The sequence below is a fragment of the Agrococcus sp. AC640b genome, from assembly GCF_979255995.1.
The window spans coordinates 216,813-297,899 of record NZ_CEEDMM010000029.1; the positions used below are offsets into that span (position 1 = coordinate 216,813).

Sequence of the window (81,087 nt, forward strand, 5' to 3'; positions counted from 1 at the left end):
AGCGACCCCGCGAATCACAACCCTGTGACGCACGGCCCCAGTGGATCGCGACCCTTCCTCGGGTGCGTTTCGCAGGCGATCGCAGGGGTTCGAGGGAAGATACCCCTCGAACCCCTGCGAGCGCCTGCAAGACGCAACATCATGGATGGCGTGACGTGGGCGCAGCGCGCGGGCGGGCGCGCTCGCCCGGGGGTGGCGTCAGACCGAGTCGCGCAGCAGCGGACGTCGCTCGCCGGCACGCACCGGGAACGGGAGTCGGTTCTGCGCGGGCGGCAGCGGGCAGTCGAACTGGTCGCTCATCGCGCACGGCGGCACGACGGCGCGGTTGAGGTCGAGCTCGACCGTGCCGTCACGGCGCGGGCGCACGAACAGGAAGCGGCCGACACCGTACGTCTCGTCGCCCGTCGTCGCATCCGCGAACACGATCTGCAGCGCATCGCCGTCCGGCAGGGCCAGCAGGTCGACGTCGTGCCCGTCGTGGTGCAGGCGCACCGTGCCCGCCATGCGCTCGACGCGCTCGCCGCCCTGGCTGCGACCCACCGTCGCCTCGATGCCGGTCTCCGCGGGCTCGAACGTGCCCTCGAGCACCCACGACGCGTCGAACGGGTACGCCTCGAACCCCTCGAAGCGGGCGATGGCGTCGGACTCCGCATCCCAGATGCGCACGCCCATGCCCTCCGCGCGGGTGAGCACGAACGCCGAGCGCGTGTCGTCGAACCGCACGCGGCTCGGCGTGATGCCGTCGTGCGGGTGCACCACGACCGTGCCGTCGACGATGCGGCCGTCGACCGTCACGTCGTCGTCGACGGACGCGGTGAGGGCGATGCCATCGCCCGCGGGCGTCGGCGCCCACGTGCCCGGCACGCCGTCGATCGTCGTCGGCTGGTCGATCCACGCGGTGCGCACGAGCGCGAGCGCCCCCTGCGCCGCCTGCACGCTCTGCTCACGCCGACGGCGGAAGGCTGCGTGGTCCTGCTCGGAGCTCATGCGACCAGCCTAGGCGTCGGCCGAACGCCGACGTGGCACATGCACTGGCGTGCTCAACCGGCGTGCGCGAGCCACAGCGCGACGACGCCGAGGCCCACCGTGACCGGTGCGACGACGAGGCTGAGCAGCATGTAGCGCCCCCACGGCAGCCGCACGCCCATGGCCGTGAGCCGGTCGTGCCACAGCAGGATCGCGAGCGACGCCCACGGCGTCACGAGCGCGCCCGCGTTGACGCCGACCAGCAGCGCGGCCATGCGCAGCGGATCCGTCGCGAGCGGCTCGAGCGCGAGGTACGCGGGCAGGTTGTCGACGCCGTTGGCCAGCAGCGCACCCGAGCCCGCGAGCCGCAGCAGGTCGCCGAGCCCGTCGCCCGAGCCCACCAGCGGCTCGAGCAGCGTCGCGAGACCGCGCGCGTGCAGCGTCTCGACGACGAGGAACAGGCCGACCGCGAGCAGCACGATCTGCCACGGCACGAGCGCGAGGCTCAGGGCGCCGCGGCGACGCACGGCGACGAGCGCGAGCAGCAGCGCGGCCGCGATGCATGCGGGGATCCACACCTCGATGCCGCTGACGAGCGCGGGCACGAGCGCGGCGAGCACGATGCCCGCGCCGACCGTGAGCACGCGGTCGGGCTCCGGCTGCACCGGCTGCCGATCGAAGCGTGCCGCGAGGCTGCGGCGGTACGCGACGGCGACCACCACGGCGGGCACGACGATGCCGACGACGGCCGCGGGGGCCATGAGCGCGGCGAACGACGCCGGCCCGAGTCCCAGCCGATGCTCCGCGAGGAGGTTCGTGAGGTTCGACACCGGCAGCAGCAGCGACCCGGTGTTCGCGATCCACACGGTCGTGAGCGCGAACGGCAGCGGATCGAGCCTGAGGTGCCGTGCGAGCAGGAGCACGACGGGCGTCAGCAGCACCGCGGTCGTGTCGAGCGACAACATGATCGTCGCGACGGCGGCGAGCGCGAGCACGAGCAGCCACACGACCCAGGCGCGTCCGAGGCCGACGACGCCGAGTCGCTCCGCGATCGCGTGGAACACGCCGGCGACGGCGGCGAGCTCGGCGACGATGGTCGCGGCGACGACGAACAGCAGCACGGGCCAGGTGCGCTCGCCGATCTCGGCTGCGGCGTCGAGCGGCAGCACGCCCGTCGCGAGCAGCGCGACGCCCGCGACCACGAGCACCGCGCCGGCGATGCCGATCCACGGCAGGTCGTGCAGGCGCTGTCGCAGGGGCTGTCGTGCCGAGCCGACGTGCTGGACGTCGTCGCGCACGAGACGCATCGTACGCCCGCGCGCATGCCGGATGCGCGGTCGTGGCTGCGCGGTCGCGACGGCGCGGTCGCGACTGCGCGGGCGTCAGCGCCGCGGGTCGACCTGCTCGGCTGCCGGCTCGAGGCCGTCTGCCTCCGCGACGGGCACCGACTCGCGCTGGCCCGCGTACTGCGCGGAGAGCACCCGGTACGAGCGGGTGAGGAATCCGCCGACGCCGAGCAGCACCGTCGCGAACCCGGCGAAGAGGAACACGAGCGCGATGCCTCTGGCCGAGCCGTCGCCCAGCAGCCAGCCGAACGTCGCCTGCCCGCTCGCGCCGTCCATGTAGGGGATGATCGCGAACTCCGCGATCGGGGCGATGAGGAACGCCGTGATGGGTGCGGCGGCCGACTCGAACGCCTGCGCGAACCCGAAGACGCGGCCCTGCCGCGTGAACGGCACGACCTTCTGGATGACGGTCTGCTCCGCCGCCTCGACGGCCGGCACGAGCGCCATCCACCCCCAGATGCCGACGGCGTACAGCAGCCACCACTCGCGGATCGTGAAGAGGGCGCCGAGGATGCCCATGCCGACGACGATGAGCAGCATGGTGCGGATGGGGTTGCGGCCGAGCCCCGTCTTCGCGATCACCAGGCCGCCGACGATGAATCCCGTCGAGGCGACGCCCAGCACGATGCCCCAGATCTGCACGTCGAACAGCTCGAGCCCGTACGGATCCATGAGCGCCATGTAGACGCCGCCGACGAGGTTGTTGAACGTCGAGAACACGATGAGCGCGAAGAGCCCGGGCGCGGCACGCACCGCCGTGATCGCGCCGCGCAGGTCGATCGCAGGCCGGCGCTCGCCATCGGACTCGGGCATCGCCTCTGGGATGCGCACGACCACGAGGTGGGCGAGGGCGACGCCGGTCGCGACCACGGCGATGCCGAGCGTGATGCCCATGCCGAGGAAGCCGATCGCGAGGCCCGAGAACACGCTCGTGACCATGAACGCCACGCCCTGCACGGTGCCGACGAGGCCGTTGGCGTTGACGCGGCGCTCCTCGGGCACGAGCAGCGTCACCGTGGTCGACAGCGCGATGTTGCGCATGTTCTCGACGACGGCGCCGAACAGGATGATGCCGGAGAAGAGCCAGAACCACGGGCCGCCGATGTCGAGCAGGACCGACTCGGGGAACAGCAGGTAGAGCACGCCGGCGACCGAGAACGACGCGAGCGTGACGACGCTCGAGAGCACCATGACCCGGTGCTTGCGATGCCGGTCGACGATCGTGCCGAACAGCATCGCGAAGACCGCCACGAGCAGCATGTACGCGCCGCCGATCACACCCGTGGCGAGCACCGAGCGGGTCTCGAGGTACACCCAGAACGTCAGCGCGAACCAGAGGAAGCTCGTCGTGACGTTGGCGACGAGCGTGTTGACGAGCACGTGGCCGAAGCGGCGCATGCCGTCTGCAGGCACGTCGGGATTCGAGGCTGCTGCAGGCTGGGCGGAGGCGGCCTGCGCGTCCGCGCCCGAAGTGGGCTCGCTCATGGTCGCAGCATAGGCGCGACGCCCGACACGCGGGAGTGTCGGCGAGCGTCAGGCGCCGAGATCGCCGAGCACGACGCGCGCGACGCGGTCGCCCGACACGAGCGCACCCTGGATCGAGGCCGTGTCGCGATGGTCGCCCGCCACGTAGGTGCGCTCGCCGACGCGTGCGGACGACGTCGTGCGCAAGGGCGGCGACTGCGCCGGCAGCGCGTGCACCACGTCGTCGCGACGCAGCAGGCGCCAGGCGCCCACGTCGACGCCCCAGATGCGCGCGAGCTGCGCACGCACGTCGGCCTCGGAGGGTGCGTCGCGCTCGAGCAGCGCCGTCGCCTCCACGAGGAACCGGCCGCGCGGCGCCGCGGCGGGCACCGTGCCCGACACGACCGTCGTGTGCAGCACGGGCCCGGATCTCGTGCCGTCCACGTGCAGCATGCGCGACCGCGTCGGCGACGCGGGCGCATCGAACCACCACGTGCGCAGCCCACGCGTGGCGGGTGCCGGCTCGCCGGTGAGCCCGCCGACCGACTCCGCGTCGACGGCGACGACGACGGCCGAGGCGTGCACGGCGTCGCCGCCTGCGACGTCGACGCGCACGCCCCCTCCCTCGTCGGCGATGCGCTCGGCCTCGTGGTCGAGCCGGATCGCAGCGCCGGCGTCGCGCGCGGTCGCGGCGAGCTGCTCGGGCAGCGCCTGGATGCCGCGCGCAGGCAACCCCGGCCGGCCGAGGACGAACATGCGCACGAGAAGCCGCACGAACGCGTCCGAGGTCTCGAAGGCGCCGTCTGCGACGACGCTCGCCAGGAACGGCTCGAGCACCTCGCGGCGCAGCGGCCCTCGCACGCCGAGGCGATCCCATGCAGCGCGCAACGAGGCGTCGGAGCCGTGGATCGCGGCGCGCGGGCGCACGAGCGTCGGGCCCGCCCACGCTGCGAGGGCGGCGAGCTCTGCCGGGCGCAGCAGCCCGCTGCCGAGCGTCGCACCGATGCGCGAGGGATGCCGCAGCGGATGCGCGAGCTCGACGAGCCCTGCGTCGCGGCGCACGCGCACCCCCACGGGGAACGGACGCAGGTCGAGCGCGTCGACGTCGACCCAGCGCTGCACCGCCGGATACGCGGGGTTCAGCACGTGGAAGCCGCGATCGAGCCGGAACCCGTCGACCGCGTCGGTGCGCTGCCTGCCGCCGACGGCGTCGCCCGCCTCGAGCACGACGACGTCGAGGCCCGCGCTCGCGAGGCGGCAGGCGGCGCGGAGGCCGGCGAGCCCGGCACCGATGACGACGACGTCGTGACGATTCATGCTCCGACGCTACGGGGCTGCGCGATCGGGCGGAGGGGGTGGACACGTCGGGTGGTGCGGCGCGCTCCCTTCGAGGCTCGCTCCGCTCGCACCTCACGGAGCGGGTGGTGCCGCTCCGCTCGCACCTCACGGAGCGGGTGGTGCCGCTCCGCTCGCACCTCACGGAGCGGGTGGTGGGCCGGCCGGCCGAGGAGGCGGCGAGCCGCGGCCGGCTCAGCCGGCGAGCGCGAGCGCGAGCCGCACGTAGGCGCGCGCCGCGGTGCCCAGATCGGCGATGCGCACGTGCTCGTCGGGCTGATGCGCCTGCCCCGTGATGTCGCCTGGCCCGAGGATGATCGTCGGGCACCCGTGGTGCTCGGCGACGAAACCGCCCTCGCACGCGGCCGTCCACGCCTCGACGGCGCTCGCATGGCCTTCGCCGGCGAGCGCCGCGACGGCGGCGCCCGCGAGCGGGTGCGCCGCATCCGTCTGGAATCCCGGCATCGCCATGAGCGTGCGCCCCTCGACCGTGCATCCGAGCGCCTCCACGCGTGGTCGCACGTCGTCGAGCAGTGCGGCGAGCACCGTCGCGGCGTCCTCGCCGGGCATGAGGCGGCGGTCGGCCAGCAGCGTGCACCGGTCGGGCACGATCGACGTGGCGTGGCCTCCGTCGATGCGGCCGACGCTCCACGACGCCGACCCGAGCTGCCCTGCCGCACCGGCGCGCAGCCTCGCATGGTCCGCGAGGATCGCATCCACGACCGCCGCGGCGCCCGCGATGGCGCTCGCACCGTCCTCTGGCCTGCCCGCGTGCGCAGCGCGACCGTGCACGACGATCTCGTGGTTCGACGCGCCGCGGCACGCGACGACGGTCGCGAGGTCGGTCGGCTCGGCCACGATGCACGCCCGGTACGGGCGCGGTGGATGGCGCAGGTGAGCCGCCATGCCGATCGCGAGATCCTCCTCGTCGGCGGTGACGAGCAGCTCGAGCGGCACGTCGGGGCGGATGCGGTGCACCGCCGCCATCGCCTGCAGCACCGCCGCGAGACCGCCCTTCATGTCCGTCGACCCGCGGCCCACGAGCGTGCCGTCGACGACGGTCGGGGCGAACGGGTCGTGCGTCCACCCGGGCCCTGCGGGCACGACGTCGCTGTGGCCGAGGAACAGCAGGCCGGGCTCGTCGGGGCCGAAGCGCACCGACACGTTGGGTCGATCGGGTGCTGCCTGCTCGACGACGACGCGGCCTCCGAGCCGAGACGCGATCGCCGCGAGCGCGCTGGCGGCCCGCGCCTCCGTGCCGCCGGGGTTCTCGCTCGCGGCGAGGATGAGGCTCGACGCGTCGGCGACGATCGTCGCCTCGTCGACGAGCGCGACCGCGGCGTCGGCGACGGCTCCTCCCTGCACGGTCATCGCACGACCAGCTCGCGCGGCACGGTCGCGAGCACCTCGACGCCCGTCTCGGTCAGCACGACCGACTCCGACAGCTCGCAGCCGTACCCCGTCATCCACATGCCCGCGATGACGTGCAGCGCCATGCCGGGCGCGAGCACCGTGTGGTCGTCGCCGCGCACCGACACCGTGCGCTCGCCCCAGTCGGGCGGGTAGCCGATGCCGATCGAGTAGCCCAGCCGCGACGCCTTCTCGTAGCCGGCGCGAGCGAGGTGCGCCTGCCACAGCGCGTGCACCTCGGCGAGCGTCGCACCGGGTCGCATGCCGCCCAGCACGAGCTCGAGGCCCGTCGCCGTCACGTCGGCGAGGGTGGCGAGCTCGCGGCTCGGCGCGCCGAGCGACACGGTGCGGGCGAGGGGCGCGTGGTACCGGGACGCGACGCCCGCGATCTCGAACGACACCGCCTCTCCCGCCTCGAGCACGCGACCCGAGTACGTCATGTGGGGCGTGTCGGCCGACTCCCCCGTCGGCAGCATCGGCACGATCGCCGGGTAGTCGCCCGCGACGCCGTCGACGCCCATGGCCTGCGCATGCGCGACGACGGCTGCGAGCTCGTGCTGCCCCATGCCCGGCCGGATCGCCTCGAAGCCCGCGAGCATCGCCGCGGTGCACACGCGACCAGCCGCCCGCAGGAGGTCGAGCTCGGCTGCGCTCTTCACGAGCCGCACCCAGTTCACGAGCTCCTCCGCGTCGACGAGGGTCCACTCGGGCGCCGCCTCCTGCAGCGTCGCGAACGAGCGCACCGTGAGGAAGTGCGCCTCCGCCTCGTACCCGACGCGGCCTGCGCGCACGAGGCCGCGCTCCCGCAGCGCCTCCACGATCCACGCGAACGGGTGGCGGTCGCGCTGATGCACCCACGACTCCGGGTAGCCGAGGATGCGGGAGGCGGGCAGCTGCGCCGTGCGGTGCGCGCCATGCGCGTCCATCGACCGCAGCGCGAGCACGGGATCCTCGTCGTGGGTGACGAGCAGCAGCTGCGGCATGTAGAACGACCACGCGTCATAGCCGGTGAGGTAGTGGATGTTCGCGGGGTCGACCACGACGAGGGCGTCGAGGTCTGCGGCCGCCATGCGCGCCCGCACGGCGTCGAGTCGGGCTGCGAGCTCCTCGGCGGCGAACGGCATGCGGCTCCCATCGGTCGATCCCGTCACGCTACCCGCCGTCGAACGCGCGCAGCAGCGGCCCGCCGAGCGACTCCGCGTCGGGTCTCGTGCAGCCGCGACGCTCCGAATGGGGCACGGCACGGGGAGCGCCGGATCATCCGATGGGATGAGGAGGGCCGACCTCGCGCACGACGACCGCAGGAGCCGCGCAGCGCAGAGTGGGTGCATGCCCATCAGCACCTCGCTCGCCGCCCCCGAGCTGCGCGTCGACCTCGACGCGCTCGGCGCGAACGCTCGCGCCTTCCGCCAGCGCTCGCGGGGCCTCGTCGCGGTCGTGAAGGCCGACGCCTTCGGCCACGGCGACGTCGCCGCGCACCTGCTCGCGAACGGCGCCGACTGGCTCGGCACGACGTCGCTCGACGAAGCCGTCGCGCTGCGGCAGCGCACCGGGGCTCGCACGCTCGCGTGGCTCTCGTCCCCCGCCGCCGACTTCGACCCCGCCGTCGCCGCAGGCGTCGACGTCGCCGTGGCGTCGCTGGCGCATCTGCGCGCCGTCGTCGCGGCGGCGAGAGCCACGGGTGTCGCAGCGCGCGTGCACCTGCACGTCGACCTCGGCCTCGCCCGCGACGGTGCGCCCCGTGCGTCGTGGCGCGAGCTCGTGACGTTCGCAGGCGCGCTCGCCACGGTGGGCGTCGTCGAGCCCGTCGGCGTCATGGGGCACCTGAGCCATGCCGCGCATCCCGACTCGCTGCGCAACCGCACGGAGCGGATGCTCTTCGACAACGCCGTGCGCACCGCCGCGCGCCGCGGGTTCGTGCCGCAGGTGCGGCACGTCGCGGCCACGGCTGCCGCGCTGCGCGGCATCGGCACCGAGTACGAGCTCGTGCGGGTGGGCGCGGGCCTCTACGGCATCGACCCCGTCGGCGGTGACGCCCTCTCGCCCGTCATCGGCCTCGCGGCCCCCGCCGTCGTCGTGCGCGACATCGCCGCCGGCACGGGCGTGGGCTACGACCACGCATGGGTCGCCGATCGTCGCACGCGGCTCGCGACGATCCCCGTCGGCTACGCGGACGGCATCCCTCGCGTCGCCTCGGGTCGCGCGGAGGTGCTCGTGCGGGGTCGCCGCGCTCGCGTGGTGGGTGCGGTGTCGATGGATCAGGTGGTCGTCGACGTCGGCGATGCGGGCGTGGAGTCGGGCGAGCAGGTGACGATCGTGGGCACGCAGCCGCAGGCGCCCACGCTGGGAGACTGGGCGAGCTGGTCTGGCACGATCGCGCACGACATCGTCACGCACCTGGGCGCGCGGTGGCAGCGGTCGTTCGTGGGAGGTGCAGCATGCGCGTGATGGTCGTCGGTGGCGGGGTGTCGAACGAGCACGACGTGTCGCTCGCGAGCGCGGCGGCGGTCGCGGACGCGCTCCAGGCGCGCCACGACGTCGTGCGGGCGACGATCGCGCGCGACGGGTCGTGGGCGGTCGACGACGTGCGGCGCTCGCCTGCCGCGCTCGTCGAGGCGCTCGCAGGCGTCGACGTGGTCTTCCCCGCGCTGCACGGCGTGGGTGGCGAGGACGGCACGGTGCAGGGATTCCTCGCGACGCTCGGCGTGCCGTTCGTCGGCTGCGGCGTGGAGGCGAGCGCCGTGTGCATGCGCAAGGACGTCACGAAGGCCGTGCTGGCCTCGCACGGCGTCGAGACCGTCGCCGGGCGCGTCGTGGCCTCCCCTGCGGCTGCGGAGGAGGCGATCGCCGCGCTCGGCGCGCCCGTGGTCGTGAAGCCGCTGGCCGACGGCTCGAGCGTCGGCGTGCTCGTCGCGTCGACCGCGGCGGAGGTCGCCGCGGCGTGCGCGGCGACGCCGATGCTCGTCGAGCGCTACGCGGGCGGGCTGGAGGTCGACGTCGCCGTCGTCGAGCTCGACGGCGTCGTCCGCGTGGGCGCTCCGTTGGAGATCGTGCGTGCGCCAGGAGGCGTGTTCGACGCGTCGGCGAAGTACGGGGGCGAGCCGCCGTTCGTCGTGCCTGCCCGGCTCGCACCGGACGTACGCGCTCGGATCGACGCGGAGTCGCTGCGGGTGTTCGCCGCCCTCGGCTGCCGCGGCCTCGCGCGGATCGACTGGTTCGTCGACGGCGACGCGCTCGTGTGCAACGAGGTCAACACGATGCCGGGCATGACGCGGCTGAGCCAGGTGCCGCGCATGCTCGCGCAGGCGGGCGTGCCGTTCGACGACCTCGTCGACGGGCTCGTGCGCGGCGCGGTCGCCGACACCGTCGGCAGCCGCGGCGCCTAGGGCAGCTCGACGATCTGACGCAGCGCGGCACCCCTCGCGAGCGCATCCATGCCGGCTGCCACGTCGTCGAGGCCGATGCGGCTCGACACGAGCACGCCCACGTCGAGGCGACCCTCGCGCCACATGTCGGCGTAGCGCGGGATGTCGCGCGACGGCACGGCCGAGCCCAGGTAGCTGCCCACGAGCGAGCGGCCCTCGCCGACGAGCGCGGTCGGCGAGAGCGCGAGCCGCGCATCCGGATGCGGGAGACCGACCGTGACCGTGCGCCCGCCTGGCGCCGTGAGCGCCACGGCAGCCTCGAGGGCGGGGACGGCGCCCGCGGCCTCGACGACGTTCGCGAATCGCTCCCCCGCGTCGCGCAGGTCGTCGGCCGTCGCCGAGCGGGCGCCGAGCCGCGTGGCGAGCGCGCGCTTCTCGGGCACGGGGTCGACGGCGACGACCTCGACGTCGGGCACGCCGAGCGCCACGAGCACCGCGGCCATCCCCACCCCGCCGAGACCCACCACGGCGAGCGTCGACCCCGCCTCGGGCCTCGCAGCGTTCAGCACGGCGCCGCCGCCGGTGAGCACGGCGCAGCCCAGCAGCGACGCGACGTCGGCGGGCACGTCCGCGTCCACCCCGACGACCGAGCGGTGGTCGACGACCGCGTGCGTCGCGAAGCCAGACACGCCCAGATGGTGATGGATGGCCTCGCCGCCCATCGTGAGACGTCGCTCGCCGGAGAGCAGCGTGCCCGCCGCGTTCGATGCGCTGCCGCGCTCGCACGGGCTCGCGCCGTTCGACGCGCACCCGCTGCAGTCGCCGCAGCGGGGCAGGAACGTCATGACGACCCGGTCGCCGACCGCGATCGCAGGCACCGACGCGCCGACCTCCTCGACGATGCCGGCAGCCTCGTGGCCCAGCAGCATCGGCACGGGCCGCGCGCGGTTGCCGTCGACGACCGACAGGTCGGAGTGGCACAGCCCAGCGCATTCGATGCGCACGAGGATCTCCGTCGCCCCTGGGCGCTCGAGCTCGAGCGACTCGACGCGCAAGGGCCGCGAGCTGGCGTAGGGGCGCTCGGCGCCGATCTCGTGCAGCACCGCTCCGCGGATGGACGTCGTCGTCATGCGTTCGAGTCTGCCAGGGGCGCCCGCAGCGTGGTCGTCGCGGCGTGCGGGTCGTCAGCCGTGCGCGAGCACCTGCAGGCCGATCGTCACGAGTCCCAGCACCGCCTCCGCCCCGAGCACGACGATGCGCTGCCACCACGTGATGCGTGCGCGGCGCACGGCGAGCCAGCCGATGACGACGAGCGCGACGATGAGCGCGACCGACGACGCGTGCAGCGCCCGGACGGGCTCCCACGCGCCCGCAGCCGCGAGCGCGAGGAAGACGAACGGCAGCACGACGCCGCCGATCGCCCCGAGCAGCGTGCGCAGCAGATGCACCATGTCGGCGCGGGTGGGCAGCGACTCGTGGACGACGATGTGCGAGACGACGTCGGCGGTGAAGACCGCGAGCACCGTGCCCGCCATCGTCACGCCGAGCGTCGTGAGCGCCTCGCCTGCGGTCGGCTGCCCGTGCGCCGACAGCGCGAGCACGACCGCGAGCGCCGCGAACGTCAGGTAGATGCGCTCCTTCAGCACCGCCGCTCGCCCCTCGCGGCCCGCCTCGGTCTCGTCTCGTGCGCGCACGCACTCACGGTACGCGAACGTCTCCGCCACCCCTGGTGCGGGCGGCGGCGGGGTCGAGAGGATGGAGGCTCAGACGGATCGGTCGGAGGAACCCATGGTGGATGCGGATCGCTACGACGTCGTCGTCATCGGCGCAGGACCGGGCGGCACGGCGGCCGCGCTGCGCGCCGCCGATCTCGGCGCCCGCGTCGTCGTGCTCGAGGCTGCGAGGCTCGGCGGCACGTGCGTGAACTCGGGCTGCGTGCCCACGCGCGTGCTCGCGCGGGCCGCACGGCTCATCCGCGACGCTCGCTCTGCGCACGAGCACGGCGTCGTCGTGGGCGACGTGTCGCTCGACTGGCGCGTCATGGTCGACAGGGTGCACGCGCGCGTCGACGAGGTGCGCGCGATGAAGCGCGAGGCGGAGCGGTTCGCCGCGGCGGGCGTCGATCTCGTGCAGGAGGGTCGCGCGCGGTTCGTCGACCAGCACACCGTCGAGCTCGACAGCGGGCGCCGCATCGCAGGCGACAGCATCCTCGTGTGCGTCGGCGGGCATGCGCGGCGGCTGCCCATCCCCGGCGCGGAGCTCGCGATCCTGCCGGACGAGGTGCTCGACCTGCCAGCGCTCCCTGGCCGCGTCGCCGTCATCGGCGGCGGCAACACGGGCGCGCAGCTCGCGACGGTGCTCGCGGCCTTCGGCGCCCACGTGACGCTGCTCGACCTCGCCCCGCGCATCCTCATGCCGTCGGATGCCGACATCTCCGCCGAGATCACGCGCTCGTTCGTCGCGCGCGGCGTCGACGTGCGGTGCGGCATCGGCGGCGTGTCGAGCCTCGCACGCTCGGCGTCGGGTGCGATCGACCTCGTGATCGTCGACGACGGCGCCGAGCAGACCCTCGAGGTCGACGGCGTGATCATGGCCACCGGATGGCCTGCCGACGTCGCCGACCTCGGCCTCGAGCACGCCGGCCTCGCGGTCGAGCGCGGCGCGATCCCCGCGGACGACTACCTGCGCACCGCCGTGCCGCACGTGTTCGCCGTCGGTGACGCGAACGGCCGCGACATGCTGGTGCAGGCGGCGCAGTTCGAGGGCGAGGCCGCTGCCGAGAACGCCGTGCTCGGCGCGTCGGTGCGCGCACCCCATCGGCTGCTGCCCGCCGGCGGGTTCACGGACCCCGACTACGCGGGCGTCGGCTTCACCGAGGCGGAGGCACGCGAGCGCGACGCGCAGTGCGTCGTGGCGACCGTGCGCTACGACGCGCTCGACCGTGCTGTGATCGACGACCGCGACACCGGGTTCCTGAAGCTCGTCGTCGACCGCTCGCGCTCGACGGTGCTGGGGGCCCACGCCGTCGGCGAGAGCGCCGTCGAGGTCGTGCAGGCGCTCACGACCGCCATGGCAGCTGGCGTGCGCGTGCAGACCCTCGCCGAGGTGCGCTTCGCGTACCCGACGTACTCGGCGATCATCGGCATGGCGGCGCGGGCGGTGCTCGCCGCGCGCTGACGCGGGCGTGCCGCAGACCGACGCACGGGCATCCAGGCGGCTCGCACGCGTTCCTGGTTGGCTGGCGGTCATGACGAGCGCACCTCCCCCGCCCAGCGCGCCACGAGCGGTCGCGACGAGGTCGTGGACGATCGTCGCCGGCATCGTCGTCGCCAGCATCGGCGCAGTGGTCGCGATGCTCCCGGTCGGAGCAGGCATCGCCATCGTCGCGGTGTTCGCGCTCGCGGGCGACGAGCCCGTCGTCGCGATCGGGTACGCCGCGGCGTGGCTCGTCGTCGCGGCGGCGTTCCTCGCAGCGCTCATCGCCGCGGTGCGCGCGCGGGGATGGTCGCGGACCGTGCTCGCCCTCCTCGCCGCGCTCGTCGTCCCCGTGGCGATCGCGATGGAGCAGGCGCCGGTCGGCTCGATCCTCGTCGCCGTCGCCGTCGTGCTGCTGTCGGTGCCCCCGTCGCAGCGCTGGTTCGCCGATCGATCTCGTGCACGCACGAGCGTCTCCGCCCGCGTCGGCGCACCGGGCGCCGCACCGTGACCACGGGCCACGAACCCGATCGGTGGCCGTACCTCGGGCGCGATCGGCGCACGCAGGCGTCGGAGGCGCCCAGGCGTCACACGGCCGCGTACCAGGCGGAGCTCGACGGCCTCATCGACCGGTTGAACACCGGATCGCTCACGATCCGCTCGAGCTGGCGATGGCAGCTGTGGACAGCGCTCGCATGGCTCGCAGCGCTGCCGATCCCCATCGCGATCCTCGCGGCGCGCGTGGCGAGCAGCCACGACCTGCTGACGCCCCTCGACGTCGCGATGGGCGCCATCGTCGTGCTGGTCCTGGTCGTCGAGGCTCGCCTGGTCGTGCGCATGGCGACCGGCACGCCGAGGTTGACGATGACGCGCGAGGGGTTCTCGCTCGGCGGCGGCACGGCGTCGTGGCTGCACGTGCTGGCCGTCACCGCCCCCGCCGCGCGACGGCGCCTCGCCGGTCAGCCGCTCACGGCGTTCCTCGTCGATGGTCGCCTCGACGAGGCCGCCGCGGCGCTGCCGCTGGGTGCCCGCCTGCGTCATCGCCTCGGCCGCGTCTTCGATCGCGCCACCGTCCGCTCGACGGCCCGTGACCCGCGGACGAGGTTCCTGCCCCTCATCCGGCACCCCGACGCCTCCGCCGACGTCGTCGCCGACCTCGCGTCGTTCCTCTGCCTGCGCGCGCGGGACTGAGCACCCCGCTCCCGCGCACGCGGCATGCAGCCGACGCGCAGGGGCGCCCGATGCGCACGGCCTAGCGTGCAGGTCGGGACCATCGCGGGAGGCATCCCGCCCGAGGGACGAAGGTGCGTGATGCGAAGGCGAGCGAGACGCGCGCACCGGTCGAGCGCGGGGCCGCTCCTCATCGGCGGTCTCGTCGTCACGGTGCTCGTCGCCCTCGGCATCGGCTTCGGCGTGCCGTTCCTCCCCTGGAGCTCCGACAGCGCCGTCGCCGATGCCGAGGAGCGCGTCGCGGCGCTGCCCGGCGTCGTCTCCGTCGAGACGGAGCTCGACCACGAGCACCCCGGCTACCGGCGTCACCGACACCTCACGGGCGACCGACCCGACGGCGAGGTGCTCCTCTCCGTGACGGTCGGCGCGGCGGTCGAGGCCACTGCGCTCGCCCGCATCCTCGACGCCGCGCGGTCGTCGCTGCACGACGATCGGCTCGACGAGCACATCGTCTCGATCGTCGTCGTGCAGCAGCACACCGGCAGGCAGGTCTTCGACGGCTGGTGGCATCGCAGCGACCCCAGGTCGCTCTCGTCGGACGAGCTGCAGGACATCGCGACCCTGGTGCTCTCGCTCCCGGACGACACCTGGCTCGACCTCGACCCGTCGACGTCCGAGCAGGGCGCATTCGGCGTGATCGGCGGACGCAGCATCGGCGAGCTGGTCGACGAGGTCGACGGTGGCTTCACCCTCACGGTCCCGGTCGCGACCGACAGCGCCACCGTCCTGCTCTCGGAGTCGGTGCGGATCGCCGACGCGGCAGCCGCGCTGCTCGACGGCTCCACGGCGATCGAGCTGCAGACGCCGGACGGCATGGTCGTGCGCACGGCGACCTCGCCCGCTGCGATCTCCGACGCCCTCGCCGAGCTGTCGACGCTCGTCGCCGCGCTCCCCGACTCGGAGGGCCTGCGCGTCGACTACGAGGCCGAGCTCGACTGGAGCATCGCCGACGGCGAGGTGCACGTCACGCCGTCCGTGCGCGTCACCATCGATCTCGGCGGCGTCTCCGAGTGCGACGCAGCCGTCGCGAGCCACGACCAGCTGGTCACCGACGTCGGCCGCGCGCTCGACGCCCACGAGCTGCAGCACACGCTCGTCGTCGACCGCTGCGACGCGGCCTGACCCACCCCTCGGACCGCGCCTCGGCGACCGTCTCGTAGGGCGGACGGGACTTGAACCCGTGACCGACGGATTATGAGTCCGCTGCTCTGACCAGCTGAGCTACCGCCCCGCGCAGGAGCCTACCGACGCGCCGCTACCGCGACTCGTCCGCAGGCGCCGCGTCGGCATCCGCGTTCGCACGGTCCGTCGCCGACGTGTCCTGCAGCGCACCATCCGCGTCGAGCTCGATCGTGCCGGAGTCGGTCTGCAGGCGCGGCAGCTCCGTGACGGGATCGGCGACGTCCTCGCCGCGGTACAGCGCCTCGAACGTGTCGAGCGTCGTCTCCATGTCGTGCGGTGCCACCATCTGCAGCGAGCGGTGCCGCATGCGCAGCCACTCCTCGTCGCTCGCGCGCAGCACGCGCTCGAGCTGCGCCGCGAGGTCGGCGTCGTCGTCGGGCGCGAAGAGGTAGCCGTTGCCGTCGACGAGGTGCGGCAACGCCATCGCGTCCGCCGCGACGACGGGCAGGCCCGAGGCCATCGCCTCGAGCGTCGCGATCGACTGCAGCTCGGCCGTCGACGGCATCACGAAGACCTCGGCGCCCGTGAGGCGGCTGCGCAGCTCGTCGACCGGCACGAGGCCCGTGAGCTCCACCCGGTCGCCGACGCCCAGCTCGCGCGCGAGCGCACCCAGGTGGTCGAGCAGGTCGCCACCGCCGACGATCACGAGCCGGGCATCCAGGTCCTTCGGCATTCGTGCGAGGGCGCGCACGGCGGTCTCGATGCGCTTCTCGCTCGTGACGCGGCCGACGAACACGATCGTGCCGCGATTGCGGGTGGTCGACACCGTGTAGTCGCTCGCGCGGATGCCGCAGGAGATCGCGTGCACGTGGTCGAGGCCAGCCATGCGCTCGAGGTAGTCGGCACTGCGACGCGTCGGCGTCGTGACGGCGTCGCAGCGGCCGAACACGCGGCCGGCATCGCTCCAGAGCGCACCGATGACAGGACCCTGCAGCACGCCTGGCACGTTCGAGTGATCCATGAGGTTCTCGAACATGATGTGGTTCGTGCCGATGAGGCGGATGCCGCGCGCACGCGCCGCAGCCGCGAACCCCCTCCCGACGACGAGGTGCGACTGGAAGTGCACGACGTCGGGCTTCAGCGCATCCAGCAGCGAGCCCGCGTTCTGCACGATGCGCCACGGCTCGGCGAACCGCAGCCAGTCGTGGCCCGGGTAGCCGAGCGACCGCAGGCGATGCACCGTGAAGCGCACCCCCTCGTGCTCCTCGATGCGCGTTCCCTGCCTGCCGCGTCCCGTCGCCGATGCCACGACGTGGATCTCGTGCCCGCGCCTGACGAGGCCCGCTGCGAGCTGGGTCGCGAACGTCGCCGCGCCGTTGACGTCGGGCGCGAAGGTGTCTCCGGTGATGAGGATGCGGAGAGGGTCCGTCACTCGTCGTCCTCCAAGTGGGTCGAGGCCTGCAGCTGCGGGTGGTGCCTCGCGAGCTGGAACACGCCGAACACGGCGAGCCCGCCCGCGAGCACGAAGACGATGAGCGCCCACGGCGGCGTCTGGGCAGCCTCGCCCAGCACCGTCACGCCGATGAGCACCGCGATGAGCGGATCGACGACCGTGAGGCCCGCGATCACGAGATCCGGTGGGCCCGAGGCGTGCGCGAGCTGCACGAAGTAGCCGCCGAAGACGAGCGCCGCGAGCACCCCGACGAGGCAGAGGATCGTGAGCCACTCGAAGTTGCCGGTCGTGAGCCGGTTCAGCACGACCTTCATGAGCGTGACGACGAAGCCGTACAGCACGCCGGCTGCGATGACGTAGAAGATCGCGCCCGCCTTGCCGCGCCAGCGCCACCATGCGAGGCCGAGCCCGATGCCGACGACGAGCAGCAGGCTCAGCACCGTCAGCAGCTGCCGGTCGCTGATGGGATGCTCGACGGCGAAGACGGCGGCGACGGCCACGAAGATGCCGATGCCGATGAGGCAGAAGAGGATCGAGTTGATCGTCGGCGAGTCGAGCCTGTGCCGTGCGACGCGTGCGTTCACGATCGCCGTGACCACGAGCGCCACGGCGCCGAGCGGCTGCACGACGATGAGCGGCGCGAGCGACAGCGCCCACAGCTGCATGAGCGCCGCGACACCGAGCATCGCGGTGCCGAGCACCCACGACGGGCGGCGCACGAGCATCCCCAGCTGGCGCATGTCGATCTTCGCGCCCGACGTGGTGTGCGCACCCGCCTTGCCCTCGACGAGCGCGACCCCACGGTGCTGGAACTGCGTGCCGAGCGACAGCACCACGGCACCCACGATCGCGATCGGGATGCCGAGCGCCTGCAGCGGCGTCAGCGAGATCTGCTCGGTCAGATCGGAGAGGTCGGCCAGGCGCACCCCTCGACAGTAGCGGCGTCGCACCCTCGATACCCTGGGCGACATGGCCGTGCTCCCGATCCGCATCACCGGCGAGCCGGTGCTCCACACCCCAGCCCTCGAGGTCGCGACGATCGACGACGAGGTCCGCACGCTCGTCGCCGACATGGTCGAGACGATGCACGCCGCGCCCGGCGTCGGGCTCGCAGCCCCGCAGGTCGGCGTGGGCCTGCGCCTGTTCGTGTGGTCGTGGACCGACGCAGAGGGTGCGGAGTCCTCCGGCGTCGCCGTGAACCCCACGCTGTGGATCGCTCCCCTGCCGCTCGACGAGCTCACCGAGGACGACGAGGAGGGCTGCCTCTCCATCCCCGGCGAGCGCGAGCCGCTCGTGCGATCGCTCGCGGCGATCCTCGAGGCGACGGACCTCGACGGCGAGCCGTTCCGCATCGAGACGACCGGCTGGCTCGCCCGCATCTTCCAGCACGAGTACGACCACCTCGACGGCGTGCTCTACGCCGACCGTCTCGCGCATCCCGAGCGGAAGGCGATCGACAAGGCCATCAAGAAGGCCAGATGGGGCAGGCCCGGCCACTCCTGGACGCCCGGAGTCGACGACATCGAGGCGTGAGGCGGCACCCGCCGCGTGCACGACGCGTCTCGGATCGGTGCTAGGCTAGCCGGGCTGTTCCCAGCATTCCTCGATAGCTCAATTGGCAGAGCAGCCGGCTGTTAACCGGCAGGTTGATGGTTCGAGTCCATCTCGGGGAGCAGCGAGAAGGCCCCCACCCACCCGGGTGGGGGCCTTCTGCATGCCCGCGGAGTCGAGGGGGGCTCGCGGTCAGGCGGCCGGCAGCTCCGTGCGCGCGAGCGCCGCGACGAACGGGTGCCGGGGGTCGGCGAGCAGCTCGTCGATCGGGCCCGCGCCCACGACGCGGCCGCGGTGCAGCACGACGGCCGTGCCGCCGATCGCCCGCGCCTGATGCGGCGTGCGCACCGCCGCGACGACCGCGCGCGAGCCGGCGAGGTCGCGCAGGGCCCTGAGCACCTCGGGCGCGACCACCGGATCGAGGCCCGAGATGGGGTCGTCGACCACGAGCGCTCGTGGGTCGAGCACGAGCGCTCGCGCGAGCGACACCCGCTGGCGTTGGCCGCGGGAGAGCTCGAAGACGTGCCGATCGAGCATGCCGAGCGGCAGGCGCACGCGGTCGAGCGCGCCCGCGACGGCGATGCCCGCCTCCTGGCGATCGAAGCGCGGATCACGGTCGAAGATCGGGCTCGCGATCACGTCGCTCACCGTGAGCGTGCCGTCGAGCCGCTCGGAGCCTCGCTGCTGCGCGTGCCCGACGAACGCGAGCAGCCGCGTCCGAGCGCGAGCGCCGAGCGTGCGCGCATCGTGGCCCAGCACCGAGATCGTGCCCCCGTGCACCTCGGGCCCAGCCTCCTTGGGCGTGCGCAGCGCGATCGCATCCAGCAGCGTCGACTTGCCTGCACCCGTGGGTCCGAGCAGCGTCACCGGCGAGCCGGGCTCCGCCACGAACGTCGCGCCGCGAACGACGAGGGTGGAGGTGCCGGGGTGCGCGAGCGACGCGTCATGCACGCGGATGGCAGCGTGGGTGGGCTCGGTCATCGCTGCTCCTCCAACCTCTCGCGCTCGACGTCGAGCTCGCCGATGCGGCGATGGATCTCGCGAGCCCCCTCGGGGTCGCGCGGCGCGAGCCGCATCGCCTGCCCGAGCAGCTCGCTCTTCTCCCTCAGGATGTCACGGTGCACGAGGTTCACGACGTAGCCGCGCACCGACGCGGCGATGCCGCGCAGCCCCTCCTCCATCGGCGTGATCGCGAGCTCGCGCACCAACCCGCGGAACGGCTCGGGCACCGTCGCCGCCACGCGCTCCGAGAGGCCACCGCTGCCGGTCTGCAGCTCGACGAGCAACGCGTCGCGGATGGTGCGCAGCGTCGCGTTGTCGAAGTGCGCCGTGAGCGCGCGGTCCCGCAGCTCGGCGGGCACCTCGGATGCCTGCTGCAGCATCGCGACGATCGCACGCATCTCGACCATCGTCGCCGGGTCCCTCGGCAGCTGCCGCATCGTCACCGTCGGCTCCGCGGGGGCCACGCCGGAACCCTGCCCAACGGCGCCCGACGGCGCGCCCTGTCCCGGTCGGCTCTGGTGCCCGCCCTGGCCGGGCCCGCCCTGCTGGGCGCGCGCGTCGCGCTGCTGCTGCCCCTGGTGCGCCCGCCACGCCTGGAGCGCTCGCTGCACGTCGCGCGGATCGACGCCGAGCCAGCCGGCGAGCTGCCGCTGGTAGCCATCGGCGAGCGCGCGGTCGCGGATCGTCGCGAGCACGGGTGCCGCGGCCCGCGTCGCCTGCACGCGGCCCTCGACGGTCTCGAGGTCGAACGCATCCACGACGCGACGCAGCATGAACTCGAACATGGGCCTGCGCGTCTCGATGAGCCGCCGCACCGCATCGTCGCCGCGCTGCAGCCTGAGGTCGCACGGGTCGAGCCCGTCGGGGGCGACGGCCACGAACGTCTGCGCAGCGAAGCGCTGCTCCTCGGCGAACGCGCGGCTCGCGGCCTTCTGCCCTGCCTCGTCGGGGTCGAACGTGAACACGACGCGACCGAGCGCCGTCGTGTCCGACGTCGACACGTCGCCCAGCACGCGACGCAGCACCTTGATGTGGTCGACGCCGAACGCGGTGCCGCACGTCGCGATCGCCGTCGTCACGCCCGCGAGGTGGCAGGCCATGACGTCGGTGTAGCCCTCGACGATGACGGCCTCGCGCTGCTTCGACACGTCGCGCTTGGCGAGGTCGAGCCCGTAGAGCACCTGCGACTTGTGGTAGATCGCCGTCTCAGGGGTGTTGAGGTACTTGGGGCCCGGATCGTCGTCGAGCAGCTTGCGCGCGCCGAAGCCGACCGTCGCGCCCGTGACGTCGCGGATGGGCCACACGAGTCGCCCGCGGAATCGGTCGTACGGTCCGCGCTGACCCTCCGAGAGGAGACCTGCGCGCAGCTGCTCGTCGTCGGTGAAGCCCAGCGCGCGAAGGTGCGTGCGCAGCGCCTCGAACGACTGCGGCGCGAACCCGACGCCGAAGCGCTGGGCGGCGGCGAGGTCGAAGCCGCGCTCCCCCAGGAACCGCTGCCCGGGCTCGGCGGCCGGCGTGAGCAGCTGCGCCTGGAAGAACTCGGCAGCCGCCTTCGACGCCTCGAGCAGCCGCATGCGCGAGCCTGCCTCGATCTGCGGCGCGCCGCCGTCCTCGTAGCGCAGCGTCACGCCCAGCTGGGCGGCGAAGCGCTCGACGGTCTCGGCGAACGACGTGTGGTCCATCGCCATGACGAAGCCGATGACGTCGCCGTCCTCGCCGCATCCGAAGCAGTGGTACCTGCCGATCGCGGGCCGCACGTGGAACGACGGCGTGCGCTCGTCGTGGAACGGGCACAGCCCCTTGAGGCTGCCGACGCCCGCCGACTTCAGCGTCACGTGGTCGGAGACGACGTCGACGATCGACATGCGGCTGCGCACCTCGTCGATGTCCTCCCTGCGGATGCGCCCGGCCATCAGACCACCTGCTGCGCGTGCCAGGCGACGGCCGTGTGGTCCGAGAGGCTCGCGACCTGGTCGACGACGACCCGGCGGCGCTCCTCGTCGGTCGACGCCGCGCGCCAGTCGCCTGCGAACGTCGCGTCGAGCGCGCCCTCGCCGACGTCGAGGAGACGGTCGGCCAGCTCGCCGAGGATCGTGCGCTGCTGCTCGTAGAGGGGCTGCCGGTGCTCGACGTCCATGACGAACGCCGCGACGGTGCCCTTGAGCACGGCGATCTCGGCTCGCACCTCGTCTGGCACGACGACGCTGCCGCCGAAGCGGGCGAGGGGGCCGGAGTAGGCGTCGCGCGTCGCGGCAGCCGCCCGCGTCGCGAAGCGCCCGATGAGCCGCGACGTGAGGTTCTTCAGCCGCGCCTGGTCGCCGCGGCCGCCGTCGAACGAGTCGAGCCACGTGTCGAGGTCGTCGAGCCGGTCGAATGCGGCCAGCAGGTCGTCGCGCGGCACGTCGCCCACCCACCGCGCCATGCGGTCGACGAGCGCGTCGTGGTCGGCGCGTCCGGCGAGCGCGCGCGGGTCGATGAACCCGTTCACGACGGCGTCCTCGAAGTCGTGCACCGAGTAGGCGATGTCGTCTGCGAGGTCCATGACCTGCGCCTCGATGCAGCGCCGCGCGTCCGGCGCACCTTGGCGCACCCACTCGAACACGTCGCGGTCGACGGCGTAGAAGCCGAACTTCACGCGTCCCGACCCTGCGTCGAGCATCTCCTGCTCCGCAGGCCACGGGTACTTCGTCGCGGCGTCGACGCTCGCACGCGTGAGATTGAGGCCGTAGTCGCGGTCGCCGACGATCTTCGGCTCGAGCCGGGTGATGACGCGCAGCGTCTGCGCATTGCCCTCGAAGCCTCCGATGCTCTTCGCCCACTCGTCGAGCGCGCGCTCGCCGTTGTGCCCGAACGGCGGATGCCCGATGTCGTGCGCGAGGCACGCGGTGTCGACGACGTCGGGGTCGAGCCCGAGCGCGCCGGCGAGCTCACGGCCCACCTGCGCGACCTCGAGCGAATGGGTGAGGCGGTTGCGGGCGAAGTCGAGCCCCGACGTCGGCGACACGACCTGCGTCTTCTGCGCGAGCCTGCGCAGCGCGCTGGAGTGCAGCAGGCGCGCGCGATCGCGCGCGAAGTCGCTGCGGCGCGTCGAGTGCGTCTCCGGCCACCAGCGCTCGCGGTCGTGGCCCACGTAGTCAGCCGCCACGCGTGTCGCTCTCGTCCTCGATGAGCGACGCACGCTGCGCGGGCGTCAGCTCGGGGCTGTCGAGCCAGCCGTCGGGCAGCGCGGGGCGCTTGGGGCTGCCAGCGCGGCCCCGCTGCCCCTCGACGCCCGCCGCGTCGTACGGCGCGTCGGGGATGGATGCGATGAGCTCGTCGATCTCGTCGAGGCTCGACACGGCTGCGAGTGCGCGGCGGGTGTCGCCGCCGATCGGGTAGCCCTTGCCGTACCAGGCGACGTGCTTGCGGATGTCGCGGCAGGCGCGGTCCTCGTCGCCGAAGTGCTCGACGAGCAGCACCGCGTGCCTGCGGAACACGGCGAGCGCCTGCTGCAGCGAGGGGCGGAAGCGCTCCTCGCTGCCTTCGAACGCCGCGACGAGATCGCCGAACAGCCAGGGCCTGCCGAGGCAGCCGCGGCCGACGACGACGCCGTCGCAGCCGGTGACCTCCATCATGCGCACGGCGTCCTCCGCCTGCCAGATGTCGCCGTTGCCGAGCACGGGCACGCTCGTCACTGCCTCCTTGAGGCGTGCGATGGCCTCCCAGTCGGCGGTGCCGGAGTAGTGCTGCGCAGCGGTGCGGCCGTGGAGCGCGACGGCGGCGACGCCTGCGGCCTCGGCGGCACGACCCGCCTCGAGATACGTGAGGTGGTCGTCGTCGATGCCCTTCCGCATCTTCACGGTGAGCGGGATGTCGCCTGCGGCGCGCACGGCGCGCTCGACGATCGCCCGGAACAGCTCATGCTTCCACGGCAGCGCCGAGCCTCCGCCGCGGCGCGTGACCTTCGGAACGGGGCATCCGAAGTTGAGGTCGATGTGGTCGGCGAGGTCCTCGTCGACGATGATGCGCACGGCCCGCTCGACCGTCGCCGGGTCGACGCCGTAGAGCTGCACCGAGCGCGGCGTCTCGGACTCGTGGTGCGAGAGGAGCCGGAACGTCTCCTCGCCCCGCTCGACGAGCGCACGCGACGTCACCATCTCGGCGACGTACAGCCCTGCGCCGTGCTCGCGGCACAGCCTGCGGAACGCCGTGTTCGTGATGCCCGCCATGGGGGCGAGCACCACGGGCGCCTCGAGCTCGATCGGGCCGATCCGCAGCGCCGGCGCCGTGGTCGCGCTCGTCGTCTGCGTGCCGATCACGTCAGGCTCCGAGAAGCGCCTGCGCCAGGAAGCCCTCGAGCTCCGCGATGGCCACGCGCTGCTGCTGCATCGTGTCGCGCTCGCGCACCGTGACCGCCTGGTCCTCGAGCGAGTCGAAGTCGACGGTGATGCAGAACGGCGTGCCGACCTCGTCCTGACGGCGGTAGCGGCGACCGATGGCGCCCGCGTCGTCGAACTCGATCGCCCAGTGCTTGCGCAGGCTCGCTGCGACGTCGCGAGCGAGCGGCGAGAGCTGCTCGTTGCGCGACAGCGGCAGCACGGCCGCCTTGACGGGCGACAGGCGCGGGTCGAGGCGCAGCACGGTGCGGGTGTCGGTGCCGCCCTTCGCGTTCGGCACCTCCTCCTCGTCGTACGCCTCAATGAGGAAGGCCATGAGGCTGCGGGTGAGGCCGAACGACGGCTCGATCACGAACGGCGTGTAGCGCTCGTTGGCCGCCTGGTCGAAGTACTCGAGCTTCTTGCCGGAGGCCTCGGAGTGCGTCGACAGGTCGTAGTCGGTGCGGTTGGCGACGCCCATGAGCTCGCCCCACTCGCTGCCCTGGAAGCCGAACCGGTACTCGAGGTCGATCGTGCGCGCCGAGTAGTGCGCGCGCTCGCCGTCGGGCACGTCGAGGTGGCGGATGTTCTCCGCCTTCAGACCGAGGTCGTGGAACCACGCCTCGCAGTCCGCGACCCAGCGGTCGAACCACTCGGGCGCCTCGGCGGGCGGCACGAAGAACTCGATCTCCATCTGCTCGAACTCGCGCGTGCGGAAGATGAAGTTGCCAGGCGTGATCTCGTTGCGGAACGACTTGCCGACCTGGCCGATGCCGAACGGCGGCTTGCGGCGCGCGGTCGTGACGACGTTGTTGAAGTTCACGAAGATGCCCTGCGCCGTCTCGGGGCGCAGGTAGTGCAGGCCCTCCTCGTCGTCGACGGGGCCGAGGTAGGTCTTCATGAGGCCGGAGAACGAGCGCGGCTCGGTCCAGGAGCCCGGCTGGCCGGTCTCGGGGTCCTTGATGTCGGCGAGGCCGTTCTCGGGCGGGTGGCCGTGCTTGGCCTCGTACGCCTCGATGAGGTGGTCGGCGCGATAGCGCTTGTGCGTGTGCAGCGACTCGACGAGCGGGTCGGTGAACGTCGCGACGTGGCCGGAGGCGTGCCACACCTTCTGCGGCAGGATGATCGACGAGTCGAGGCCGACCATGTCGTCGCGACCCTGCACGAACGTCTTCCACCACTGGCGCTTGATGTTCTCCTTCAGCGCCACGCCGAGGGGACCGTAGTCCCAGGACGACCGCGAGCCGCCGTAGATCTCACCGGCCTGGAAGACGAATCCGCGACGCTTCGCGAGATTGATGACCTGGTCGAGACGGCTCGTCGGCATGGTGCTCCTCGATCATGCGCACCGGGTCGTGCGCTGAAGTTGGTGGGAAGATCCAATCCTACCGGTGCGCTCAGGGGGTGCGGCACGTGCTGTGCACGTGACCGTCGTCGCCCGCGACCGACAGCGGCAGGTCGCGCAGCACGCTGAGGTGCGGCACGTCGCCCGCATCGCACAGCGCCTGGAAGGCGTCCTCGTCGACCGACTCGGCGTACTCGACGTCGAGGTGCCGGTCGCCGTAGAGCGCCGCGTACGCCGCGCACTCGTCGTACCGACCGCACTCCTCGGTCACGACCATGTCGAAGCCGGCGTCGACGCCCGCCTGGCCGACCTCGAGGGCGTTCTTCTGCGCCGCCCAGAGGCCGCGCTCGTGCGCGGCGTCGACGAGCAGGGAGGCGAGCGCGAGGTTGCCCTCCATCGTGAGCCCGTCGAACCGCGTCCACGAGTCGAGGTTGTCGAGCTCGATCGCGTCGTAGCCCGCAGCCGCGCAGTCCGCGATCCAGGGCTCGACGATCGCCGCGATGCCGGCGCGCGACTCGGGGCTCGACGTGTCGAGCGCCATCTCGTCCGGCCAGCCGGGGTCGATCATCGACTCCCCCGCGGCATCCCGCAGCAGCAGGTCGGGGTGCTCGTCGAGCCAGAGGGATGCCTCGTCGGGCTGCGTCTGGAACCCGTTGAGGTAGCAGATCGAGAAGGTGCCCGGCGCGGGCGGGTCCGCGGCGTCGCGCACCACGACGGTCGTGCCGGGCACCGGCTCGTACGCGCCGCCGAGCTGATAGTCGACGGCGCCCTCGGATGCCGCACCCCAGCGTGCGGCGGCGTCGTCGCCCGTCACGGTCGGCGTCGCCGGTGCCGAGCATGCGACGAGCGTCAGCGCCGCGACGGCGATCCAGAGCGACGAGCCGATGCGCATGCCTCATCGTCGCAGCACGACGCATGCGCAGAGCGCATGCGACCGGCTGCCATCCGCCGTGAGGCGATGACGATGGGTCAGGCGACGCGGCGCGACGCGACGGCGACGCCGGTGCCGATGAGTGCCAGCGCGGCGAGCGCGAGCAGCCATCCGGGCTCGCCGCCGGTCTCAGGCAGCGTGCCCGATGCGCCGCCGGGCGCGGTCGTCGGCGGGACCGTCGCGTCGACGACCTCGACGACCGCGACGTCCGTGAGTCCGGACGCCGAGTCGGTGGCCGTGATGGTGTGCGGGGAGGCGCTCGTGAAGGTCACTGCGAGACCGTCGACGACGTCGCCGGCGACGCTGGAGACGAGCGTCGTCGTCGCGGCGACGTCGGTGGGGTTGCCCTCGGCATCGGTGCCCGCGACCGAGAAGGTCACGGTGCCGCCGACCCGGATCCTGTCGACGTCCGACGTCATCACGTACGACGACGTGGGGCCGGCGACCACCGAGATGACGACGGTGTGCTCGGGGTCGGGGCCGACGCCGTAGACCGGCGCGTACGTGCCGACGAAGTCGCCGAGCGCACCGGTGGGCGTGCCGAAGATCTCGCCGTTCAGCGGGTTCACGGCGAGTCCCCCGGGCAGCCCGTAGACGCCGAAGAGCGACTGGGGCGTGCCGGGGTCGACGGTGGGCACGTACGAGAACGGCACGCCGATCTGCGCGATGGCGGTCGGCGCACCCTCGATCGTGGGCGGCGTCTGCACGCTCAGCTGGAAGGTCGCCGGCTCGGAGTCGCCCGTCGCGTCGGATGCGACGACGTCGAAGCGGAAGTCGCCGTCCTGCGTCGGCGTGCCGGCGAGCGTCCCGTCCTCCGCGAGCACGATGCCCGGCGGGAGCGCGGCGGGGTCGACGGCCGCGTAGGCGATGGGGGCGACGCCGTCGGCGACGATCGACGCCGCGTAGACCGCTCCGAGCCTCGCGACCGGCAGGGGGCCGCCTGCGAGCGCGGGTCCGGCCTCCTGGATGGTGATCGACGCGCCGAGCAGGCACAGCGGGGCGCCGACGGCGGCGTCGGTCGCGGTGAGCGTCCACTCACCGGCCGACGACTCGCCCGCGAAGGCCGCGAGCGCCTGGGAGGGCCGCACCGCACCGACCGTGGGCGTGCCCGATGCGGCAGCCGCAGCCGCGTCGTCGAGCACCACGACCGATCGTGCCATCGCCGCGTCGCCCGAGTAGGTTCCCGGTGCGACGAGCTGCACCGTCGTGCCGGACGGCGACTGCAGCGCGAAGCCGGTCTCGGCGTGCGCCGCGGCGCCCGAGGTCGGTGCGGCGCAGGCGCCCTCGGTCTTCAGGAAGTCGATGGCGATCGTGACCGACGCGATGGTGACGTCGTCGGCGACGACGAGCGATCGGTCGACGGACGCGCCATCGACCTCGGCGGTCTCGGACGTCGAGCCCCCTGCGGTCGCGGCGACGGCGATCGACGGCGCGGAGACGATGAGCAGCGAGGCGGCAGCGACGAGGGCTGCTGGGGCGAGGAGGCGGCGCACGCTCAGACGGTACATCGTGTGGCAGAGAGCTGGCTGCACATCCGCCGAAGGCGGTCTCCGACCCCGGGCTGGGAGCGCCCTAGACGGTCGGCGCGTCGATCGCGCCGCCGAAGCGGCGCTCGCGCCCCGTGTAGACGTCGATCGCCCGCCACAGGTCGAGGCGCGAGAAGTCGGGCCAGAGCGTGTCGAGGAAGACCATCTCGGCGTATGCGCCCTGCCAGGTGAGGAAGTTCGAGATGCGCTGCTCCCCCGACGAGCGCACGTAGAGGTCGACGTCGGGCACGTCCGGCAGGTACATGCGGCTGCGGATGAGACGCTCCGTCACGCCAGAGGGCTTGAGCCTGCCGGCCGCGACGTCGTCGGCGATCGAGCGCACCGCATCGGCGATCTCCACGGTGCCGCCGTAGTTGATGCACATCGTGAGCGTCATGCGCGTGTTCTCGGCCGTGAGCCGCTCGGCCACCTGCAGCTCGTCGAGCACCGAGCGCCACAGCCGCGGCCGACGGCCGGCCCAGCGGATGCGCACGCCCCAGTCGTGCAGCTGGTCGCGCCTGCGGTGCAGCACCTTGCGGTTGAAGCCCATGAGGAAGCGCACCTCTGCGGGGTCGCGCTTCCAGTTCTCGGTCGAGAACGCGTACACCGACAGGTGCTGCACGCCGGCCTGGAGCGCGCCGGCGACGACGTCGAGCAGCACCTCCTCGCCCGCCTGGTGCCCCTCGATGCGCGTCTTGCCCTGCCGGTTCGCCCAGCGGCCGTTGCCGTCCATGATGACGGCGACGTGGCTCGGCACCGAGCCGGGCTCGTATGCGGGCGGATGCTGCCCGGTCCAGTCGACGGGCCGCGACGCGACCGCGTCGGGATGCCTCGGGATGCGTCGCTCGCTCATCGAGAGAGAGGCTACTCGGCGGAGGATGCCGGTGCGGTGCGCACGCGGTCGACGTGCTCGAGCCCGCGCAGGCCGCGCTCGAGGTGCCACTGCACCCACGCGCCGACGATGCCGGATGCGCGTGCACGCGCGCGATCGCCCGTCGCGTCGGCCACGGCCCAGTCGCCCGTGAGCAGCGAGGCCAGCAGCGCGACGGTCTCCGTGTCGAGCCGCGCGACGCCGGGCGGAGCGTGCCGGTCCGAGACCATGCCGCCCAGCTGCGGCACGAACGCCGTGTGCGGCCCTGGCTCGCCCGAGACGGCGCAGTCGCCGAACGTCGGCGCCCATCCTGCGATCGCCATCGCACGCAGCAGGTACGAGTCGAGCGTGAGGCTCGGATCGTGCTCCGCGCGCGACAGCGAGCGCAGCGCACCCACGAGCAGCAGGTACTGCTGCACCGAGGCGTCGTGATCGGTGAGGCGATCGGCGGTCTCGACCATCACGGCAGCCGCCGTGTACCGCGGGTAGTCGATCATGATCTGGTCGGCGTACGACCCGATCGTCTCCGCCTGCGTCACGATGTCGAGGCTGCGACCGACGGCGAGCTGCAGGTCGGCGACCATGAACGGCTCGAGGCGTGCGCAGCCCGCGGTTCACGGCCGACACGATCGCGCGCAGCGACGCGTACGACGTCGAGTGGTCGATGCCCACGCCCCAGAACCGCTCCCCGCCGAGCTCGAGCTCGACGTACGACGCGGCCTGCGCGTCCTGGCCGGCTGCCATCGTGTGCTCGACGTAGTCGAGCAGCGACACCTCGACGCCCTCGGCGCGCAGCAGCGACAGCAGCGCGTCGATGGGGCCGTTGCCCGACGCCTGCGCATCGCGCAGCGTCTGCTCGTCGCGCAGCGTCACCGTCAGACGCGTCTCGCCGCGCAGCGACGACTGCGTCGCGACCTCGCGCAGCTCGAAGCGGCCCCACTGGTCCTCGGCCTCGCGCGACGGGTTCGGCAGGTACTCGTCGCCGAAGATGCGCCAGATCGCCGAGCTCGACACCTCGCCGCCCTCGGAGTCGGTGCGCGCCTGCACGATGTTCGAGAACTCGATCTGCAGACGTCGCGGCAGGTCGAGGCCGTGGTCGCTCTTGAGCAGGTAGGCGACGCCGCCCTTGCCCGACTGCGAGTTCACGCGGATGACGGCCTCGTACGAGCGGCCGACGTCCTTCGGGTCGATCGGCAGGTACGGCACGGCCCACGGCATCTCGTCGACGTGGCGGCCCGCCGCCTCCGCGTCGGCGGCCATGCGCTCGAAGCCCTTCTTGATGGCGTCCTGGTGCGAGCCCGAGAAGGCGGTGTACACGAGGTCGCCTGCCCACGGCGAGCGCTCGGGCACGCGCAGCTGGTTGCAGTGCTCTGCCGTGCGGCGGATGCGGTCGAGGTCCGAGAAGTCGATCTCGGGGTCGATGCCCTGCGTGAGCATGTTGAGCCCCAGCGCGACGAGGTCGACGTTGCCGGTGCGCTCGCCGTTGCCGAACAGGCAGCCCTCGATGCGGTCGGCGCCCGCCATGTAGCCGAGCTCGGCGGCAGCGATGCCCGTGCCGCGGTCGTTGTGCGGATGCAGCGACAGGATGACCGACTCGCGGCGCGCGAGGTGGCGGTGCATCCACTCGATGGAGTCGGCGTAGACGTTGGGCGTCGCCATCTCGACCGTCGCGGGCAGGTTGATGATGACGGGACGCTCGGGGCGAGCGTCCAGCACCTCGATGATCTCGTTGCAGACCTCGAGCGCGTAGTCGAGCTCGGTCCCGGTGTACGACTCGGGGCTGTACTCGTAGCGCACCTGCGTGTGCTGCAGCATGCCCTCGAGCTCGAGGCACAGGCGGGCGCCGTCGACGGCGATCTGCTTGACGCCCTCGCGGTCGGAGCGGAACACCACGTCGCGCTGCAGCACGCTCGTCGAGTTGTAGATGTGCACGATCGCCTGCTTCGCACCGTCGATCGCCTCGAACGTGCGGCGGATGAGGTGGTCGCGGCACTGCGTGAGCACCTGGATCGTGACGTCGTCGGGGATGAGGCCCTCGTCGATGAGGTTCCGCACGAAGTCGAAGTCGGTCTGGCTCGCCGAGGGGAAGCCCACCTCGATCTCCTTGTAGCCCATCTCGACGAGCAGCTGGAACATGATCCGCTTGCGGTCGGGCGTCATGGGCTCGATGAGGGCCTGGTTGCCGTCACGCAGGTCGACGGCGCACCACAGGGGTGCGCGGTCGATGCGGCGGTCGGGCCACGTGCGGTCGGGCAGGTCGACGCGGATCTGCTCGTGGTACGGGACGTACCGGTGCGCCGGCATGCCCGACGGCTGCTGCATGCTCTTCATGCTGTGCTCCTGGGGTCGAATCGACTCCGGGCTGCTGCGCGCGACTCCGCGGCGAGGATGGCCCGGTGTCTAGGCCTCGCCGCGGCGAAGAAGGAGGAGCAGCGAGGAGCGCATGCGGGCAACACTACACCCGCACGCGCTCCCCGCTCGTGCGCTCAGGCTGCGCGCAGCGCCTCGACCGGGGCGATGCGGCGGGCCCTCGCCGTGGCCGGTGCGGCCGCGACGAGCGCGACGACGCCGGAGGCGACGGCGGCGCCTGCGACGAGCATCGGCGACACCGACGGCACGATGGGGCCGACGCCGTACGACGAGCCGAACATCGTCCACACGGCGATCCAGCCGAGCCCGATGCCGAGCACGAGCCCGCCGACGAGGGCGACGAGCGCGATCGCGACGGTCTCGGCCGTCACCATCCACCGCACCTGCGCGCTCGTCATGCCGAGCGCGCGCAGCAGCCCGATCTCGCGGGTGCGCTGGCGGATCGCCGTGAGCATGCTCGTGACGAATCCGAGGACGGCGACGACGGCGCTCGAGCCGACGACGATCGCGAGCACCGCGACGATCGAGTCGACGAGGGCGGTGATCTCCGCGACGACCTCCGGCGTCCTGTCGATCGCGATGAGCGCGTCGCGCATCGTCGCCCCCGCGGTCGCGAGCAGCACGACCGTCGCGACCCCGACCATGAGCGCGAGCACGAGGCCGCTCGTGCGATCCCTGGCCGACTGCGCGGAGCGCACGGCGGCGCGGGCAGGCACCGAGCGGCCGAGGATGCGGCCGACGACGGCGAGCACGGGCACGAGCGCAGAGGGCGCGATGCCGATGATGCCTGCCGAGAGGATGACGCCTCCGACGACGGCGATGAGCACGGCAAGCGGCGTCACGGGCCCGAGGGCGACGGCGCCGCCGAGGACGAGCGCCGCGAGGGCGAGCAGCACGATGGCGGCGACGGGTCGCGGAGCGCGACGAGGCTGCGCCGTCGCGGCGCCGAGCGCCTCGATCGGCGGGACGCGCAGCACGCCGCGCGTGCCGATGCGCGTGACCACGACGACGGCTGCGGCGATCGCGACGACGGGTGCGACGGCCGTCGCGGGGGCGACGACCAGCTCGACGCCGTCGAGCGTGCCTGCCGACCGCAGCGCGAGCTGCGCGACGAGCGAGACGCCGAGGCCGACGACGGCACCGGCGAGGGTGCCGGCGAGCCCGGCGAGGGTCGAGCGGCGCAGCACCCGCGTGCGCTCCTGCGCCGCCGTGGCACCCAGGAGTCGGCGCAGCGCGATCTGCGGACGCTGCTCCTCGACGACGTGCTGCACGGTCGTGAGCGTCACGATGGCGCTCACGAGCATCGACACGACCGTGATGCACACGACCGCGAGCCCCGCGAGCACGCCCGCCGTGCCACCGCCGAGCGCCTCGTTCGAGAGCACGAGCGTGAACATCGTCTCGGTGAGGCCCGTGAGCATGACGGCGAAGCATGCCGCGACGGCCGTGACCGCGACGGTGGGCACGTGGGCGCGGCTCACGCGGCACGCTCCTGCAGCCGCAGCATGCGCGTCGCGATCTCGGCGCGGTCGAGCCCGCGCTCATCGCCGCGGATGCGGCCGTCGGCGAGCAGCACGACGCGGTCGGCTGCCTCGGCGGCCACCGGGTCGTGCGTCACCATGCAGATCGCCTGCCCGTGGGTGCGCGCCGCCTCCTGCAGGATGCGCAGGACGTCGGCGGCCGTGCGGGAGTCGAGGTTGCCGGTGGGCTCGTCTGCGAAGACGATCGTCGGCCGCGTCGCGAGGGCTCGCGCGATCGCGACGCGCTGCTGCTGCCCGCCGGAGAGCTCGCCGGGGCGGTGGTCGATGCGGTCCGCGAGGCCCAGCCAGTCGACGAGGTGACCGATGAGGGCGTCGTCGGGCGCGCGGCCGGCGAGGTCGGACGGGAGACGCACGTTGTCGCGGGCCGTGAGCGTCGGCACGAGGTTGAACGCCTGGAAGACGAAGCCGACGCGGTCGCGCCGCACCCGGGTGAGCGACGCGTCGTCGAGGCCGACGAGCTCGGTCTCGCCGATGCGCACCGAGCCCGACGTCGGGGCGTCGAGGCCGGCCGCGAGGTGCATGAGCGTGGACTTGCCGGAGCCGGAGGGACCCATGATGGCGACGAACTCGCCGGGGTCGATCGCGAGCGAGACGCCGTCGAGCGCGACGACGGCGGCGTCGCCTGCGCCGTAGCGGCGCGCGACGTCGGTGAGCTGGAGTGCAGGAGCGGAGTGCATGCGTCCATCCCAGCCGCGCACCGCGTCTCGCGCGTCGTCCGCGCGTCCCGACCCGGTCATCCTGGCGGATGAGGTCGCTCGGCGTCGACGACCGACGTGCGTCAGACGATGCCGTGCGCGTGCGCGAACACGACCGCCTGCACGCGGTCGCGCAGGCCGAGCTTCTGCAGCATGCGCGACACGTGGGTCTTCACGGTCGTCTCGCTCACGAACTCGGTCTGCGCGATCTCCGAGTTCGACAGCCCACGTGCGACCTGCAGCAGGATCTCGTGCTCGCGCGGCGTGAGCGTCGCGAGCGACGCTGGCGGCGGCGCGGGCTGCTCGGCGTGCCTGGCCAGCAGCGTGCGCGTGGCAGAGGCTGCGACGACCTCGCTGCCGCCGTGCACGGCACGGACGGTCGCGAGCACGAGCTCGGGGTGCGCATCCTTCAGCAGGAAGCCGCTCGCCCCTGCGCGCAGGGCGCGCGCGACGGCCTCGTCGAGGTCGAAGGTCGTGAGCACGACGACGCGCGCTGCGCTGCCCGCCGCGACGATCTCGGTCGTCGCGTCGATGCCGTCGAGCACGGGCATGCGCACGTCCATCAGCACGATGTCGGGCTGCAGCCGCAGCGTCTCGCGCACCGCCTCTCGGCCGTCGCCCGCCTCGCCGACGACCTCGAGGTCGCGCTGGGAGTCGACGAGCATGCGCATGCCGCTGCGGAACAGGGCCTGGTCGTCGACGAGCAGGACGCGGATCATGCGGGTGCCTCCCAGCGCGGCAGCACGGCCCGGACGACCCAGGCGCCGCCGGAGGGTCCGACGTCGACGTGCCCTCCGGCGATCCTCGCACGCTCGCGCATTCCCACGAGGCCGTGGCCCGACTCCCCCGGCGCCTGGCGCAGCGCGTTGCGCACCGTGAGCTCGAGCTGCTCGCCGTGCACGATCGACACGAGCACGGGATGCGTGCGCGCGCCGTGTCGCAGGGCGTTCGTGAGCGCCTCCTGCACGATGCGGTACGCCGCGATGTCGGCGGCGCGCGGCAGCGGTCCCGGCACGCCCTGCTCGCGCACCTCGACCGCGAGCCCCGCGGCGCGCACGCGCTGCACGAGGGCGGGCAACGTCACGAGCGACGCGTCGGGGTCGGCCGCCTGGGCGTGGCGCAGCCGCTCGAGCAGTCCTCGCACGTCGCTGAGCGCCGACGACGCCGTCGCGGCGATCTGCTGCAGGCTCTCGTCCTTCGCCTCGGTCGAGTCGGCGTAGCGGGCTCCGTTGGCCTGTGCGATCACGACGGCGAGGGAGTGCGCGACGACGTCGTGCATGTCACGCGCGATGCCCGTGCGCTCCTGCTCGACCTCCGCGCGCTCCCGTTCGAGGCGCGTCTGCCGCGACAGCCCCTGGCTGCGCACGATCTCGCCGACCAGGATGCCGGTGACGAGCGCGAGGCCGAACAGCAGCGCGAACCCGAACGCGGCGAGCGCGAACGGGAAGAGCACGTCGACGAGGCCGCCGGAGAGCCCGACCCCGTAGCCGTAGCGCACGAACCAGACGGCCACGAGCGCGGCGCCCACGAGCGCGACCGTCGCGCCGAGCACGCGCTGCAGCCCGTCGCACCATCTGCCGACGGTGTACAGCAGCACGAGCACCTGGAACCACAGCGGCGTGAGCACCGTGAGTCCCGCGAGGATGAAGGCGACGCCCATCACGAGCGACGCGACGAGCGTGAGCATCGGCGCCGCCCTGCGCAGCGCGACGAGGCTGCCGAGCCCGAGCGCCGTGAGCAGCACCCACGGCAGCTCCGGACCGGCGCCGATGAGGATCGACGGCGCCCCCAGCAGGAACCCGAGCCCGACGGCGACGGAGACGTCGAACGTCAGCTGCAGACGCGTGAGGGAGCGGAGCACCCCATCACGCTACGGCGCTCGCGGCGTGCCCGCGCGGTCGGCGGTGCGGAATCATCCGCTCGGACGACGGTCGCCCGGGGACCGACGCGCGTGCACGACGAAGGGGGCCGGCGAGCGCCGGCCCCCTTGCGCATCCCACGTGTCGATCAGGCCTGCGCCTCCTGGTACGCACCCTGGATGACGGAGCCCCAGTACGGGCCGTACATCACGCCGGGCTGCGCGTCGTACCCGAAGCTGTTCACGGAGTTCTGCACGCCGCTCGGGCCCGAGCCGATGAACCAGGGGCCGCCGGAGGAGCCGCCGGTCATGTCGCAGCGCACGCCCTGCGACGTCGTGCCGCCGAGGGTGTCACGCGATGCGGTGCCCGCGCACTGCTGCAGCGTCTGACCATCGAATGGGCTCGCCGCCGGGTAGCCGTAGAGCGTGTACGACAGGCCCGTCGACTGGTTGAAGGAGACGCCGGACGCACCCACGGCGTCCGCGAGCGTGCTGCCGCCCTGGCTCGCGACGACCGCGAAGCCCGTGTCGTAGTTGATGTCGCCGCCGTCGGTCCACTGCGTGGGCGCGACGAGCTCGACCGCGGGCCACTGGCCGTAGGGCGCGCTGCCGTTCTCGTAGGCGGGGACGAAGACGAACTCGGAGGCGAAGTCGCCCGGGCCCTCGTTGAGGCAGTGGCCGGCGGTCGAGACCGTGTTGCCGTTGGCGGACGACACCGAGTTGGCCGAGCACACGTAGTCGAGCCCACCGATCGTGAAGAACACCTTGCCGATGTGCGACACCGGGCTCACCCGCGTCGCCTGGAGCACGGGCGCCTCTGCCGCGTACGTCGTCGCGGCGCCGTCGGGCACGCCTTGCTCGAGCTGGTCGATCTGGTCGATCACGAGCGTGTCTGCGGGCGTCGCGGCCTCCATGCGCTCGGGGCTCCACGCCGTCGCCGCCGCCGCGGTCTCGGCCGCGGGGACGCTGAACGCATCGACGTCGGCGTCAGCGGGGGCGGGTGCTGCGACCGCCATGCTGCTGCCGAACGCGAGCATCGCTCCTGCGATGGTCGCCGTGGTGATGGCCTGGATGCTGCGTCTCATAGGGATCGTGTCCTTCCGTCGACTCACCGGCCCAGCGCCGGTGTCGTCGATCCTGGACGGCGGCATTCCCGCGTGGCTCCGGTTTCGTGAGGATCGAGAAGCACTCCGTGCGCATCGAGAGATCTCTGCCACCGCCCCGGACGCGGGGCTATCCTGAGAAGGACGGCCACACCTGCTGAGCGAACCTCACACTTCCCCGAGGGATCGTCGAGTGTCCGCGCTCGTCGCAGCGCGCATGCGACGGCCCGTGCGCAACGCCGAGATCAGAGCCCGGGCTCAGAGCCTGCGCTCAGAGCCCGAAGCGTCCCAGCTGCTTCGGGTCGCCCTGCCACTCCTTGGCGATCTTCACGCGCAGGTCGAGGTGCACCTGCTGGCCGACGAGCGCCTCGATCTCGGCGCGCGCATCCTTGCCGATGCGCCGCAGCCGCTCGCCGCCTCGGCCGATGACGATGCCCTTCTGGCTGTCGCGCTCCACCCACAGGTTCGCGTACACGTCGGTGATGGGCTTGTCCTCGCGAGCGACGACGTCGTCGATCGTGACGATGATCGAGTGCGGCAGCTCGTCGCGCACGTCCTCGAGCGCCGCCTCGCGGATGAGCTCGGCGATGCGATCGTCGAGGCGCTCCTCCGTCGACGTCCCCGCGTCGTACAGCGGCGGCGACTCGGGCAGCAGCCGCGCGAGCTCGGTCAGGAGCACGTCGAGCTGCGAGCCCGACACCGACGAGATGGGGATGACGGCATCCCAGTCGCGCAGCGCCGCGATCTCGAGCAGCTGCTCGGCGACCCGCTCGCGCGAGGTCGCATCGACCTTCGTCACGAGCGCGACCTTGCGGGCGCCGGGGAAGCCCTCGAGCTGCTGGTCGATGTAGCGATCCCCGGGGCCGAGGCGCTCGTTGGCGGGCACGCAGAGGCAGATGACGTCGACGTCGCCGAGCGTCGTCTGCACGACGGCGTTGAGCCGCTTGCCCAGCAGCGTGCGCGGCTTGTGCATGCCGGGGGTGTCGACGATGACGATCTGCGCGTCCTCGAGGTGCACGATGCCGCGGATCGCCCGACGCGTCGTCTGCGGCTTCGACGACGTGATCGCGACCTTCTCGCCCACGAGGGCGTTCATGAGCGTCGACTTGCCCGCGTTCGGCCTGCCGACGAACGTCACGAATCCACTGCGATGCGTCATTCGGCCTCCACCTCCGCGGGCGCGAGCCGCTCCACGCGCACCCGCCCCGCCTCGCGTCCTCGACCGTCGATCCGCTCGACCGCGAGACGCAGCCCGTGCGTCTCGACGACGTCGCCCACCTCGGCGATGCGGCCGAGCGCCTTCTGCAGCAGCCCGCCGACGGAGTCCACGTCGTCGTCGTCGAGCTGCATCTCGAACAGGTCGCCGAGCTCGTCGATCTGCAGGCGCGCCGACACGACGAAGGTGCCGTCGCCGAGCGCCACCGCCTCGGAGCCGGCGCGATCGTGCTCGTCGTGGATGTCGCCGATGAGCTCCTCGATGAGGTCCTCGAGCGTCACGAGCCCTGCGATGCCGCCGTACTCGTCGACGACCATCGCCACGTGCACGCGTTCGAGCTGCATGTGCGCGAGCGTGTCGTCGGCCTTCTTCGACTCCGGCACGAGCAGCGCGACGCGCGCGAGCGAACGAGCGGTCTCCTGCTCGTCGGGACGCATCGTACGGCTGCGCACGACGTCGCGCAGGTACAGGATGCCCTCGATCTCGTCGAGCGACTCCCCCGCGACGGGCATGCGCGACAGCCCCGAGTCGAGGAAGCGGCGCAGCGCCTCCTCGGCCGTGAGGTCGGCCTCCGCCACGACCATGTCGGTCCTGGGCACCATGACCTCGCGCACGAACGTCTGGTTGAAGTCGAAGATCGAGTGGATGAGCTCGCGATCGTCCTCCTCCAGCACCGAGCGCGTCGTGGCCTCGTCGACCATCGACAGCAGCTGCTCCTCGCTCGTGAACGCCGTCTCGCGCTGCCTGCCGGGCGTGATGCGGTCGCCGACGGTCACGACGAGCGTCGCGAACGGGCCGAAGAGCACGCGCAGCGCACGGATGGGGCGCGCGCTGACCCGCAGCAGCGTGCGCGAGTTGGCGCGGCCGACCGCGCGGGGGCTCGTGCCCACGAGGATGAACGACGTCACGGCCATGATCGCCACGGCGACGACGAGCGCCCACCACCAGTCGAGCAGCCTCGTGAGGCCGATGGTCAGCAGCACGGCCGCCGTGGTCTCGAAGAGGATGCGACCGAACTGCACGACCATGACGTGGCCCGTGAGGTCGAGCGCGATGCCCTCGAGCGAGCCGCGCCCCCTGCCCTCGTGCGCCATCTCCTGCAGGTCGCGCGTGCTCGTGACGCCGAGCGCCGCATCGCACGCGGCGAGCCACGCGCCGACGACGACGAGCACCGCGGCGATCGCGAAGAGCGCGACCTCAAGCATCGGAGGCTCGGAACCGCGCGAGCAGCTCGTCCTGCAGCGCGAACATCTCGTCGCGCTCGGCGGGCTCGGCGTGGTCGAAGCCCAGCAGGTGCAGCATGCCGTGCGTCGTGAGCAGCTCGAGCTCGGCCATGAGCGAGTGGCCGGCGTCCGCGGCCTGCGCCTCCGCGACCTGCGGGCACAGCACGATGTCGCCCAGCATGCCCGCCGGCGTGGGCCGGTCGGCCGTGCCTGGCCGCAGCTCGTCCATCGGGAACGACAGCACGTCGGTGGGACCGGGCTCGTCCATCCACTGCACGTGCAGCTGCTCCATGGCGGCGACGTCGACGAGCACGACGCTCACCTCGGCCTCCGAGTGCACGAACAGGCCCTCGAGGTCGAACGACACCAGGCGTGCCAGGCGCGCCTCGTCGACGTCGACGCCCGACTCGTTCAGCACGTCGACGCTCATCGGCGGCCCTTCCGCTGCAGGTGCTCGCGGCGCTGCTCGCGCGTGCCGCCATCCTGCATCATGACGCGCGCCTCGTGGGCCGTGTACGCGTCGACGATGCGGCCGACGAGCGTGTGCCTGACGACGTCGGCGCTCGTGAGCTGCGAGAAGTGGATGTCGTCGATGCCGCCGAGCACGCGGCTCGCGACCTGCAGGCCGCTCGTGCCCTCCGGCAGGTCGATCTGCGTGATGTCGCCCGTGACGACCATGCGAGAGCCGAAGCCCAGGCGCGTGAGGAACATCTTCATCTGCTCGGGCGTCGTGTTCTGCGCCTCGTCGAGCACCACGAACGCGTCGTTGAGGGTTCGACCGCGCATGTACGCCAGCGGCGCGACCTCCACGACGCCCGTCGCGAGCAGCTTCGGCACGAGCTCGGGATCCATCATCTCGTTGAGCGCGTCGTACAGCGGTCGCAGGTACGGGTCGATCTTGTCGGTGAGCGTGCCCGGCAGGAAGCCGAGCCGCTCGCCCGCCTCGACGGCGGGGCGGGTGAGGATGATGCGCTGCACCTCGCGGCGCTGCAGCGCCTGCACGGCCTTCGCCATCGCCAGGTACGTCTTGCCGGTGCCGGCTGGGCCGATGCCGAACACGATCGTGTGCTCGCCGATCGCGTCGACGTAGGCGCGCTGCCCCTCCGTCTTCGCACGGATGCTCTTGCGCCCGGTCGACAGGATCGCGTCGCCTGCGACGTCGGCGAGGGTCACGGGCGAGTCCTCGCGGATGAGCCGTGCCCCCTCGCCCACCTCGGACTGCCCGAGGTCGGCGCCGTTCGCGACGAGGTCGGCGAGCTCGCGCACGAGTCGCTCGGCCTGCTCGACCTGCTCGGGGTCGCCGTCGAGCGTGACCTCGTTGCCGCGCACGACGACCGTCACCTCCGGGTACTCGCGCTCCAGGCGCGTCAGGAGGCGATCCTGCGGTCCGAGCAGCCGCACCATCTGGATGCCGTCGACGTGGATCTCGGCATGTGCGTCAGGCAAGGGACTCCTCGGTGAGGTCGGCGCCCGCGAGCACGTGCGCGTGGACGTGGAAGACGGTCTGGCCCGCCTGCTCGCCCGTGTTGAACACGAGCCGGAAGTCGCCATCCGCACGCTCGAGCGCGATCGCTCGCGCCGCACGCACCATGGCGGCGAGCAGGTCGGGGTCGCCTGCTGCGAGCTCGACGACGTCGCGGTAGCGGGCCGTCTTCGGCACGACGAGCACGTGCATCTCGGCCTTGGGCGCGATGTCGGTGAACGCGATGATCTCGTCGTCCTCGAGGACGATCTCCGCGGGGATCTCGCGGGCGACGATGCGCTCGAAGATGGTCTGCTCTGCCATGGCTCCAGCGTACTCGCGGGTCACCAGCGCCAGCGCGCGGCGAGCGCCGCGATCGCAGCCGGGCCCGCGGTGGAGGTGCGCACGACGTGGGGGCCCATGCGCACGCGCTCGCCTCCCAGGCGCTCGAGCTCGTCAGGGGCGATGCCACCCTCCGGCCCGACGACGAGCAGCATGTCGCGGCCGTCGGGCTCGAGCGTGGCGAGGGTCGCCTCGCCCGTGGGGTCGAGCACGACGAGCCGCCAGGTCGACGCGAGCGCGGCGAGCGCGCGCGTGTCGACGACGTCGAGCACGTCGGGCACGTGCGCGCGCAGCGACTGCTTGCCCGCCTCGCGCACGATCGTGCGCCACCGGGCGAGGGCCTTCGCCGACCGGTCGCCCTTCCACGCGACGATCGATCGCGACGCCTGCCACGGCACGATCGCGTCGACGCCGAGCTCGGTCGCCGCCTGGATGGCGAGCTCGGCACGGTCGCCCTTCGCGAGCGCCTGCGCGAGCCCGATGCGCGGCGTCGGGGCGGGCTCGTGGCGCATCGAGCGCACGACGAGCACGACCTCGGGGCGCACCTCGACGAAGTCGGCGTGGCACAGCGTGCCGTGCCCGTCGGCAACGAGCACGCGCTCGCCGACGCGCGCGCGGCTGACGGTCGCGGCGTGCCGCGCATCCTCCGCACCCAGCACCACGCGATCGCCCACCTCGACGTCGAGCTCGTCGACGTAGTAGCAGTGCGCCATCAGAAGCGGAGGAACCGATCACGGAGCTTCGAGAAGAGCCCCTGCTGGAACTGCGCCATGCGCGGCTCCGGCGGCTTCGTGCGGTGGCGCAGCTGCTCGAGCAGCTCGATCGACTTCCTGTCGAGCCGCGAGGGCGTCACGACCTGCACGCCCAGCTTGAGGTCGCCGCGGCCAGAGCCGCGCAGCCTGCCGACGCCACGGCCGGCGACCGTGAGCACGTCGGCGCTCTGCACGCCGGGCTCCACCGTCACCGTCACGGGACCGTCGATCGACTCGACGGTCGCCTCGGCGCCGAGCGCGGCATCGATCATCGACACCTCGAGGGTGCCGAGCAGGTCGTCGCCATCGCGGCTGAAGACGTCGTGGTGCTGCACGTGCACCTCGAGGAACAGCGTGCCGGGGTCGCCACCGGCCTCACCGACCTCGCCCTGACCGGGCAGCTGGATGCGCAGGCCCGTGTCGACGCCGGCGGGCACGTCGACGGGGATGGTGCGCTCGGCGCGCACGCGTCCGTGGCCGGCGCACGTGGGGCACGGGATGGGGATGACGGTGCCGTGGCCCTGGCAGGACCCGCACGGCTGGCTCGTGACCATGTTGCCGAGCAGCGAGCGCACCTGACGCTGCACGTGCCCGGAGCCCTGGCAGATGTCGCAGGTCTCCTCCCGCGTGCCCGGCGCCGTGCACCGGCCGCCGCACGTCTCGCACAGCACCGCCGTCTGCACGCGCAGGTCGCGGTGCACGCCGAAGACGACGTCGTGCAGGTCGAGGTCGAGCCGCAGCAGCGAGTCCTGGCCGGGTCGCCTGCGCGGCCTCGGCCCCTGCTGCCTGCCCGTGCCGCCGAAGAACTGCTCGAAGATGTCGCCCAGCCCGAAGCCGGCCGCCTGCGGGCCGCGGTCGTAGTCGGCACGCGACTGCGCATCCGAGAGCACGTCGTACGCGTGCGTGACCTCCTTGAACCGGTCGGCGGCGTCCGCCGACGGGTTCACGTCGGGATGCAGCTGTCGTGCGAGCTTGCGGTATGCACGCTTGATGTCGTCCTGGCTGGCCTCGCGGGGCACGCCCAGGACCTCGTAGTGATCGCTCATCGCTCCTCGTCGTCGAGCAGCCGGGTGAGGTACCGCGCGACGGCGCGGACGGCTGCCATGTTCGATGCGTAGTCCATGCGGGTGGGGCCGAGCACCCCGACTCGACCGGCCTCGTGACCGCCGGCGCCGTACGCGCCCGTCACGATCGACGTCTGCTCGAGGCCGTCGGCCATCTCGCGGCCGATGCGGGTGGCGACGGCCGTCGCCTCCGCATCCATCTCGCCGAAGAGGCGCAGCAGGGTGACCTGCTCCTCGATCGCCTCGAGCACGAGCGTCACCGAGCCCGACAGGTCGTGGCCGCCGCGCACGAGGTGCGAGGCGCCGGCGATGACGAGGCGGTCGCCCGCGGTGGGCGCGAGCACCTCGCCGAGCACGGCGACGAGCCGCGCCGTCGCGGCCTGCACCCCCGGCGCTGCGTCGTCGACGACGGCGACGAGCGCATCCTCGGCATCGGTGGTGGGCTTGCCTGCGACGGCGAGGTCGAGGGCGCGGCCGATGGCCTGGGCCGCCTCCGCGCCGATCTGCTGCCCCGCGTCGACCATGCGCTGCTCGACGCGACCCGTGTCGAGGATGACGACGAGCAGCAGCCGCCACTCGGCGAGCTGCACGACCTCGACGCGACGCACGCGTGCCTTCGCGACCGACGGGTACTGCGCGAGGGCCACCTGGTTCGTCAGCTGCGACAGCAGCCGCACCGTGCGCGCCATGACGTCGTCGAGGTCGTCGGCCTCGTCGAGGAACCGGGTGATCGCGACGCGCTGCGCCGCCGACAGCGGCTGCATGCCCTGCAGGCGGTCGACGAAGACGCGGTAGCCCTTGTCGGTGGGGATGCGGCCGGAGGAGGTGTGGGGCGCGACGATGAGCTCCGCCTCCTCCAGCAGCACCATGTCGTTGCGGATCGTCGCAGCGCTCACCCCGAAGGAGTGGCGCTCGACGATGGAGCGGGAGCCGACGGGCTCGCTCGAGGCGACGTAGTCGCGCACGATCGCCCGCAGCACCTCGAGGCCGCGATCCGTGACCATCGTCCCCCCTCGTCTGGCACTCGTCGTTCGTGACTGCCAATCGTACCGCGACGATGGGTGCGTTCTCAGCCTGCTGCGAGCAAGATGGATGCAGCCGCACCCGGCACCCGAGATCGAGAGGCCTCCCATGTCCGACTCCAACGGCCCCGCCGCGACGCCCGACGAGCCGCAGGCGCCCAGCTTCGGCGCACCCGAGCAGGGCGACGCACCGCAGGCGGCTCCCGCCCCGGGCGCGCCCGCCCAGCCCTTCTCGAGCCCCGCGCCCGTGCCGCCCGCCGCGCCGGCGCATGGCGCACCCGGCCAGCACCAGCCGCCGCAGGCGCCTCCGTACGGCGCACCGCAGGGCGCACCGGGCCAGCAGCAGCCGCAGTTCGGCGCGCCCGGCCAGCACCAGCCGCCGCAGGCGCCTCCGTACGGCGCACCGCAGCCCGGCCAGCCCGGGCCCGGCCAGTACGGTGCTCCGCAGTACGGCGCTCCCGGTCAGCCGCAGTACGCCGCGGGTGCCCCCATGACGCCGCAGGACGAGAAGCAGTGGGCGATGTTCGGCCACCTCGGCGGCATCGCATGGGTCCTCTACCTCGGTTGGCTCGGCCCGCTCATCGTCTTCCTCGTCTACAAGGACCGCAGCGCGTTCGTGAAGCAGGAGGCGAAGGAGGCGCTGAACTTCCAGCTCTTCATGACGATCCTCACCGTGGGACTCCTCGTGGTCGGCACGATCACGAGCTTCATCCTCATCGGATTCCTGTTCCTGTTCCTGGCCGTGGTGCCGCCGATCCTCGGCATCATCTTCGCGATCATCGGCGGCGTGCGCGTCAACGGCGGCGGCTCGTACCGCTACCCGTTCAACTGGCGCATCATCAAGTAGCCGTCACCGATCGACGCGACGGGCACCCCGAGGCGGGGTGCCCGTCGTCATGTCGAGGCGGTGAGCCGACGCACGACGGCGTCGGCGAGCAGGCGACCGGCGAGCGTCGGCACGACGCGGCCGCGCATCGCCGACGGGCCGTCGACGAGACCCTCGGCGATGAGGCCGGCGACCGCCGTGCGCCCGGCGTCGTCGAGCACGTCGACGGGCAGTCCGTCGCGGATGCGGGTCTCGAGCAGCACGCGCTCGACGCGGCGCGTGTCGGCATCGAGCTCCTCGCGTGCGAGCGCTGGCGACTCCCCCGTGGCGAGCCGCTGGGCGTACGCCGCGGGGTGCTTCACGTTCCACCAGCGCACGCCGCCGACGTGGCTGTGGGCGCCCGGGCCCACGCCCCACCAGTCCTCGCCGTGCCAGTACGACAGGTTGTGGCGCGACACGGCTCCGCCGCGCGCCCAGTTCGACACCTCGTACCACTCGTAGCCTGCTGCGCCGAGCGTCGCATCCGCGGCCTCGTACATCGCGGCGTGCAGGTCGTCGTCGACCGGCGCGACCTCGCCGCGACGGATCTGGCGCGCGAGCGCCGTGCCCGCCTCGACGATGAGCGCGTACGCCGAGAGGTGGTCGACGTCGTACGACAGCGCGGCGTCGAGCGAGCGCTGCCAGTCCTGCAGCGACTCGCCGGGCGTGCCGTAGATGAGGTCGACGCTCGCGTCGAGCCCGGCATCCCGCGCCCACGCCACGACCTGCGGCACGCGCTCGGGGTCGTGCGTGCGGTCGAGGGTGCGCAGCACGTGCGGCACGACCGACTGCATGCCGATGCTCACGCGCGTGAAGCCGGCGTCGGCGAGGGTGCGCAGGTCGGCGGCGTCGACGGAGTCGGGATTCGCCTCCGTCGTCACCTCGGCATCGTCGGCGAGGCCCCACGTCTCGCGCACCGTGTCGAGCATGCGGGCGAGGTCGCCTGGCGGCAGCAACGTGGGCGTGCCGCCGCCGACGAACACGGTCGACACGGGCCGACGCACCGCGGCGTCGTGGGTGGCGAGCTCGTCGAGCACACGGCCGGCGAGGGCGATCTCGGCGATCGCCTGGTCGGCGTAGTCCGCCTGCCTCGCGCCGCGCAGCTCGGTGGCCGTGTAGGTGTTGAAGTCGCAGTAGCCGCAGCGCACGCGGCAGAACGGCACGTGCAGGTACACGCCGAAGGCGCGCTCGCCAGCGCCGGATGCCGCGGATGCCGGCAGCAGGCCGTCGGTGGGCGCGGCGTCGCCGTCTGGCAGCGCGCCCATCAGCGTCCGCCCTGCGCTGCCGACGTCACGTGACGCGGATGCGACGCAGCGCGTCGAGGTAGCGCTGGTGGTAGCGCCGCTGGATGCGCAGCGTGATCGGTCCACCGAGCCGAGCCCACCACGCTGCCGGACGCGAGAGCACGCGGAGGTGAAAGTACACCGACTCGTCGTCGGCGAGCTCGACGAGCATGCGCTCCTCGCCGGCCTCCGGGTGCCCCTCGAGGGTGCCGAAGATCACGGCGTGCGTCGTCTCCTCGTCCTCGACGGCGATGACGCGGATGGGCGCGTGGATCTGCAGCGGGCCGACGCGGATGCGCTGCATCGCCGAGTCGCCCGGCTGCAGGAATGGCTCGCCGTCGGCTGCGAAGACCTGCTGCGCCTCCGTCGACGCCGCGCGTGCGGGGTCCTTGCCCTCGAACCCGACCGGCCGGTACGTCGAGCGGTCCGCGGTGGGGTGCACGTCGACCTCGACGCCGCTGAGCCGCTGCACGCGCCACGTGCGCAGCGCGGCGACGGCGGCGTCGTAGCGGGCACGGCCGTGGCCGATGCGGGCCCGCCGCGACACGAGCTCGAAGCCCTTGGGAGGGAATCGGTCGAAGTCGAAGTGGGCGGTGGCACCGATGATGCCGTAGTTCGCCGGGCGATCCGCCAGATCCCGCACTCCGCTGCTCCCACCTCGTCGACGGCACGTCCTGGTGGAGTGCCCCAGCGAGGATAGCGCGCATGCGCCGCTGCAGCACCAGCGGGTCCCGGCGCACCAGGAGCGCGCACGCCGGTCGCGTCCAGCACCGTCGTGCATCCTCGGAGCATGCGCCGTCTCCTCGTCCTCGTCGCCGCGCCCTGCGCGCTGCTGCTCGCAGGCTGCACCCTCGCGAGCCCAGCACCGTCGCCGTCGCCGTCGGCCGCGCCGTCGGCCGACGCGTGCGCGTCGAGCCCCGGGCCCGAGCTCGACCTCCCGACGGCGGTGCTGACGCCCGCCGACCTGTGCGCCGACGACGGCGACGCGTGGCAGTGGGGCGCGCTGCTGGGGTGGAACTGGCACGCCTCGAGCGCCCTGCGCAGCGACGACGCGGCGTGCGCGGCCGCGGCCCTGACGACCGAGAGCGTGCGGCAGGAGCTCGACGGGCGCTTCCGAGGGCTCGCGCCCAGCAGCGCAGGGCTCGTCGGCGAGCGCATCTCGGTCGCGGTGCTCGAGCAGCCCGCGCTCGCCGAGACGACGCTCGCGGCCCTCGAGTCGCTGCGGGATGCGTGCGCAGGCACGACGACCCAGCTCCCGCAGGGGCAGGAGGAGCGCATGGAGGCCCTCGAGGTCGGCGCGTGGCACGGCATCGCCCACCGCGAGCCCCTGCCGACCGACCCGATCGAGATCGAGACGTACTGGACCGAGCTCGACGGCGTCGTCGCCATCGTGCAGCTCGACGCCGCGCTCGGCCTGCAGGTGCGCGAGCGCATCCTCGAGCTGCAGCGCGACCGGCTCGAGACCCCAGCAGACGCGGTCGAGGCACCCGCCGACTGCGCTGCGAGCGCCGACGACGCGGGATTGGGCGCCTCCGACGTCGAGGTGACGGCCGCCGACCTGTGCGCGATCGACGAGCAGCCGTGGCTGCTTGGCATCGACCGGTTCCAGCTGCTCGACGCCGCCCCCTCCGACGCCGACGCGTGCGCAGCGTTCGACTGGGGCCCCGGCATCGCGCTCGACGGCATCCAGGCGGCGTCGGTGCGCGTCGCGGGCACCGACGGGTTCGACGCCGAGGCGATCGTCTTCACCACCGACGACCCCGCTGCCGCATCCGAGACCGCCGCGGGGCTCGAGCGCTACGCGGCCGCGTGCACGGGAGCGTCGACGGGCGACGGCCTCGTCGTCGATCGCATGCTCCCCCACGACGACGCGGACTGGTCGTCGATCGCGCTCGAGCGGACGCCGGCGGAGCCCGGCATGCTCGACCCGGCCGACGTCGTGCTGCGGTGGACCGTCGCCGACGGCGTCCTGGCGGTCGTCGAGACCGGCGAGGGCATGGCGGCAGGCGACGTCGAGCTGCTGCTCGACACGCAGCTCGACCGGCTGCGGTGAGCTACGACTCCTTGCGCTCGCCCGTCGAGAGCGCGGCGATGAACGCCTCCTGAGGGACCTCCACGCGACCGACCATCTTCATGCGCTTCTTGCCCTCCTTCTGCTTCTCGAGCAGCTTGCGCTTGCGGGTGATGTCGCCGCCGTAGCACTTCGCGAGCACGTCCTTGCGGATGGCCCGGATCGTCTCGCGCGCGATGATGCGCGCACCGATCGCAGCCTGGATGGGCACCTCGAACTGCTGACGCGGGATGAGCTCGCGCAGCTTGCCAGCCATGAGGGTGCCGTACGCGTACGCCTTCTCGCGGTGCACGATCGCGCTGAACGCGTCGACCTGCTCGCCCTGCAGCAGGATGTCGACCTTCACGAGATCGGCCTCCTGCGTGCCGTCGACCTCGTAGTCGAGCGACGCGTAGCCCTGCGTGCGCGACTTCAGCTGGTCGAAGAAGTCGAACACGATCTCGCCCAGCGGCAGCCGGTAGCGCAGCTCGACGCGGTCCTCCGAGAGGTACTCCATGCCCTGCAGCGTGCCGCGGCGCGTCTGGCACAGGTCCATGATCGTGCCGACGTAGTCCTTCGGCGCGAGCACCGTCGCGTTGACCATCGGCTCGATGACGCCGTCGATCTTGCCCTCAGGGAACTCCGACGGGTTCGTGACCGTGACGCTCTTGCGGTCCTCCGTGCGCACCTCGTAGAACACGCTCGGCGCCGTCGCGATGAGGTCGAGCCCGAACTCGCGCTGCAGCCGCTCGGAGATGATCTCGAGGTGCAGCAGGCCGAGGAAGCCGACGCGGAAGCCGAAGCCGAGCGCGACCGACGTCTCGGGCTCGTAGACGAGCGCCGCATCCGACAGCTTGAGCTTGTCGAGCGCCTCGCGCAGGTCGGGGTAGTCGCCGCCGTCGATCGGGTACAGGCCCGAGAAGACCATGGGCTTCGGGTCGGCGTAGCCCTGCAGCGCCTCGGTCGCACCGTGCCTGGCGCTCGTGACCGTGTCGCCCACCTTCGACTGGCGCACGTCCTTCACGCCCGTGATGAGGTAGCCGACCTCGCCGACCGACAGGCCCTTCGACGCGAGGGGCTCTGGGCTCGAGACGCCGATCTCGAGCAGCTCGTGCGTGGAGCCGGTCGACATCATCGTCACCTTCTCGCGCGGCTTCAGCGAGCCGTCGACCATGCGCACGTAGGTGACGACGCCGCGGTACGAGTCGTAGACGGAGTCGAAGATCATCGCGCGAGCGGGAGCGTCGACCTCGCCGCTGGGCGCAGGCACCGTGCGCACCACGCGGTCGAGCAGCGCCTCGACGCCCTCGCCCGTCTTGCCAGACACGCGCAGCACGTCGGAGGGGTCGCCGCCGATGAGGCCCGCGATCTCGGCCGCGTACTTCTCAGGGTCGGCAGCCGGCAGGTCGATCTTGTTGAGGACGGGGATGATCTCGAGGTCGTTCGCCATCGCCAGATACAGGTTCGCGAGCGTCTGCGCCTCGATGCCCTGCGCGGCGTCGACGAGCAGGATCGCGCCCTCGCATGCGGCGAGCGACCGCGACACCTCGTACGTGAAGTCGACGTGGCCAGGCGTGTCGATCATGTTGAGCGCGAACGTCTCGCCGTCGAGATCCCACGGCATGCGCACGGCCTGCGACTTGATCGTGATGCCGCGCTCGCGCTCGATGTCCATGCGGTCGAGGTACTGCGCACGCATGGCACGCGAGTCGACGACGCCCGTTAGCTGCAGCATGCGGTCGGCGAGCGTCGACTTGCCGTGGTCGATGTGCGCGATGATGCAGAAGTTGCGAATGCGCTCGGGTGCGGTCGAGGCGGGCTCGAGAGCGAGGGACGAGCGGGGCACGGTGCTCCTGGGGATCACGGGTCGATGCGGACCCTCCATCCTCTCACGCGCGTCGCGGCCGCCGCGTTCGAGGGCGCACGGTCGGCGCTCACGGCGACACCGCTGCGGTGCGCGTCGTCCGCATCGCGCGACGCGCCCCGCGTGCGTTGGCGCGGCCGTCGCCCGCCTGGTAAAGTCCTCTGTTGGCTTCCATGCGTCGCGCCCTCTTCCGCGATCGCGTGTCCGGGGCCACGAGCGAGGCGGGTCCCACACCCTCCTTGCCGCCAGCCCCACAGGCAATCACGACCGAAGGAATCACCATGGCGAACATCAAGTCGCAGATCAAGCGCATCCTCACCAACGAGAAGGCGACGCAGCGCAACCGCGCCGTCAAGAGCGAGCTGCGCACGCACGTCCGCGCCACGAAGGCGGCCATCACGGCCGGCGACAAGGCCGCCGCGGCGACCGCGCTGCAGCAGGCGTCGCGCAAGCTGGACAAGGCCGTGAGCAAGGGCGTCATCCACGAGAACCAGGCCGCGAACCGCAAGTCGTCGCTCGCGAAGCAGGTCGCCGCGCTCTGATCGAGCACGCATCGTGAGGGAGGGACGGGCCGCGAGGCCCGTCCCTTCGTCGTTCCCAGGGGTCTCGACGCGCGGTGCACGAGGCTGGTCGCATGCCCGCCCCCGTGACGCTGCAGCTGCTGCGCCCGCGGGAGGTCGTCGCGCTCCGCCTCCTCACGGCCGGATCCGCTGCCTCCACCGCCGCGGGTGCCATCGTGCTCGCGCTGCACGGCCGTGACGCACCCGCGACGCTCGCGAGCCTCCTCCTCGTGACGTTCGGCGGAGCGCTGCTCGTCGCGACGCTCGTGACGCTGCTGCCATGGACGCATCGCGTCGTCGTCGCCCACGACCGCATCCATCTGCATCGCGTGCTGCTCCCCGCACGACACGTCGACCGGCACGACGTCGCGCGCTGCGTCGTCGCGGTGGTCGAGCAGCCCGCGCGCCTCGGGCACGTGACCGCGCGACGCCTCGTGCTCGTCGGCGCGGATGGTCGCGCGCTCGGCTTCACCTCGTGGTCGTCTGCTCGCGTGCCGTGGCGGGAGGTGCTCGCTCGCTCGTCGATCGCCGTGGAGGAGCGCACGGGCGTCCGCTCGGCGCTCGCGCTCGAGCGCGACCTGCCAGCCTCGACCACGTGGTTCGAGCGTCGCGTCCGGCACGTGCTGGTCGCGCTCATCATCGCCGCGGTGGTCGTGGTGGCGGCGCTCGTCGTCGGCTGAGCGCGTCGCTCAGGACGCGAGGATGCGCACCATGCGCTCGAGCGCGTGCATGGGGCTGCGCTGCGCACCCTTCACGGCATGGTCGGTCTCGGCGATGAGGACGATGGCGTGGCCGAGGCGCTCGTCGGAGTACCGCTGCAGGTCGCGGCGCGCATTGCGCACCTGCCACGGCGCCATGCCGAGCGTCTTCGCCGCCTGCCCCTCGGATGCGTGCGTCGTCGAGACCTTCGCCAGCTGCCGGAACCGCATCGCGAACGCAGCGACGACGGGCACGGGGTCGGCGCCCGAGGCGATCGCGTGCCGCAGCCGCACGAGCGCTCCCGCCGCATCGCCCATGACCACGGCGTCGGCGACGTCGAAGGCCGTCGTCTCGACGTGGCCCGCGTAGTACTCGCGCACGGTCGTGTCGGTGATCTCGCCCTGCGTGTCCTGCACGAGCTGGCTGCAGGCGGAGGCGAGCTCGCCGAGGTCCTTCGCGAAGGCCTCTGCGAGCGCGCGCAGCGCACCCTGCGTCACCGTGCGCCCCTCCCCCTGGATCTCGGCGCGCGCGAACGCGATGCGGTCGGCGTCCTTCACGATCGGCAGGCACGGGATCTCGACGTGCGCCTTCCTAACCGCGTCGAGCAGGCGCTTGCCGCGCACGCTCGAGCCGTCATGGCGCAGCACGAGCGTGGTCTCGGGCACGGGATTCGCGACGTACGCGAGCGCCTCCTCGAGGAAGGCGTCGCTCGTGGCCTGCACGCGCGTGACGCGGATGAGCCGCGGCTCGCCGAACAGCGAGGGGCTCGCGAGCTGGATGAGCGTGCCCGGCGTGTACTGGTCGGCGTCGACGTCGCTGATCTCGAGGGCCGGATCCTCGTGGGCGAGGATCGAGCGGATGCGCGCCGTGGCGCGCTGCGCGAGGTACTCCTCCTTGCCGGAGACGAGCACGACGGGTGCCGGCGCCGCTGCATCCCACGTCATCTGCCTCGGCATGCCTCCAGCGTAGGCGGAACCGCGGACCTGGATGGACGTCGGCAGGAGCGTGCAGCGTATTGTCACATATGAGCGATACGTGTCATCATCGGCGAGGATGTCGCCACCGCGAGAGGAGTCGCCCGTGTCGAGCTGGCCGGAGCACACGTCTCGTACCGTGCCTTGGACGAGCGCGTCTCGCCGAGGCACCCGCGAAGACCGAATGCTCGCCGAAGTCACGGTCTCGGTGCCACCGCTGATCGCCGACCTCACGCTGACGGATGCACCAGGACGCGACCTCGCGCGGGCCCGCTACGAGGCGGGCGACCTCGAGCGCATCGCAGGCACGATCCTCAGCCCGCTCGCGGGCTTCCTGATCCGCATGGAGTCGGTCGCCTCCAGCCGCATCGAGCACGTCGAGGCCTCCCCCGTGGCCTTCGCGCGAGCCATCGGGGGCCTCAAGGAGAACGCCTCGGCGATGTCGATGGTGGCGGCCGGCACCGCGATCACGCGCCTCATCGACGCGTCTGCCGACACGATCACGCTCGACGAGATCCTCGCCGCGCATGCGACGCTGATGCACGACGACCCGGACGCAGCCGAGCGCCAGCATGCGGGCCGAGTCCGTGACGCCCAGAACTGGATAGGCGGGTCGCAGCACACGCCGCGGAACGCCCTCTACGTCCCGCCACCGCCAGAGCTCGTCCACGGCCTCCTCGACGACCTGATCGCATTCTCGAACCGTGACGACCTGGAGCCGATCACGCAGGCCGCGCTCGCGCACGCCCAGTTCGAGAGCATCCACCCCTTCACCGACGGGAACGGCCGCATCGGCCGAGCGCTCATCGGCGCGATCCTGCGCCGCCGCGGCGTGACGCCCCGCACGGTGCTCCCGGTCGCAAGCGCACTCGCCGCGGACACGCAGCACTACTTCTCCCTGCTGACGGCGTACCGGTCAGGTGACACCGTCCCGATCGTCACCGACCTCGCGCTCAGCGTCGAGGCAGCCGCACGGGAGGCCCGTGGGACTGCGCGCGCCTTCGCCCGGTACGAGGAGGCCTGGCGCGACGACGTCCAGCCCCGCGCCGGCAGCGCGGCCGACGCCATCCTGCCTGCGCTGCTGGCGCTTCCCGTCTTCACCATCGAGCAGCTCGCCGCGGCCACGGGCATCCCCGAGCGCAGCGTCTACCGCGGCGTCGAGACCCTCGTGCAGCACCGCGTCGTCGAAGCCGTCACCGAACGCGTCCGCGGACGCGCCTACGCGGCGATGGATCTGCTCGACGAGTTCGAGGACCTCGACACGAGGATCCGGGAACGCATCACGCGACTCCGCGACACCTGATCACCCAGTCGCCAGGCGGCACGTTCGCTCGCACGTGGGCTGGCTGCTGCATTCCGTGGCCTCACCGCTGCGACCAGACCACCTCGCCGTCGAGCGCGATCGTGCCCTCCTCGTCGGTGCGCAGCACGCGCACGCCGCGGCGCTCGAGCTCGGCCATGAGGTCGGGCGCCGGATGCCCGTAGTCGTTCTGCCCCACGGGGACGAGCGCGACGCCGGCGCCGATCTCGTCGTAGAGCGGCAGGTGCTGGTCGGGCGAGCCGTGATGGGCGACGACCACGACGTCGGCCTCGGGCACGCCGCCCGCGAGCAGGGTGCGCTGCGCATCCGCGCCGAGGTCGCCGAGCACCACCACGCGCACGCCGTCGACCGTCGCGGCGACGACCACGCTCGCGTCGTTGCCCGGCTCGGGGTCGCTCGAGCCGTCGAGCGACGGCCACAGCAGGTCGATCGCGCCGTCGCCGACGCGGACGCGCTCCCCCGCTCCGCCTTCGTGCAGCCTCGCGCTGCGCTCGGCGAGGTCGTCGACGAGCGCCGCGCCGGCCGCGTCGGGCGGGCCGTGCACGACGAGGCCGACGCGCCCCGCGACGGCATCGACGCCGCCGACGTGATCGGCGTCGAAGTGCGTGAGCACGAGCACCTCGATGTGGTCGATGCCCAGCAGCGCCGTGCAGGCCGCGAGCGGCTCGGGCTCGCGACCCGTGTCGACGAGCGCGATCGCGTCGCCGACGCGCAGGAGCGTCGCCGCACCCTGGCCGACGTCGCACTGCGCGATCGACCAGTCCGGCAGCGTCGCGCGCGCGACGAGCGTCGGCACCTGCACGCTCGCAGCAGCGAGCACGACCACGCACCCCGCAGCGATGCCTCCGCGTGCGACGCGCCGGGCCGCGATGCCCGCCGCGACCGCGGCGACGACCGCGATCGCGAGCCCGACGCCCAACCACCCGGCTGGCCACGGCAGCCCGGCCGGCAGCAGCGTCGAGGCGTGCGCGAGGCTCGCGATCCACGCGGAGGGCGCCCATGCGATCCATGCGACGGCCCCGGCGAGCGCGGGCGCGGCGACGGCGAGGCCGCAGACGACGAGCCCCACGATCGTCGCGACCGGCGCGGCAGGGGCCGCGAGCACGTTGGCGGGCACCGCGACGAGCGCGACCCGTGGGTCGAGCACGACGAGGACGGGGAGGCACCACAGCTGTGCGGCCAGTGGCACGCCGATCGCCGCCGCGATCGGCATCGGCATGCGCCTCGCCATCGCCTCCGCCAGCGGCTGCGCATGCACGAGCAGCCCGGCCGTCGCGAGCACCGAGAGCGCGAAGCCCGCCGATCGCGCGAGCGTCGGGTCGATGGCGAGCGCGACGAGCACGGCGAGCGCGAGCAGGGCGACGCCGACGCGGCGCACGCCGCGGTGCAGCGCGACGAGCGCGAGGCCCGCCATGATCGACGCCCGCACGACGCTCGGCTCCGGCCCCACCAGCACGACGAAGCCTGCGAGCGCGATGCCCGCGACGACGACGCGAGCGCCGCGGCGCATGCCCGCCGCCATCGCGGCGCCGAGCGCCAGCGCCACGACGATGGCGCAGTTCGCGCCCGACACGGCCGTGAGGTGCGTGAGGCCCGCCTGCAGCATCGCGGCATCGAGCGACGGCGAGACGAGCGACGTGTCGCCGATCGCGAGCCCGGGCAGCAGCGCACCGCCGTCGCCCGGCAGATGCGCCGTCGCGCCGCGGAGGCCCTCGCGGACGCCAGCCGACCATCCCGCCCACCACGCACGGCCCGTGCGCTCGACGTCGGCGCATGCGAGGCGCCACGCATCGGCCGGCCCGGCGTCGCCCTGCCATGCGTCGCACGTCGCCTCGACGGTGTCGCCGAGGGCCAGGTCGTCGCCCTCCGTCTCGAGCACGACCACGACGACGCGCACGTCGGTCCGCGTCTCGTCGCCGCACTCGGCCTCGACGATGCGCGCGGGCATCGGTGCGGCGTGTCCGCCGAGCTCGAGCGTCATCGCCTCGCACCCCGTGAGGTCGTGCGCGGTCGTCGGCACGCTCAGCAGCAGGCCCGCGAGCGCGGCTCCCACCGCGACGAGCGCTGCGACGGTGCGGATGCGCGCGACGCGCTGCGCGAGCACCACGCCGGCCACCGCCACGACGAGCGCGACGATGGCGACGACGTGCTGCGCCTCGCTGCCCCACCACGCCGCCATCGCCGCCCACGCGAGCGCCGCCGGCACGACGAGCCGTGCATCCGTCGAGCCCGCGATCCGCACGGTCAGAACGAGACGAGCGGCTCGAGGCTCGCGAGCATCGCAGGGCCGATGCCCGACACGGCGTCGAGATCGCCGATCGATGCGAACGGTCCGTGCTCGTCGCGGTGGGCGACGATCGCGGCGGCGAGCGCCGGTCCGATGCGCGGCAGGGTGTCGAGCTCGTCGACCGTCGCCTGGTTGACGTTCACAAGCCCGCCCGCATCGATGGCGCCGGGAGGGGTCTCCCCGACGACGGGCACCCGCACCTGCGATCCATCGACGAGCGGCTGCGCGAGGTTGAGCGACGACGCTTCGGCATCGGCGCTCGTGCCGCCCGCGCGGGCGATGGCGTCGACGACGCGCGCGCCATCGGCGAGCACGTACACGCCCGGACGAGCGACGGCGCCCTGCACGTCGACGAGGATCGTCGCCGCCGATGCCTGCCCGGCCTCCTCGACGACGGCGGGCGAGACCTGCGGCACGGCCGCCTGCGTCACGACCGCGCCGACGACGGCGCCACCGACGAGCACCGCGGCCGCACCGACGCCGATCCGCCACCGCAGGGACTGCTCCATGCCGAGCGACGCTAGGCGGGTGCCTCCGGCCGGACGTCCGACGGCGACCCGGCTGTGGATCGCTGCCTGCTGTGCGGGAGCCCCAGCCCGGTCAGGCGCGTCGCGCGAGCGCCTCGACTCGACGCAGCGCATCCTCCGCCACGCGCCGAGAGGCCGCCGCGACGCGCACGGCGCCCGAGGCACGGTCGATCGAGATGCGCGCGCCCGTGCTGCGCTCGAGCGCCTGCACCGTCGCGCCGCGCGGCCCGACGACCGCGCCGACCGCAGTGCGCGGGATGCGGCCGAGCGCGACGCGCTGCCACGCCGTCGACTTCACGACCGCGTCGGCGCCGGCCGGGGGCCACGGCGCCACGACCCAGACCTTCAGCACGTCGTCGCCGACGTCGCGCTCGAGCCGCACGCTGCCCTCCTCCGCGTCGCGCACGACGCGGTGCGGGGCGCGGACGACACGCTCGAGCTCGGCGATCGTCACGCCTCGCTGCGCCATCCGCTCGCGCGCGTGCGTCGTGAGGCGAACCTCGACGCCGGTCGCGAGCGAGCCGACCGCGGGTGCGCCGCGCCGCCGCCTCCTGCGGATGCCGAGCGCGACGAGCAGCACGGCGAGCAGCCCCGCCGCGACGAGCGCGACGGCGGGCGCCGCGACGTGCATCGACTCGTCCACGTCACCCTCCCCGTTGCGTTTCGCAGGCGATCAGGGGTGCTCGAGGGGTATCTTCCCTCGCACCCACCGGATCGCCTGCGAAACGCGAATCCCAGGGCAGTGCGGTCAGCGCACCACGAGGTTCACGAGCTGCGGCGCGCGCACGATCGCCTTCACGATCTCGCCGTCGCCGACGGCACGCACGACGCCGGGCAGCTCGCGCGCGAGCGCCTCGAGCTCGTCGGCGCCGATCGTCGCCGGCACGTCGACGCGGTCGCGCACCTTGCCGTTGACCTGCACGACCGCCGTCGTCGACTGCTCGACGAGCAGCGTCGAGTCGGCCTTGCGCCATCCGGCGTTCGCGATCGACGGCTCGTGGCCGAGGCGCGCCCACATGTCCTCCGCCGTGTACGGCGCGTACAGCGACAGCCCGAGCGCGATCGCCTCGACCGCCTCGCGCACGGCCGGGTCGGCGGCTCCAGCCGCGCCGTCGACGGCCTTGCGGGTCGCGTTCGTCAGCTCCATGAGGCGCGCGACGACGACGTTGAACTTCAGCGCCTCGATGAGGCCGGGGGCATCGCGCCAGAACTTGTGCGTCTCACGCCGCAGCGCCGCGTCGCCGCCCTTCGCGTCCGCGCCCTTCGGCGCCTTGACCTCGCCCGAGAGGCGCCACGCACGTGCGAGGAACTTCTGCGCGCCCGCGGGGCTCACGTCCTTCCAGTCGATGTCGTCCTCCGGCGGACCGGCGAACGACATCGTCACGCGGATCGCGTCGACGCCGAAGCGGTCGAGCTCCTCGGACAGCGTCACGAGGTTGCCCTTCGACTTCGACATCTTCGCGCCGTCGAGGATGACCATGCCCTGGTTCAGCAGCGACTCGAACGGCTCCGTGAACGACACGTGGCCGAGGTCGAAGAGCACCTTCGTGATGAACCGTGCGTACAGCAGGTGCAGGATGGCGTGCTCGACGCCGCCGACGTAGCGGTCGACCGGCGCCCACCGGTCGACGGCCCTCGGGTCGAAGGCCTGGGTGTCGTCGTTCGGCGACAGGAAGCGCAGGAAGTACCAGGAGGAGTCGACGAACGTGTCCATCGTGTCGGGGTCGCGCTGCGCGGGGCTCCCGTCGATCGGCGACGGCACCTGCATCCACTCCGTGGCACCGCCGAGCGGGCTCGTGCCCTTCGGCGTGAGGTCGAGACCCGCGGCGGGCGGCAGCGTGACGGGCAGCTGGTCCTGCGGCACGGGCACCATCTCGCCGTCGGCGGTGTGCACGATCGGGATGGGCGTGCCCCAGTAGCGCTGGCGCGAGATGAGCCAGTCGCGCAGGCGGTACGTCTTCGCCTTGCCGCCGATGCCGCGCTCCTCGAGCATCGCGATCGCGCGGGCGATGGCGTTCTGCTTCGACAGGCCGTCGAGCGGACCCGACTGGATCATGCGGCCGTCGCCCGTGATGGCGTCGCCCGTGATGCGCGGGTCGACGGGCTCGTACGACTCGGGCTCGATCGCGTTGCCGTCGTCGTCGATGGGGATCATCGGCATGACGCCCGTGATGGGTGCGTTCGTGTCGAGCACGACCCGGATCGGCAGGTCGAACGCGAGCGCGAAGTCGAGGTCGCGCTGATCGTGCGCCGGCACGGCCATGACGGCGCCGTGACCGTAGTCGGCGAGCACGTAGTCGGCAGCCCAGATCGGCAGCCGCTCCCCCGTGAACGGGTGGATCGCGTCGCGTCCCAGCGGCACGCCGGTCTTCTCGCGCTCGGTCGACTGGCGATCGATGTCGGTCATGCGCTGCGTGCGCTGCAGGTACTCGGCGAACCCCGCCTGCGTCGCATCGTCGGCACCGGCGACGAGCTCGGCGGCGAGGTCGGAGTCGGGCGCGACGACCATGAACGTCACGCCGAACAGCGTGTCCGGGCGCGTCGTGAACACGCGCACGGGCGCGTCGCGACCCTCGATCGCGAAGTCGACGTCGGCGCCCTCGGAGCGGCCGATCCAGTTGCGCTGCATGCGCAGCACCTTCTCGGGCCAGCGGCCCTCGAGCTGGTTGAGGTCGTCGAGCAGCCGGTCGGCGTAGTCGGTGATCTTGAAGAACCACTGCGTGAGCTGCTTCTTCTCCACGAGGGAGTCGCACCGCTCGCAGTGGCCGTCGATGACCTGCTCGTTCGCGAGCACCGTCTGGTCCTTCGGGCACCAGTTCACGTTCGCGGGCTTGCGATAGGCCAGGCCCGCCTTGAACAGCTCGAGGAACAGCCACTGGTTCCACTTGTAGTAGCCGGGATCCGACGTGTGCAGGATGCGGTCCCAGTCGAACGCCGTCGCGTAGCGGCGCATGGAGCGCTTGTGCTGCTCGATGTTCTCGGCCGTCCACACGGCAGGATCGGCCCCACGCTTGATCGCGGCGTTCTCGGCGGGGAGGCCGAACGAGTCCCACCCGATCGGGTGCAGCACGTTGAAGCCCTGCTGCCGCCAGTAGCGTGCGAGCACGTCGCCGTACGCGTACGACTCCGCGTGACCCATGTGCAGGTCGCCGGAGGGGTACGGGAACATGTCGAGTACGTACCTGCGTGGGCGCGTGTCGGCGTCGGCGTCCGTCGCGAACGGGCGAAGTCGATCCCACTCCTGCAGCCACCGCTCCTGCATCGAGTGGAAGTCGTAGTCTTCGCTCACCGGTCGTCTCCTGGGGTTCGTCGCATGCGTGCAGCACGCGCATGACGCGCGCGAGCACCGCATCCGATCCTACGACCCACGTCGATCGCCGACCCACCCTGCATGGCCGTGCGCTCGCGGCGCCGCGATGGCAGACTGGACCGCTGGAAGGGAGCGTGGTGCCCGGGTTCGACAATCCGCCTGCGACGATCGACCTGCATGACCATCGCGTCACGCGGATCGTCACGGTCGACGCGACCCCGGACGCGGTGTGGACGTGCATCACGCAGCCGGAGCATCTCTCGCACTGGCTCGGCGACATCGCGGCCTTCCCGGAGGGCCTCGTGGCGGGCGCGCAAGGACGCTTCGCATGGACGGGCGAGGTCGTGCTCGCGGCTCGCGTGCTCGATGCCGTGCCCGGCGAGCGGCTGTCGTTCGAGTGGTCGGAGGGCATGCTCGGCCCCACCGCCACGCAGGTGACGTTCGCGCTCAAGCCCACCGACGGCGGCACGCTCGTGCACTTCGAGGAGCGCGGGTTCCAGCTCGCCGGCTCGACGTCGCAGGTGCGCGCCTCGCTGCGCGCCCTCGCGCAGGGGTGGACGGTCGAGCTCGACGAGCTCGTCGCCTACGCCGAGTCGCGCGCCGCCTGATCGTCGCCGGCGTCGTCGGCACCGGCTTCGGCGACGTCGCCGGCGTGCAGCGCGGACGCCGTGATCGACGGCGGCAGCAGCTCGTCGGACGGCACGTCCTCGTGGCGCAGCTCGATGCCGAGGTCGGCGCCGTCGGTCATGGAGGGTCGTCCTCGTCGGTCGTGGTCGGTCACGCGTCGCGGCCCAGCAGGCGGCGCACCCATGCGAGCGGCTGCGAGCGCGTCGAGCCGATCGTGCCGTCGAGCGTGCGCTGCGCGATGCGATCGCGCACCTCTGGCGAGTGCTCGTGGCCAAGCTGCGTTATGCGTGCCATGCCGAGCCCGGTCGACGACCAGCGTCGCGCCGTCATGCGCACCTCCGTGCGCGACGAGTGCTCGGCGAGCGCGGCGAGGCGACGCCACTCGGCATCGCCGACGCGCTCGATCTCGCTCGTGTGCGTCGCGTTGGCGCGAGCGATCGGTCGTCGCGCCTCGCCCCGCAGTCGCCGGGCGCCGTCGGCGGTCGTGTCGTCGGGCTCGACCCACAGGTCCGCCAGCCGGTCGAGCAGCGCGTCGAAGACCGCGGCGTGAGCGGCCGACAGCGCCGGCATCCGCTGCAGGAGGCGGTGCTCCTCGACGAGCCACGACTCGGCGATCGCCGCGTCGCAGTGCCAGCACGGCTGTCGCGGCATCGCTCGTGTCGCCGCGAAGCCGCACGTGCAGCGCGCGGCCACCGCCGCGAGCGCCGCATCGAGCGACATGGGAGGCGTCCCGGCAGCGTCCTGCGTCGCTGCGGGGTCGAGCGCCGTCAGCAGCGAGGCCGCGCCCGGGGCGCCGACCGCGAGCAGCGTCGCGCGCTGCGGCGACACCGGGGCCAACGCGTCGACCATCTCGCGCCACCGCTGGGTCTGCTCGGCGGGGATGCGGCCCGACACCTCCCGCGCGTACGCGTCGAGGGCCGCGCGCTGCACGGCCTCCACCTCGGCGTCGAAGGCCGCGGCATCCATCGGTCCACCATGCCCGAGCTGCTCGTCATGGCGGTCCACGACGGTCTGCAGGGTCGCCCTGCCCTCGCGCACGGCCGCCGCGTGCGCCGCGGCGAGGTGCGCATCGTCGGCGAGCAGCGACGACTCGACCGCCTCGACCTGCGAGCGTTCGACCATGCCTCAGACGCTAGCGCGCTCGTCGGCGGGCGAGCGGGTGCCGTCGTCGAGTCCCGCGCCGCAGCGTCGGAGCGCGCGAACGCCGGCAGGGTCGCGCCGAGCTATCCAGGCCGTCTGGACGTGCCCGTGGGGACATCTGCCCTCGGCCTGTCGGCTGGCACGAGCGAGCGCACGAGCGCCTCGGCCTTGAGCGCGACCTCCTCGACCTCCTCCTGCGGCACCGACAGCGCCGTGATGCCACCGCCGACGCCGATCGTCGCGCCCTGATCGTCGGCGACGATCGAGCGGATGACCATCGCGAGGTCGCAGGACTCGACGGTGATCGCACCGAAGCATCCGGAGTAGACGCCTCGCGGCCCCGACTCGTAGCGCTGCAGCAGCTCGACGGTGCGACGCTTCGGCGCTCCCGTCATCGATCCGGCGGGGAACGTGGCTCGGAGGACGTCGACGGGCGTGACGCCTGCGCGCACGGCTCCCTCGATCGTGGAGACGAGCTGGTGCACCGTCGGGTAGGTCTCGACGGCGAGGAGGCTCGTGACGGCGACGGTGCCGGGCTCGCAGACCCGCTGCAGGTCGTTGCGGCACAGGTCGACGATCATGACGTTCTCGGCGCGCTCCTTCTCGCTCGTGCGCAGCTCCTCGGCGAGCGCCGCGTCGTCGGCGCCGCTCCCCCGCCGCCTCGTGCCCTTGATGGGGCTCGTACGCACGCGGCCGTCCTCGACGCGCAGGAAGCGCTCCGGGCTCGCGGATGCCAACGTCGTGCCCGCGATGCGCAGCAGGCCGCCATGGTGCGCACGTGTCGTCGCTCGCAGGCGCAGGTACGTCGCGAGCGGGTCGATGGGTCCTGTCTCGAGCGCGGTCGTGAGGCACAGCAGGTACGAGTCGCCGTCGCGGATGCTGCCCTGGCATGCGGCGATCGCCGCGAGGTAGGCGTCCGGCTCGTCGCGCCAGCGCACGCTCGCGGGCGGCGCGTCGGCGTACCAGGGCGGCAGGGCGGGCTCCGGCAGCGGCTCGGGCGTCGGCAGCCGCGACTGCAGCTGTGCGCGCTGCGCGTCGTCGTCGACGACGAGCCAGGTCGACAGCCGGATCCACGCCGCCTCCGGGTGCCGTGCGCCGCTCGCGACGTCGACCCCGAGCAGGCGCATGCCTGCCTCGTAGCCGAGCCAGCCGACCCATGCGCCGCCGTCTGCCGTCGCTGCCGCGAGCACGTCGAACGCGTCGCCCGCGACGGGTGCGCCGTCGCGCGTGGCCGATCCGTCGCGCACGACGATCGTCGCGTCGCCGATGCCGAGCACATGGACGCCGCCCGAGGCGGAGTCGAGCCAGACGAGGTCGCGCGGCGCGTCGTCGCCCGTCGATCCCCACAGCCCCGCGGCGATGGTCGCGGGATCGGCGTAGGGCACGTCCTGCCACGATGCTGCGCCGAGCCAGGGCATGAGGAGCCCATGGGCTGGTGCCATACCCTGCATCCTATGAGCGGGGCTGCAGCGACGACGTCGACCGCCATCCGATCGCTCGCGTTCGACGGCGACGCGTTCTCGCGCGTCCTCCCGCCCACCGCGGATCCGCTCGTCGCGGGCTCGTGGCTCGTGCTCGACGGCGGCGTCGTCGGATGGGCGACGCACGTGGAGCGGTTCGTCGCGTCGGTCGATCAGCAGGGCGGCGACGCCGAGCTCGCTGCGCGCGCGGCGGCCGCCGTGCCCTCCGCGGTGCCCGTGTCGGGGGCGTGGTTCCCACGACTCGACTGGCCGCACCCCGACGCCTTCGATCGTCCGGTGCTGCACGTGCGGCCCGCGCCGACGCTCGCCAGACGCGTGCGGCTGCGCACCGCCGAGCACGACCCGCGCACGACTCCGAGCGTGAAGGGACCAGACCTGTCGACGCTCGCGGCGCTCCGCGACGAGGCGCGCGCGCACGGCGCCGACGAGGTGGCGATCGTCGTCGACGACCACGTGGTCGACGGCGCCACGAGCGCGATCCTCTGGTGGCGCGACGGCGTGCTGCACGCACCGCCTGCCTCCCGCGATCGGGTCGCGTCGGTCACGGCGCGGCACCTCGCTGCCGTCGCCGTCGCCCTCGGCGCACCTGCGGCCCACGAGGACGCGACCCCCGCGTCCCTCGCCGGCGCCGAGGTGTGGGCCGTGAACGCGCTGCACGGCGTGCGCGGCGTCACCGCGTGGGCCGACGCGGACGGCACGCACCACCCGATCGGCGCGCCCGATCGCGCCGACGCGTGGCACGCCGCGCTCGAGAGGCTGCGTCGCCCGTGGACGTGAACGCCTGGATCACGGGGTTCCTCGACGTGGTGCAGTCGGTGGAGCCGTGGCTGCGCACCCTCATCGCCGGCGTCGCGATCATGCTCGAGACGAGCGTCCTGCTCGGCCTCGTCGTGCCTGGCGACACGGTGGTGATCGTCGCGGCGACCGGCATCGAGGACGTCGTGCAGTGGGCGGCGCTCGTGGGCGCGTGCGTCGTGGGGGCGCTGCTGGGCGAGTCGTTCGGCTTCGCGATCGGTCGCTGGCTGGGGCCGCGCATCGACGCGTTCCTCGCCCGCAGGTGGCCGAAGGCCGCCGTGCGGTGGTCGCGCGTCGAGCGGTACCTGCGCAGGCGAGGCGGACCGGCGATCCTGCTGTCGCGGTTCCTGCCCGTCGCGCACTCGCTCGTGCCGCTCGTCGTGGGCACGAGCGGCATGCGATACCGACGGTTCATGGCGTGGACGGCGCCCGCGTGCCTCGTGTGGGCGCTGGCGTACGCGAGCGTCGGATGGCTCGCAGCCGGCTCGTTCCGCGAGCTGTCGCAGAGCCTCCACGGCGCCGGCTACATCTTCGTCGCGATCATCGTCGCGTTCCTCGCGATCGTGTGGCTCGCGAAGCGGTGGCTCGTGCGCCGCGAGTCCCGCCACATGGACTGAGCGGGGTCGCCGCCGGGCGTCAGCCCGCAGCCGCCGCGAGCGTGACGGTGCGCGTGACGAGGTCGGCAGGCACCGGGGTGTGGCTCGTGACGAGCACGATGCGACCGTCGGCGCGCGCGGCCTCGAGCATGCGGCGCACGAGCGGCACGGCGACGGCGTCGTCGACGTTGGCGGTGGGCTCGTCGAGCACGAGGATCGGCGGCGCGGCCAGCAGCGCCCGCGCGAGCGCGAGGCGCTGCGCCTGCCCGCCGGAGACGAGCGAGGCGCGGTCGCCCGGCATGGTGTCGAGGCCGTCGCGTCCACGCGCCCAGTCGGCGAGGCCGACCTCCTCGAGCGCCGCCCACAGGTCGTCGTCGGTCGCGCCCTCGCTGGCGAAGCGCAGGTTCTCGCGCACGCTCGTGTCGAGGAGGTGCGGCAGCTGCTCGACGAGCACGATCGACGACCGCACGGCCTCCGGGTGCAGGCCGCGCAGGTCGATCCCACCGACGGTCACGGAGCCGTCGTGGTCGAGGAAGCGCACCAGGGCCGCGGCGAGCGTCGACTTGCCGACGCCGGACGCGCCGCGGATCGCGACGACGTCGCCGGGCTCGGCGACGAGGTCGACGGGCGCGAACGCGGGCTCGGTCCCCGGCCACGCGGCCGTGACGCCCTCGAGCCGCAGCGTGCCACGCGGCGGCGTCGCGTCGCCGACCTCCTCGGGCACGTCGACGCCCGCCGTCGCGGCGTCGACGCGAGCGCGGCGGATGCGCGACTCGCGCAGCGTGAGGGCTGCGGCGGGCACGGCACCCCACACCTCGAACAGCGCGAGCGGCACGAGCGCGACGAGCGCGACGAGGCCGCCAGCGAGCGCTGCGCCGTCGAGCAGCGCGACGATCGCGACGACCGCGAGCCCGCCTGCTGCGACGATGACGGCGGAGCCTGCCGCGGCAGCGAGCGCGAGCCTGCGGCTGCGCTCCCCCAGCAGCCGATCCACCGCGAGGATGCGTGCCGCCTCCGCCTCCCAGGCGTCGTAGGCGACGAGCAGGTCGCGGGCGCGCAGCGCCTCGAGCAGACGTGCGTCGAGCTCGGCCGCGAGCGGCGCGACGTCGCGCTCGGCACGCGCAGCGACGTGCACCGCGAGCCACGTCGCGAGGGCCCCGCTGCCCAGCAGCACCGCGAGCAGCACGGCGCCGGCGGCGAGGTCGATCGCGGCGACGACGGCGACGGAGACGACGCCGCATGCGATGGCCGTCACGAGCGGCCCGACGGCGCGCAGCGGGCGATCCTGCAGCCGGTCGACGTCGGAGACGACGCGCGCGAGCAGCTGCGACGAGCGTGCGCCCGCGCCGGCGGGCAGCACGGGACGCAGCCGGTCGAACAGCGCGACGCGCTCGAGCGTCAGCGACCGGAACGCGGCGTCGTGCGACACGAGCCGCTCGAGGTAGCGCAGCGCGGCGCGGCCGATCGCGAACGCCCGCACGCCGACGATCGCGATCTGCAGGTGCAGGATGGGCGGCTGCGGCCATGCGGATGCGAGCAGCCAGCCGGCGGTCGCCATGAGCGCGATCGAGGCGAGGCCCGTGGCTGCGGCGGCGACGTAGCCGAAGCCGCGCGCCGAGCGCACGCTCCACTGGGCGATGGGCCTCATGCGCGCACCGGTGCCGCGTCGACGGGCGTCGCAGGCTCGACCACGACGTCGGCGGCGGCGACGACGGCGGGTCGGTGGCTGGCGACGAGCACGATGGCGCCCGCGTCGGCGAGCGCACGCAGGGCGCGCACGACGTGCAGCTCGTGCTCGGCGTCGAGCGCGCTCGTCGGCTCGTCGACGAGCAGCACGCGCGCGCCGTCGAGGTGCCTGCGGATGGCACGCGCGAGCACGACGCGCTGCACCTGGCCTCCCGAGGCGCCGTGCACGCCTCCCGTCGCGGGGTCGACGGGCGTCACGGGATCGAGGTCGACGCCCGCGAGCGCCATCGCCTCGTCGACGTGCGCATCGCCGCCGCCGAGTGCGACGTTGTCGTGCACGGTGCCCGTCACGAGCGCGTCCGCCGATCGCTGCGGCGCCCATGCGAGGTCGGCCCGCGTGACGGCACGACCGTCGAGGCTCGCCGCACCCTCCGCGGCCGTGAGTCCCAGCAGCGCCCGGAGCACGCTCGTCTTGCCGACGCCGGAGGGGCCGTGCAGGCATGCGAGCGTGCCTGCCGGGAGCGTCGCGGTGACGGCGCCGCCGTGGCGCGCCCGCAGCCCGGCGAGCACGAGCCCGGCACCTGCGTGCGCATCCGCCGTGTCGGCCTGGGCGACCGCCTGCCCCTCGAGCATGTCGAGCACGCGGCCCGTCGCCTCCACTCCCTCGGTGGAGGCGTGGAACGCCATGCCGACGAGCCGCACGGGCCCGAAGGCGTCCGGCACGAGGATGAGCACGCTGAACGCCGTCGCGAGTGGGATGTCGCCGCCCAGCAGTCGCACGCCCACCGAGACCGCGACGATTGCGATCGCGATCGAGCCTGCGAGCTCGAGCACGAGGCTCGACAGGAACGACACGCGCAGCACGCGCATCGTCCGTACGCCGTGCTCGGCGCTGCGCGTCTCGACGAGCGCTCGCGCACGCCGGTCGCGGCGGAAGAGCTTGAGGGTCGCCAGACCCTCGAGGGTGTCGAGCGTCGCGGCCGAGAGCCGCTCGGTCTCGCGCCACTGCGCACGCTGCACCGCCTGCGTCGCAAACCCGATGAGCACCATGAACACGGGGATCATCGGCAGGCACACCGCGGCGGCGACGCCCGAGAACGGATCCTGCACGAACAGGGCGACGAGCACGACGGGCACGGCGAGCACGGTGCGCGCCAGCTGCGGCAGGAAGCCTGCGAGGTAGCCGTCGAGCGCGTCGAGCCCGCGGCCGAGCCCCGTGGCGGCGACGACGGGATCGTCGACGCCCGTCGCGCCGACGTGCGCGAGCGCCCGCGCGCGCAGCTGCGAGCGCACCCGCGCCGACGCGCGCGTCGCGAGCGTCTGGTCGAGCCATCCGAGGCCTGCGCGCACCACGATCGCGGCTGCGGCGATGCCGAGCGGCTGCCAGAGCTCGCCGTCCGCGCCGCCGACGACGATCGCGATCGCCGTGCCCGCTGCAGCGGCGAACGCGACGATCGCGAACGCCTGCACGAACGCGATGAGGCCGGTGGCGGCGAGCAGCGCGCGGGCTGCGGAGGCGACGCGGAGGAGGCGGGGGTCCAGCGGCCGCATGCGTCCTCCATCCTGCGGCCGCGCCCGCCGACGCGTGCTGGGTGCGGTGCCTGCGACCTCCGGGCGCTGCATCGGGCGGCTCAGTGCGCCGCGGCCGTGATCGTCTCGCGCAGGATGCGCTTGCGGAACACCCAGTACGTCCAGATCTGGTAGCCGGCGATGAGCGGCAGCGCGGCGACCGCCGTCCAGGTCATCACCTGCAGCGTGTAGTCCGAGCTCGACGCGTTGTCGATCGTGAGCCCCACGAAGTCGCCGACCGGGTTCGACGCCGGCATCACGAACGGGCCGCCGTCGCGCAGCGCCATCGCGAGCAGGATCGTCGCGACGGCAGCGAGGATCGCGACCGCCGTCGCCGCGAACGCGACGCCCTCGCGGGCGCGCAGCGCCGCCAGGAGGGCGACGACGAGCGCGATCGCGGCGACGAGCGCCGCGGCGACGACGCCGGGTGCGGGCACGAGCGCGATCGTCCACGCGAGGAACGCGCCCCCGACGACGATCGCGGCGGGCAGCGCGACGCGCGCGAGCCGCTCGGCTCGCTGCTGCAGCGCGCCATCGGTCTTGAGCGCCGTGAACACGACGCCGTGCGCGAAGCACAGGGCCACGAGGGCGAGGCCGCCCAGCAGCGCGTACGGGTGCAGCACGCCCAGGAGGCCGTCGGTCATGAGCGCGCCGCCCTGATGCGGCTCGAGCGCGACGCCGTGCGCGAGGTTCGCGAACGCGACGCCCCACAGCAGCGGAGGCAGGATCGAGCCGACGACGATGCACGCATCCCATGCGCGCCTCCACCTGGTGTCGTCGTGCTGGTGCCGCCACTCGAACGACACCGCGCGCACGATGAGCGCCAGCAGGATGAGCAGCAGCGGCACGTAGAACCCGGAGAACATCGTCGCGTACCACTCGGGGAACGCCGCGAACATCGCGGCGCCGCCGATGATGAGCCACGTCTCGTTGAGGTCCCAGACGGGGGCGATCGTGTTGATCATGTGGCGCCGGTCGACGTCGTCGCGCGACAGGATCGGCATGCTCATGCCCACGCCGAAGTCGAAGCCGTCGAGCACGAAGTACGCGACGAACATCACGCCGACGATGCAGAACCAGACGAGCGGGAGATCCATCAGTACACCGTGACCGGCTGCGCGGGGCGGCCGTCCTCGTCGAGCGCGGGCGCCTCGGGCGGCCCTGCCTGCGCGGCCTTGCGCATGAGGGTGAAGTTGATGACGCCCAGCACGCCGTAGACGATCGTGAAGGCCACGAGCGACAGCAGCACCTCGCCGCCGGTCGTGCCCGGGCTCACGCCCGCCTCGGTGGGCAGCAGCGAGAACACGAGCCACGGCTGCCTGCCCATCTCGGTGAAGATCCACCCGACGACCATCGCCAGCAGCGGCAGCGGCAGCGTCCAGATCGCGACGGTCCACGCCCAGCGCGGCACCTCGCGGCCCTTGCGCGTCACCCACAGCCCCACGAGCGCGACGAGGCCCGTGACGGCACCCAGGCCGATCATCCAGCGGAACGACCAGTAGGTGATCCAGATCGTCGGCGTGTAGTCGCCGGGGCCGAACGCGGCGACGTACTCGGCCTGCAGGTCGTTGATGCCCTCGACCGTGCCGTTCGGATCGTGCGTCGACAGCAACGCGAGGAGGTACGGGATGCGGAACGAGAAGATCTCGCTCGACCCGTCGGGCGTGCCGATCGAGAACACCGAGAACGACGCATCCGCACCCGTCGCCGTGTCGTACAGCGCCTCGGCGGCTGCCATCTTCATCGGCTGCGCGTCGACCATCGCGAGCGAGACGGCGTCGCCCGCGACGAACGTGAGCGCCGTGGCCACGAGCGTCGTCCACAGGCCAACGCGCAGCGCCTTGCGCATCGTCTCGACGTGCTGACCGCGCTTGAGATGCCACGCGGCGACCGCGACCGCGACCGTGCCTGCCACCATGAACGCCCCGAACATCGTGTGCGGGAACGCGGCGAGGGCGACGGGATTCGTGAGCACCGCGCCGATGTCGGTGAGCTCCGCGCGGCCGAGCTCCTCGTTGATGCGGAAGCCGACCGGGTTCTGCATGAAGGCGTTCGCCGCGAGGATGAAGTAGGCCGAGGCGGCCGTGCCGATGCCGGTCATGTAGATGCAGGCGAGGTGCACCTTCGGCGGCAGCTTGTCCCAGCCGAAGATCCACAGGCCGATGAAGGTCGCCTCGAACGCGAAGGCGATGAGGCCCTCGAACGCGAGCGGGGCGCCGAACACGTCGCCGACGAAGCGCGAGTAGTCCGACCAGTTCATGCCGAACTGGAACTCCTGCACGATGCCGGTCGCGACGCCGATGGCGAAGTTGATGAGGAACAGCCGGCCGAACCAGTGCGTGAGCCGCAGCCAGGCGAGCTCGCCCGTCGCGAGCCACGCGGTCTGGAAGGCGGCGACGAGCCACACGGTGCCGAGGGTGATCGGCACGAAGAGGAAGTGGTAGATCGTCGTCAGCGCGAACTGCCAACGCGCCAGCGACAGGGGGTCGAGCAGGTCGTCGAGCACGGTCCACCTCGCGTCGGGCCAGGATGTCCCTCCATCATCCTCCTGTCGGACGACTCCCAGCCACTGTGCGACACGGAAGGACCCGCTGTGCGACACGGAAGAGGGGGCTGTGCGTCGCCGATGCGACGCGCAGCCCCCTCATGCGTGCGGGGTCGAGGTCAGCCCTCGATGAGGCCCTGCTCCACGAGCCAGTCGCGAGCGGCCGTCTCGGGCGTCGCGGTCTCCTCGCCCTCGACGCGCGTGCGCAGCGCGATGAGGTCCTCGGTGGTGAGCTCGGCGGAGATCGCGTTCAACGTCTCCTCGACCTCGTCGGACGCGATCGACTCCGAGAGCACGGGCACGATGTTCTGCGCGGCGATGATCTGCTCGGGGTCCTCGAGCACGACGAGGTCGTTCTCGGTGATCGCCGGGCTCGTCGTGTAGATGTCGGCGACGTCGACCGTGCCGTCGAGCAGCGCCTGCACCGTGGCGGGCCCGCCGTAGTCCTCGAACTGCACGAACTCGACGTCGGAGATGCCGTAGGCCCGCTCGAGGCCGGGCAGGCCGTAGGGCAGCTCCGCGAACTGCGGGTTGCTGCCGAGCGTGAACGGCTGCAGCGGCTCGAGGTCGGCGATCGACGTCAGCCCGTTCGCATCCGCGTACTCGCGCGTGACGACGTAGGCGTCCTGGTCCTGCGCCTCCGCGTACTCGTAGGCGACGAGCCCCGTGCCATCGAGCGCCTCGTCGAGCGCGTCGGCGACCTCTTCGGGCTCGGTGAGCGCGTTGCTCTCGTCGAGGTAGTTCAGCAGGTTGCCCGTGTACTCGGGCTGGAGCGTGATCGAGCCGTCCTCGAGCGCGGGGAACGTCTGCTGACGAGCGCCGATCGAGAGGTTGTAGTCGACCTCGAGACCTGCGTCCTCGAGGGCGATGCCGTAGAGGTACGCGAGGATCTCGGCCTCGGGGTAGGCGTTCGAGCCGATGACGATCTCGCCGTCGCCTGCAGCCTCGCCGTCGCCGGAGCCTGCGGGGTCGGACGTGGCGCAGCCGGCGAGAGCGACGCCCGCGACGATCGTGGCCGCGATGGCGCGAATGGGACGCTGCATGGGAGCTCCTCAGAGTGAAGGGGTTCCCATCGAACCAGGCACGACCGACGTGCGCATCTGCGCCACTCCCCCTTGACGGAATGCGACGCGCGCGACATGCACGCTCGCGTCGCCGCGCGCGCTCAGCCGAGGTGGCGTGCGCGCTGCGCGCTGCGCTGCGCGAGCGCGAGGATGCCGTCGAGCACGAGGGCGAGGACCGCGACGAGGATCGACGCGCCGAGCATGAGGTCGTAGTCGTTGAGGCCGATGCCGGAGGCGATGATCGCGCCGAGCCCGCCGAAGCCCGCGAACGACGCGATCGTCGCGGTCGCGACGACCATGAGCACGCCGGCGCGGAGCCCTCCCAGGATCACGGGCGCCGCGAGCGGCAGCTCGACCTTCGTCAGGATCTGCCACTCCGTCATGCCCGTGGCGCGTGCCGCATCGATCGTCACGCGGTCCACCGACTCGATGCCCGAGTACGCGCCCGCGAGGATCGACGGGATCGCGAGCACGACGAGGGCGACGGTGCAGCCGACGAGCGACGCCTGACGCGAGCCGAGCGGGTCGGTGAGCACCATGACGAGCAGGATGAGCAGACCGAGCGCCGGCGCGGCGCGCGCGACGCTCGTGATGCCGATGACGGCCTGCCTGCCGCGGCCCGTGTGGCCGATCCAGCACCCCAGCGGCAGCGCGATGGCCGCTGCGATCACGACGCACGCCGCCGTGATCTGCAGGTGCTGCCCGAGCCGCTCCGGGATCGAGTACAGCGCGTTCGGCGCATACCGATCGGGCGAGAGGAGCCATGCGATGGCGCTGAGGAGGAAGTCCATCAACGCCTCCAGGGCATCGAGAGTCGGCCGAGCAGCTGCAGCACGAGATCGAAGACGGCGGCGAGCACGAGCGTGCCGACGAGGCCGGCGAGCACGGAGTCGACGTTGCTCGTGGCACGGCCGTTCGTGAAGAGGTAGCCGAGGTTGTCGCTGCCGATGAGCGCGCCGACCGTGACCATCGCGACCGTCGAGACCGACACGACGCGCAGACCTGCCAGCAGCACGGGACCGGCGAGCGGCAGCTCGACGCGCAGGAAGCGCCCGGCTCGGCCGTAGCCGATCGCCGTCGCAGCCGAGATCGTCGAGGGCGGCAGCGATGCGAACGCGTCGGTCGAGCTGCGCACCATGATCGCGACGGCGTAGAGCGTGAGCGCGACGGTGAGGTTGATCTCGTCGAGCGTCCTCGTGGCGAGCACGAGCGGGAGGATGAGGAACAGCGGCAGCGACGGGATCGCGTACAGCGCGCTGCCCGCCGACAGGATGATGCCGCGCGCGATGCGGCTGCCGGCCGCGAGCCTGCCCAGCGGCACCGCGACGACGAAGCCGACGACGATCGGCGCGAGCGACAGGCGCGCGTGGTTGAGCGTGAGCGACCACACCTGGTCCCAGTTCGCGATCACCCAGTCCATGGCGCGTGCGTCCTCAGGCTGCGTCGAGCGTGCCGAGCGGCGTGCCGTCGCGGTCGACGACCACCTGCCGGCCGTCGACCTCCTCGACGTGCAGCGACCGCTCGCCCGCGCTCGCACCGATGAACTCGCGCACGAAGTCGTTCGCAGGCTCCGCGACGATCTCGGCGGGCGTGCCGCGCTGCGCGACCACGCCCTCGCGCTCGAGCACGACGACCTGATCGGCGAGCGTGAACGCCTCCTGGATGTCGTGCGTCACGAACAGCACCGTCTTGCCGAGCTCCTGCTGCAGCCTGCGCGTCTCGCGCTGGAGCTCGAGGCGCACGATCGGGTCGACGGCGCCGAACGGCTCGTCCATGAGCAGGATGTTCGGGTCGGCGGCGAGCGCGCGGGCGACGCCGACGCGCTGCTGCTGGCCGCCGGAGAGCTGGTGGGGGTAGCGGTCTGCGAGGTCGACGTCGAGGCCGACGGTCGAGAGCAGCTCGAGCGCGCGCTCCCGCGCCTCGCCCTTGCCGGTGCCGTCGAGCATCGGCACGGTCGCGACGTTCTGCCACACCGTGCGGTGCGGCAGGAGGCCGGCCGCCTGCAGCACGTAGCCGATGCCTCGCCGCAGCCGCACGGGATCCTTCGTCGCGACGTCCTCGCCGTCGATGAGCACGCGTCCCGACGTGGGATCGACCATGCGGTTCACCATGCGCATGAGCGTCGTCTTGCCGGAGCCGGACGAGCCGACGAGCACCGTGCAGGTGCGCGGCGCGACCTCGAGCGAGAAGTCGCGCACGGCCGCAGCCGTGCCGTAGACCTTCGAGACCTGCTCGAAGGTGATCATGTGCGCGCGCCGATGCCGTGGCGCGCCTCGAGCAGGCCGTGCTCGAGCGACATCTCGAGGATCTCCTCGTCGCCGAAGCGATCGCGCTGGAACGCGAACATCACGAGCGCGTCTGCGACGCGGAACGCCCGGCGCAGCGCCGTCGCCGCGGCCTCGTCGTTCGGGATGCCGAACCGGGCGGAGAGCACGGCGAGCGTCTCGGCGGCGATGAGCTCGGTCGAGTCGGCGGGGCGCTCGGGGCCGACGTCGAGCCAGTCGCCCGTGCGCACCGATCGGAACGACGGGATCTCGCGGTAGGCGGCGATGAACTCGCGCAGCAGCGCCGTCACGGCCTGCTCCCACGTCTCGTGCGCAGGGTCGGTCAGCGTCCGCTCGAAGCGTCCGCGCAGTCGCTCGAGGTTGCGGCCCGCGAGGGCGACGAGCACCGCGATGCGGTCGGGGAAGTAGCGGTAGACCGTGCCGATCGACGCGCCTGCGCTCTTCGCGACCATCGCGGTCGTGAGGAGCTCGGAGCCGACCTCGTCGACGCAGTGCGCCGCGGCATCGAGCAGCGCCTCGATGCGCGCTGCTGCCCTGGGCTGCACGGGCGCGCTGCGGACGGCCACGGATGCCGCGTCCGGGTGCACCGTCATGGGCATGCTCGGTCTCCTGCCTTGTCGAGCGTCGCTCAGTTCGCATGAATATACCGGCGCGGCGCGCACCGATGCGGCAGACGCGCCAACGGGCTCGTCCGTGGCATCATGCTCGCGTGTGCGGACGCTACGTCATGGCTGCGGATCCCGGCGACCTCGTCGCCCTCTTCGAGGTGGACGAGGTGGGATCGCTGCCCGAGCGATCGTGGAACGTCGCCCCCACCGACCTCGCCCCGGTGGTGGTCGAGCCGCCATCGCGTGACGGCTCGCCGCCGACGCGCAGGCTCGAGGCCGCGAGATGGGGGCTCGTGCCCACGTGGGCCAAGGATCTCGCGAGCGGGGTCAAGGCCATCAACGCACGCAGCGAGACGGTCGCGGAGCGCCGGACGTTCGCCGCATCGCTCGGCGCTCGGCGCGCGATCGTGCCGGCGAGCGGCTGGTACGAATGGCGCAAGCCCGAGCGCACGCCGTGGTTCGTGCACGCCGCCGACGAGCGACCCATCGGGTTCGCGGGCCTCTACGCGTGGTGGAGGAGCCCGGAGGGCGCGTGGGTGCTGTCGTCGACGATCCTCACGGCCGACGCGACCGGCCCGCTCGCCGATCTGCACGACCGCATGCCCGTCGTGCTCGGGCCCGAGCTGTGGGACACGTGGCTCGACGCCGAGACCGAGGGCGACCAGGACCTGGTCGACGCGGTCGTCGCCGCAGCCGCCGAGCAGGTGGAGTCGCTGTCGCTGCGCGAGGTGGGCCGCGAGGTCGGCAACGTGCGCGCCGATGGACCGGACCTCATCGCTCCCATCGCCTGACACGGGCTGCGGGCGGCGCCGACCGCGGGTAGCGTGAACGACGATGAGGCATCGACGTGGTTGAGCTCGACCCCCTGGCGCATGTGCCGGACCCCATCCTCCATCGCGCCGCGCGCGTCGAGGACTGGGTGCAGGAGCGGCGCGAGGCGCGCGCCCTGCGCGATGGCAAGCGGCCCGCCGTCATCCCCTACGCCGGCTACGGCGGCGACGGCTGGGTGCGAGTGCTGTGCCGCGTGCTGCTCGTCACGCCGGGCGAGGAGCAGCGCGCCCTGTACGAGAACATGCGGGGCTGGCGCACGTTCACGTCGATCAGCCTGTCGTCGGCCGAGGTGACCGTCTCCTCCGGCGGCACGACCGCGACCGTCACGGCCGACCGCGGCGGCCTCGTCGACGCCGTCGTGCCCGTGTCGCTCGCCCCCGGATGGGGCGAGGTCACGCTCTCCGTGCCCGGCTCCGAGCCCGTGCAGGCTCCGATCTTCGTCGTCGACCCCGCGACGCGCGTCGGCGTCGTGTCCGACGTCGACGACACCGTCATGGTCACGCTGCTGCCGCGTCCGCTGCTGGCCGCATGGAACGCGTTCGTGCTCGACGAGCACGCCAGGCGGCCCGTGCCCGGCATGGCGGTGCTCTACGACCGTGTGCGTCGCGGCAACCCGACGGCGCCGTTCATCTACCTCTCGACGGGCGCGTGGAACGTCGCGCCCGCGCTGCGCAGGTTCCTCTCGCGCAACCTGTACCCGCCGGGGCCGCTCATCCTCACCGACTGGGGTCCGACGCACGACCGGATCTTCCGCTCCGGGCAGGCGCACAAGCGCGCGCAGCTGCGCAGGCTCGCGCGCGACTTCCCCGACATCCGATGGCTGCTCGTCGGCGACGACGGGCAGCACGACGAGTCGATCTACGCCGCGTTCGCCCAGGAGCACCCCGGCGCCGTCGCGGCCGTCGCGATCCGCCAGCTCTCGCCGCAGGAGGCGGTGCTCGCGGGCGGTCGCAAGCACGTGCCCACCGACTCCGCCGTGCCCTGGCACTTCGCACCCAACGGCGGCGGCCTCGTGCGCGGTCTGCGCGAGGACGGCATCCGACTCGACTGAGCCGCGCGGGCAGGCGGCTATGCGCGCTGCTGCTGCGTGACGCCGAGGGCGAGGTCGGCCTCGTCGAGGAGGCGCACCGCGATCGACAGGTGCTCGTCGCCGCGACCGGCGACGGCGAGCGCGTGGCCGACGAGGTGGATGGCGGCGATCGCCGCGGTGCGTCCGCCGTCCGTCCAGCGCGAGCGCAGCACCGCCGCGAGCCTGCGCAGCGCGTCTGCATCGGTGCGAGAGCCGGCGGAGGCCGACTCGAACGCCGTGACGACGACGTGGGCGGCGAGCGCCGCCGCGTCGTCGGCAGGGTCGCCCAGGCCCGCGGTGTCGATGTCGATGAGCCCCGTGATGCGCCAGGGCTCCTGCGGGTCGACGAGGATCTGGCCCAGGTGCAGGTCGCCGTGGACCGTGACGGGCGTCGGCACGGCCGTCGAGGCGTACAGCGCGCGCACCCGCTCGACGATCGCGGCGGCGCGCGGCGCGAGCACGGGCGAGGTCTCGGCCATGCGATCGGCGTACCAGTCCGCGCGGCGCGCGAGCGACTCGCGCGCCGCGACGCCCACGCGCACGCTCGCGCGGTGCGCGACGACGCCCTCCACGCTCTGCAGGAACCGCGGGTCGTCGGCGATCGTCGCCACGTGCTCGAGGGCGGGATCGCCAGGCATGCGCTCGAGCAGCAGCAGGCCGGCCTCCGAGTAGCCGAGGCTGCGCGGCACCGGCAGCCCCGCAGCGTGCAGCGCGACGTGGAGGTCGTGGATGGTCGCGGCCAGCGCCGGCTGCACGACCTTCGCGAAGTGCTGCGTCGTACCCGTGTCGACCCGCAGCACCGCGCGCTTGCCTGGCCGGTACGACTCCATCGTCAGGGTCGCGCCCGACGCCTCGATGCCGAACTTCGCCAGCACGACGCCTGCGGCCTCCGGGTACGACACGGCTGGCAGCGACGGCAGCGACGGGTCCTGCGGATACGTCCAGGCGGTGAGCCGCTCGCCGGAGCCACGATCGACGAGCTGCACGGTGTGCTCCCCCACGGGCGCATCCGGCGAGGTGTTCACGTAGATCGTGACGCGCTCGAGCGTGTCGTCGGGGGCGCGCAACGTGCACGCGTAGCCGAGGATGATGCCGTCGGAGACGGGCTCGAGATCCTGCTGGCGATGCGTGACGAGCTCTCGTCCCGTGCTCGCGGCGAGGCGCCGGAGGATGCCAGCCGCGTCGTCGAGCATGCATCCCATCCAACACGACTCAGGAGGACGCGGGCTCTGCCGACACGGTCGGGTGCACCTGCAGCCACGACAGCCGCCAGAACTCCGCAGCCGACAGCTCGAACGAATGCGTGTCGCGCGAGACCATCGCGCGCACGTGGTCGGGGTCGAGGTGGGGCCTGGCGAGCAGCGTGACGGCGGGCTGGCGCACCATGGCGCTGCGACCGAAGTGCACGCTCACGATGTCGGGCGTCGCGGGCGTGTCGCTCACGACGCACGCCGTGCGGATGAGCTTCGTCGCGCCGATCGCCTTCCACGCGAAGTGGTCGCCCTTCCAGCGCAGCTCGGCGATGAGCTCGCGGTCGCCCTTGTCCGGCCGGTGGTACTCGTACGTCTCGCGCAGCCGCAGGGGCGACGAGTCGACGACGTCGATCGTCACGCGCGTGTTGCGGCGGTTGTCCGACAGCCAGTAGGGGAACGTCGTGGCGCGGATCGCCCACTCGCCGCGCAGGATGCGTGCCAGCTCTGCTGGATCCCCGACGCGCGCCATGCAGCCAGCGTAGCGGGGCGTCCCCCGACGTCGCCTGTGCGACGCGCGCGCCGCAGGCAGCGATCGTCCACCGCGCTACCAGATGCCTCCCGGCTTGCGCCGCAGCCGCCATTCGATCGGCAGCAGCACCCTGGTGAAGAGCTGGAACCGCCGCTCGTCGAGCACGAGGTCGTGGCTGGGGAGGTGATCGGTGATGGGCCCGAACTGCAGCTTGAACCTGCCGGGTCCGTACATCGGCTGCGTCGGGTCGTGGGCGAGCCACGACGGCGGCGTGACGTACGCGTCGTACACCGTGCGCCCCTCGTGCTCCCGGAACCACTGCATCGCGGTCCAGCGCATGAGGTGCGCACCGCCGCGGATGGCCCGGTCGGGCACCGACCCGCCGTCCTTCGCGATGGCGTACCTGCCGTAGCCGATCATGAACGCCGACGCCTGCGGACCCTCGTGCGCCCCGTCGTAGCCGAACCAGAAGTGGCCGTGGCCGCGCGCGCACAGCTCGCTCCACAGGCGCCGGTAGTAGGCGTACGGCCGCGTGAGATCGCTGCCCCTGCCACCGGAGATCGTCTGCATCAGGCCGTACATCGTGCGATAGGTCTCCTCGCCGGGCTCGACCTTCTCCACGCGATAGCCGAGGCGCGTCGCGGTGCGGATGTGGTTGCGGAGGCTCTTCGAGAAGCCGGCGAAGATCGCGTCCGGCTCCCGTGCAAGGTCGACGAGCACCGTGTGGGTGTTCTTCTGGATCACCGCCGACGTGCGCAGGCCCGCATCGCGCAGCACCGCGCGGTGGCCAGGGGTGTCGACGACGAACGGCTCGACCTTCACGGCGAACACGCCACGCAGCAGCCCGTCGCGCTCGGCGCGCAGCGCGTCGAGGATGCCCGACAGGTCGTCGAGGCCGTCGACGCCCGGCCCCGTCGGCAGGTACCAGAATCGGCCGGCGAGGCTGCGGTGCTCGAGCGCGAGCACGTGGATGCGTCGCGGTCGCTCGTCACCGTCGCGCTCGAGCACGAGGAAGCGCGGCACGAGCCGATCGGGCGCCTTGAGCGCCGCGAACGCCGAGCCCTGCGTCCACTGCCCGCCGTCGGGGTTGCCCTCGACGAGCGCGTCCCAGTCCTGCCGTTCCGCGGGCGTGGCGAGACGTGCCGACCACTGCCTGGATTGCCTCATGCGCGTCCCCCGCGGGGAGCCTATCCGGGGTGGGGGCGCGGCACTCCCAGGCTGCTACCAGATGCCGTAGGGACGCCGACGCACGCGCCACTCGACGGGCAGCACGAGCCGCTCGTACGCGCGCAGACGCTTCGGCTGCAGCACGAGCCGGTGGCTGGGCACGTGGTCGGTGATGGGGCCGAAGAGGCGCTTGAAGATGCCGGGACCGTGCATCTGCTCGCTCGGATCGTCTGCGGCCCACGACGGCGGCGTCGCGTACGTGTCGTAGATCGTGCGGCCCTCGTGCTCCTTGAACCAGCGCATCGCGGTCCAGCGGATGAGGTGCGCGCCACCGCGGATGGCCCGGTCGGGCACCGACCCGCCGTCCTTCGCGATGGCGTACCTGCCGTAGCCGATCATGAACGCCGACGCCTGCGGACCCTCGTGCGCCCCGTCGTAGCCGAACCAGAAGTGGCCCTGGCCGCGCGCGCACAGCTCGCCCCACAGCGACCGGTAGTAGGCGTACGGCTTCATGGACGCGACGCCCTTGCCGCCCGAGACCGTCTGCATGAGGCCGTACATGGTCTCGAACGTCGCCTCGGAGGGCTCGACCTTCTCGACGCGGTAGCCGCTCTTCTCGGCGAACCGGATGTGGTTGCGCAGCTTCTTCGAGAACGCCGCGAAGATCGCGTCGTCGTCGGGCTCGAGGTCGACGAGCACCGTGTACGTGTTCTGCTGGATGCGGTCGTATGCCACGAGCCCCGCGTCGGCGAGGACGCCGCGCGCGTGAGGGGTGTCGACGACGAACGGCTCGACGATGACGGCGAGCAGGTCGCGCGCGTGCGCTGCGGCGTAGGCCCGCAGCGCCGTCGTGAAGGCCGCCATCGACGCAGGCGCGATGCCGGGCCCCTGCGGCAGGTACCACTGCCTGCCCACGATGCTGCGGTGCTCGAGCGCGAGCACCGCCACGCGCGCGCCGTCGTCCTCGAGCACGAGATGCCGCAGCACGTGCCCGTCCTGCGCGTGCTTCAGCGCGCCGTACGCCTCGCCCTGCACCCACTGGCCGCCGTCGGGGTTCTGCTGCACGAGCGCATCCCAGTCGGCGACCTCGTCGGTCGTCGCATCGCGCAGTCGCATGATCGTCGTTCGCATCCGAAAGCCTCCTAGCGCAGCGACTCGTTGCCGGCCTTGAGCCGCCACTCGACGCGGCGCACGACGTGCTCCCACAGCCGGTGGCGGGTGCCGCGCAGCACGACGTCGAACGACGGCAGGTACGACACGACGGGGCCGAAGCGCTTCTTGAACTGGCCGACGCCGTGATACCAGTGCGTGACGTCGTCCATCTGGTCGGGGCGAGGCGTGCCGCACAGGTCGAAGGCGGTCTTGCCTGCGGCTGCGGCGTCCTGCATCGCCGTCCACAGCAGCAGCGCCGCGCCACCGGCGATCGACCGCTGCGGACGCGATCCGCCGTCCTTGTAGACGACGGTGCGGCCGGCGGTCGTCACGAAGATCGCAGCCTGCGGCTCGTCGGAGTCGTCGTCGAATCCGAAGTAGAACACGCCCTCGCCGCGGCTGCAGAACTCCGTCCAGAACAGCCGGTAGTAGGCGTAGTCGCGCATCGCCGCGACGCCCTTGCCGCCGTTGATGGTGCGCAGCAGCTCGTAGAAGCGCTGCATGTGCGCCTCGGTGACCTCGCCCGGCCCGACCCGCTCGACGCGGTAGCCCTTGTTCGCCGCGCCGCGGATCGACGAGCGGAGGTTCTTCTGGAACCGCATGATGAGGTCGTCGCCGAGCGTGAGGTCGAGGACGACGGTGTGGGTGAGCAGCTGCATGTCGCGGCTGCGCTGCGCGCCCGTCGCCTCGATGCGGGCGATGAGCTCCGGCGTGCGCAGCAGATGCGGCTCGATCTTGATCGCGAGCAGCCCCCGCTGGGTGCGACCGAACGCACGCATCGCCGCGACGATGCCCTCGAGGTCGTCGCCGGTGGGCCCCAGCGGCACGTACCAGTACCTGCCGAGCCACACGCGACCCTCGTGCGCGAGCGTGTAGATCGTCTGCGCACCCTCGACGACGAGGAAGCGCGGCTCGAGACCGTCGTGGCGCTTGATCTCGGCCATCGCCCGAGCCTGCGACATGATGCCGCCGTCGGGGTTCGTCTCGATGAGCTCGTCCCAGCGGTCGATCTCGCCCTGCGTCGCCAGGCGCACGGTCGTCGCGGTCATCGCAGCGTGTCCGGTCCGGGCTTCAGACGCCACTCGATGCGTCGCAGCACGCGCTCCCACAGCCGGTGGCGCAGCGGGTGCAGCACGAGGTCGAACGACGGCAGGAAGCTCGTCACCGGTCCGAAGCGCGTCTTGAACTGGCCGAGCCCGTGGAACGGATGCTCGGGGTCGTCGAGTCGGTCGGCAGGCGGGGTGCCTGCGAGGTCGAACGCGGTGCATCCGCGCGCGACGGCATCCTCCATCGCGGTGTGCAGCAGCAGCGGCGCCCCGCCCGCGATGCGGCGGTCGGGCCGCGAGCCGCCGTCCTTGTAGACGGCGGTGCGGCCTGCGAACGTCACGAAGATGCCGGCCTGCGGCACGTCGCCGTCGTCGTCGAAGCCGAGGTACAGCTGGCCGGTCCCGCGGCTCGCGAACGCCTGCCAGAAGCGGTCGTAGTACTCGCGCTCGCGCATGCCGTCCATGCCCTTGCCGCCCGCGACCGTCTGCATCATCGCGTGCATGCGCTCGCGCGTCTCGGCCGTGACGTCGACGCGCTCGACGCGGTAGCCGTCGCGCTGCGCCTTGCGGATGTGGCGCCGCGTCGACTGCGAGAACGAGGCCAGCAGCGCCTCCATGCCCTGAGCGAGGTCGAGGACGACCGTGTGGGTCTGCACCTGCATGTCGCGGCTGGCCTCGAGGCCCGTCGCCTCGAGCCGAGCGACGAGCTCGGGCGTGCGGGCGAGGCGAGGCTCGATCTTCACCACGAGGAGCCCCGGCTGCTGCGACGCGTACGCACGCATCGCCGCGACGATGCCCTCGAGGTCGTCGCCGGTGGGCCCCAGCGGCACGTACCAGTACCTGCCGAGC

74 protein-coding genes, 2 tRNA genes and 2 pseudogenes are annotated in these 81,087 nt (G+C 72.8%); 18 read left to right on the plus strand and 60 right to left on the minus strand.

From position 1 onward, the window contains the following. Nucleotides 1–198: 198 nt before the first annotated feature. From ACZ6H8_RS12690 to ACZ6H8_RS12715, 6 genes are all read right to left on the minus strand, one after another. Nucleotides 199–987 (minus strand): DUF1684 domain-containing protein, encoded by a 789-nt coding sequence (locus tag ACZ6H8_RS12690; protein ID WP_464147211.1) that lies wholly within the window; start codon nt 985–987, stop codon nt 199–201. Between the two features lie 53 nt (nt 988–1,040). Beyond that, nucleotides 1,041–2,264, minus strand: a complete 1,224-nt coding sequence (locus ACZ6H8_RS12695; protein WP_464147212.1) for an SLC13 family permease — start codon at nt 2,262–2,264, stop codon at nt 1,041–1,043. Between the two features lie 84 nt (nt 2,265–2,348). Continuing rightward, a complete protein-coding gene (locus ACZ6H8_RS12700) occupies nt 2,349–3,710 on the minus strand; it encodes an MFS transporter (protein ID WP_464147300.1) in 1,362 nt (453 codons plus the stop codon). Nucleotides 3,711–3,845: 135 nt separating this feature from the next. Continuing rightward, nucleotides 3,846–5,093, minus strand: coding sequence for an FAD-dependent oxidoreductase (locus tag ACZ6H8_RS12705; RefSeq protein ID WP_464147214.1), 1,248 nt, complete (start codon nt 5,091–5,093; stop codon nt 3,846–3,848). A gap of 213 nt (nt 5,094–5,306) precedes the next feature. After that, a complete protein-coding gene (locus ACZ6H8_RS12710) occupies nt 5,307–6,482 on the minus strand; it encodes a M20 family metallopeptidase (RefSeq protein WP_464147215.1) in 1,176 nt (391 codons plus the stop codon). Continuing rightward, nucleotides 6,479–7,645: a M24 family metallopeptidase gene (locus ACZ6H8_RS12715; RefSeq protein WP_464147216.1), complete on the minus strand. Its 1,167-nt coding sequence runs from the start codon at nt 7,643–7,645 to the stop codon at nt 6,479–6,481. Before ACZ6H8_RS12715 ends, ACZ6H8_RS12710 begins: the two co-directional genes overlap by 4 nt. A gap of 205 nt (nt 7,646–7,850) precedes the next feature. Here ACZ6H8_RS12715 and alr point away from each other — a divergent pair, with 205 nt between their 5' ends. Beyond that, nucleotides 7,851–8,969: an alanine racemase gene (gene alr, locus ACZ6H8_RS12720; protein ID WP_464147217.1), complete on the plus strand. Its 1,119-nt coding sequence runs from the start codon at nt 7,851–7,853 to the stop codon at nt 8,967–8,969. Next, nucleotides 8,960–9,907 (plus strand): D-alanine--D-alanine ligase family protein, encoded by a 948-nt coding sequence (locus tag ACZ6H8_RS12725; protein ID WP_464147218.1) that lies wholly within the window; start codon nt 8,960–8,962, stop codon nt 9,905–9,907. The genes alr and ACZ6H8_RS12725 overlap by 10 nt, the downstream gene beginning before the upstream one ends. On the opposite strand, the gene ACZ6H8_RS12730 is transcribed toward ACZ6H8_RS12725, so the two are convergent. After that, nucleotides 9,904–11,016, minus strand: a complete 1,113-nt coding sequence (locus ACZ6H8_RS12730) for an alcohol dehydrogenase catalytic domain-containing protein (protein WP_464147219.1) — start codon at nt 11,014–11,016, stop codon at nt 9,904–9,906. The genes ACZ6H8_RS12725 and ACZ6H8_RS12730 overlap by 4 nt on opposite strands. A gap of 54 nt (nt 11,017–11,070) precedes the next feature. Then, the gene (locus ACZ6H8_RS12735; protein ID WP_464147220.1) at nt 11,071–11,580 is read right to left on the minus strand and encodes a hypothetical protein; all 510 of its coding nucleotides are present in this window, start codon (nt 11,578–11,580) and stop codon (nt 11,071–11,073) included. 94 nt (nt 11,581–11,674) lie between these two features. Here ACZ6H8_RS12735 and ACZ6H8_RS12740 point away from each other — a divergent pair, with 94 nt between their 5' ends. The 4 genes from ACZ6H8_RS12740 (at nt 11,675) to ACZ6H8_RS12755 (ending at nt 15,433) form a co-directional block, all read left to right on the plus strand. Further along, a complete protein-coding gene (locus ACZ6H8_RS12740; RefSeq protein WP_464147221.1) occupies nt 11,675–13,063 on the plus strand; it encodes a dihydrolipoyl dehydrogenase family protein in 1,389 nt (462 codons plus the stop codon). Nucleotides 13,064–13,133: 70 nt separating this feature from the next. Further along, a complete protein-coding gene (locus tag ACZ6H8_RS12745; protein WP_464147222.1) occupies nt 13,134–13,592 on the plus strand; it encodes a hypothetical protein in 459 nt (152 codons plus the stop codon). Further along, nucleotides 13,589–14,272, plus strand: a complete 684-nt coding sequence (locus ACZ6H8_RS12750; protein ID WP_464147223.1) for a hypothetical protein — start codon at nt 13,589–13,591, stop codon at nt 14,270–14,272. The genes ACZ6H8_RS12745 and ACZ6H8_RS12750 overlap by 4 nt, the downstream gene beginning before the upstream one ends. 120 nt (nt 14,273–14,392) lie before the next feature. After that, a complete protein-coding gene (locus tag ACZ6H8_RS12755) occupies nt 14,393–15,433 on the plus strand; it encodes a hypothetical protein (RefSeq protein ID WP_464147224.1) in 1,041 nt (346 codons plus the stop codon). 35 nt (nt 15,434–15,468) lie between these two features. On the opposite strand, the gene ACZ6H8_RS12760 is transcribed toward ACZ6H8_RS12755, so the two are convergent. The 3 genes from ACZ6H8_RS12760 to ACZ6H8_RS12770 form a co-directional block, all read right to left on the minus strand. Further along, nucleotides 15,469–15,542: transfer RNA gene (locus tag ACZ6H8_RS12760), tRNA-Ile, on the minus strand. Between the two features lie 24 nt (nt 15,543–15,566). Continuing rightward, a complete protein-coding gene (locus tag ACZ6H8_RS12765; protein WP_464147225.1) occupies nt 15,567–16,865 on the minus strand; it encodes a glycosyltransferase in 1,299 nt (432 codons plus the stop codon). Continuing rightward, complete coding sequence (locus ACZ6H8_RS12770; RefSeq protein WP_464147227.1) at nt 16,862–17,812, minus strand: DMT family transporter; 951 nt, start codon at nt 17,810–17,812, stop codon at nt 16,862–16,864. Before ACZ6H8_RS12770 ends, ACZ6H8_RS12765 begins: the two co-directional genes overlap by 4 nt. A 43-nt stretch (nt 17,813–17,855) precedes the next feature. Here ACZ6H8_RS12770 and def point away from each other — a divergent pair, with 43 nt between their 5' ends. Both def and ACZ6H8_RS12780 read left to right on the plus strand, forming a co-directional pair. After that, nucleotides 17,856–18,419, plus strand: a complete 564-nt coding sequence (def, locus tag ACZ6H8_RS12775) for a peptide deformylase (protein ID WP_464147228.1) — start codon at nt 17,856–17,858, stop codon at nt 18,417–18,419. A 67-nt stretch (nt 18,420–18,486) separates the two neighbouring features. Next, a tRNA-Asn gene (locus ACZ6H8_RS12780) sits at nt 18,487–18,559 on the plus strand. A gap of 70 nt (nt 18,560–18,629) precedes the next feature. On the opposite strand, the gene ACZ6H8_RS12785 is transcribed toward ACZ6H8_RS12780, so the two are convergent. The 23 genes and pseudogenes from ACZ6H8_RS12785 to hrcA all read right to left on the minus strand — a co-directional run bounded on the left by ACZ6H8_RS12785 (nt 18,630) and on the right by hrcA (nt 43,097). Further along, on the minus strand, nt 18,630–19,418 hold the full coding sequence (locus ACZ6H8_RS12785; RefSeq protein ID WP_464147229.1) for an ATP-binding cassette domain-containing protein: 789 nt from the start codon (nt 19,416–19,418) through the stop codon (nt 18,630–18,632). After that, nucleotides 19,415–21,352, minus strand: coding sequence for a DNA primase (gene dnaG, locus ACZ6H8_RS12790; protein WP_464147230.1), 1,938 nt, complete (start codon nt 21,350–21,352; stop codon nt 19,415–19,417). The genes ACZ6H8_RS12785 and dnaG overlap by 4 nt, the downstream gene beginning before the upstream one ends. Beyond that, the gene (locus ACZ6H8_RS12795) at nt 21,352–22,584 is read right to left on the minus strand and encodes a deoxyguanosinetriphosphate triphosphohydrolase (protein ID WP_464147231.1); all 1,233 of its coding nucleotides are present in this window, start codon (nt 22,582–22,584) and stop codon (nt 21,352–21,354) included. Before ACZ6H8_RS12795 ends, dnaG begins: the two co-directional genes overlap by 1 nt. Next, a complete protein-coding gene (gene dusB / locus ACZ6H8_RS12800) occupies nt 22,574–23,734 on the minus strand; it encodes a tRNA dihydrouridine synthase DusB (RefSeq protein WP_464147301.1) in 1,161 nt (386 codons plus the stop codon). Before dusB ends, ACZ6H8_RS12795 begins: the two co-directional genes overlap by 11 nt. Nucleotides 23,735–23,738: 4 nt before the next feature. Further along, entirely contained in the window at nt 23,739–25,121 is a 1,383-nt protein-coding gene (locus ACZ6H8_RS12805) for a glycine--tRNA ligase (protein WP_464147232.1), read from the minus strand. A 70-nt stretch (nt 25,122–25,191) separates the two neighbouring features. After that, the gene (locus tag ACZ6H8_RS12810) at nt 25,192–26,031 is read right to left on the minus strand and encodes an endo alpha-1,4 polygalactosaminidase (protein ID WP_464147233.1); all 840 of its coding nucleotides are present in this window, start codon (nt 26,029–26,031) and stop codon (nt 25,192–25,194) included. A gap of 77 nt (nt 26,032–26,108) precedes the next feature. Further along, nucleotides 26,109–27,563 (minus strand): putative Ig domain-containing protein, encoded by a 1,455-nt coding sequence (locus ACZ6H8_RS12815; RefSeq protein ID WP_464147235.1) that lies wholly within the window; start codon nt 27,561–27,563, stop codon nt 26,109–26,111. Between the two features lie 79 nt (nt 27,564–27,642). Then, a complete protein-coding gene (locus tag ACZ6H8_RS12820; RefSeq protein WP_464147302.1) occupies nt 27,643–28,449 on the minus strand; it encodes an isoprenyl transferase in 807 nt (268 codons plus the stop codon). Between the two features lie 11 nt (nt 28,450–28,460). After that, nucleotides 28,461–29,069: pseudogene (recO, locus tag ACZ6H8_RS12825) on the minus strand (DNA repair protein RecO); the annotation flags it as partial. Then, nucleotides 29,065–30,798, minus strand: a pseudogene (gene leuA, locus ACZ6H8_RS12830) (2-isopropylmalate synthase); the annotation flags it as partial. The pseudogenes leuA and recO, both read right to left, overlap by 5 nt. A 155-nt stretch (nt 30,799–30,953) precedes the next feature. After that, a complete protein-coding gene (locus ACZ6H8_RS12835; RefSeq protein WP_464147236.1) occupies nt 30,954–32,318 on the minus strand; it encodes an FtsX-like permease family protein in 1,365 nt (454 codons plus the stop codon). Further along, nucleotides 32,315–33,055 carry an ABC transporter ATP-binding protein gene (locus ACZ6H8_RS12840; protein ID WP_464147237.1) on the minus strand — a complete coding sequence of 247 codons (741 nt, stop codon included), beginning with the start codon at nt 33,053–33,055 and terminating at the stop codon, nt 32,315–32,317. Before ACZ6H8_RS12840 ends, ACZ6H8_RS12835 begins: the two co-directional genes overlap by 4 nt. A gap of 101 nt (nt 33,056–33,156) precedes the next feature. Continuing rightward, entirely contained in the window at nt 33,157–33,792 is a 636-nt protein-coding gene (locus ACZ6H8_RS12845) for a response regulator (RefSeq protein ID WP_464147238.1), read from the minus strand. After that, a complete protein-coding gene (locus ACZ6H8_RS12850; RefSeq protein WP_464147239.1) occupies nt 33,789–34,934 on the minus strand; it encodes a sensor histidine kinase in 1,146 nt (381 codons plus the stop codon). Before ACZ6H8_RS12850 ends, ACZ6H8_RS12845 begins: the two co-directional genes overlap by 4 nt. A 146-nt stretch (nt 34,935–35,080) precedes the next feature. Next, nucleotides 35,081–36,016, minus strand: a complete 936-nt coding sequence (locus tag ACZ6H8_RS12855) for a trypsin-like serine peptidase (protein ID WP_464147240.1) — start codon at nt 36,014–36,016, stop codon at nt 35,081–35,083. Nucleotides 36,017–36,305: 289 nt separating this feature from the next. Then, the gene (era, locus tag ACZ6H8_RS12860; protein WP_464147242.1) at nt 36,306–37,193 is read right to left on the minus strand and encodes a GTPase Era; all 888 of its coding nucleotides are present in this window, start codon (nt 37,191–37,193) and stop codon (nt 36,306–36,308) included. Further along, the gene (locus tag ACZ6H8_RS12865; RefSeq protein WP_464147243.1) at nt 37,190–38,455 is read right to left on the minus strand and encodes a hemolysin family protein; all 1,266 of its coding nucleotides are present in this window, start codon (nt 38,453–38,455) and stop codon (nt 37,190–37,192) included. Before ACZ6H8_RS12865 ends, era begins: the two co-directional genes overlap by 4 nt. Beyond that, nucleotides 38,448–38,903, minus strand: a complete 456-nt coding sequence (gene ybeY / locus ACZ6H8_RS12870) for an rRNA maturation RNase YbeY (RefSeq protein WP_464147244.1) — start codon at nt 38,901–38,903, stop codon at nt 38,448–38,450. The genes ACZ6H8_RS12865 and ybeY overlap by 8 nt, the downstream gene beginning before the upstream one ends. Then, the gene (locus ACZ6H8_RS12875) at nt 38,900–39,877 is read right to left on the minus strand and encodes a PhoH family protein (protein WP_464147303.1); all 978 of its coding nucleotides are present in this window, start codon (nt 39,875–39,877) and stop codon (nt 38,900–38,902) included. The genes ybeY and ACZ6H8_RS12875 overlap by 4 nt, the downstream gene beginning before the upstream one ends. Before the next feature lie 34 nt (nt 39,878–39,911). Then, nucleotides 39,912–40,259 carry a histidine triad nucleotide-binding protein gene (locus tag ACZ6H8_RS12880; protein ID WP_464147245.1) on the minus strand — a complete coding sequence of 116 codons (348 nt, stop codon included), beginning with the start codon at nt 40,257–40,259 and terminating at the stop codon, nt 39,912–39,914. 20 nt (nt 40,260–40,279) lie between these two features. Next, nucleotides 40,280–40,990: a 16S rRNA (uracil(1498)-N(3))-methyltransferase gene (locus ACZ6H8_RS12885; protein WP_464147246.1), complete on the minus strand. Its 711-nt coding sequence runs from the start codon at nt 40,988–40,990 to the stop codon at nt 40,280–40,282. Then, nucleotides 40,990–42,075: a DnaJ C-terminal domain-containing protein gene (locus tag ACZ6H8_RS12890; RefSeq protein ID WP_464147247.1), complete on the minus strand. Its 1,086-nt coding sequence runs from the start codon at nt 42,073–42,075 to the stop codon at nt 40,990–40,992. Before ACZ6H8_RS12890 ends, ACZ6H8_RS12885 begins: the two co-directional genes overlap by 1 nt. Next, a complete protein-coding gene (hrcA, locus tag ACZ6H8_RS12895; protein WP_464147248.1) occupies nt 42,072–43,097 on the minus strand; it encodes a heat-inducible transcriptional repressor HrcA in 1,026 nt (341 codons plus the stop codon). Before hrcA ends, ACZ6H8_RS12890 begins: the two co-directional genes overlap by 4 nt. A 127-nt stretch (nt 43,098–43,224) precedes the next feature. Between hrcA and ACZ6H8_RS12900 the strand changes: the two genes are divergently transcribed. Next, entirely contained in the window at nt 43,225–43,962 is a 738-nt protein-coding gene (locus ACZ6H8_RS12900; protein WP_464147249.1) for a DUF4870 domain-containing protein, read from the plus strand. A gap of 47 nt (nt 43,963–44,009) precedes the next feature. Here the strand turns inward: ACZ6H8_RS12900 and hemW are convergent, their stop codons facing one another. After that, nucleotides 44,010–45,248 (minus strand): radical SAM family heme chaperone HemW, encoded by a 1,239-nt coding sequence (gene hemW, locus ACZ6H8_RS12905; RefSeq protein WP_464147304.1) that lies wholly within the window; start codon nt 45,246–45,248, stop codon nt 44,010–44,012. 22 nt (nt 45,249–45,270) lie between these two features. Beyond that, on the minus strand, nt 45,271–45,906 hold the full coding sequence (locus tag ACZ6H8_RS12910) for a DUF1990 family protein (protein ID WP_464147250.1): 636 nt from the start codon (nt 45,904–45,906) through the stop codon (nt 45,271–45,273). A 147-nt stretch (nt 45,907–46,053) separates the two neighbouring features. Between ACZ6H8_RS12910 and ACZ6H8_RS12915 the strand changes: the two genes are divergently transcribed. Further along, nucleotides 46,054–47,316 (plus strand): hypothetical protein, encoded by a 1,263-nt coding sequence (locus ACZ6H8_RS12915; RefSeq protein WP_464147252.1) that lies wholly within the window; start codon nt 46,054–46,056, stop codon nt 47,314–47,316. A 1-nt stretch (nt 47,317) separates the two neighbouring features. On the opposite strand, the gene lepA is transcribed toward ACZ6H8_RS12915, so the two are convergent. After that, complete coding sequence (gene lepA / locus ACZ6H8_RS12920) at nt 47,318–49,159, minus strand: translation elongation factor 4 (protein ID WP_464147254.1); 1,842 nt, start codon at nt 49,157–49,159, stop codon at nt 47,318–47,320. A 299-nt stretch (nt 49,160–49,458) separates the two neighbouring features. Here lepA and rpsT point away from each other — a divergent pair, with 299 nt between their 5' ends. Both rpsT and ACZ6H8_RS12930 read left to right on the plus strand, forming a co-directional pair. Beyond that, nucleotides 49,459–49,719: a 30S ribosomal protein S20 gene (rpsT, locus tag ACZ6H8_RS12925; protein WP_464147255.1), complete on the plus strand. Its 261-nt coding sequence runs from the start codon at nt 49,459–49,461 to the stop codon at nt 49,717–49,719. Nucleotides 49,720–49,811: 92 nt separating this feature from the next. Then, nucleotides 49,812–50,417 (plus strand): hypothetical protein, encoded by a 606-nt coding sequence (locus ACZ6H8_RS12930; RefSeq protein WP_464147256.1) that lies wholly within the window; start codon nt 49,812–49,814, stop codon nt 50,415–50,417. Nucleotides 50,418–50,426: 9 nt separating this feature from the next. On the opposite strand, the gene holA is transcribed toward ACZ6H8_RS12930, so the two are convergent. Continuing rightward, entirely contained in the window at nt 50,427–51,392 is a 966-nt protein-coding gene (gene holA, locus ACZ6H8_RS12935; protein WP_464147258.1) for a DNA polymerase III subunit delta, read from the minus strand. A 226-nt stretch (nt 51,393–51,618) separates the two neighbouring features. On the opposite strand from holA, the gene ACZ6H8_RS12940 reads away from it, so the two are divergent. Further along, complete coding sequence (locus ACZ6H8_RS12940) at nt 51,619–52,713, plus strand: Fic family protein (protein WP_464147259.1); 1,095 nt, start codon at nt 51,619–51,621, stop codon at nt 52,711–52,713. A 61-nt stretch (nt 52,714–52,774) separates the two neighbouring features. On the opposite strand, the gene ACZ6H8_RS12945 is transcribed toward ACZ6H8_RS12940, so the two are convergent. From ACZ6H8_RS12945 to leuS, 4 genes are all read right to left on the minus strand, one after another. After that, a complete protein-coding gene (locus tag ACZ6H8_RS12945; protein ID WP_464147260.1) occupies nt 52,775–54,973 on the minus strand; it encodes a ComEC/Rec2 family competence protein in 2,199 nt (732 codons plus the stop codon). A 2-nt stretch (nt 54,974–54,975) separates the two neighbouring features. Then, on the minus strand, nt 54,976–55,527 hold the full coding sequence (locus ACZ6H8_RS12950; RefSeq protein WP_464147262.1) for a helix-hairpin-helix domain-containing protein: 552 nt from the start codon (nt 55,525–55,527) through the stop codon (nt 54,976–54,978). A gap of 91 nt (nt 55,528–55,618) precedes the next feature. Further along, nucleotides 55,619–56,188, minus strand: coding sequence for a KH domain-containing protein (locus ACZ6H8_RS12955; protein ID WP_464147263.1), 570 nt, complete (start codon nt 56,186–56,188; stop codon nt 55,619–55,621). A gap of 105 nt (nt 56,189–56,293) precedes the next feature. Continuing rightward, a complete protein-coding gene (gene leuS / locus ACZ6H8_RS12960) occupies nt 56,294–58,897 on the minus strand; it encodes a leucine--tRNA ligase (RefSeq protein ID WP_464147264.1) in 2,604 nt (867 codons plus the stop codon). A 95-nt stretch (nt 58,898–58,992) separates the two neighbouring features. On the opposite strand from leuS, the gene ACZ6H8_RS12965 reads away from it, so the two are divergent. Next, nucleotides 58,993–59,463: an SRPBCC domain-containing protein gene (locus ACZ6H8_RS12965; RefSeq protein ID WP_464147265.1), complete on the plus strand. Its 471-nt coding sequence runs from the start codon at nt 58,993–58,995 to the stop codon at nt 59,461–59,463. Here the strand turns inward: ACZ6H8_RS12965 and ACZ6H8_RS12970 are convergent. The 3 genes from ACZ6H8_RS12970 to ACZ6H8_RS12980 form a co-directional block, all read right to left on the minus strand. Further along, a complete protein-coding gene (locus ACZ6H8_RS12970; protein ID WP_464147267.1) occupies nt 59,439–59,603 on the minus strand; it encodes a hypothetical protein in 165 nt (54 codons plus the stop codon). The two genes, ACZ6H8_RS12965 and ACZ6H8_RS12970, sit on opposite strands and share 25 nt — an antisense overlap. A 29-nt stretch (nt 59,604–59,632) precedes the next feature. Further along, nucleotides 59,633–60,604, minus strand: coding sequence for a hypothetical protein (locus ACZ6H8_RS12975; RefSeq protein WP_464147268.1), 972 nt, complete (start codon nt 60,602–60,604; stop codon nt 59,633–59,635). A 101-nt stretch (nt 60,605–60,705) separates the two neighbouring features. Continuing rightward, nucleotides 60,706–62,064: an anthranilate synthase component I family protein gene (locus tag ACZ6H8_RS12980; RefSeq protein WP_464147269.1), complete on the minus strand. Its 1,359-nt coding sequence runs from the start codon at nt 62,062–62,064 to the stop codon at nt 60,706–60,708. A 12-nt stretch (nt 62,065–62,076) separates the two neighbouring features. Here ACZ6H8_RS12980 and ACZ6H8_RS12985 point away from each other — a divergent pair, with 12 nt between their 5' ends. Both ACZ6H8_RS12985 and ACZ6H8_RS12990 read left to right on the plus strand, forming a co-directional pair. After that, a complete protein-coding gene (locus tag ACZ6H8_RS12985) occupies nt 62,077–62,880 on the plus strand; it encodes an aminotransferase class IV (RefSeq protein WP_464147270.1) in 804 nt (267 codons plus the stop codon). After that, on the plus strand, nt 62,877–63,515 hold the full coding sequence (locus ACZ6H8_RS12990; protein ID WP_464147305.1) for a DedA family protein: 639 nt from the start codon (nt 62,877–62,879) through the stop codon (nt 63,513–63,515). Before ACZ6H8_RS12985 ends, ACZ6H8_RS12990 begins: the two co-directional genes overlap by 4 nt. Nucleotides 63,516–63,534: 19 nt before the next feature. On the opposite strand, the gene cydC is transcribed toward ACZ6H8_RS12990, so the two are convergent. The 9 genes from cydC to ACZ6H8_RS13035 form a co-directional block, all read right to left on the minus strand. Next, nucleotides 63,535–65,142 (minus strand): thiol reductant ABC exporter subunit CydC, encoded by a 1,608-nt coding sequence (gene cydC / locus ACZ6H8_RS12995; RefSeq protein ID WP_464147271.1) that lies wholly within the window; start codon nt 65,140–65,142, stop codon nt 63,535–63,537. After that, entirely contained in the window at nt 65,139–66,731 is a 1,593-nt protein-coding gene (locus ACZ6H8_RS13000) for an ABC transporter ATP-binding protein/permease (RefSeq protein ID WP_464147272.1), read from the minus strand. Before ACZ6H8_RS13000 ends, cydC begins: the two co-directional genes overlap by 4 nt. Nucleotides 66,732–66,811: 80 nt before the next feature. Further along, nucleotides 66,812–67,846 carry a cytochrome d ubiquinol oxidase subunit II gene (gene cydB / locus ACZ6H8_RS13005; protein WP_464147273.1) on the minus strand — a complete coding sequence of 345 codons (1,035 nt, stop codon included), beginning with the start codon at nt 67,844–67,846 and terminating at the stop codon, nt 66,812–66,814. Further along, the gene (locus ACZ6H8_RS13010; protein WP_464147274.1) at nt 67,846–69,255 is read right to left on the minus strand and encodes a cytochrome ubiquinol oxidase subunit I; all 1,410 of its coding nucleotides are present in this window, start codon (nt 69,253–69,255) and stop codon (nt 67,846–67,848) included. Before ACZ6H8_RS13010 ends, cydB begins: the two co-directional genes overlap by 1 nt. A 158-nt stretch (nt 69,256–69,413) precedes the next feature. After that, on the minus strand, nt 69,414–70,337 hold the full coding sequence (locus ACZ6H8_RS13015) for an ABC transporter substrate-binding protein (protein ID WP_464147275.1): 924 nt from the start codon (nt 70,335–70,337) through the stop codon (nt 69,414–69,416). A 122-nt stretch (nt 70,338–70,459) separates the two neighbouring features. Then, complete coding sequence (locus ACZ6H8_RS13020) at nt 70,460–71,149, minus strand: ABC transporter permease (protein ID WP_464147276.1); 690 nt, start codon at nt 71,147–71,149, stop codon at nt 70,460–70,462. After that, nucleotides 71,149–71,778: an ABC transporter permease gene (locus tag ACZ6H8_RS13025; protein WP_464147277.1), complete on the minus strand. Its 630-nt coding sequence runs from the start codon at nt 71,776–71,778 to the stop codon at nt 71,149–71,151. Before ACZ6H8_RS13025 ends, ACZ6H8_RS13020 begins: the two co-directional genes overlap by 1 nt. Nucleotides 71,779–71,791: 13 nt before the next feature. Then, on the minus strand, nt 71,792–72,604 hold the full coding sequence (locus ACZ6H8_RS13030) for an ABC transporter ATP-binding protein (RefSeq protein ID WP_464147278.1): 813 nt from the start codon (nt 72,602–72,604) through the stop codon (nt 71,792–71,794). Beyond that, complete coding sequence (locus ACZ6H8_RS13035) at nt 72,601–73,242, minus strand: TetR/AcrR family transcriptional regulator (protein ID WP_464147279.1); 642 nt, start codon at nt 73,240–73,242, stop codon at nt 72,601–72,603. The genes ACZ6H8_RS13030 and ACZ6H8_RS13035 overlap by 4 nt, the downstream gene beginning before the upstream one ends. 110 nt (nt 73,243–73,352) lie before the next feature. Here ACZ6H8_RS13035 and ACZ6H8_RS13040 point away from each other — a divergent pair, with 110 nt between their 5' ends. Both ACZ6H8_RS13040 and ACZ6H8_RS13045 read left to right on the plus strand, forming a co-directional pair. Then, entirely contained in the window at nt 73,353–74,042 is a 690-nt protein-coding gene (locus ACZ6H8_RS13040) for an SOS response-associated peptidase (RefSeq protein WP_464147280.1), read from the plus strand. A 56-nt stretch (nt 74,043–74,098) separates the two neighbouring features. Next, nucleotides 74,099–75,133, plus strand: a complete 1,035-nt coding sequence (locus tag ACZ6H8_RS13045; protein WP_464147281.1) for an App1 family protein — start codon at nt 74,099–74,101, stop codon at nt 75,131–75,133. Nucleotides 75,134–75,150: 17 nt separating this feature from the next. On the opposite strand, the gene ACZ6H8_RS13050 is transcribed toward ACZ6H8_RS13045, so the two are convergent. The 6 genes from ACZ6H8_RS13050 to ACZ6H8_RS13075 all read right to left on the minus strand — a co-directional run. Then, the gene (locus ACZ6H8_RS13050; protein WP_464147282.1) at nt 75,151–76,344 is read right to left on the minus strand and encodes a phosphotransferase family protein; all 1,194 of its coding nucleotides are present in this window, start codon (nt 76,342–76,344) and stop codon (nt 75,151–75,153) included. 19 nt (nt 76,345–76,363) lie between these two features. Next, a complete protein-coding gene (locus ACZ6H8_RS13055) occupies nt 76,364–76,873 on the minus strand; it encodes a hypothetical protein (protein ID WP_464147283.1) in 510 nt (169 codons plus the stop codon). 75 nt (nt 76,874–76,948) lie between these two features. Further along, the gene (locus ACZ6H8_RS13060) at nt 76,949–78,040 is read right to left on the minus strand and encodes a lipid II:glycine glycyltransferase FemX (RefSeq protein WP_464147284.1); all 1,092 of its coding nucleotides are present in this window, start codon (nt 78,038–78,040) and stop codon (nt 76,949–76,951) included. A gap of 54 nt (nt 78,041–78,094) precedes the next feature. Beyond that, nucleotides 78,095–79,171, minus strand: a complete 1,077-nt coding sequence (locus tag ACZ6H8_RS13065; RefSeq protein ID WP_464147285.1) for a lipid II:glycine glycyltransferase FemX — start codon at nt 79,169–79,171, stop codon at nt 78,095–78,097. An 11-nt stretch (nt 79,172–79,182) separates the two neighbouring features. Further along, the gene (locus ACZ6H8_RS13070; RefSeq protein ID WP_464147286.1) at nt 79,183–80,241 is read right to left on the minus strand and encodes a lipid II:glycine glycyltransferase FemX; all 1,059 of its coding nucleotides are present in this window, start codon (nt 80,239–80,241) and stop codon (nt 79,183–79,185) included. After that, a partial coding sequence (locus tag ACZ6H8_RS13075; protein WP_464147287.1) for a lipid II:glycine glycyltransferase FemX occupies nt 80,238–81,087 on the minus strand: 850 nt, incomplete at its 5' end. The genes ACZ6H8_RS13075 and ACZ6H8_RS13070, both read right to left, overlap by 4 nt.

What these genes read in the sequence shown, in the direction of transcription:
- ACZ6H8_RS12740 (WP_464147221.1), top strand. Translation starts at nt 11,675, where the DNA reads ATGGTGGATGCGGATCGCTACGACGTCGTCGTCATCGGCGCAGGACCG.
- era (WP_464147242.1), bottom strand. Translation starts at nt 37,193, where the DNA reads ATGACGCATCGCAGTGGATTCGTGACGTTCGTCGGCAGGCCGAACGCG.
- cydB (WP_464147273.1), bottom strand. Translation starts at nt 67,846, where the DNA reads ATGGATCTCCCGCTCGTCTGGTTCTGCATCGTCGGCGTGATGTTCGTC.
- ACZ6H8_RS12885 (WP_464147246.1), bottom strand. Translation starts at nt 40,990, where the DNA reads ATGGCGCACTGCTACTACGTCGACGAGCTCGACGTCGAGGTGGGCGAT.
- alr (WP_464147217.1), top strand. Translation starts at nt 7,851, where the DNA reads ATGCCCATCAGCACCTCGCTCGCCGCCCCCGAGCTGCGCGTCGACCTC.
- ACZ6H8_RS13070 (WP_464147286.1), bottom strand. Translation starts at nt 80,241, where the DNA reads ATGACCGCGACGACCGTGCGCCTGGCGACGCAGGGCGAGATCGACCGC.
- ACZ6H8_RS12745 (WP_464147222.1), top strand. Translation starts at nt 13,134, where the DNA reads ATGACGAGCGCACCTCCCCCGCCCAGCGCGCCACGAGCGGTCGCGACG.
- ybeY (WP_464147244.1), bottom strand. Translation starts at nt 38,903, where the DNA reads ATGAGCGTCGACGTGCTGAACGAGTCGGGCGTCGACGTCGACGAGGCG.
- ACZ6H8_RS12700 (WP_464147300.1), bottom strand. Translation starts at nt 3,710, where the DNA reads ATGCGCCGCTTCGGCCACGTGCTCGTCAACACGCTCGTCGCCAACGTC.
- ACZ6H8_RS12890 (WP_464147247.1), bottom strand. Translation starts at nt 42,075, where the DNA reads ATGAGCGATCACTACGAGGTCCTGGGCGTGCCCCGCGAGGCCAGCCAG.
- ACZ6H8_RS12875 (WP_464147303.1), bottom strand. Translation starts at nt 39,877, where the DNA reads ATGGTGCGGCTGCTCGGACCGCAGGATCGCCTCCTGACGCGCCTGGAG.
- rpsT (WP_464147255.1), top strand. Translation starts at nt 49,459, where the DNA reads ATGGCGAACATCAAGTCGCAGATCAAGCGCATCCTCACCAACGAGAAG.
- holA (WP_464147258.1), bottom strand. Translation starts at nt 51,392, where the DNA reads ATGCCGAGGCAGATGACGTGGGATGCAGCGGCGCCGGCACCCGTCGTG.
- leuS (WP_464147264.1), bottom strand. Translation starts at nt 58,897, where the DNA reads ATGCGGTGCTCGCGCGCGTCATGCGCGTGCTGCACGCATGCGACGAAC.
- ACZ6H8_RS12950 (WP_464147262.1), bottom strand. Translation starts at nt 55,527, where the DNA reads ATGGAGCAGTCCCTGCGGTGGCGGATCGGCGTCGGTGCGGCCGCGGTG.
- ACZ6H8_RS13050 (WP_464147282.1), bottom strand. Translation starts at nt 76,344, where the DNA reads ATGCTCGACGACGCGGCTGGCATCCTCCGGCGCCTCGCCGCGAGCACG.
- ACZ6H8_RS13025 (WP_464147277.1), bottom strand. Translation starts at nt 71,778, where the DNA reads ATGGACTGGGTGATCGCGAACTGGGACCAGGTGTGGTCGCTCACGCTC.
- ACZ6H8_RS12755 (WP_464147224.1), top strand. Translation starts at nt 14,393, where the DNA reads ATGCGAAGGCGAGCGAGACGCGCGCACCGGTCGAGCGCGGGGCCGCTC.
- ACZ6H8_RS12980 (WP_464147269.1), bottom strand. Translation starts at nt 62,064, where the DNA reads ATGGCACCAGCCCATGGGCTCCTCATGCCCTGGCTCGGCGCAGCATCG.
- ACZ6H8_RS12915 (WP_464147252.1), top strand. Translation starts at nt 46,054, where the DNA reads ATGCGCCGTCTCCTCGTCCTCGTCGCCGCGCCCTGCGCGCTGCTGCTC.
- ACZ6H8_RS13055 (WP_464147283.1), bottom strand. Translation starts at nt 76,873, where the DNA reads ATGGCGCGCGTCGGGGATCCAGCAGAGCTGGCACGCATCCTGCGCGGC.
- hrcA (WP_464147248.1), bottom strand. Translation starts at nt 43,097, where the DNA reads ATGGTCACGGATCGCGGCCTCGAGGTGCTGCGGGCGATCGTGCGCGAC.
- ACZ6H8_RS12705 (WP_464147214.1), bottom strand. Translation starts at nt 5,093, where the DNA reads ATGAATCGTCACGACGTCGTCGTCATCGGTGCCGGGCTCGCCGGCCTC.
- ACZ6H8_RS12690 (WP_464147211.1), bottom strand. Translation starts at nt 987, where the DNA reads ATGAGCTCCGAGCAGGACCACGCAGCCTTCCGCCGTCGGCGTGAGCAG.
- ACZ6H8_RS12975 (WP_464147268.1), bottom strand. Translation starts at nt 60,604, where the DNA reads ATGGTCGAACGCTCGCAGGTCGAGGCGGTCGAGTCGTCGCTGCTCGCC.
- ACZ6H8_RS12730 (WP_464147219.1), bottom strand. Translation starts at nt 11,016, where the DNA reads ATGACGACGACGTCCATCCGCGGAGCGGTGCTGCACGAGATCGGCGCC.
- ACZ6H8_RS12840 (WP_464147237.1), bottom strand. Translation starts at nt 33,055, where the DNA reads ATGCACTCCGCTCCTGCACTCCAGCTCACCGACGTCGCGCGCCGCTAC.
- ACZ6H8_RS12710 (WP_464147215.1), bottom strand. Translation starts at nt 6,482, where the DNA reads ATGACCGTGCAGGGAGGAGCCGTCGCCGACGCCGCGGTCGCGCTCGTC.
- ACZ6H8_RS13060 (WP_464147284.1), bottom strand. Translation starts at nt 78,040, where the DNA reads ATGAGGCAATCCAGGCAGTGGTCGGCACGTCTCGCCACGCCCGCGGAA.
- ACZ6H8_RS12855 (WP_464147240.1), bottom strand. Translation starts at nt 36,016, where the DNA reads ATGAGACGCAGCATCCAGGCCATCACCACGGCGACCATCGCAGGAGCG.
- dnaG (WP_464147230.1), bottom strand. Translation starts at nt 21,352, where the DNA reads ATGGCCGGGCGCATCCGCAGGGAGGACATCGACGAGGTGCGCAGCCGC.
- ACZ6H8_RS12985 (WP_464147270.1), top strand. Translation starts at nt 62,077, where the DNA reads ATGAGCGGGGCTGCAGCGACGACGTCGACCGCCATCCGATCGCTCGCG.
- ACZ6H8_RS12820 (WP_464147302.1), bottom strand. Translation starts at nt 28,449, where the DNA reads ATGAGCGAGCGACGCATCCCGAGGCATCCCGACGCGGTCGCGTCGCGG.
- ACZ6H8_RS13030 (WP_464147278.1), bottom strand. Translation starts at nt 72,604, where the DNA reads ATGATCACCTTCGAGCAGGTCTCGAAGGTCTACGGCACGGCTGCGGCC.
- ACZ6H8_RS12810 (WP_464147233.1), bottom strand. Translation starts at nt 26,031, where the DNA reads ATGCGCATCGGCTCGTCGCTCTGGATCGCCGTCGCGGCGCTGACGCTC.
- ACZ6H8_RS12725 (WP_464147218.1), top strand. Translation starts at nt 8,960, where the DNA reads ATGCGCGTGATGGTCGTCGGTGGCGGGGTGTCGAACGAGCACGACGTG.
- ACZ6H8_RS12715 (WP_464147216.1), bottom strand. Translation starts at nt 7,645, where the DNA reads ATGCCGTTCGCCGCCGAGGAGCTCGCAGCCCGACTCGACGCCGTGCGG.
- ACZ6H8_RS13035 (WP_464147279.1), bottom strand. Translation starts at nt 73,242, where the DNA reads ATGCCCATGACGGTGCACCCGGACGCGGCATCCGTGGCCGTCCGCAGC.
- ACZ6H8_RS12930 (WP_464147256.1), top strand. Translation starts at nt 49,812, where the DNA reads ATGCCCGCCCCCGTGACGCTGCAGCTGCTGCGCCCGCGGGAGGTCGTC.
- ACZ6H8_RS12880 (WP_464147245.1), bottom strand. Translation starts at nt 40,259, where the DNA reads ATGGCAGAGCAGACCATCTTCGAGCGCATCGTCGCCCGCGAGATCCCC.
- ACZ6H8_RS12970 (WP_464147267.1), bottom strand. Translation starts at nt 59,603, where the DNA reads ATGACCGACGGCGCCGACCTCGGCATCGAGCTGCGCCACGAGGACGTG.
- ACZ6H8_RS13000 (WP_464147272.1), bottom strand. Translation starts at nt 66,731, where the DNA reads ATGCGGCCGCTGGACCCCCGCCTCCTCCGCGTCGCCTCCGCAGCCCGC.
- ACZ6H8_RS13020 (WP_464147276.1), bottom strand. Translation starts at nt 71,149, where the DNA reads ATGGACTTCCTCCTCAGCGCCATCGCATGGCTCCTCTCGCCCGATCGG.
- ACZ6H8_RS12805 (WP_464147232.1), bottom strand. Translation starts at nt 25,121, where the DNA reads ATGCCGACGAGCCGTCTCGACCAGGTCATCAATCTCGCGAAGCGTCGC.
- ACZ6H8_RS12865 (WP_464147243.1), bottom strand. Translation starts at nt 38,455, where the DNA reads ATGCTTGAGGTCGCGCTCTTCGCGATCGCCGCGGTGCTCGTCGTCGTC.
- cydC (WP_464147271.1), bottom strand. Translation starts at nt 65,142, where the DNA reads ATGAGGCCCATCGCCCAGTGGAGCGTGCGCTCGGCGCGCGGCTTCGGC.
- ACZ6H8_RS12845 (WP_464147238.1), bottom strand. Translation starts at nt 33,792, where the DNA reads ATGATCCGCGTCCTGCTCGTCGACGACCAGGCCCTGTTCCGCAGCGGC.
- ACZ6H8_RS13015 (WP_464147275.1), bottom strand. Translation starts at nt 70,337, where the DNA reads ATGCAGCGTCCCATTCGCGCCATCGCGGCCACGATCGTCGCGGGCGTC.
- ACZ6H8_RS12900 (WP_464147249.1), top strand. Translation starts at nt 43,225, where the DNA reads ATGTCCGACTCCAACGGCCCCGCCGCGACGCCCGACGAGCCGCAGGCG.
- ACZ6H8_RS13065 (WP_464147285.1), bottom strand. Translation starts at nt 79,171, where the DNA reads ATGCGAACGACGATCATGCGACTGCGCGATGCGACGACCGACGAGGTC.
- def (WP_464147228.1), top strand. Translation starts at nt 17,856, where the DNA reads ATGGCCGTGCTCCCGATCCGCATCACCGGCGAGCCGGTGCTCCACACC.
- ACZ6H8_RS12785 (WP_464147229.1), bottom strand. Translation starts at nt 19,418, where the DNA reads ATGACCGAGCCCACCCACGCTGCCATCCGCGTGCATGACGCGTCGCTC.